We start from the raw sequence: 112270 nt of genomic DNA on the forward strand, positions 1-112270 counted from the left end.
AGTAGGCGCGGACAGTTCCGGATTGGGCCTGCGCGTCAGGGCCGGGCTGAAACGCAGCGGCCGCCAAGCTCACGCGGACACGGCGCGCGCATCCGCCATCCGCATATACGAGCGGTAAGGCTCCGCCTCAACCATGTCCCGCAGCAATTCACGCAGAATGTCCTGCACGATTTTCACCGCCTGCGTCAGCGGCCGGTTCGATGCGGTGGCCAGCATCAGGCGGGTGGACAGGGCGGGATTGACGATCCTGCGGGCGACGAGCTGGCCGCTGTTCAATTCGCCCACTACCGCGGGCAGGGCCAGCACCGTGTGGGCCAGTCCGTTCAACACGATTTCCTTCATCAGTTCCAGCGCGTCCATTTCGAAAACGACGTTCAAGGGCGCGTCGGCCTGCGCGGCCGCCTGCTCCAGCGTGCGGCGCAGGCCGTGGCTGCGCGTGGGCAGCGCCAGGGGCAGATCAACCAACTGGGCGAAGTCGATGGAGGACAAGGCCCGCGCGGCGGGCGACAGGTTCTGTACGGGCGATACCAGCGCCAGGTCCAGCTCGGCCAGGGGATCGACCACCACATGCTGGGAACGCCGCGCGTCATGCAGCACCGCGATGTCGACGCGGGCGTTGGCCAGCCATTCATGCACGTAGCCGCTATAGCCCGTGATGACGTTGAGCTGGATGCGCGGATGGCGCTTCCAGACTGCCGCCACCAGCGGCATGCCGACCATGTGGGATAGCGTGGGCGTCAGGCCCAGCGTGACCTGGCCGGAGGGCGACTTCTGCTCGTCGTGGAATTCGGTCACGACCCGCGCCATTTGCGCGAGCAAGGGGCGCAGGCTATCCAGCAGCTTCTCGCCTTCCGGGGTCAAGGACACGCCGCGGCCATTGCGGTAGAGCAGGGCGCAGCCGCATTCGTCTTCCAGCTTCCTGACTTGGCGGCCCAGCGCCGATTGCGCGATGCCCAGCACCGAAGCGGCCTTGGAGAAGCTGCCCGAGTCGGCCACGTGGATCAGGTTTTCGATCTTGCGCAGGTCCATCGCGATGTCTCGCCGCCGGCGCTTGCGGGCGGCTCCTCCTTGTGTGCGTTTTTTGTATATCTGATAGGCACAGTATGCCTACATGGCCCGCCGCCAGCCACCCTAGAATTCCTGCGTATCAGACCCGCGCCTGCGCGCTAGCCCCTAGGTTTACGGCCATCCATGACACCCGCTTCCGAACTGAACACGTCTTCCCACGCCTTGCTCGGGGTCTTCGCCCGCAACGGCATCGACCGCGTCTTCCTGGTTCCCGGCGAAAGCTATCTGGGCGTGCTCGACGCCTTGCATGATTTCCCGGGCATCGATGTGGTGACCTGCAGGCACGAAGGCGGCGCGAGCTTCATGGCGTGCGCCGACGGGCGGCTGACGGGCCGCCCTGGGGTGGTCATGGTGTCGAGGGGGCCGGGCGCGGCGAACGCGGCCATCGGCGTGCATGCCGCGCAGCAGGACGGCGTGCCGCTGATCCTGCTGATCGGCCAAGTCCCGCGCAAGGACCTGCGCAAGGAGGCCTTCCAGGAAATCGATTACCAGAAGATGTTCGGTTCCATCGCCAAATGGGTGCACGAGGTGGCGGCGCCGGAGGACATGGCCTGCGCCGCATTCAAGGCGCTGCGCGTCGCAACTTCGGGCACGCCGGGGCCGGTGGTGCTGGTGGTGCCGGAAGACGTGCAGCAGCCGCGCGTGCCGCAACCGGATTGGGTCGCGCAGCCGGCCAGTCCGGCGCAGCCCGCGCCCGCCACGTTGCAGCGGCTGCATGCGTCGTTGGACGCAGCCCACAAGCCGCTCATCATCGCCGGTGGCGCATTCAATGCGCCGGGCGGCCGCGACGCCTTGCGCCAATTGGCCGAACGGCACGGCATACCGGTGGCGGTATCGTTCCGCCAGCATGACATCTTTCCCAATACGCACCCGCTCTACGCGGGCGACCTGGACCTGGCGACGCAGCCCGCGCAGGTCGCGGCGTTCGATTCCAGCGATCTCATTCTGGCCCTGGGTACGCGCCTGGGCGATATCACCACGCAGGGCTACACGTTCCCCGGCTACCCGCGGCCTTCGCGGACGCTGGTGCATTGCCACGTCGACGCCCATATCGTGAACCAGCATTTCGCGGCCGACGTCGGCATCGTCGCCGATCCGGCGGCCACCGCGCAGGCGTTGGCGGCTCTGCCTGCGACGGGAAACGCGGCGCGCGGCGATTGGGCGGCGTCCTTGCGCGCCATCCGAGAACGCTCCGCCGCCTGGCCAGATCCAAAAGCCGATGATGGCGTGCCCTTCGTGTCGGTGGTGCGAGCGCTGGCCGAACAGGCGCCGCCGGACGTCATGGTGTGCCTGGACGCGGGCACCTTCGCCGCGCCGGTGTACCGCCATTTTCCCTTCGTCTACCCGCAACGGCTGATGGCCTCGCAGTCGGGCGCGATGGGGTACGGCACGCCGGCGGCGATTGCCTCGCAGTTGCGCCATCCGCAAAGCAAGGTCGTGTGCCTGGTGGGCGATGGCGGCTTCCTGATGACCGGCAATGAAATGATGGCCGCCGCCGAGCGCGGACTGCCGGTGCTCTTCATCGTGTCCAACAACAATTGCTATGGCTCCATCCGCCTGCATCAGGCGCGCACCTATCCCGGGCGGTATGCGGGCACCAATCTCGCCAGTCCCGATTTCACGATGATGGCGCGCGCCTGCGGCATGCAGGCCGAGTACGTCACCCATCCGGACCAGGTGGCCGCGGCCATCGCGCGCGGGCTGGGTTCGGCCGTTCCGTACTTCCTGGAGGTCAAGACCAGCCTCGCGGCGATCCTGCCGGAAGGCGCGGACAGCGCGGCCGGCATCGACCTCCTGGGGCGGGGCCAGGCAAGGACTCAGTCGCGATAGCCGGGATCCTTCCTGTCCATCAGGCGCAGCATGGCCGGCCATTCCAGTTCGCCGAAGGGGCGGCGCGTGGTGGGCTGGTACAGGTGCCAGGTCTTCTCGATCACTTCCGGCGGCGGGACGCAGAGTTCGCGGTTGGCGGCCAGGGCATCCACCTGCGCCTTGCAGGCCATCTCCAGCCAGTACAGCGTATTGAATGCCTGCGCGATGCTGGGGCCGGCGGCCAGCAGGCCGTGGTTGCGCAGGATCATCGCCTCGGATTGGCCCAGGTCCGCCACCAGGCGCGCGCGCTCATCCAGGTCCAAGGCCACGCTTTCGTAATCGTGGTAAGGAATCTTGGCGAAGCGCATGGCGGTCTGCGTCAGCGGCAGCAAGCCGCATTGCAGCGCCGACACCGCCATGCCGGCGCGCGTATGCGTATGGATGACGCATTGCACGTCGTGGCGGGCGCCGTGCACGGCGCTGTGGATGACGTAGCCGGCCGCATTGATGCCGTACTCGCCCGGATTGTCCAGCACCTTCCCGTCCAGATCTATCCTGACCAGGCTGGATGCGGTGATCTCGTCATACATCATGCCGTAGGGGTTGATGAGCAGATGTCCCTCCGGGCCAGGGATGCGCGCGGTGATGTGGTTGTAGATGAGATCGCTCATGCCGAAGTGGGACACCAGCCGGTAGCAGGCGGCCAGTTGAATGCGGGTGTCACGCTCAGCGGGGCTCATGGTGCTATGCATGGTTCGGGTCTCCGGTTCAGTCGCTGGCTTTGACGTTGAAATCGCGGACCACCTTGCCCCACGATTCGTATTCGGATTTCATCAACGCGCCGAACTCGGCGGGCGTGGCGGTGGTGCGGACCTGGGCGCCCAGGTCCGCCAGCTTGTCGCGCACGGCCGGATCCGCCAGCACGGCGTTGACCTCGGCGGCAAGCTTCTGCTGGATCCCGGGCGGGATGCCGGCGGGCGCGATCAGGCCCAGCCAGGCGCCCATGTCGAAGCCGGGGTATCCCTGTTCGGCGACGGTGGGCACGTCCGGCAGGCTCGCGACCCGTTGCGGCGTGCTGACGGCGATCGCTTTCAGGCGCCCGGCTTTCACCAGCGCCAGCGAGGACACCATGGTGTCGAAGGTGGCGTAGGTGCGCCCGCCCACGATGTCGGTCTGCGCCTGGCTGCTGCCCTTGTAAGGCACGTGGATCATGCTGGCGCCGGCCTTGGCCAGCAGCACCGAGGTCACCAGGTGGCTGGTGGTGCCCACGCCTGTGGTGGCGTAGGTGTACTGGTTCGGTTTGGCCTTTACGGCCGCGAGAAAGTCCTGCAGGTTGTTGGCGGGATTGTCCGGACTGACGACGAACAGGTAGGGCAGCCAGGTCAGCAGGCCGATGGGCGCGAAGTCCTTTCGCGCGTCGTAGTTCAGGTTGGGATAGACGTGCGGGTTGATGGCTTGCGGCGCGGATGCGCCGATCATGAGCGTATAGCCGTCGGGCTTGGCCCGCGCGCCCAGGCCGGCGGCGATGGAGCCGCCCGCGCCGGGCTTGTTCTCGACGATGAACTGCTGGCCCAGGCGCTGCGCCAGGCGGTCGCCGACCATGCGGGCGACGGTGTCGGTGGCCGTGCCGGGCGGAAATCCGACCAGGATGGTGACGGGTTTGGAGGGATAAGGGGCTTGCGCCCAGGCCGGCCCGGCCGCGGTCCAGGCCAAAACGCCCAGCATGGCTGCCAGCGCGGCTCGCCTTGTCGCATTGCGCATCGTAGTCTCCAGTCATTGTTCTGATGGCGGGAGAGCGCCTGCGCCTGCCCGCAACGGAACCGCGGTGGGCAGCCCGTCGCTGTTCAAGGTCGCACAAGGGGCCCCCGCCTTCAATGGCACTGGCGGCCAAGCAGATAACGCGAAATGGCAAGGATGGCGGACGCCGCGCAGGCGTCCGCCCCGGGGATCAAGCCGTCAGGCTGATCCAGGTGGTCTTCAGGTCGCTGTACTTGTCCAGCGCATGCAGCGACTTGTCGCGGCCGAAGCCCGATTGCTTGACGCCACCGAATGGCACGGTGATGTCGCCGTCGGCGTAGCAGTTGACCCAGACCAGGCCCGCGCGCAGGCGGCGCGAGAGGCGGTGGGCGCGCGACAGGTTGGCGGTCCAGAGTCCGGCGCCCAGGCCGTAGACCGAGTCGTTGGCCAGCCGCACCGCGTCGTCTTCCGTGGCGAAGCGCTGCGCGGCCAGCACCGGGCCGAAGATCTCCTCGCGCACCAGGCTGTTGTCCTGGCCGGCGCAATCGAAGATGGTCGGTTCGATGTAGTAGCCGCCCGTGTCGCCGCGGGCCTGGCGGCCGCCCATGCGCAGGCGCGCGCCCTCGGCGGAGCCCGCTTCGATGCGGGCCAGCACGCCGCGCATCTGGCGTTCGTCGACCATGGCGCCCATGGCGGTGGCGGGGTCCAGAGGATCGCCCGGCTGCAGTGCGGCGGCGTAGTCCGCGACCTTGGCCATGAAGGCGTCGTAGATGCCGTCCTGCACGTACAGGCGCGAACCCGCGATGCAGACTTCGCCCTGGTTGGAGAAGATGGCCAGCGCCGCGGCCTGGGCGGCGCGGTCCAGGTCGGGGCAATCCTCGAACACGATGTGGGGAGACTTGCCGCCGCACTCCAGCCACACGCGCTTCAGGTTCGATTGTCCCGAGTACTCCATGAAGCGCTTGCCGGTGGCGGTCGAACCGGTGAAGGCGATGCAGTCCACGTCGGGATGCAGGCCCAGCGCCTGGCCGGCCTGCGCGCCCAGACCGGGCACCACGCTGAAGACGCCGGCGGGAATGCCGGCTTCCTCGGCCAGGGCCGCCAGCCGGATGGCCGACAGCGAGGCCTGTTCAGCAGGCTTGAGGATGACGCTGTTGCCGGCCGCCAGGGCCGGCGCGACTTTCCAGGCGGCCATCATCAGCGGATAGTTCCACGGCACCACCGCCGCGACCACACCCAGCGCTTCGCGCGTGATGGTGGCCAGCGCGTCCGGGCCGGTGGGGGCGATCTCGTCGTAGATCTTGTCGATGGCTTCGGCGTACCAGGCGTAGCAGCGCGCCGTCTCCGGCACGTCGAAGGCCAGCGCATCGCGGATCGGCTTGCCCATGTCCAGCGTTTCCAGCAGCGCGAGTTCCTCGCGGTGCTCATCGATCAGCGCGGCCAGGCGCAGCAGATGCTGCTTGCGCTGGCGCGGCGCCAGGCCGCTCCAGACGCCGGCCTCGAAGGCGCGGCGGGCGGCCTGCACGGCGCGGTCCACGTCGGCCGCGCCGCAAGACGCCACGTCGGCCAGCTTGCGCCCGTCTATCGGGCTGGTGGCGGGGAAGGTGGCGCCATCGGCCGCGCCGCAATAGGCGCCGTCGATGTAGGCCTGGCCGTTGAAAGCGAGCGCGGCGGCGCGGGTGCGCCAGTAGGCGGCGTCCTGGCTCATGAGCGGACCTCCTGGGCGTTGGCGCGCGCCACCATGGCGTCGAGCAGCACATTGCAGCCGGCTTCCAGGTCGGCGGGCTTGGCGTCCTCGATCTCGTTGTGGCTGACGCCGTCCTTGCAGGGCACGAAGATCATGGCGGTGGGGGTGACGGCGGCCATGTAGACCGCGTCATGGCCGGCGCCGGTGACGATGTCCATGGCGGCCAGGCCGCGGCGCGCGGCGCCGTCGCGCACCTTGCCCACCAGGTCCGGGTCGAACGGGGTGGGCGGGAAATACTGCACGTGCTTCACGTCCACTTCCACGTTGTGGCGCTGGGCGATTTCGGCGCAGACTTCGTGCCAGCGCTGGTCCATGCGGGTGAGCGTGGCTTCGTCCTCGTGACGCAGGTCCGCCGTGAAGCGCACCTGGCCCGGGATGACGTTGCGCGAACCGGGGTGCGCGTAGATCTCGCCCACGGTGCCGCGGCCATGCGGCTGGTTGCCGTTGGCAATGTCCACCACCGCCTGCAGCAGGAAGCTGGCGGCATACAGCGCGTCGCGGCGGATCGGCATGGGGGTGGGGCCGGCATGCATTTCCATGCCGGTCACGGTCACGTCGTACCAGCGCAGGCCGAGCGATCCGGTCACCACGCCGACCACCTTTTCCTCGTGCTCCAGGATCGGGCCCTGTTCGATGTGGGCCTCGAAGTACGCGCCCACCGGGCGGCCGCCCACGGGGTCCGTGCCGGCATAGCCGATGGCGGCCAGCTCGTCGGCCACCGACTTGCCGTCGCGGTCGGTGGCGGACAGCGCCACTTCCAGCGGGAACTTGCCGGCGAATACGCCCGAACCCATCATCACGGGCACGAAGCGCGAGCCTTCCTCGTTGGTCCAGATGGCCACTTCCAGCGGCGCTTCCGTGACCACGCCATGGTCGTTCAGGCTGCGCATGACCTCCAGGCCCGCCAGCACGCCGTAGCAGCCGTCGAACTTGCCGCCGGTCGGCTGCGTGTCGATATGGCTGCCGGTCATGACCGGCGGCAGGTCATTGTTGCGGCCGGCGCGGCGGGCGAAAATGTTGCCCACCTGGTCCACGCGCAGCGTCATGCCGGCATCGCGCATCCAGCCGGTGACCAGGTCGCGGCCCTGGCCGTCCAGCGCGGTCAGCGCCAGGCGGCAGTTGCCGCCCTTGGCGGTGGCGCCGATCTGCGCCAGGTCCATCAGCGACTGCCACAGCCGCTGTCCGTTGATCGAGATAGTCGTCGTCATGGTGGAGTCCCTCTGTGTCAGTGGCTGGCGGCGGCATTGCGGGCCAGCGCGGCCTCGCGGATGCCCATCAAGGTTTCGCCCGGCGAAATGCCGTTGGCGTCGTAGCGGATTTCCAGCAGGGCCGGCATGTTCTCGCGTTCGGCAAAGGCCAGCGCGCGCTCGAAGGCGGGGCCGAAGCTCGCCGTGTCTTCCACGGCCTCGCCATAGCCGCCGTAGCCGCGGATGATCTGGGTGAAGTCCGGGTTCTCGAAGGACAGCGCAATCGGGCGCGCCGGAAACTCGCGTTCCTGGTGCGCGCGGATGGTGCCCCAGATGCCGTTGTTGAACACCAGCACCACCACGCCCAAACGGTATTGCAGCGCCACGCCCAGTTCCTGCATGTTCATCTGGAAGCAGCCGTCGCCGGCATAGCAGACCACCGTGCGCTTGCGGTCCTCCAGCTTGGCCGAGATCGCCGCCGGCAGGCCGTAGCCCATGGAGCCCACGGTAGGCGTGAGGCTGGTGCCGGGGCCGGCATAGCGGCGATAGCGGTGGGGATATAGCGCATAGTTGCCCGCGCCCACGGTGATGCAGGCGTCGGCCGGCACGTGCGCGTCGACGTAGGCGGCTGCCTGGTCCAGGCTCATGGGCCCGGGCGAGGGCAGCGGCTTCAGATTGTCGACCAGTTCCTGGTGCGCGGCGCGGACCGCCTCGCCGCGCGCCGTCTTGTGGCCGGGGACCAGGCCCGCCACGCTGGCGGCGAAGCTGGCTACGTCCGCCACGATGGCCTGGGTCGGCGAGAACACGCGGCCCAGTTCGGCGGCGTCCGGATACACATGGATCAGCTGCTGGCGCGGCAGCGGGCTTTCGATGACGGTATAGCCTTCGGTCGTGGCCTCGCCCATGCGCGTGCCCACTGCCAGCACCAGATCGGCGTCGCGCAGGCGCTGGCGCAGTTGCGGCGTCATGGCCCAGCCGACGTGGCCGGCCGCGTTGGGGTGGCGCTGGTCGAAGCATTCCAGGCGGCGCCAGGCCGTGCCTACCGGCAGCTCGAAGCGCTCGGCGAAGCCGGCGATCTGGTCGATGGCGGTTTGGTGCCAGCCGTTGCCGCCCAGCAGCAGGAAGGGACGTTCGGCGGCGTCCAGCAATTGGGTCATGCGGGTCAGGTCGGCAGCGCCGGGGTGGCTGTGCACGCGCGGGTAGCGCGGCAGGTCGGCCACGCGGGCGCGGCCCCACAGGGTGTCTTCGGGCAAGGCCAGCACCACGGGGCCGGGACGGCCGCTGGTGGCCACGGCGAAGGCGCGCGAGATGTACTCGGGGATGCGGTCGGTGCGGTCGATCTGCGCCACCCATTTGGCCATCTGGCCGAACATGCGGCGATAGTCGATTTCCTGGAAGGCTTCGCGCTCCATGAAGTCGTTGCCCACCTGGCCCACGAACAGGATCATCGGGGTGGAGTCCTGATAGGCGGTATGCACGCCGATGCTGGCGTTGGTGGCGCCGGGGCCGCGCGTGACGAAGCAGATGCCGGGCTCGCCGGTCAGCTTGCCGTAGGCCTCGGCCATGTAGGCCGCGCCGCTTTCCTGGCGGCAGACGATGGCTTCGATGGCATCGGTGTGGTCATTCAGCGCGTCGATGCAGGGCAGATAGCTTTCGCCAGGAATCATGAACACGCGGCGCGCGCCATGGATGCGCAGCTGCTGCATCAGGATCTGACCGCCATTGCGTTCGGGAATTGCTGCTGACGTCATGCGGAGTCTCCTTGTTGCGGGACGGCCTGCGCGCGGCGCTCGGCGGCCCATCGTTCGAATTGGTGATGGCGCGCCAACAGGCGGCGCGCGGTGTTGTAGACAGGCGGATCGATGCGTTCGGCGTCATGACGGCCGGCGCGCTGGGCTTCATAGCGGGCGACGCAATCGTGGGCCGCCATGACTTCGTCCGGGGCGGGCGTGAAGACGGCGTGGATCAGCTTGACCTGGTCGGCCACGGTGGCGCACTTGGACTTCAGGCCCATGCGGCGGGCCCAGCGCACGTCGGCTTCCAGCGCCGGCATGTCGCGGTAGTTGAACGGGCAGTCGATCGGCAGGCAGCCTGCCGCCGTGCAGTCCAGCAGGAAGCGGGCGCGCAGGTGATGCAGCTCGATGCCGTCCTTGCCGCGTTCAGCGCCCAGGCTGGCGGTCAGGTCCTCGGCGGCCAGCAGGCAGGCGGAGACGCGCGGGCTGGCGGTCAGGATGTCATAGGCGCGGTGCACGCCCAGCGCCGACTCCAGCGTGGGCACGATCTCGGTGCTGCCGGCGGGCAAGCCCAGTTCGGCCTCCAGCGCGGTGATCGCCTGGTCCAGCGCGGCGATCTGCGCCGCGCTTTCGGCGTGCGGCAGGAACACCGCGTCCGGCGCGCCAGGCATCACGCCGCGCAGGTCCGCCAGGCCGTCGTCCTCAAGCTTGTTGATGCGCACCGCGGCCACCACGCCCAGGGCGCGGCAGCGGCCGAACAGTTCGGCGATGATGGGGCGCGCGGCCGGCCGGTCCGCCGGGGCGGTGAACTCTTCCAGGTCCGCGACCAGCGCATCGGCGCCGCTGGCCAGGCCGTCGGCCTGGGCGTTGGCGTCGAGTCCGGGCACGAACATCCAGCTGCGGCGCAGGAAGGGGGGACGGCGGGAGGGGGTGATAGGGGTCATTGCACGTGCCTCGGCAGGAACAGCACCAGTTCAGGTACGAAAGTCAGCAGCAGCATGACCGCGGTCATGGCCAGCATCATCCAGGACAGCGGGCGCAGGGTCTGCATCATGTTGATGCCGCCGATCTTGCACGCGGCCATCAGGTCGACCCCGACCGGCGGTGTGTTGGCGCCAATGGCCATGTTGATCGACAGCAGGATGCCGAAGTGCACGGGATCGATGTTGTAGTGCGCCAGCACCGGCATCACGACCGGAGCCACGATGATGATGACCGGAATCGCTTCCATGAAGGTGCCCAGGAGCAGCAGCACCACGGTCAGCACCAGCAGCACGGCGGTCTTGCTGTCGGTCCATTCGACCAGCAGCGTGGACAGCGCCTGCGGCACCTGCTCGGCCACCAGCACCCAGGCGAACAGGCCCGACGCGCCAATGATCAGCAGGATGGACGCGCTGCTTTCACCGGTGGACTTCAGGTTGTCCCACAGCGACTTCAGGCTCAGCGTGCGGTACCAGAAAAAGCCGATCAGCAGGGCGTAGATAATGGCGCTGGACGCGGCCTCGGTGGCGGTGAAGATGCCGAAGCGGATGCCGCCGATGATCAGCACCGGCACCATCAGCGCGGGCAGCGCGTCGACGGCGGCGGCGCGCAGCTCGGTCCAGCTGAACGGCTGGCCCCCGGCCCAGTTGTGCTTGCGCGATTGCCAGATCGCCACGCCGATCAGCGACAGCCCCAGCAGGATGCCGGGGATGATGCCGGCCACGAACAGCTTGCCCACCGAGGTGTCGGTGATGGTGCCGTAGACGATCAGCACGATGCTGGGCGGAATGATGGTGGAGGTGGCGCCGGCGCTGCCGACCAGGGCGCAGGAAAAGCCCTTGTCGTAGCCGCTGCGGGCCATGGCGGGCAGCAGCAGGCTGCCGATGGCGACCACGTCGGCCACGCCCGAACCCGATAGCGCGCCGAACATCAGGCAGGCCAGCACGGCCACCACCGCCAGGCCGCCCTTGATGTCGCCGACGATGGCGGCGCACAGGCGCACGATGCGCTGCGTCAGGCCGGCGCCGTTCATCAGCTGCGCGGCCAGGATGAAGAGCGGAATCGCCAGCAGCGTGAAGCTGTCCAGCCCCACCACGTACTGCTGCGCCGCCACCATCATGGGCGCGGAGTCGAAGACCGCCAGATAGGCCAGGCAGGACAACACCAGGCCGAAAGCGATGGGCATGTCGATCAGCACCGTGATCGTGAACACGCCCATCAGGAAGAGAGCACCCGTAGACATCTGGTTATTCCTTTGCAGCGGCGGGAGCGGGCGAGAACAGTTGCGCCAGGTGCACCACGATGGTGATGGCGCAGGCGAAAGGCAGCGCCAGGTAGACGGCGCCGGCGGACACGTCCAGCGCGGGCAGGGTCTGGTCCATGGTCAGCTCGGCCAGCTGCCAGCCGGCGTAGCCCAGCGCCGCCAGGCCGACGATGATGAGGGTCTGGTTGATGCGTTCGAAGACGTTCAGGATGCGGGGATTGCGCACCACGAACGGCAGCAGCCCGGCCATCAGGTGCGAACGCTCGAAGCTGCAGACGACGCCGCCGATGAAGGCCGACCACACCAGCACCAGCCGCGGCAGTTCCTCGGCCCAGTGCGGCGTGGTATGGGTGACGAAGCGGGCGAACACCACGTAGGAGATCAGGATCGCCAGCAAGGCCACCGCCAGGGCGGCGAAGGCCTTGCTGATGCCCGACAGGATCGCGGACAGTCGGTTGAGCATTACTTGGCCTCGCGGTACTTCTGCACCAGCGCCATCAGCTCGGGGCCGTAGGTGACCGAGTAGGTCTTCCAGACCGGCTCCACCGTGGCGGCGAAGGCAGCCTTATCGACCTCGTTGACCTGCATGCCCTTTTCCTTCAGCTGGGCGATGTACTGCTGGTCGCCGTCGGTAATCATCTGGCGCTGGGCGTCGCGCCACTTGTCGGCGGCCGCCTGCACGATCTTCTTGTCCTCGGCCGAGAGACGGTTCCAGACCGGCTTGGAAATGATCAGGTTGGCCGGACCCCAGACGTGGCCGGTCAGCGACAGGTACTTCTGCACCTCGAAGAAGGACGAGGTGTAGATGATGGACAGCGGGTTCTCCTGGGCGTCGAACACCTTCTGCTGCAGGGCCGAATACAGTTCGCCGAAGGCCAGCGGCGCGGGGTTGGCGCCCAGCGCGGTAAAGGTGTCCAGACGCATTTTGTCGGGCGTGACGCGGGTCTTCAGGCCGGCCAGGTCGGCGGGCTTGGCCACCGCGCCGCGGTTGTTGGTGACGTGGCGAAAGCCGTTTTCCCACCACGAGATGATGGTCAGGTTCTTCTTGTCGGCCAGCTTGGCCAGGGCCTCGCCGAGTTCGCCGTCGAAGGCCTTGTAGGCCTGCTGCGAAGTCGACCAGGTATAGGGCAGCTCGACCACGCCGAACTTGGGTTCGATGGGCTGCAGCGAGCCCGAGCCGATGATGGCCGCGCCCTGGCTGCCGATCTGCAGGCCTTCCAGCATGGTCTTTTCATTGCCCAGCTGGCCGCTGGGGAACAACACGAAATTGACGCGGCCGGCGGTCTTTTCCTTGACCTCGGCGGCGAAGCCTTCGGCGGCTTTGTTCCAGCTATGGCTGGGCGCCAGCACGTGGCCGAGCTTGATGTCCAGGGCATGGGCAGACAGCGGCGCGAGGCCGGCGAGGGCGAGCAGGGCGGCGGCCAGCAGGGCCGGTTTCTTTTGAGGAGCGGTGGTCATGGCGGAACTCCGGGAGCAGGGGGGGATGGGTAGGGTCAGTAGGATTGGGCGCGCATCGAAGCGGGCCGTCCGGGCAGGGCGATGCGGGTGCCGGTGTCGCTCAGGCCGTGGTCGTCCACGGCGAGAACCTGCATTTCGGCATCCAGGAAATTGCCGACGTAGAGGTAGCGGCTGTCGGGGCTGAAGGCCACGCCCTCGGGCAGCGCGCCGACCTCGATGGCGCCGGCGCGGGTCACGGACTGGCCGTCGATGCGCAGCAAAATAATCTGTCCGCGCGGGTGGTGGAACCAGGCGCTGGACGGGTTGTTCGAACCTTGCACGATGGCGACTGCGGCATGGCGTCCGTCGGGACTGATGGCGATGCCTTCCGGGCCGTCCTCGACCATGAGGCGGTCGATCACGCGGGGCGGATCGGCGCGCAAGTCCACCACGCTGACCGAATCCGCATGGCCGTCCGACGCGGTCGGGCTGCCCATGTCCACCACCAGCGCCAGCGCGCCGTCGGGCGACACCACCAGGTTGAACGGCACCAGGCCGGTGGTCAGGTCTTCGGCGGGATCGTGGGTCACGCGGGGCGCCGCGCCGCTCTCGTCGATACGCAGCACCCCCAGGCGATGGGTGTCGGTCTTGACCACGAAGGCGCGGCGGCCGTCGGCGGAAAATGACACGGCCACGACAGGGGTGCCTACGTCCACTTCGCCGCAGACCTCGGCGCGCTTGTCCGCAATGCGCAGCACCGACACGGAACGGCCGGCCTTGTTGGCCACCAGCGCCAGCGTGCCGGCGCGGTTGATCGACAGGCCCGAAGGCTGCAGCCCTATCTCCAGCCGCTGCACGATGGCGGGCGGATTGGCTTGCAGGTCGATCACATACAGACCGCGGCCCGGTTCGGGCTGCCAGCCCGCGCCGTCGGCGCGCGCGCGCCAGTCCATGGAGTCCGCGATCAGGCCCAGGCGCTGGTCCGGCGTGACCGCCAGGTTGACCGGCGGGCCGAACAGCGAATTCGGCAGCGGCAAGGTGGCGACCAGTTCGGGCACGGCGGGATTCGCGCCGGCATCGTAGACGCACAGGCTGTCGTTGCCGGGGGCCAGGAAACGGATCTGGCCGTCGTCCCAGGTGACCTTTTGGTCGTTGCCGACCAGCAGCAGGTGGCGTTCGCCTTGCGGGTTCATGCCGCGAGCTCCTGCGCCTGCGGCACCGCCAGGGTGGCGCCGATGAGCTGCCGCGTGTACGGGTGGACCGGCTCGAAATATACCTGGCTGGCAGGGCCGCGTTCGACCACGCGGCCGCCTTGCAGCACCACGATTTCGTCGGCGATGTGTTGCACCACGGCCAGGTTGTGGCTGATGAACAGATAGCCCAGGCCGCGTTCGCGTTGCAGCTCCATCAAGAGGTTCAGGATTTGCGCCTGCACCGACACGTCCAGCGCCGAAGTGGGTTCGTCGCAGATCAGCAGCTGCGGCTCCAGCATCAGGGCGCGCGCGATGGCCACGCGCTGGCGCTGGCCGCCGGACAGCTCGCGCGGATAGCGCGCGGCGAAGGCCGGCACCAGGCCCACGGCATCCATCATGCGGCGCACCGCGGCGGCCTGCGAGGCTGCATTGCCGATGCCATGCGTGCGCAGCGGCGCGGTCAGGATTTCGTTGATGGTGCGGCGCGGGTTGAGCGAGGAATACGGATCCTGGAACACCATCTGGATGCGGCGGGCGCGGGCGCGGGCCGGCATCGCGGCCAGCGGCTTGCCGTCCAGCAGCGCCTGGCCTTGCGTGGGCGCCAACAGGCCCAGCATCAGCTTGGCGATGGTGGACTTGCCGCTGCCGGATTCGCCAACGAGGCCGATGGTCTGGCCGGCGGGCACGTGCAGGTCGATGTCATGCAGGATGCGCGGCGCGGGCCGGCGCGAGAACAGGCCGGCGCGGCCGTACTGGAAACACAGCGCGTTCAGGCTGATGCTGGCGGAAGAGACGGTCGGGCTGCTCATGCCGTGGCTCCTAGGCGCAGGGCGCCGGGTTTGATGCACAGGCAGCGGTGTCCGCCCTGCACGCGCGCGGGAAAGGGCTGGGCGCAGCGGGCTTCCGCCGCCGGGCAGCGTTCGCGGAAGGCGCAGCCGCGGATGGCGGTGTCCAGCGAGGGCACGGCGCCGGCGATGGTGGGCAGGTCGGCGCGCGGCGCGGTGCGTCCGGGCTGGGGGATGCAGTTCAGCAGCATCGCGGTATAGGGATGGCTGGGTTGTTCCAGCACCTCGCGCACGCTGCCGCCTTCGACGATGTCGCCCGCGTACATGACGATGACGTGGTCAGCGATGCGCGCCACCAGGCCCATGTCGTGGGAGATGAACACCAGCCCCAGGCCGAACTCGGCCTGGATGTCGCGCAACAGGTCCAGCAGCTCGGCCTGCACGGTGACGTCCAGCGCGGTGGTGGGCTCGTCGGCGATCAACAGCTCGGGGCCGCACATGAGCGCCATCGCGATCATCACGCGCTGGCGCAGTCCGCCCGAGAGTTCAAAGGGATACTGCTGCATGCGGTCGCGCGGATTGGCGATGCCGACGCGGCGCAGCAGGTATTCGGCGCGCTCCTCGGCCGCGCGGCGGCTGACGCGCTTGTGCCGGCGCAGCACGTCGACCAGCTGGGTACCGATGGGGAACACCGGGTTCAGCGAGGTCATCGGATCCTGGAAGATCATGGCGATGCGCGCGCCGCGCAGCTGCCCGAGTTCAGCGGGCGTGAGCGCGCTCAAGTCCTGGCCCGCGAATTCTAGCTTGGCGACGCGGCGGCGCGCGGCCGCCGGCAGCAGGTCCAGCAGGGCCAGCGCGGTCAGCGATTTGCCGCAGCCCGATTCGCCCACGATGCACAGCGTCTTGCCGCGCTCCAGGTTGAAGTCCACCGCGCGTACCACGTGCTTGACGTGGGTCGGCGTCTGGATGTCGATGTGCAGGTCCTGGACCCGCAGCAAGGGATGGCTGGTATCGGTCATGGCATCAGCCCTTCTTCATTTGCACGGCGCGCAGCGATTCGCCGGCGCGGTTCACGCACAGCACCAGCACGAACAGCACGACGCTGGGAATCACCACAAGAGAGGGCTGGAACAGCATGTTTTCCTTGCCTTCGGCGATCATCAGGCCCAATGACGGCATCGGCGCCGGCACGCCCAGGCCCAGGAACGATAGCGACGCTTCCAGCGTGATCGCCATGGCGGCGTCCACGGTGCCGATGATGAGCAGGTTGCCCACCAGATTGGGCAGGATGTCGCGCCAGATGATCTGCAGGTGGGTGCAGCCCTGCAGGCGCGAGGCCGTGACGAACTCGGCGTTGCGCAGGCCGGCCGCCATGGTGCGGGCCACCAGCGCATAGCGTTCCCACAGCAGCAGGCCCAGCACCAGCACCACCACGGTGAGCGAGGCGCCCACCACCGACACCACGGCCAGCGCCACCAGGATGATGGGCAGCGCCAGGCGCGCGGTGATCAGGAAGGAGACGATGCGGTCCACGGCGCCGCCGAAGTAGCCGGCGGCCACGCCCAGCGTGGTGCCGATCAGCCCGCCCATCAGCGCGACCGACAGGCCGATCAACGCCGACACGCGCACGCCGTACAGCGCGCGCGCCAGCACGTCGCGCCCTAGCTGGTCGGTGCCGAGGATGTGGTTCCAGCTGCCGTCTTCGCCCCAGACGGGCTCTTGCAGGCGCGCCAGCAGGTCTTGCGTGTACGGGTCGTGCGGCACCAGGTAGGGGCCGAGCAGGCCGGCCAGCACCAGCAGCGCCAGCACGGCCAGGCCAAGGTTGCGGCCCAGGCGGGCCGCGCGTGCGCCGCGCGAGCGGACGGGAAGGGGGGAGGCGATGACGCTGCTCATGATGAAACTCGCACGCGGGGGTCGAGCCAACCGTTGATCAGGTCGGCGACCAGGGTCAGGACGATGTAGATCAGGGCGAAGATCAGGATCAGCGCCTGCATCGTGGGAAAGTCGCCGCGCAGGATCGAGGTCCAGGCCAGGAGGCCCGCGCCGTTGATGGCGAACACGGTCTCGATGACGACGGAACCGGCCAGCAGCGTGCCCATCTGGGCCGCGGCCAGCGATACCAGCGGCCGCAAGGCGTTGCGCAGCGCGTACTTGAGCACCACGCTGGCGCCGCCCAGGCCCATGGCGCGCGCGGTGCGGATGTAGTCGGTGGCCAGCACGGTTTCCATCTCGGACTTCATCAGCCGCAGCATCGCCGGCATGGCGAACAGCCCCAGCGCGGTCACCGGCATCACGTAGTGCTTCCAGCTGTCGAAGCCCGAGGCCGGCAGCCATTGGTTGCGCACGCTGAAAAGGATGATGAGCAGGAAGGCCAGGCAGAATGGCGGCATGGCCTGGGCGCAAGCCGACAGCAGCATGGTGGCGCGGTCGATCAGCGAGCCCCGGCGCAAACCGGCCGCCACGCCCAGCGGTATCGCCAGCAGCAGCGCGAACAGCATGGCGGCCAGGCCCAGCTTGGCGGTGGCGGGGAAATGCTGGGTCAGCAGTTCGGCCACCGGGCGGCTGAAGTACAGGCTGTCGCCGAAGTCGCCGCGGGCGACGCCGGCCAGCCAGCGGCCGTACTGCACCAGGATGGGATCGTTGAAGCCATGCAGCTGGGCCAGGCGGGCGGCGTCGGCGGCGCTGCCTTCCCCGGCCAGGCGAGCGGCCGGATTGCCGGACGCGAACACCAGCGAGAAGCTGATCAGCGAGACGAACACCACCAGCAGCGCGGACACCACCAGGCGGCGAAACAGGAATGCAATCATGGGGCTTACCTATGACGGAGTGCGCCGCAGCGGCCGGCGTTCCCGCCCGCTCGGGCTGGGGAACGCAGCCGCGCCGGCGGGGCCGGTCAGTTCCAGCGGGCCTTGTAGAAACGCGGGAACTCGTCGCCGTCGACCGAGAAATTCAGGTCCTTGGACTGCACGGCGTTGAGCGAGTGGTTCCACAGCGGCACCCAGTAGGCCTGTTCGGCCACGATCTTCTGGGCGGCGGCGTAGTTCTTGGCGCGCAACTCGCGGTCCACGGAGGTGTCGGCGGTTTCCAGGTACTTGATGACTTCCGGATTGCGCGCCTGGTCGTCCGGGCCGCCGCGGAAGAAGTTGCTGGTCGACAGCGCCGCGTCGGCGATGCCGTAGGAACCCCAGTTGGACGACAGCATGGCGATCTTGCCTTCGCGCCAGTTGGTCATGGCGGTGCCGTATTGCTGCTCGACCAGGTTCAGCTTGATGCCGGCCTGCGCCATCTGCGCGGCGGCGGCGTCCAGGATGGCGCGCGGCGGGGCCGAGATCACCAGGTCCAGGGTCACGCCGTTGGGGTAGCCGGCCTGGGCCAGCAGCTGCTTGGCGCGGGCCGGGTCGAACTTGTAGGACTGCACGTCGGCGGCGCAACCGAACTGCGCCGGGTTGCAGGCCGCGTTGATCACCTTGGAGGCGCCGCCCACCAGGGCTTTGCGGATGGCTTCGCGGTCGATGGCGTAATTGATGGCCTGGCGCACTTCCTGCTTGGCCAGCGGCGACTTGCCGTCGTCCGCGCGCGGGTTCAGCGAGATATAGCTGATGCGCATGATGCTGCTGCTCTTGACCGTGACGGCCGGCTGCTTTTCCATGCGCTTGGCCACGTCCGGCGGCACGCGCCAGATCCAGTCCAGGCCGCCGGACAGCATCTCCGCGTATTGGGTATTGGCGTCCGGCAGCACGCGCACCACCAGCTTCTGCACGGCGGGCTTGGGGCCGAAGTAGTCCTCGAAGCGCTCGTACACGTAGCGGCTGCCTGGCTGGCTTTCCACCAGGCGGTAGGGACCGGTGCCGATGGGCTTGGCGCCCATGTCGGACTGGTTGGCCTCGTAGTACTTGCGCGGATAGATCGGCAGGTTCTCCGACAGCATCTCCAGCGCCAGCGGGTAGGGCGTCTTCATCTTGATGCGGACCGTGTCGTCGGAAGCCTTCTCGGCCTTGGCAATCCAGGCGACCTGATTCTGGAAGCGTGCCTTGTAGCCTTCGGAGGACACCAGGTTCAGCGTGTACAGCACGTCGTCGATGGTCAGCAACGAGCCGTCATGGAACTTCACGTCCTTGCGGATCGGCAGTTCGATGGTGGTGTCGTCCACGAACTTGTAGCCGGTGGCGATGGCCGGGCCGAATTCGCCCGTGTCCTGGTTCTTCTGCAGCAGACCCGAGAAGACCATGCGCGCCAGCGCCAGGCCGGGACGGTCCGATTCCTTGTAGGCGTCCAGCGTGGCGGGCGCCGCGTCGAAGGCGATGTTGAGGGAGTTGTCAGCCTTGTTGGCCTGGGCGGCATGGGCGCCAAGCGCCAATAGCGCCGCGCTCAAAAGCTTCACGGTACGGGTCAGCTGCATGTTTTCACCTTGATGTGTTTTAGGTATGGGACTTACGGGTACTGAGGGTGCTGCGGAACTGCTGTTTGCGTATCGGCGGGCAAGCCGCTCCCCTTGCCGCAGGCGGCGCGTTCTGCGCCGGCGGTGCTTGCACGGGTCGGTAGGGAAAGGGGCCTGGGCGTCAGGCCGGGATTCAGGCGTTCATCAAATCATCGGATCCCAGCGCTGCCGAAGTCTTCCCGCAGGCGGGCCAGGATGCCGACCAGATGGTCGTGCATGGCGTGGCGCGCGCGGATGGGATCGCGGTCGGAAATGGCCGCGAGGATGCGTTCGTGTTCCTGCTGGGCTTCGCTCCACACCTTGGTGGTCACGAAGTGCTCTTCAAGACGGTTGAATACCGGGCTGAGCGTGCTCAGGTGCCAGATATGGGAAATTGCCGCCGCCAGCGCCGCGTTGCCGCAGGCCGCGCCGATCGCGCTGTGGAAGGCGCGGTCGTGCACGCTGGGGGATTCGGTCAGGGACATGCCTTCGTGCGCCGCGCGGATCGCCGCGATCTGGGCCGGCGATGCCTTCTGTGCCGCCAGGGCCGCGCACTCGGGTTCCAGCAGCAGGCGGGTTTCCAGCAGGTCGAAGGGGCCGATGTCGGTCGCTTCGACGCCGTTGGCGGCTGCCGGCGCTTGTTGCGGCGACTGGTACTGGCCGTCTTCGCGCGCCTGGTTAACGAATACGCCCGTGCCTACCCGGACCTCCACATAACCTTCGATTTCCAGCGCGATCAGCGCTTCGCGCACCGAGGCGCGGCTGACCTGCAACTGCTCGGCCAGTTCACGCTCGGCCGGCAGCCGCCCGCCCGCGGGGAAGTCGCCCGCCTTGATGCGCGCGGCGATCTGGTCGGCAATCATGCGGTAGAGGCGGGTGGAGGCGACGGCCTGGAGAGAGGTCATTGTTGCGTTCGGGTGGATGGTCGGGATGTAGAGGGTAATGGGTCTGCCCGGGCTTGTCTTGCATGGCGCCCCCGGGGAATCTCCGGGAGTGTCTGGATATCTGGTGGCCCAGTGGTCAGGCCACTGGACGAAATGTACCGGAGGCGCTCCGGCTTGTGAACCGGGCTTTTCCATTTTTAGGGAAAACCACTAGCGCGGCATTCGCGCCGCGCCAGCGGGCTTGCGGCCGGCGTCCGCGGCGGGACGCCGGCGCGGTGCGCGATCAGGCGGCAGCCAGCCCGCCGAAGAAGCGCGCGGCGTTCGACTCCAGGCCTTCGATGTAGTAGCCGCCTTCCTGCACGATCAGGGTGGGCAGCGCAAGGCCGCCGACTTCCCGGCCCAGGCGTTCAAAGCCGTTTTCGCTGACCGCGACCATGGCCTGCGGGTCCTTCTCGAAGATGTCGAAGCCCAGCGACAGCACCAGGGCGTCGGGCTGGAACAGTTCGATGGCGCGGCGCGCCTGGGCCAGCTTGTCGAAGAACACCGATTCCGGAGACCCATGCGGCATGGGCAGGTTGATGTTGTAGCCGTAGCCCGCGCCGGCGCCACGCTCGTCTTCGTAGCCGGCGACGACAGGGTAGAAGTTCTCGGGATCGCCGTGGATGGACACATACAGCACGTCGCTGCGCTCGTAGAAGATCTCCTGGATGCCCTGGCCGTGGTGCATGTCGGTGTCCAGGATCGCCACGCGCGGAAAGCGCGAGGTCAGGCGCTGCGCGGCGATGGCGGCATTGTTCAGGTAGCAGAAGCCGCCGGCCGCGTCGCGCCGGGCATGGTGGCCGGGCGGGCGGCAGATGGCGTAGGCGTGGCGCTCGCCCGCCAACAGCGCATCGGCGCCGGCGATGGCGCATTGCGCCGACCAGTAGGCCGAGTGCCAGGTGTGCTGGCCGACCGGGCAGCTGCCGTCGGCCAGGTAGCGCGCGGCCTGGGCCAGTACGCCGCGCAGGGCGTTGGGTTCGCGCACGAAGACGTTGGAGACGACCTCGTCGCCCCAATCGTCGGGCAGTTGCTTCCAGGCGGCGTGCGCTCCTTGCAGAAAGCGCAGGTAGTCCAGCGTGTGCACCGCCGAAATCGCGCCCGCGCCCTGGTCGGGCGGCGCCTGCACCTCAAAGCCCAGCTTGCGCGCGGCCTCGGCCAACGCGTCCAGGCGCGAGGGCACTTCCTGGGGCGTGCGCATCTTGCCGCGCGAGAAATAGGTCTGCGGATGGTGCAGTTTCTGGTCGTCGTGGAAGTATGCCTTCATGCGGGATGACACCTGGTTGCGGGTTGACGCCACGCCGGCCGGGGCTGTCGTCTCCCGGGCAGGCGGCCAAGACGACGTTATACGTGGCTGCGGTCCGCAGGACAATCGGCAACACCCTGGATTCAGCGCAAGGCGGCGCGCGCGGCGGTCTCCAGGCTGAGCAGATGTTCCTCGAGTTTCTGGCGGTCCTGCGCCGACGCATATTGTCCCATCTGCATGCAGAGGTCGGCCACGGCGGTCTTGCCTATCATGGAAAAGGCGCCCCGGATCGAGTGGCATTGTTCGCGCACGCTTTTGAAGTCCGCGCGCGTCAGCGCTTCGCGGATCGCCGCCAGCGAGGCGCCCAGGCTGGAGTCCAGCGCGGCCAGCACGGCGGGTTCCGGCGGCAGCGTCGCCGGGTCGGTGAAGGCAAGGGATTCGTCGCCTAGCCGGGCCTGCGGAATGTGTTCGCGTATCGTGCGTTGCAGCGCCCGTAGCGACAAGGGCTTGAGCAATATCGCGTCAAAGTCCGCGGCGCTGCTGTGCAGTTCGTCGGGTTCCACGTGCGCCGTCACTGCCACGACAGGGAGTGCGGGGCCGCGCGCTCGCAGGAACTGCGCCAGGGCGTAGCCGTTGATCTCCGGCATGGAGATATCCGTCAGCACCATGTCGTAGCGGCGCATTCTGACCCAGCGCATCGCGGCCGCCGCGCCTTCGGCGGCATCGGCGGCGATGCCCAGAGCGGCGAGCTGGTCCAGGATCAGCTCGCGGTTGGCGGGGTGGTCGTCCACCACCAGCACGCGGATGTCGCGCGCCAGTCCGCAAGACGCGGCCGTGGCGGGCGGGCCGACCGGGCCGGCGGACAGTGGCGCCGCGTCAGCCGTTTGTGGGCAGGCTTGCAGCGGCAACGCCACGCTGAAGACGCTGCCTCTTCCGACTGAGCAGGCGACGGACAGCGTCCCGTCCATCATTTCGACCAGCTTCTTGCTGATCGGCAATCCCAATCCGGTGCCGCCGTAACGGCGGCTGATCGACCCGTCGGTCTGCGCATACAGGGTGAACACGCGGGCCGCCTGCTCGGTCGTCATGCCGATTCCGGTGTCGCGCACGCGCAGCTGCACGCCGGTTCCGCCGGCCAGGCCACGGCCAGGCGTCGCGGTGATTTCCACTTCGCCGGCCTCGGTGAATTTGACGGCATTGCCCACCAGGTTCACCAGGACCTGGCGTATGCGGGTCGGATCGCCGGCATAGGACTGCGCCAGCCCGCTGTGGGGCTTGAACGACAGCCGCAGCCCCTTGGCGCGGGCGGCGGGTTCGAACATGGCTACGACCTGGGCGGCGATCTGCGCCAGATCGAACGGTATGCGCTCGATCGTCATCTGCCCGGACTCCATCCGCGACACGTCCAGGATGTCATTGATCAGATCGACCAGCGCGCGCGAGGCCTCGCGCACGGTGCGCAGGCGCCCGCCCTGGCCCACGGCGTTCGGATCCCGGTCCAGCAGTTCCAGATGGCCCAGCACCAGGTTCAAGGGCGTGCGGATTTCGTGGCTCATGGTCGCCAGGAACACGGACTTGGCGCGCGCCGCATCGATGGCGGCGATCCTCGCGTCATCGCGCCGCCTCTCGATGTACTTGCGCGCCGTCGCGTCCGAGAAACTGCACAGCAGCACGTCGTCGCCGTGGTAGCGCGTCTTGACGATATTGACCAGCAGTTCGCACTCGCGGCCGTCGTCCAGCTTCAGGGTGACTTCTCGGTCGCGCTGGACCCAGGCGTCGCGGTCGCCGCGGGCATGACAATCACGCAGCAAGCCGTGCAGCGACACGCCGGCCGCGGCCCGGGCGGCGTAGCGCTCCATCATCGCGTTCTGCAGCAGCGCCTCGCCGCTCGCGCACGAGACCAGGCCCACGCCGAACTGCGCCGATGCGATGATGGAGCGATTCATGTGCTCGCTTTCGAACACGTGCCGCGAGCGGCGGTACACAGGGACCAGCGCCTTGCGGTGGAACCACAGCAACAGTGCCCAGAGCGTGCTGAGCAGCAGGATGGTCACGGTCAGGTACAACGCCAGGCTGGGCAGGAGCGCGGCGACGACGGTGCGCCAGGAGTAGGCGTACACCAGGGTCCAGCCGGTGTCCAGCAGCGGGCCGCTGACGTTGAAGACGCCATGCTGGTAGCGCGTCTGCGGCTCCGTCGCAGTGGGCTTCCAGGAGCCGGACGCCAGCGCCGTGCGCACCGGCCCATCGGAGTGAGCGATGGGCCGCGCGCGGTCGGTTTCAAGCAGGATGCGGCCGTCGCCATCCACCAGCGCCACGGCGGTGCCGTCCGGGATCGCGTCCAGGCGCGCGGCCAAGGCGCCGACCGGATAGTCGCTCACGAAGATCATGAACGGCTGCAGGCCGTCGAATGCGGGTTCGACCAGCTTGATCACGTTCTGCCCGGTCAACGGGTTGACCGCCGGCGCTTGCCACAGGATGCGGCGCGTAGAGGCCCATAGCGCGGCCGCGTCCGGATCCTTCAAGACGGCCAGGTCATAGGACAGGCGGCTGATGAGGCCAGCGGTGTCCGAGGCGCCGACGCGCTCCAGCAGTTGCGGAAAATCCAGGCGCGGCGCGGGCATCAAGGCCAGGAAGCGCAGGTCGGGGCTGTATCCATATGCCATCAGCGGCGACTTTCTTTCCTGTTGGCTGGCGGTCGCCGTATAGGCCTGCAGTTCCAGCATGCCGAGGTAGCGGGCGTGTTCGTCGGCGGCCGATGCCGCGGCGGTGTCGGCCACCGCCAGAATGGGCGTAAGCCCGGCGCTGGCCTGCAATCGGACCCGGCCATGGCCGGCGCGCAACGCGGCTTCATTTTCAGGCGTGGGGGCGGGCCGCGCTTGCCATAGCAGTTCGGCATTGATGACGCCGCGCCGCATGGCGGTCTGCTTGCCTTCGAGATCCAGGCTCACGAGAGACTGGTGCGCGGCGAGTTCCGTGTGCAGCCTGGCGATGGCGGCATGCGCCGCGTTGTACAGGACCAGACAGGCCGCAAGCACGATCAGAACGGACAGCACCATGCCGCCGCCGAACAGCATCACGGAGTGATAGCGGGCGAGGAGGCTGAGTTCCCGGTCGTGTTGCATCCCCGCGCTGAGCAGGTCTTGCGTATCGCCAAGGCTGGCCATGGCGGTGGAGTTAGGCATATCGGTCTTTCGGTATGGGTCGCGCGCGTGGACGTGTGGCGCGCTTGATGCAGACGCGAAGAATCCCATGAAAACCCGGCTTGCAATCCGTTTTCAGGGCTATATTTGCATTTGTTTTGCAGTATTCAGACTAGCCCTATATCCAAGCCCAATGAACTAGGACTGGGCTTATGAATTCGGCATGGGGCAGGACTGGGGGCAGGCTGCGGACCGCCACGCCCATCCAGCGCCGGCATGCGCGGCCTGGTCCGGGCTCGCGACGGCCGGCGGCCCTTGTCGGGACTGCAAGCAAGAATTTGCGGCGCCCCTGCCGCAATTGTTGAGGAGTTGACATGAGGCATCCTGCGAGGGTTTCTGTTCGTATGGTCATGGCAGGCGTGTTGGCGGCGGGTGTGATACCCATGGCGGCTCATGCCGCATCGGGAACCATCACGTTCACAGGGGGAGTGTCCGCAGCTTCGTTTACGCGCGATCTGCGGCAGGCGCCGGACGGAGCGGCTCTGCAGTTCCAGGGCGCCCGGGTCGAACGCAGCAGCGCGACCGTGAGCCTGCGGAACCTGGATTCGGCGTCGTACGGCTTGGCTTGCCCGGGCGTGCGCATGCAGCCGGACGCGGCCTGTCATCTGCCAGGGGGCGGCGGCGCACTGGCGCTGACAGCGAGCCGGTCGCATCCTGCCGCGGGGCCGGCCAGGGCCATCGTCACGCTGGCCTACGACTAGCCTCGGCCGCGAAGACTTATCTATCGGGCCGGCCAATGAGCGCCGGCCCGGGACCTTGCGCAAAGGCTCCTTTTCAGACGAACAGTCCCTAGAGACTCGGGCATGGACGAATTCAAGATCAAGGTGATGCTGGCGGACGACCATCCCGGCATGGTGGCGGGCGTGCAGCACGCGCTGGCCGAGGTGGCTACGATTTCGCTGGTGGGCGCGGCGGCCAATTCCACCGAACTGGTCGCGCTGCTGGATCGCGTTCCTTGCGATGTGGTGGTGTCCGACTACTCCATGCCCGCCGGCGATTTCGGCGATGGGGCGTCGCTGTTCGGCTTGTTGCAGCGGCGTTATCCGCAGCTGAAGCTGGTGGTGCTGACCATGCTGGACAATGCCGCGGTCATGCACACGCTGGTGACGCTGGGCATAGGCGGCATTGTCAGCAAGTCCGACGCGCTGGCGCATCTGATCCCGGCCATCCACGCCGCCCACACTGGCGGGAAGTACTACTCGCCCAGCGCCAACAAGGTGATCCAGGGCATAGACTGGAACCGGCGCGGGCGCAATGCCGAAAGCGTGCTGAGCCAGCGCGAATCAGAGGTCGTGCGGCTGTATGCCTCGGGCCTCACCATCAACGAAATCGCCGAGCGCCTGCACCGCAGCAAGAAGACCATCAGCACCCAGAAAGCCAAGGCCATGGAAAAGCTCGGCATCGAGCGCGAGGTCGACCTGTTCCGGTATGCAATGGAGAACGGCCTGACCGCCACGCTGGCCGAGGAATCCGCGCCGGCGGGGCAACAGCAGGATTCAGGCACGCCGGGCTGAGGCCCGGGCGCGCATGGGCTTACGCCGACGCGGCTTCCTGGGTTGCGCCGGCAGGGCCGGAGGACGGGCTGGCGCTGATCAGTCCCGATTCGATCCCGTAACGCAGCAGTTCGATGTCGCGCTCCAATCCCAGCTTGAGCATGGCTGTGCCTTTCTGCGTGCTGATGGTCTTCTTGCTGCGGTGCAGGCGCTCGGCGATTTCATTGATCGTCAGGCCGGACACGAACAGGCGCACCACTTCCAGCTCGCGCCGGGTCAGCATGTGGATGCCATAGTCGCCGCGGTCCAGGGCGTTTGCCAGCTCGGAGATCCGCGGCGAAAGATAGCGGCCGTTGGCGTGGGCGCCGTGTATCGCCGGCAATAGATGATTCAGCGAATCGGACTTGCTGAGGACGGCGGGGATGCCGAGGTTCAAGAGCGAATGCACGATGCCCGGGCTTTCCAGCATGGTCAGCACCACGATCTTCAGGGCGGGGTAGCGCTGGCGGATCAAGCCGAACAGCGTGATGCCGTCGCCGAACCGCCCGCCCGGCATGGAATAGTCGGAAATCAGGACTTCGCACGGATGCCGGCCCAGCATCTCCATCAGTTCTGAGGAGTCGCGGGCCGCGCCGATCACGGATACGGTGCTGCTGGTAGCCAGCGTGTGCTGCACGCCGGCGCGTACGGCGGGATGGTCGTCGGCGACCATGACGCGTAGATTGAGTGGCTTCATCATGGAACAGGGTAGGAGCAAAGCTGGCGTGGCCGCCAGGCGCGTCGAGGCGGCGCAGCACAGACTTTATGGGCGCGCGCGCTGGCGGATAAGCAGCCAGGTCCGATTGCGGGCCCCTTCGGGATAGGACTAAGCCTATTTTTCCGGGTCGCGGGGTTTGCGCCGCGTCAGCGCCGCCTCTGCCAGGGGTTCGAAGGCATCCAGGGCGTCGGCCAGGGCTTCGGTGCGCCGGCTGCGAGCCAGCTCTTCCATTTGCGCGCACAGGTCGGCGAGCGCCGTCTCGTGAATCATGGCGCAGGCTCCGCGCAAGGAGTGCAGATGCGCGCCCGCCTCGGTCTCCTGGGAATCATTGCCGGCGCGGATCGCGGCGAGTTCCTTGCGGATGGCCGCGAGCGATTGCCGCAATGACAGGACCAGGGCCTCATGCACGCGTGCGGGCAGCGGGCCTTGCGCGATTTCGTCCCGGGCGCGCGGGCCAGCGGCAGGCGCTGCGCCTGGACGCAGCAGGCGCCGGATCGCCGCGTCCAGCTTGCCCAGCAGCAGCGGCTTGACCAGCACCGCGTCAATGCCGGCATCGCGGCATTGCTGGTGTTCCTGCGCGCCGACGTGGGCGGTGTAGGCGATGATGGGCACCTGCGCGCCCTGCGCGCGCAGGCAGCGAGCCACGGCGTAGCCGTCCATGCCCGGCATGTTCACGTCCGTGATCACCAGGTCGTAGGCTTGCTCCATGTAGCGTCCGAGGGCGGCGCTGCCGTCCGCGGCGAGGTCTGTCTGGTAGCCCAGCGTTTCGAGCTGCATCTTCATCAGTTCCCGATTGGCGGGATTGTCGTCCGCCACCAGGATGCATGCGGTGATGGGCTGGTCCTGATGCCAGGCCGCGGCGTCATCGGCGGCAGGGGTTTCCTGGACTTCAGCGGGCGCGGCGCGCAGGGGCAGGGTCACGAGGAACGTGCTGCCTTGCTGTGGCGCGCTGGTGACGGCAATGCCGCCGCGCATCAGCGCCGCCAACCGGCCGCACAGCGCCAGGCCTAGCCCGGTGCCGCCATAGCGCCGGGCGATGGAGGAATCCGCCTGGGTGAACGGCCGGAACAGCGTGGCCTGCTGCGCCGGCGTCATGCCGATGCCGGTGTCGCTGACGCCGATCACGATCGGCGTGTCGGGGGCGTTGTCATCCTGGCGGTAGACCTCGAGGAGCACATCGCCGCGGGAGGTGAATTTGATGGCATTGCCGACCAGGTTGAACATGATTTGGCGGATGCGCGTCGGGTCGCCCAGATAGCGCGGCGCCAGGCCGTCGTCAATGCTGCAGTCCAGCTCCAGCCCCTTGGCCTGCGCGGCCGGCGTGAAGACGGCGATGACCTGGCGGGCCACCTCGGCCAAGTCGAACGGAATGGACTCCACGCTCATCTGGCCGGACTCGACCTTGGAGAAATCCAGGATGTCGTTGATGATGTCCAGCAAGGTCGCCGAGGACGAGGTGACGGCGCGCAGGCGCTCGCTCTGCGGCGCCGAGAGGCCGGAGCGTTCCAGCAGTTCGAGATTGCCCAGGATGGCGTTGAGCGGCGTGCGGATCTCATGGCTCATGGTGGCCAGGAAGGCGGACTTTGCCTGGTTCGCCGTGTCTGCCGCGACGCGGGCCTCTTCCAGTTTTTGCTCGAGCTGCTTGCGCGCGGTGATGTCGGTGAAGTTGCAGAGCAATACCTCCACGCCCTGATATTTGGTGCGCACCGCGCTTACCAGCAGATCGCTGCGGCTGCCGTCGGCGCGCGGGTAGGCGAGTTCCAGGCCGGCGTGCCAGCCGGCCGCTTCCGAAGCGTCGTGATACTGGGCGAGCAGGCGCGAATGCAGGGGCGGGCTGCCGGGCGCGCCGCTGGCGGCGTAGTCCTGCATGACCTCGTTCTGCAACAGCACTTCGCCGGTGTTCAGCGACAGCAGGGCGAGCCCCGAGGGCGCGGTGGCGACCATGGTGCGGTTCAGGTTTTCGCTTTCGAAGATGCGTTGGGAGCGGGCATAGCCGGGCTTGAAGACCTTGCGGTCGAGCAACAGCAGCACGCCCCAGACGAACGCCACCATCAGCAGCGTCGCGACCGCATAGCTCGCCAGCCGCGGCCACAGGTCGGCAACGATGGTGCGCCAGGAAAATGCATAGATCAGGTTCCAGCCGGATTCCGAGACCTGTTCGCCCAGGATGAAGAGGCCATCGCGATAGCGCAGATCCGCCGGCGCGGACGGAGCCGAGCGCGCCGCGTCCAGGATCCGGGCGGTGAGCTGCGGATCCTGCGCGTCCATGTCCGTCGGCAGGAGCTGGCGTCCATCCTTGTCGACGATCAGGGCCGCTTCTTCGTAGCGCGTTGTCGTCAGATAGGCGTTCAGGGCATCGGCAGGGTAGATCGCGACGAAAATGGCGAATATCCGGCCCTCGCTGCTGGCTGCCTGGTACAGCCGTAGGGACAGCTTGTGCGTCAGCGGGTCGATGGCCGGCGGCAGCCAGCGAGGTCCGCCCGCCGCCATCAGGCGTTGCCGGACCTCGGGCGAGTCCAGGTCGCCCAGATCCGGGGCGATCGTCCGGATCAGTTCCGGGACGTCTTTCGCGCCCACCAGCGTGAGCGGGTCCACGGTCTCGGACATGGGACCCACGCCGAGGAAGCTGCGATCGGGGCTGTAGAAGAAGCCGCTGACCGAGAGCGCCTTGGCATAGGCCGCGGCCGAATAGCTGATCTCGTCGGTCAGGTGCAGGTAGGGCAGATAGGCCGCCGCGGGCCGGCCGGGTTCGATGTCGGCCAAGGCCACCACTGGCGGGAAGTTGGGATTGCGCTGGAACTCCATGCGTCCTTGCTGCCGCGCGAAGGCTTGCACCAGCTCGGGCGCGGCCTCCGACGCGCGCCCGGGCCAGGCGTATTCCTCGTGGGACAGACCGATGCGGAAGGCTCCCTCGCGCACGCCCAGCGCCGTCTGCAGCAGCGCCTTGCGCACCACAAAGCCGGCGTAGCGTTCCGCGACGTAATCCCTGGCCTGCGAGAACACCATGACGCCGGCGACGGCCAGCAGCACCAGGGTGGTCACAGCGCCGCCCACGTACAGCAGGGCGCGCTGGTAGCGGTTCAGGATGCTGATGGCGCTGCGTGATGGCCGGCCGGCGGTGTCGGACTCTTGGACGTCGTGGGGGTGCGCGGCCATGCTGGGTTCGGCTCCGCCGGGATGGGTGACGCCATGATAGAGCCAATCAGGCCAAAAACGGAAAATAGGACTCGGCTGATTTCCGTTCCCGGCCGCGGGTGGAACAATGAATTCGTCGGCAGTTCGCTGCCTGGCCTCCCGCCTGCAGGCGCCTTGCCGCAGCGCCATGGGCCCGCCGTTCATGAGGAACATCATGCTCAAATCCGCCCTGGTTGTCGATCAAGACGAACTCCAACGCTCCGCGCTGACGCGGATGCTGGGCAAGATCGGCGTGCCCGAGGTGGCGGTGGCGCACGACGGCGCGTCGGCCGTGGCGGCGATCCAGCAGCGGCAGTGGGATCTGGTCATCGTCGACCTCGACATGACGGACCGCACCGGGCTGCAGATGATCGACGCGCTGGCCGAGGCCGGCGGCTGCGGCGGCATCGCGATCGCCAGCAGCCATCCGTCCCGGATCCTGCAGGCCGCGGCGGCCTACGCCAGGAATCGCGGCCTGCCCATCATTGCCGCGCTTGGCAAGCCGCTGGAAGCGGCCTGCTTGATTGCAATGATCGAATCCCTGGCCCGGACGGCGCTGGCCGATGGCGCGGCGACGCTGCGCGCCGCGGCGCAGAGCAGCAGCGTGGCGCTGGCCGGCCTGGACGCCGAACGCCTGCGCCGCGCCCTGGCGCAGCGCGAGATCACCGCATACTTCCAGCCGCAGCATTGCGCCTCGACGGGCGAGCTGCGCGGCGCCGAAATGCTGGCCCGCTGGGTCGCCGACGACGGCACGATGATTCCTCCGGCCGCGTTCCTGCCGGCTTTCGAGTCAGCCGGCTTGCTCGGATCGCTGACCGACTACATGCTGGCGCGCGCCTTCGAGGCGCTGCGCGAACTCGGCAACCGGCCCGATTGCGTCATCAGCATCAACGTGCCGGCGACCGTTGCAAGTTCCATCTGCTGGGCGCAGGACGTGGCCGACCGCGCCGAGTTCGCAGGCGTGGATCCGAGCCGCATCGTCATCGAGATCACCGAGGACGGAGGCGCCCGTTCCAATGGGGCGTTGGCGGGGGCCGTCACGCAACTGCGCCTGCGCGGCTTCAGCTGCGCGATCGACGACTTCGGCACCGGCGATTCCTCGCTCGACCGGCTGCTGTGCGCGCCTTTCGACGAACTGAAGATAGATCGCGACCTGATCTCCCGTGCGGGCCGCCATCGGCACGCCCAGGACGTCCTGGCCTGCACCGTGGAGATGGCGCGGTCGCTGGACATGACGGTGGTGGCCGAAGGCATCGAAACCCAGGAGGAATACGACATGGTGTGCGCATTGGGGGCGCAGGTCACGCAAGGGTACTTCCATGGCAGGCCGATGCCGCTGGGCGCATTCAGCCAGTACGCGCTCAGCCAGGGCGTGATCGGACATGGAATCCTGCGGATGTACGCACGCGCCTGAAGCCGGCGCGCACCGTACATCGCGGGCGAGTCGCGGATCGCGATCAGGCTCCGGTCAGCACCACCAGTACCGCCAGGCACAGCAGCAGTCCGAACGCCGCCAGCGCATAGGGCAACAGCTGCACATACACGCCGCGCTCTTCGCCGCGCCCGTGCGCCAGGCCGGCCGCGATCGACATTCGCACGGGTGAAAAAATTCCCATCGACGTGCCCGACACATGCAGCAGCGCTGCCGCGGCCGGCACGCTCAGGCCCGCATTCAAGGCCAGCGACAGCTGCGCGGGCATGAACAGGCTGTTGGGCGCATTGCCGCTGTTGGCCAGGATGCCGAACACGCCGGCCAGCAGCGGCGTGATCAATAGGGTCCAGTCCTGCAGGCCGGCGAACAGGCCGTCGGCATACGCTTGCGAGATGCCGGCGCCGGCCAGGACTTCGGCCATCATGGCGAACAGGAACACGGAGTAAACCGCGTGCCGTCCCGTGGTCCAGGCCGCGCGCGCCTGTGCCACGAGCAGGCCGCGCTGGCGGCAGAAGGCGGCCATGAGCACGGCGCCCGCGATCAGCCAGCTGCCGGCATGCAGCAGCGGCATCCAGCTGGGCAGGTCCGGAAATGGCTTGAACGCAGCCAGTCCGGCCAGGCCCCCGTTCAAGCCTGGCAGCAAGCGCGTGGCCACCAGCCACGCAATCATCAGGATATAGGGCAGCGCCTTGCGCGCCGCCGCCATCATCCGGGGCCGGTCCGGCCGGCGGTCCAGCAGGAAGCGCAGCACGATGAGCGGGCCGTAGGCCGACAGCAGCGCGGTTTCCGGTCCCAGCAGCGCCGTCGCGGCGCTCAGGGCGCCCAGGCTCGCGATCATCCAGACGGCTTCGCGCGCATGCTCCGCGGGTTCGGCCCGCAAGCCCGCGCGCCTGGCGGTGCGCCAATACAGCAGCATCCACAATACCGTCAGCAAGGCGACCGGCACCATGCCGTACAGCGCCAGTTGCGACGCCGGGACGCGCGCGTAGGCCGAAGCCAGCAGCGTGCCGCTGCCCATGGCGCCCCAGGGGATCAGGGTCTGGCTCAGCAGCGCGAACACCATGGTTTCGCGTGGCTTCAAATCCAAAGGCCGGATCAGCAGCACCGTACCCAGCATGCCCACGCCGAAACCGGTGGCCGATTCGGCGAAAGGGCCGACCAGGAAACAGGCAAAGAACAGCAGCCGGCGGCGCGCCAGGGGATGGGCCAATGCGGCTTTGGCGCCGTCCGCCGCCGCGTGCGGCGCGCGTCCTTGCGCCGCCATGTTCCAGAACAGCAGCCCGCCCAGAATGTACGGCGTGATGATCCAGCCTATCCAGAGGCCGCGTTCCAGCGCCAGCCCGAGCTGCCCGGCGCCGAAGGATGCTGGCGCCGCATACAGGGCGATGGGCACGGCAGCCAGCAGGCCCAGCACGGCGGCGGCGGTGGTGGTCAGGCGTCCGCTGGCGATGGCGCCGATGACGGCCAGGGCGGGTAACGACCACAGTAGGTACATCATGGATTGAGCGTCGGCATGGCGGGGTCCGGGACTGGCATGGCGCGTAGCAGTGTATGCCGAGAGGCCGGCGGCGGCGGGTCATGCCTGCCCGATCGCAGGGTCTTTTGGAAGTGGCGGCGACCGTACGCTGCGTTCTGCGTTCGGAACTCAGGACGATGACAAAATGCCGCAACCTGCGGGGGCAGGTTCAGCAGTCCAGTCTGGCGTGGGGCCAGCGCTGCTGCGCCACCAGTTCGCGCGCCAACGAGGGCAACGCCGCCTTTGTGACCGGCGATGTCGCGCCGGAGGGCGTGCCGGGCGCGAATTCGAAGGGCTTCCAGGTCGGGATCAGCCATTCGTTCTGAGCGAATTGCGACGCGGCCCCGCGCTCAGGGCGGGGCCGTTTTCTTTATCGGACCGCCTTGGCCGGCGGCGCCGGCAACACCCCGGCGTCATGCACCGGCTTGCCGCCCAGCAGCGTGAGCACCGAATTGATGGCGTGGATCTGGTCCGCCGGCATCGTCAGGTAGGGCTGGTCCAGCACTGCCAGGTCGGCCAGCTTGCCAGCGTTCAGTTGACCGCGGTCGTCTTCGTCGAACGCCAGCCAGGCGGCCTGGCGGGTGTAGAGCGCCAGCGCTTCCTCCCGCGTGAGCAAGGCGCCGGGCTCGCGCAGCACCGTGGCGCCGATGGCGCGCCCCTGCACGTGGTACTCCACCGCCTGCCAGACCCCGGCCACGCCGATGCGGGTGGAATCGGTGCCGCCCGCGACCGGCAGGCCCAGGTCCAGCGCCGTGCGCACTGGCGGCGAATGCTGCTCCGTTCTCTTGGGATTGGCCGCGCGTATCGCCTCGCCCTCGAAGTACGGACCCATCTGCACCGTGTAGGCCAGCCCCAGGCGCGACATGCGTTCCAGCGTGCGGCGCGAGCCGGTGTTCAGGTGCGCGATCGACCAGCGCAGCGGACGCAGGTCGTGGTCGCGGCCGACTTCCTCGAACACATCGAGAATCGCGCTGGCGGCATCGTCGGTGTAGGCGTGGATCTCCAGCGGGATGCGGCGTTCGGCCGCGTAGCGGGCGATGCGGGCGAGTTCCTGGCGCGCTTCGGCCGGCGGCTTGAATCCCGGTCCCATGCGCACGCCGTCGTTCATGGCGGACACCAGGTTTTCGCCCAATCCCAGGAACGCGAGTTTGCCGTCGTCATGGCGCGGCGGGCGGAAGGCCATGATGTCGCGGAACCATTGTGCCTCGCCGCCTGCGCGCAGGGCCGAGATCCGGTAGCCCGCACGCACGGTGAGTTCGCCGCGGTCACGCAGCGCGTAGAGCGGCTCGTAGGCTTCAGCGGCGCCGGCCGATGGATCGATGAAGCCGGTCAACCCGCGCGCGTTCATGGCGCGCAGAAAGGTTTGCAGTCCGGCGGGACGGTCGGCGGTATGGCTGAGGCGGGCGAACAGCGCGTTGAACGGGCCGATGCCGCCCAGTAGCCTGCCGGTGGCGCGGCCTTGCGCGTCGCGCTCGACCGTGATGCCGTGCAGTTCCGGCGGCTGCGGGGCGTCCAGGCCCAGGGCTTCGATGCCGCGGCTGTTGAGCAGGGCGTAGTCGTACAGGTATTGGACATAGGCGGGATGCCCGGGAACCGCCTGGTCCAGGTCGGCGCGCGTGGGCGCGCGGCGCTCGAGGAATTGCCGCGGATGCCAGGATCCGACCACCGCGACCCAATGGTCGCGCGGACGTTGCGCGGCGTCGCGCGCCAGCCGGCCCAGCGCGTCCGCCAGGCTGGGCGCGTCATACCAGTAGGTTTCGAACGCATAGGTCTGGCCGCCGCGGATGGCGTGGATATGAGTGTCGATGAGGCCGGGTATCACCGTGCGGCCTTGCAGATCCAATTGGCGCGTGGCCGGTCCGACGTGTTGTTCGACATCGCCGTCCCCGCCCACCGCGACGATGCGTTCGCCCTGGATCGCGAGTGCCGTGGCGCGCGGCGCGGCGGGGTCCATGGTGATGATCTGCCCGTTGCGCAGCACCAGGTCGGCGTCGCGGCTGTGGGCGGCGCAGGGCAGCGCGGCTGCCAATGCGAGGACGAGCGCCGTGGTTCTTTTCATGTGTAGTCTCCGGTCGTCAAGGATGTTCAGTAGCGCCATAGCGCTTCCAGGCCAAAAAAATGGACGGTTTCGGCGCGGCCGGTATCGCGGATGAAGCTTCCAGGCCGGAACACCGAGTAGGCCGCTTCGAAACTCAGGTGGCGCGACACTTCCCAGCCCAGCACCACGTCGGCTTGCGTGCCGATGTAGCGCGCGCGGCTGGCGCCGGCCGGGCGCAGCAGATTGCCGGACACGCCGTACACGCCGTCCTGCAGGCTCTGACGCCAATAGAAGACCGCCGCGGTGCCCAGCGTCCAGCCGGAGCCCAGGTCCAGCGTGAGCGAAGGATGCAGATTGATGAGGTTGGAAGGGCCGATCAGGCCCGCTTCGCCGAAGTACTTGCCCTTGGGGAAGAAGACGGCAAAGGTCTGGAGCTTGGAATCGTCGGGATTGCGGTCGCCGCTGATGATGTTGGCCTTCAGCCCCAGGCGCGGCTGCAGCGGCGCGCCGCGGAAGGTGTAGCTCACATCGCTGGCGAGCGACCAGGCCCGCGCCGGCGCGCCGGCGAAGCTGCCGTATTGGTAGACCGCTTCCAGGTCCCAGCGCCAGGAGGCGCGCTTGCCGAAGTAGCGTGCGCCCAACGCATTGCGGGTTTCGGGGCCGCTGCCCTGGTTGTAGCTGGCCGAGTCGCTGGACAAGGACAGCAGGTAGGCATCCAGGCCGGTGTCGGCCAGGCCGCCGGGCGCGGACCAGGTGCCGTAAAGGCCGCCGAGCCTGCGCTGCGGGTCGGCGCGGTCACTGAAATCGTCGGGATCGTTGCGCACCGGGCGCACCAGGAAGCCGTCCAGGCGCAGCCCCTGGCCTGCCCAGCTGAGCGCGCCGCCGTCGAACGAGCGCAACACGTTGGGGCCGTAGCGCGCCGAGATCAGCCGTTCGCTGCCGTAGGCCATGACCTGGCGGCCCGCGCGCGCAGTCCAGGTTCCGGCATCGCCGGCAAGGGATATGTCGACGAAAGCCTGCAGCACGTCGCTGCCGGTGTCGTCGGGCGGTCCGATGGAGCCGGCGTCGCGCTCGGCATGGGTCAGATTCAACTGGCCGAAGGCGCGCACCTGCCGGCCCAGCCGCAGGTCGGCATAGGGCAGGAAACGGTAGAGCTGGTAGCCCTCGTCGGGCACGGTCGCGTCGCCGAATTCGTTGTTGCGGTAGCGCTCATAGCGGGCGCGCAGCTCGGCGCCCAGGGTCAGCGCGGAGGAGTCGCCCAGCCGGATCCACTTGCCGGCTTCGCCCCAGGCGCCGGTGCGTTTGGCGGGGTCGTCCAGGTAGCTGTAGTCCTCGGTATAACGCCAGGGATCGATGGGCGGCAGCGCGGGTTCGGCGGCCTGCGCGGCGCCGAATGCCAGCGCGGCCAGCGGAAGGATTGCGAATCTGTGGAAGTTCAAGTTGCCTGGGCTGCAGCCGGCGCATGCGGGCGTCGACAGCGGTAAAAGAAACCAGGCGGCAAGATAAAGTAAGGACTATGGCGTCGGTAGTCGCCATTTTTCGTCCTGGCTGTCCTGAAAACGGAACGCTGGGGCTTAGTCCTCCTGCAACTTCCCGAAGCGCTCCGCCAGATAATCCACCAAGGCCCTGACCGACGACAGCAGGCCGCGCCGGGATGGGAACACCGCGTGTATCAGTTCGCGGCGCGGCGCCCAGTCGGGCAGCAGCCGGACCAGCTGTCCCGCCTGCAACTGGTCCCGCACCATCATGGTCGGCAGCTGCACCACGCCCACGCCGGCCACCGCCGCGTTGCGCAGCGCAATCATGTCGGTGGTGATCATCCTGGGGGCCAGCGAAACCGTGGCTTGCTGCCCGTCCTGCTTGTATAGCTCCAGACGATAGGTTTGGTTGGGCGAGCCTAGCGCCAGGCTGGGCCATGCGCCCAAGTCGTCCGGGGTCGTGGGTTGGCCGCATTCGGCCGTCAGGGCAGGGCTGGCCACCAGGCTCTGGCCGCGATCCGACAGCACGCGCATGACCAGTTCGCTGTCCTCCAGCGGAGGCGGCCGCACGCGGATCGCCACGTCCACGGCTTCGCCCAGCACGTCAACGCGGCGGTTGGTGGCTTCCAGCTGTATCACCACGCGCGGGTACTTGATCATGAAGTCGGCAAGCATGCCGCCCACATGGGTATGCAGCAGGGCGATCGGGCAGGTCAGCTTGACCACGCCGCGCGGTTCGACCTGGGCCGCGTCTATCACTTCCTGCGCAGCTTCCGCTTCGGCCAGCATGGCCTTGCAGCGCTCGTAGTAGGTCTGGCCAATGTCCGTGACCATGAAGTGCCGGGTGGACCGCTGGATCAGCCGCACGCCCAGGCGCTCTTCCAGCAGGGCCAGCCTGCGGCTGAGGCGGGACTTGGGCATGCCGAGCGCGCGTCCCGCGGGTGCAAAGCCCTGGTGCTCGACGGTCTGCACGAAATAGAAGAGGTCGTTGAGATCCTGCATGGCATCCCTTTTGGTTCAAAAAATAGAACGCTGAAAGCAAAAAATGGGTCTTCCGCTAATTTTGTTCCATTTTTAATATTTGTGCAGCCATAAGGCTTCTGATTCGGCCACAAGCCGTCGACCTTCCAAATTAGGAGTACACCATGTCCGCACCCGCCAACTTCAACGGCCAACGTCCTGTCATCGACGCCGACGACGCCGTCATGCTGCTGATCGACCACCAGAGCGGCCTGTTCCAGACCGTGGGCGACATGCCCATGCCGGAACTGCGCGCCCGCGCAGGCGCCTTGGCGTCGATGGCCACGCTGGCCAAGATGCCCGTCATCACCACGGCTTCCGTGCCGCAAGGCCCGAACGGTCCGCTGATTCCGGAGATCCACGCCAACGCTCCGCATGCGCAATACATTGCGCGCAAGGGCGAGATCAACGCCTGGGATAATCCCGAGTTCGTTGCCGCCGTGAAGGCCACCGGCCGCAAGACGCTCATCATTGCCGGCACCATCACCAGCGTGTGCATGGCGTTCCCCGCCATCAGCGCGGTCGCCGACGGCTACAAGGTGTTCGCGGTGATCGACGCCTCCGGCACGTACACCAAGATGGCCCAGGAAATCACGCTGGCGCGCGTAGTGCAGGCCGGCGTGGTGCCGATGGACACCGCCGCCGTGGCCTCGGAGCTGCAGAAGACCTGGAACCGCGAAGACGCCATGCAGTGGGCCGAGGTCTATACCAAGGTGTTCCCGGCCTACCAGCTGCTGATCGAAAGCTACTCCAAGGCGCAGGAAGTGGTGAAGAACAACGAAGTGCTGGATTCGCAGCGCTGATCCGTTTGCGCCTCGGCGGCCTGATCCGGCCGCAAGCCGCCCGGATCAGGCCGCCACGCCATGCCGCTCGGCGATGCGTAGCAGCAAGGCTTCCAGGTCCTGAAGGATGGGCCGGTGGTCGTCCACCCGCCTGACCAGGGCCGAGGGCATGGCGGGCAGGTCTATCTCCACGAAGGCGATCTCGGGCGTCGCGTAGTAGCTGGCGGCGCGCTTGGTCAGCATCAGCAACCCTTCGCGCGTGTTCACCGCCGCAATGCCTTCGCGGATCGTGCGCACCACCGGGCCGTCGCCGATGGGCTTGCCCTTGGGCGTATGGCGCGGAAAGTGATAGTCCTGCCATTCCTGGTTGACCGATCCCGGCACCATGCGCACCAGCCGTTCCTCGGCCAGCAGCTCGGGGTCCAGCAGGGTCGCCGCGGCAAACGGATGATCCAGCGGGACGCACAGCATGCGCTGGTCCCGCAGCACGATGGGTCCATGGCACAGGCCGTCCGCGCCCAGCGGCAAACGGCAGAACGCGATGTCGACCGAGCCGTCCGCGACCGCCGCGTAGTGGGTGACATAGGTCAGTTCCACGAACTCCAGTTCCACGTTGGGATGCGCCGCCTTGAACTCCGAGACCAGCGGACGGTATAGCTCGTAGAAGCCGCCGCCCAGGAAACCGATGCGTAGATGGCGCGGCTTGCCCGCGGCCTGGCGCTTGCAGTCGTCCAGCGCGGCTTTCAGCATGACCACGGCGGGTCCCGCGCCCAGTTGCAGGGTTACGCCCAGCGGCGTTAGCGCCACCCGGCGGCTGCTGCGCTCGAACAAGGGGGCGCCCAGCGTCTTTTCCAGCGCCTTGACCGCTTCCGATACGGAGGACTGGCTCATGTGCAGCGCTTCCGCCGCGCGGCCGAAATGCAGCTTGTCGGCGACGGCCAGAAAACAATCGAATTGGCGTAGATCCATGGCTTCGGGGCGCATTGCGCGCGCGTAGTGGTCATTCTTATATCAATCGGAATTAACGATTGATGGCGTGAATAATAGCGCTTGTTCGCTCCAGGCCCGATGGGCAGAATTCGACCTGTTCACACAAGCTTAGCCCATTGATGGGCGATAAGGAGACAGGCATGAGTTCCTCTGTGCCAGAACGAACAGGCCTAAAAGGATCGGCAGAGCCGATTGAATTCCTGGTCGAAGGAGATCTGGTCCGCGGCACCTTCTACCGGCCCGAGCAGGCCAGCGGCCCGGTGGGCGCGGTCGCGCTCGCGCACGGCTGGTCCATGGTCGCGGGAGGCGACCTGGAAGAGTACGCGGCCGCGGTGGTGGCCCGCGGCCTGGCCGCGCTGACCTTCGACTTCCGCAATCTCGGCCGCAGCGAGGGCATGCCGCGCCAGGAGATCGATCCGCAGCGGCAGATCCAGGACTTCCGCTCGGCGATTTCCTATCTGCGCCGGCGTCCGGAAGTGGACCGCGAGCGTATCGGCATCTGGGGCAGCAGCTACAGCGGCGGCCATGCCCTGACGGTTGCCGCCATCGACCGGCGCGTCAAGTGCGTGGTCAGCCAGGTTCCCACCACCAGCGGGTTCTCGGCGGCGCAACGGCGCGTGCGCTACGACAAGGCGCAGGCGCTGCAGGCCGCGTTCGAAGCCGACCGCGAGGCCCGCGACGCGGGCCAGCCGCCGGCGACGCTGCGCATGGTCGATGCCGATCCCGACGCGCCGGTCGCGTATCCGGGCCCGGACTCCTACAACTACATGACGGGCGAAGCGCGCCGCTGCCCGAGCTGGGTCAATGAAGTCACGCTGCGGTCACTGGAACTGGCCCGCGCCTATGAGCCCGGCATGTATGTGCGGCGCATCGCGCCCACGCCGCTCCTGATGATCGTCGCCACCGGCGACGGCCTGACGCCTGCCGATCTGCAGCAGGACGCTTTCAACGCGGCCCATCAGCCCAAGGAATTGCTGCTGCTGCCCGGCGGCCATTACTCGGTCTACACGGAACATTTCGAACGCACCAGCAGCGCCGCGGCCAACTGGTTCGCGCGGCACCTCGGCCAAGACCAGCACGGATAAGAACATGACGACGACAATAATGATGGAGACACAGGACCGCCAACGCCGCCAGGCTTCGCTGCGCGCGGCGGCGGTGGGCAATGCCCTGGAATGGTTCGACTGGACCCTGTACGGCACGTTCTCGGCCTATCTGGCCATGAACCTGTTCGACCCGTCCGACCGCGGCTCGGCGCTGCTGGCCACGTTGGCCGTGTTCGCGGGGGGATTCCTGGCGCGGCCGATCGGCGGCTGGCTGTTCGGCCGCATCGGCGACCGCTACGGCCGCAAGTTCACGCTGGTCCTGACCATGTGCCTGCTGGCCTTGACCAGCCTGGCGATCGCGCTGCTGCCCACCTATGAGCAGGCCGGGGTGCTGGCTTCGGTATTGCTCTTCATTTGCCGCCTGATGCAGGGATTGGCGCATGGCGGCGAGTCCGGCGTGGCCTATACCTACGTTGCCGAAATCGCGCCGCCGGCGCGGCGCGGACTGTGGTCGAGTTCGGTGTTCGTCAGCGTGACCATCGGCGTCATGGCCGCGACCGCGCTGGCCGCCTTGCTGACGTCCTGGCTGGGCAAGCCCGCGATGGAAGCCTGGGGCTGGCGCGTGGGCTTTGGCGTGGGGGCGCTGTTGGGCGTCTACGCGCTGTTCCTGCGCCGCAGCGCGAGCGAAAGCGAGGTCTTCGAACACAGCGCGGCGCAGGGCGGCGCGCAGAAGGTGTCGGCGCGCCAGGCCTTGAAGATTGCGCGCAACATCGTGATGATCGCCGCGGCGTCCAACGCCACTTACTACACCTGGGTCACCTTCGCGCCGGCCACGGCCATCGCGACCAAGGGCATGGATCCGGCGGGCGCCTACACGGCCAGCCTGATCGCGCAGCTGGTGTGCCTGTTGTGGCTGCCCGTCTGCGGCTGGATGGCGGACCGCTACGGTCGCAAGCCCATCGTGATGGCCTTTGGCCTGGGCGTGGCGCTGGCAGTGTTCCCGGTGTCGCACATCGTGACCGACCAGCCCTGGACGCTGTTCGTGGGCCAACTGATAGGGCTGCTGGTCTGGGCGCTGCTGGCGGCGATCTTCCCGGCCGTGGTGGCCGAGCAGGTGCCTACCGGCGCGCGCGCCATGGGGGTGGGCTTCATCTCTTCGCTGTCGGTCGCGATCTTCGGCGGCACCGCGCCCTATATCAATGCCTGGCTGGGCGCCCAGGGGCTGGAATGGGTCTACACGGCCTATGTGGGGGCGTTGGGGCTGATGGCCTTTGCCGGCGCCTTCCTCATCAAGGAAACCGCGGGCATGGACCTCAACGACATCCGGTTGCCGGGCGATGAATCCGGCAATGCCGCCAACAAGGCCGCCAAGCGCGCGGCGTTCAACTGAACTTCAATCTTTCCATCATCACATGAGCAAAATGAACTATCCGGATCTGGCAGGGAAAATCGCGGTCGTCACGGGCGCCGGGGGCGGTATCGGTCGCGCCATGGCGGCGGCGTTCCGCCAGCAGGGCGCGACCGTGGTCGCCACCGACCTGGACCTTGAGGCGCTGTCGGGCGTGGACGCGGATTGCCGCCAGCTGGACGTCACGCAAGCGCAGGCGGTGCGCGAGCTGGCCGACGCGGTGGCCGCGCGGTACGGCGCGCTGGACGTGTGGGTCAACAATGCCGGCTTCATGGCGCGCATGCCCGCCCTGGACCTGGACGAAGCCGCCTGGCAACGCACCATGGACATCAACCTGAAAGGCACGTTCTTCGGCGCCCAGGCGGCCGCGCGGCACATGATTGCGCAAGGCAGCGGCGCCATCATCAACCTGTCCAGCTATGCCGGCGTCAAGCCGCGCCCGAATTGCGCCGACTACGCGGCGGCCAAGGCCGGCGTGGCCCATCTGACCCAATGCCTGGCGCTGGAGTGGAGCCCCAAGGGGCTGCGCGTCAACGCCATCGCGCCCGGTTTCATTGAAACGCCGATGAGCAGCTGGATGCACGCCGACGCCGCCACCTATGCCGAATACGTCGAGCGGCTGCCGGCGCGGCGCGTGGGCCAGCCGTCCGAGATCGCCGACGCGGCGCTGTACCTGGCCTCGCAGGCATCTGCCTATGTCACCGGCCACGTGCTGATGGTCGACGGCGGAGTCTCCAAGACATGAGCGACGGCAAAGATCTGGCGTCGTGGTGGAACGGCAAGGCGGCCGTGGTGACGGGCGCGGCCAGAGGGCAGGGCGCGGCCGAGGCGTTGCGTTTGCTGCAGGCCGGCGCGACCGTCTACGCGCTGGACGTCTTGCCCGAAGGCGACGCGACCTGGACGGAATTGCGCGCGGCGGCGGGCGCGGATGCCGAGCGGCTGCGCATCCGGGTGGCGGACGTGGCCCGCGAGTCCGATTGGCTGGCGTTGGCCGACGAGATTTCGCAGGCGGGCGTGCCGCTCTACGGTCTGGTCAACAACGCCGGCGTGACCCTGCGCAAGACCGTGACCGAGACCACGCACGCGGAATGGCGGCGGCTGCTGGACATCAATCTGGACGGGCCGTTCCTTGCCATCCGCAACCTGGCCACGCTGATGCCGCAGGGCGCGGCCATCGTCAATACATCTTCGACGGCCGGACTCACCGGCTACTTCAGCGCGGCCTACACCGCCAGCAAGTGGGCCTTGCGCGGCCTGACGCGGGCGGCGTCGCTGGAGCTGGCCGGGCGCGGCATACGCGTCAACACGGTATGTCCGGGTTTGGTGGAAACGCCCATGATCATGCAGCCCAATGCCGTGCATGACGCAGGCCGGGCGCGCCTGTTCTATGAAGGCAACCGCGACGCCACGCCGCTGTCGCGCGGCGCGGATGCCGACGAGATCGCGGCGGCGGTGATGTTCCTGTTGGGACCGGAGGCTTCGTTCATCACCGGCGCGGACCTGCCGGTCGACGGCGGCATGACGGGAGGGGGCGTGTACTGGCGGATCGGCAAGTCCACCGGCAATCTGTAGCGACAGTCCCGGGCCGCGGCCCGGGACTGGCCATTGCGCAAGGGCGCAGGCTTAGTGCTTGTCGCCATAGATGTTGCCGGCAATGCCGCCGGCGGCGGCGCCGATGGCGGCCCCGGTCCAGCCGCTGCCGCCCGCGATGGCGGCAATGCCCGCGCCGGCGGCCGCGCCGATGGCCGCGCCCGACAGCGTGCCTTGCTGCTTGGAACTCATGTTGGTGCAGGCAACCAGCGACCCCATCATGAGGCCTATGGCAATCGATCGGATGACTTTCATGGCTGACTCCTAGCGGGCGCGCTTGGCGGGAGCGGCGGGGGTGGCCGGCGCCGCGGGCGCGACGATTTCGAACCAGAGCGTTTCGACCACGGGGCGGTCCATCCGGGTCGGATTGGCGGCGTACCAGCTATCCAGCCGTTCGCGCACCGAATCGAGCGTATGGCTCTGTAAACCCTTGGCAAAGCGCGGGATCAGCGTCTGGTTGTCGGCCGGCGCGCGGCGCTGCTGATAGGCTTGCTCCACTTGGATGAGGTTCGCCATGCCCAGCAGGTAGGCCTTCTTCAGATTTGTGTCGGACTCCGTCCATTGCTTCCCGGTGACGATGGGCGCTGGATCGGAAGGCGCCGCCGTCACCGGCGCGGCGACCAGCAACGACAGCGCGAGCGCTACAGGACCTAACAGGTGTTTCACTTTCATCGCATCGCTCCTTGGAGGAACAAAAGACAGAAAAACAACCCAGTGACGCCATACGCGCCGCGCGCTTGCAAGGGCCGGGCGGCGGGCGACAACAATCAATGTAGGCTCGAAAGCAGGCCGGCGCAAGAGGCGCGGCGGACCGGTTCAGATTCCAAGATAGGCTTGCCGAACCTTGGGATCGGACAGCAGCGATTGCGCCGGACCGGAAAGCGCGATGCGGCCGGTTTCCATGACATAGCCGCGGTCGGCGCCCGTCAGCGCAAGGTGGATGTCCTGCTCCACCAGCAGCACCGTGACGCCTTCCTGGCGGATGCCGGCCAACACCTCCATCAATTGCTCGACCACCACCGGCGCCAGGCCCAGGCTCATTTCGTCGATCATCATCAGCGCGGGCGCGGCCATCAGCGCGCGCGCCATGGCGCACATCTGCTGTTCACCGCCGGACATGCTGCCGGCGAGCTGGCGGCGGCGCTCGGACAGCCGCGGAAAGTAGCCGTAGACGCGGTCCAGGTCGCGCGCGACGGCCGCCTTGCCGCGGCGGCGGTAGGCGCCCATGAGCAGGTTGTCCTGCACGGTCATGCGGTCGAACAGCTGGCGTCCCTCGGGCACCTGCACCATGCCGCTGGCGAAAGCCTCGTCCGGCGTGGCGCGCGACAGCTGGCGGCCGTCCATCACGATGCTGCCGGTGCAGGGCAGCACCCGCGACAGCGCCCGCAGCAGGGTGGTCTTGCCCGCGCCATTGCTGCCCACCAGCGCCACGATCTCGGCGCGGCGGACCTCGAGCGCAATATCCTGCAGCACCGGCAACTCGCCATAGTCGGCGCTCAGCCCTTCCACCTTCAGCAGCGGGGCGGCGGCGTCGTTCATGCGCGCCTCTTGCCCAGATAGGCCTGCACCACCTCGGGGTCGGCCAGCACCTCGTCGGGCGCGCCGTCCGCGATCTTTTCGCCGTGATGCAGCACCAGCAGCCGGTCCGACAGGCTCTTGATCGCCTTGATGACGTGTTCGATCACCAGCACGCTGATGCCGCTGGCGCGGACCTTGCGGATGACCTCGATGACTTCGTCGATCTCCACCAGGTTGAGCCCGGCCATGACTTCGTCGCACAGCAGCACCTTGGGCTGCATGGCCAGCGCCTTGGCCAGTTCCAGCCGCTTGCGGCCCGGCCCGCCCAGCTCGTCGGCGCGCTGTCCGGCCGCGCGGCCCAGGCCAACGAAATCCAGGCAGGCACGCGCCTGCTCGCGCGCCAGCGCCAGCTTGGGCTGGCCGCCGCCATGCCCGAACAAGGCGCCCACCGCCACATTGTCCAGCACCGACAGGCCGGGGAAGGGCCGCATGATCTGGAAGGTGCGGCCTATGCCCAGGCGGGCGCGCCTGTACGCCGGCAATGCGTCGATCGGCTTGTCCTGGAACAGGATCTCGCCCGCGGTCGGCGCCAGCGTGCCGCTGATCAGGCTGACCAGCGTGGTCTTGCCGGCGCCGTTGGGACCGATCAGGCCGAGGATCTCGCCCTCGGCCAGCGTGAAGCTGACCTGGTTCACGGCCACCAGCCCGGCGAAGCTCCGGGTCACGTTGCGCACGTCCAGGATCGGGTTCATAGCCGGTGCGCCCGTATGTTGTCGGTGAAATAGCGCCAGCCCGACTTGCGCGCGCGCCGCAGCAGGTCGGCCAGTCCGCGCGGCATCAGCACTACCGCCGCGACGATTACCGCGCCGTAGAACAGCCCCGCCACGCTGGTGATCTCGCTGGACAGCAGTTCCGATATGGCCGACAGCGAGAAAGCGCCCACCACCGGGCCGAGCACGGTGCCCGCGCCGCCGAACACGGCCATGATGATCATCTTCACGTTCAGGCTGATGTCGAAGGCGCTTTCAGGATCGAGGAAGGTGATCCAGTAGGCATGGATGCCGCCGGCCAGGGCGCTGAACACCCCCGAGATGGCAAACGCCGTCACCTTGTACAGCGTCGTGTTCACGCCCATGACGGCCGCGCCTTCCTCGTTTTCGCGGATCGCGATCAGGCCGAAGCCGAAGCGGCTGCGCGTGAGCCAGGCGACGGTAAGCGTGGCCAGCGTCAGCAGGCCCAGGGCCAGTTCGTAGAACAGCGGGTCGTTGTTCAGCGGCGGCAGCACCAGTCCGATGTTCTGCCCGGCCAGCCCGATGTTGGAGACGATGGCCGTCATGACCTGCGCCAGCGCCAAGGTGGCGATGGCGAAGTAATGGCCGCGCAGCCTCAGCACCGGCATGCCCAGCAGCACCGCGAAGACCAGGGCCAGCACGACGCCCAGCGCCAGCCCCGCGGCGAATGGCAGTTCCCACTGCGCCATGGCGATGGCCACGCCGTAGCTGCCCAATCCATAGAAGACGGAATTGCCGAAGGACGCATAGCCGGCGTATCCGCCGATGATGTTCCAGCCCTGGGCCAGCACCGCCAGCAACAGCGTGTTGATGCCGAACTGCACCAGCACGTCGGAGCCATACCAGGGCACGCCTGCCAGCACGGCCAGCGCCAGCAATGCCAGCAGCACGCGCGGCGTCTTCATGCCGCTCTGCCCAACAGGCCGCTGGGCTTGACCAGCAGCACCAGCACCAGGATGCCGAAGCTGGCCACATCGGCGTAGGTCGGTCCCAAGTACAGCGTGGTCAGCGATTCGACGATGCCCAGGAACAGGCCGCCCACCATCACGCCCAGCGGATTGTCCAGTCCGCCAATGATGGAAATGGCGAAGCACTTCGCCGTCAGCGTGGCGCCGATGTAGGGATTGATCTGCGAGACCGTGCCGTACAGGCCGCCGGCCGCGCCTGCCAACGCCAGGCCCAGGCCGAACGTCACCGCGTACAGGTGGCGCGGCTCCACGCCATAGAGCCTGGCGGCGACCAGATTCTGCGCGGTGGCGCGGATCGCGCGGCCCAGGCGGCTGTGCAGCAGGAACAGCCACATGCCCAGCGTGATGGCCAGCGCCACGCCAAAGGCGGCCAGCCGCGCCATGGGCAGCGTGACGGGACCCAGCGCATAGCTGTCGCCGGCATAAGGCGGGTTGATGGTGCGGAAGTCGGCCGAGAACGCCAGCTGCGCCAGATAGGTCAGCACGACCTCCAGGCCGAAGGTGATGAGCAGGGTGTTGAACATGGGCGCGCGCACCACCAGATTGAGCAACCCGCGCTGCAAGGCGTAGCCCAGCAGGAACATCGCGGCCGCCGTCAAGGGCAGGCCCAGGAAGGGATCGACGCCCGCGTCGTTGTACAGATACCAGGACGCGTACGCGCCCAGCATGATGAACGCGCCGTGCGCCAGGTTGACGATGTTCAGCACCCCCCAGACCAGCGCCAGGCCTTGCGCCATCACGGCATACAGCCCGCCGAGCAGTATGCCGTTGACGAGGATTTGCGCGAGCAGATCCATCGTGTCCTCCCGCCGGTCCTAGCGCGCGTTCCAGGCTGGCATCGGATACTTGGGCTGCGTGATGAAGCCCTTGGCGCCGTAGATCTCGGCCAAGCGGCCATCCTGCACCTGGATCACCACCTGAGGCAGGTCGATTTGCCCCTGGGCGTTGAAGGCGACCGGGCCGTACAGGCTGTCGAACCTGATCTTGGCCAAGGCGTCGCGCACCTTCTGCGGATTGGCGCTGCCGGCGCTTTCCATGGCGTAGACCAGCGCTTCGACGTCGGCCACGCCGGACGCCGCGTGATAGTCCGGGTCATAGCCGAACTTGGCCTTGTAGGCGCGGGCGAACTGCTCCGCGTCGCCGAACCAGCGGTCCTTCAAGGCCGCCGAAGGCAGCCATGCCGTCATGCCAAAGGCGTAATCCGCGTCGCGGCCCAGCGCCTTGCGGAAATCCTCCGACGGCACGCCCACGGTGAAGGAATACATCTTGGGCGCGACGGCCAGGCTCTTGGCCTGGCGCACGAAATTCAGGATCTCGGTTTCGTGTCCGGCCACCAGCACCGCATCCACGTTCTTGCTCTTGATCTGCGACAGCAGCGAGTTGAAGTCGGTGGCGTTGGTGCTGTAGCGCTCGTCCATGGCGATGGGCAGGCCCGCGGATTTCAGCAACGGGCGGGTGCCCTCGGCCACCGAGACGTCGAAGGCGTCATCCGCATACAGCAAGGCCACGCTGGCCGGCGCGGGCTTGAGCATCTTCAGCATTTCCACGGTGCTGCCGAAGTAGTTGCTGGCCGGCGCCAGCGTGCCGAAGATGTACTTGAATTTGCGCGAGAAAATCTGATCCGAGGCGCCGCCGCCCTGGACCATGGGCACCTTGTACTTTTCCGACACCGCCGAGTCGGCCAGCGCGAAATTACTGGCGAAGGGACCCAGCAACAGATTTGCCTTGTCCTGCGTGACGAGTTGCGTGTACTGCCGCACGCTCAGATTGACGTCCGACTGGTTGTCGTAGATCTTGAGCGCCAGCTTGCGCGTTTCGCCGCCGATCTTCACGCCGCCCGCGGCGTTGATCTGGTCCACCGCCATCTGGTAGGCATCGCGGTAGTAGCGGCCGGTGTTGGCGACGGGGCCGGTCAGTTGCACGGACGCGCCCAGCAGGACATCGGGCGCCGGCGCCGCTGCCGCGGCGGCGCTGTACAAGGCCAGCGCCAGGACGGGCAGGGCGAGCAATAGTCTCCGAGACATGATGATGTCTCCTGCAAGTTCCTATGCGGTCCATTTTCTGCCCATGCGTTTACGTCTACCTGAACCTCGGCAGGGGTCGGCGCTGGTTACATATTCTGACTAAGCTGATCAAATGAAACAGCGTTCCACCGCAAGCCGATTTGGTTGTACATATGGCAAGGGCCTGGAGCGGCCCTGACTGTCGCATTGGGCGGCATGACCCTCGATGCCCGACAGGCAGATAGAAGACAAATAAACCCGAGGAGGAGTCAATGCGTATGTTCAATCGCAGGGCCGCGGCATTCCTGGCGAGCGGGCTCATGGCAGTGCTGGCAGGCTGCGCGTCGCCCGGAGGCAAAAAAGAAACCGTCGATATGAAGGGGCTGTCCCAGCCCGTGGAGATCGTGCGCGACCGCCACGGGGTGTCCCACATCTACGCGCAGAACCAGGACGACCTGTTCTTCGCCCAAGGCTTCAACGCGGCGCGCGACCGCCTCTGGCAGCTCGACCTCTGGCGCCGCCAGGGCGAGGGCAAGATGGCCGAACAGTTCGGCCCGCGCTTTGTCGAGCAGGACCGCGCCGCGCGCCTGTTCCTGTACCGCGGCGATATGCAGGCCGAATTCGCCAGCTACCATCCGCAGGGCAAGGCGATCCTCACGTCCTTCGCGGCGGGCATCAACGCCTACATTGATTGGGTCAAGGCCAATCCCGAACAGATGCCGCCGGAATTCAAGCTGACCGGCACCGAACCCGGCTATTGGAGCCCCGAGACCTCGCTCATCCGCATCTACGGCCTGACCCGCAACCTCAGCGAAGAGGTGCGGATGGCGCAACGCGTCGCGGCGCTGGGCCTGAACGCCGTGCAGGGACTCAGCACCTTCGAGCCGCCCCTGGCGTTGCAGGTGCCCGCCGGACTGGACGTGCGCGACGTCGACAGCAAGGTCCTGGGGGACTACAACCTGGCGCGCAACGGCCAGAAATTCGTCGCCGCCGACTTCCCGCGCAGCCCGCTCGCGGCCGCGGAGCGCGAAAAGCTCGCGCAGGAATTGTCCGCCAACCTGCTGGCGTCGCTGGATCCTGCGTTCGACCCCATGGCGACCCGCTACGAGAGCAACAACTGGACCATGGCCGGGCAGCATACGGCCAGCGGCAAGCCCATCCTCGCGGGCGATCCGCACCGGTCCATCACCATGCCATCGCTGCGCTACATGGTGCACCTGAACGCGCCGGGCTGGAACGTGATCGGCGCCGGTGAACCGGCGCTGCCGGGCGTGTCCATGGGCCACAACGACCGCATCGCTTTCGGACTGACGATCTTCGCCTTCGGCGACGAGGAAGACCTGTACGTCTACGATACCAATCCCGCCAAACCGGACGAGTATCGCTACAACGGCCGCTGGGAAAAGATGCGGCAGGTGGACGAGTCGATCCCCGTGCGCGGGCAGTCCGCCGCGGTGCGCCAGCTGAAGTTCACCCGCCACGGCCCGGTGATTTACGTGGATCCGGTGAAGCGCAAGGCCTATGCCTTGCGCGCGGCCTACCTGGAATTCCCCGGAACCGCGGCCTATCTTGCCAGCCTGCGGCTGAACCAGGCGCAGAACTGGAACGAGTTCGTCGCCGGCATGGAGAAGCACTACACCCCCAGCGAGAACATGGTGTACGCCGACGTCGACGGCAACATCGGCTGGTTTGGCGGCAGCATCGCGCCGATACGCCCGCGCGCGGATTGGTCCGGGATGCTGCCGGTGCCGGGCAATGGCGAGTTCGAATGGCGCGGCGTGCTGCCCGGCAGCGCGCTGCCCCGCGCCTACAACCCGCCCGAAGGCTATATCGCCACCGCCAACGAATACAACCTGCCGGCCGATTACCGCTATAAGGACATGTCGGCCCGCACCTGGGCCGAACCCTACCGCGTGCAGCGCATACGCGAGGTGCTGGCCGACAGCAAGGGGCAGACGGTGCATAGTTCGCAGGCGCTGCAGTACGACAACCTGTCCATTCCGGCGCGCACGCTGACGGGCTACGCGAAGTCGTTGAATTCGGCCGATCCCGCGACGTCGCAGGCCTTGAGCATGCTGAAGGACTGGGATGCCCGCGTGGGAACGGAATCGCGCGCGGCGACCGTCTACGAGTTCTGGCTGCCCGAGGTCGTCAAGCGCGTGACTGAACTCTACGTGCCCGCCAACGGCCGCGCCGCCTTCGGCAATCTGTCCACCGCGAAAACGCTGGAGAAGCTGGCCACGCCGGACAGCGCCTTCGGCGCGCAGCCGCAGCAGGGCCGCGACGCGCTGCTGCTGCAGGCGCTGAACGACGGCCTGCAGAAACTGCGCGCCAAGCTGGGACCGGATTCCTCGCAATGGCAGTGGGGCAAGCTGCACCACATCCAGTTCGAGCACAGCCTGGCCGGCCTGTTGCCCGAGGCCACGGCCAATGCCTACGGCACGCCGCGCTATCCGGTCAGCGGCGACAACGACACCGTGCACCGCGCCACGTTCCGCGCCAGCGACTTCCGCCAGACCAGCGGCGCGTCGTACCGCCAGGTGATCGACGTGGCCGACTGGGACAACTCGCGCATGCAGAACGTGCCGGGACAATCCGCTGACCCGCGCAGCCCGTACTACCAGAACCTGCTCAAGGACTGGGCTACCGGCGAGTACTTCCCCATGGCGTTCAGCCGCGCCAAGGTGGATAGCGAGAAGGCCGGCACCCTGAATCTGCGGCCGGCTCAGCGCTGATTCAGGCCAGGCGTCCCGTGGAGCGCCGTTCGATCAGCGTGGCCTGGGTGATCGAACGGCGCGCAAACGCAGGCAGGCGAGAGTTATGCAACCTGAACTTTCCGCCTGCGGTCGCGCATGGGCGCGGCGGGCATGCCTTGCGCGGCTGAATTGACAAGGGTGCTTACCGACGGTTGCGGGCGCGGCGGGCCTGGCGCAGTTAAGGTTTCGGGGTCGTACGGAATTCCCGATCCAGGAGACTGAGGCCTCATGCATTCCACGCAATCCTACAAGACCGTTGTTCCGCGCCAGCCTGCGAGCCGCTCGCCGATGGGCTGGTTGCAGGAGCGCACGCAGTTCGTCCGGGCGCTGCTGTCCAATCCCGCGGCCATAGGCGCGGTGGCGCCATCCGGCCCGGCGTTGGCCGCGGCCATTACCGCTTGCATTCCGCCCGGCGCGGGCAAAGTCCTGGAACTGGGCTGCGGCACGGGCGTCTTCACCCGCGAAATGCTGCGCCGGGGCGTGGACCCGGCCAATCTGGTGCTGGTCGAACAGGACATGGCCATGAGCAGCAGCTTGCAGGCGCAGTTTCCGGAGGCGGCGGTGCTACGGGTGCCGGCGCAGGATCTCTGCCGCAAGCGCCATCCCGAAATGGATGGGATCGGCGCCGCCATCTGCGGCCTGCCGTTGCGCAATATGAGCCAGGCGCATCACCAGCAACTGCTGGCCGCCGTATTCGACGCGCTGCCGGCAGAGGGCTCGATGGCCCTTTTCACCTATGGGGTGCGCTGTCCGATATCCGCCAGCGTGCTGGAGGCCTGCGGCTTGATGGCCAGCAAGGTCAGGTTTGTGCCGCTGAACCTGCCGCCGGCTTCGGTCTACCGCCTGGTCCGGCAGGCGTAGGCGGCTGGCCTATCCAAACGGGCTAGGGCAGGGTATTGCAAATAACTAATTGACACGAAAAGATCGCTCAACCAACATCGCAGTCATAACTATTGGCGGCCTGGGACACGTGCGTGCGGGGTAAACAGCCACGTCGTAGCAGACCGGCAGGGTTCTGGAACACCAACGATTCCGGACCCCAACGAGGAGACTGCAATGCGTTCATCCCTGATCGAGAGCGCGGCGCGACGGCGCCTGTTGGCTGGCGGCGCCAGCGCCCTGGCCGCAGCAGGCCTGGGACGCGCGGCATTGGCCGCCGAGCAGAAAGCCGCGCCAGCCGCGGCTGCCGCACCGGCGCCGGCATCTGCCGCCAAGCCGCTGCCGGCTTATGCGGCCTGGAAGCAACCCGATGCGATGATCGTGCACAGCGCCAACACCATAGAGACGCGGCGCGAGGCATTCGGCAACGGGGTGGTCACGCCGCTGCGCCAACTCTACGTGCGCAACAATCTGCCGCCGCCTGACGAGTCCATCGTCGCCGACCGGGACGCATGGGTCGTCGAAATCGCCGGAGTGGCCAAACCGATGTCGTTGAGCGTGGGGCAATTGAAGACCATGGGCTTGCAGACTTTAGCCATGGTCTTGCAGTGTTCCGGCAACGGCCGCGGCTATTTCCCGAACAAGCCCAGCGGCACGCCCTGGCAGGTCGGCGCGGCCGGTTGCGTGATCTGGAGCGGCTTGCCGGTCAGCGTGCTGGTCGAGCACTGCGGCGGCATGGAGGCGGCGGCCGTGTTCATGACCGGAACCGGCGGCGAGAAGCTGCCTGACGGCCTGGATCCGAACATGGTCATGGTCGAACGTTCCGTGCCCAAGGAAGCGATGCGGGATGCGCTCTTGGCGTGGGAACTGAACGGCGAGCCGATCCCGCTGGCCCATGGCGGTCCCTTGCGCCTGATCGTGCCGGGCTACACGGGCGTGAACAGCGTCAAATACATCAAACGACTGGCCTTCACCGAAAAGGAAAGCGCGGCCGCGATCCAGCAGACCGGCTATCGCCTGGCGCCGCCGGGCCAAAAGGGAGACCCCAGCCAACCCTCGGTCTGGGCCATGGGCGTGAAGTCGTGGATCAATACGCCCAATCCGGCCGCCTCCACCTTGAAGGCCGGGCGCGTCGTGGTGCAAGGCGTGGCTTTTGGCGGCACCAACGGCATCAAGCTGGTCGAGGTTTCGATCGACGGCGGCAAAAACTGGCAGAAAGCGGAACTGGTCGGCCCGGATCTGGGGCGTTATGCGTGGCGCCAGTTCGCATTGCCGGTGGAACTCACGGCCGGCGAACATGTGCTCGTCAGCCGCGCGACCGATACCGAAGGCCGGGTGCAGGAAGAAGAACGTCCGCAGAATTCCGGCGGATACATCAATAGCAGTTGGCGCGATCATGCCGTGGCCGTGGTGGCCAAGGCATGAGGGAAACCGCGCTGGCGTTACCCAGGAAGCGAGCATTTGGCGCCGGATTATTGATCGCCTGCCTGCATGCCGGCGTGTTGGCAGCGGACCCCGACATGGAGGCGGGCCGCGCCTTGTTCGTCGGCGCGACGCCAGCCTGTGCGATATGCCATACCCTGAACGACGCCCAGTCCAGCGGCGCCATCGGCCCCAAGCTCGATGAGCTCAAGCCCGATGCGGCGCGCGTGGAGACGGCCATCCGCAACGGCATCGGCCAGATGCCGGCTTATACGAGCTTGTCGGATAAGGAAATCGAGGTGTTGGCGGCGTATGTGGCCAAGGCTACCGGCGCGCAGCAGTGAACCCGCCGGAATTGCGGCGGGAAAGCGCGAGACTCGAGCCTTAGGCGGCCGGGTTGGCCGCCCCTTCCAGAAAGAGCTTCTGCACCATCGACGCCATCCCTAGCGGCGCGATTTCCCCGCGCTGCGCGGCATCCATCGCCGCATACAGCAGATAGTCGTACGCCCTGACCAGCCACAGTGAAGGCACGTCTATGCGGAAGACGCCCGCCTTCTGGCCGTTCAGGAAGAAGGTCTCCAGCGCTTCCCCGTAGAACGACGGTATCGGTACGTTGGCGTCCTCGGTTCGCGCATCGATCACGCGGATCCACTCGGCGTGGTTCCAGAACAGGTAGTACTCCCGGCCCTGGACCACCGCTTCGGTCAGGCGCTGCAGCGCCGCCGCATGGGGTGGCGTCTCCAGGTCCGCCCGGGCCAGCGCATCCTGCAGGTGTTGGGTGGCCCGTTCCATGAGCAGGTCGATGACCCCCTCGCGGGTGGGCGATATCCGGTACAGCGTGGCCTTGCTGATCCCGGCGCTGCGCGCCAGCTGCTGCAGGTTCGCCCTGGGCTGTTGCGAGACGGACAGGGCCAATGCGCGAGCGAGTTTGTCGTCGAGGCCTTCAGACATGGGAGTTCTCCTGGCGACCGATGTTGATGAGTCTTTTTGAATTCAGTTGTGGGGAAAAACACACGCATAAAGTCTACTACGGATCTAAAGAGTCTAATCAAGTTCTAATGAATCTATATTGACTCATTTAAATCCAATAAGTACTATCGGGTCCTAGATCGCCTCAGCCTGAGGCGGCAATGGATGTCAGAGGACTACATGACCCGATTCAGAGCCAGCGCCGTGGCGCTATGCCTACTCGCCGTTCTCGCCGGGTGCGGCAAGCCGGAACCGCAAGCGGCGCAGGTGCCGCCCATCGAAGTGGCGCCGCTGGTCATTGCTCCCCGGCCTCAGGCGATCATGGTCGACCTGCCCGGGCGGATTTCGCCCGTGCGCGTGGCCGAAGTGCGCGCCCGGGTGGCGGGCATCGTCCAGAAGCGGCACTTCGAGGAAGGGGCCACAGTCAAGGAGGGCGATCTGCTGTTCACGATCGAGCCGGCGCCGTTGGATGCCGCGCTGGGGCGCGCACGAGCAGCGCTGGCGCGCACCCAGGCCCAGGTCAAGCAGGCCCAGGCCCTGGTCAGCCGTTACCAGCCGCTGGTGAAGATCGAGGCCGTCAGCCGCCAGGAATATGACGACGCCGTGGCCGCGCTTCAGACTGCGCAGGCCAATCAGCAGTCGGCCCAGGCGGACGTCAAGACCGCGCAGCTGGATCTGGGCTACGCCAGCGTGCGCGCACCCATCTCGGGCCGCATCGGCCGCGGCCTGGTGACCGAAGGCAGCCTGGTCGGGCAGGGCGAATCGACGCCCATGGCGCTGATCCAGCAGATCGATCCCATCTATGCGGACTTCCGGCAGCCCGTGAATGCGGTGCTCAAGCTGCGCGAGGCCGCCGCGGGCGGCCAGATGCAGGCGGGCGGGCAGGGCGAATCGGCGGTGAGCGTGCGCGTCGACGGCACGAACTACACGGCCCAGGGCAAGCTCCTGTTCTCCGACGTCTCCGTGGATCCGGGCACGGGCCAGGTGTTGCTGCGCGGCGAGTTCAGCAATCCCGACGGATTGCTGCTGCCGGGCATGTACGTGCGCGTCAGCGCGGAGCAGGGCAGGGACCAGAACGCGATCTTTGTGCCCCAGCGCGCCGTGATGCGCGGCGCCGACGGCCAGGCCAAGTTGTTGCTGGTGTCGGCCGAGGGCCAGGCAGAGGAGCGCGCGGTGCAGACCGGCGCGATGCAGGGTATGGAGTGGCAGATTACGCAGGGGTTGGCGGCGGGCGACAAGGTCATCGTGGACGGCGCCGCCAAGATCCCCGCCGGCACGCCCGTGACCGTCAAACAACCTTGAGCCCGGACGGATCACATCATGCCGAACTTCTTCATCCAGCGGCCCAACTTCGCGTTGGTCATCGCGATCTTCATTTCCCTGGCGGGCCTGCTTGCCATCTTTGCGCTGCCGGTGGCCCAATACCCCAGCGTTGCGCCGCCACAGGTGATCATCAAGGCGACCTATCCGGGCGCATCCGCCGAAGTCATCAATAACACCGTCATCAGCCTGATCGAGGAAGAGCTCAACGGCGCCAAGGGCCTGCTGTACTACGAGTCGCAGAGCAACAGCTCGGGCGTGGCGGAAACCACGGTGACTTTCGAGCCGGGCACCAACCCCGACCTGGCGCAGGTGGACGTGCAGAACCGCATCAAGCGGGTGGAGTCGCGCCTGCCCCAGGCGGTCATCCAGCAGGGCCTGCAGCTCGAGCAGGCCAGTTCCAGCTTCTTGCTGATCTACGCGCTGACGTACAAGGACGCCGGCAAGGACCAGGTGGGCCTCGCGGACTACGCCGCCCGCAACATCAACAACGAAATCCGGCGCGTGCCCGGCGTGGGCCGGGTACAGATGTTCGCGGCCGAACGGGCGCTGCGCATCTGGATCGATCCGGCCAAGCTGGTCGGCTACGGCTTGTCGGTAGATGAGGTCAACAAGGCCATCGCCGCGCAGAACGTCCAGGTCTCGGGCGGCTCCACGGGTGAACAGCCCAGTCCGGCGACGCAGGAAATCACCGCGAGCATCATGGTCCAGGGCCAGCTCACGAGCATCCCGGAGTTCGAAGGCATCGTGCTGCGCGCCAATCCGGACGGTTCCACGGTGCGGCTGGGCGACGTCGCCCGCATCGAGCTGGGACGCCAGGACTACCGCCTGTCCAGCCGTCTGAACGGCCAACCGGCGGCGGCCATGGGCGTGCAGCTCGCGCCCGGCGCCAATGCGCTGGAAACCGCCAAGGGCATCAAGTCGCGCCTGGCCGAGCTGTCCAAGAATTTCCCCAGCGACATTGAGTACAGCGTGCCGTTCGACACCTCGATCTTCGTCGAGGTGGCCATCTCCAAGGTGTTGATGACCCTGGCCGAGGCCGTGGTCCTGGTGTTCCTGGTAATGCTGTTGTTCCTGCAGAACTTCCGCTACACCCTGATCCCGACCATCGTCGTGCCCATCTGCCTGCTGGGAACCCTGGCGGTGATGCTGCCGCTGGGCTTCTCCGTCAACATGATGACCATGTTCGGCATGGTGCTGGCGATCGGCATCCTGGTGGACGATGCCATCGTGGTGGTCGAGAACGTTGAACGGCTGATGGCCGACGAGGGCTTGTCGCCGAAGGAGGCGACCATCAAGGCCATGGGGCAGATCAGCGGCGCGATCGTGGGCATTACGCTGGTGCTGGCGGCGGTGTTCCTGCCGCTGGCCTTCATGACGGGCTCCGTTGGCGTGATCTACCGCCAATTCTCGGTGTCGCTGGCGGTGTCCATCCTGTTCTCGGGCTTCCTGGCACTGACCCTGACGCCGGCGCTCAGCATCCTGTTGCTCAAGCCGATCGAGAAAGGGCACCACGAGAAGAAGGGCTTCTTCGGCTGGTTCAACCGCGTGTTCGCGCGCATGACCGAGCGCTATTCGGCCACCAATGCCCGCCTGCTGGCCCGCACCGGCCGCATGATGGTGCTGTATGTCGTCCTGGTGGGTGCGCTGGGCTACGTCTATACGAGCCTGCCGTCGGCCTTCCTGCCGACCGAAGACCAGGGCTATATGAACACGGACGTGCAGTTGCCGCCGGGCGCCACGCTGTCGCGCACGCTGGAAACGACCCAGCAGCTGGAAGGCTACCTGGACACACGCCCGGCGGTATCGGACGTGCTGACACTGCAAGGCTTCAGCTTTTCCGGCCAGGGCCAGAACGCGGGCCTGGGCTTCGTGATGTTCAAGGATTGGGCCCAGCGCGGCAAGAGCGAGTCGGCCATGGCCGAGGCGGACCAGGCCAACCAGGCCCTCGCGGGCGTTCCCGACGGCGTGCTGTTTTCGGTGGTGCCGCCGTCGGTGGAAGGCATGGGCAATTCCTCGGGCTTTGCGCTGCGCTTGCAAGACCGTGCGGGCCTGGGCCGGGAAGCCTTGCTGTCGGCGACTGAGACCCTGATGAAAAAGGTGTACGAGAATCCCAAGGTCTTCTCCTACATCCTGATCGAGGGCCTATCCGACGCGCCCGAGCTGGACCTGCGCATCGACCGCAGCAAGGCCGAGGCCCTGGGCGTGTCGTTCGACGCCATCAACTCGGCGCTATCCACCGCGTTCGGCTCGGCGCTGGTCAACGAGTTTCCCAACCAGGGCCGCATGCAGCGCGTCATCGTGCAGGCCCAGCCCGAAAGCCGCGATACGCCGGAATCGGTGGCCAAGCTCAACGTCCTCAACCGTGCAGGCGAACTGGTGCCGCTGGAGTCCTTCAGCGAGATCGGCTGGAAGCACGGCCCGGTCCAGTTGATCCGCTACAACGGCTACCCCAGCATCAAGCTGATCGGCGATGCCGCGCCGGGCGGCAGCACGGGCGAGGCGATGAAGGAAGTCGAACGCCTGATCTCGGAATTGCCTGCCGGCATCGGCTTCGAGTGGACCGGCCTGTCGTTCCAGGAAAAAGCCACGGGTTCGCAAGCCCCCATGCTGCTGGCGCTGGCGCTGCTGGTGGTGTTCCTGGTGCTGGTCGCGCTGTACGAAAGCTGGAAGATCCCCGCGTCGGTGCTGCTGATCGTGCCGGTAGGCGCGCTGGGCGCGGTGGCGGCGGTGATCGTGGCCGGCTTGCCCAACGACGTGTATTTCAAGGTGGGGCTGGTGACCATCATCGGGCTGGCGGCCAAGAACGCGATCCTGATCATCGAGTTCGCCAAGGACCTGCATGAGCAAGGCCGCTCGCTCAAGGAGGCCGCGATCGAGGCCGCGCGGCTGCGGTTCCGTCCCATCGTGATGACCTCGGTCGCCTTCATCCTGGGCGTGGTGCCGCTGGTCATCGCAACGGGAGCGGGCGCCACCAGCCAGCGCGCCATCGGCACGGGTGTGCTGGGCGGCATGCTCAGCGCCACCATCCTGGGCGTGCTGTTCGTACCCGTGTTCTTCGTCTGGACGCTATCCGTGTTCAAGCGCCGCAAGGCGCAGCCCGCGCCTGGCCAATTGGCGACCAACCAAGCAGGTGAAAAGTGAAAGCGATGAGCCTTACCCTCATGCGGTTCAAGCCGCTGGCCGCGGCCGCCGCCGTCGTGGCAATACTGTCGGGCTGCGCGCTGGCGCCGACTTATGAGCGCCCCGCGTCCCCCGTCGCCCAACAGTGGGGCGCCGAAGGCCAGGCGGACTTCGCGTCCGAAACGGGCTCGGCCGCCGCCACCCTGGACTGGCGCGGCTTCGTGACCGACCCTACGCTGCGTGGACTGATCGAAACTGCGCTGGCCAATAACCGGGACTTGCGGCGCGCCTTGCTCAACGTCGAGGCGGCGCGCGCGATGTACCGCGTGCAGCGGTCCGAGCAGCCGCCGTCCATCGGCGCCCAGGCCAGCGGCTCGCGTCAGCATAATCCAGCGGATCTGAATACCAATGGCACGTCCGGCGTGCAGAGCGAATGGCGCGCCGGCGTGGGCGTCACGGCTTTCGAGCTGGACCTGTTCGGCCGCGTGCGCAGCCTGTCGGAGACGGCGCTGCAAGAGTATCTGGCCACCGAGAACGGCGCCCACAGCGCCCGCATCAGCCTGATCGCGGAAGTGATAGAGGCCTACCTGACACGCGAAGGCGCGCGCCAGCGCGGCCTGCATACCGAGCGGACGCTGGCATCGCGTGAGCAGTCCTTGCAACTGATCGCCCGGCGCCGCGCCGAAGGCGTTGGTAGCGCCCTGGATTATGAGCAGGCGAAGGGCCTGGCGGACCAGGCGCGCGCCGATCTGGCGCGCATGGAGCGGCAGTACCGGCAGTCGACCAATGCGCTGACGCTGTTGGCAGGAATCAGCGACATGAGTCCGTACCTGGCTCCCAACGACGGCGCCGCGCCCATGCTGGTGCAGCAACTGCGTGCGGGTGTGCCGTCCGAGCTGCTGACCAACCGGCCGGACATCCTCGCCGCCGAGCATCGCTTGCAGGCACGTAACGCCGACATAGGTGCCGCGCGCGCGGCATTTTTCCCCCGGATTTCCTTGACCGGCATGTTCGGTAGCGCCAGTTCTGATCTGTCGGATCTGTTTTCGGGTGGCCAGCGGGCCTGGTCCTTCGCGCCACAAATCACGCTGCCCATCTTCGACGGCGGCCGCAACCAGGCCAACCTGGATTTGGCCCGGGTCCGCAAGGAAGCGGCGGTGGCCGAATACGAACAGTCCATCCAGACCGCGTTCCGCGAGGTCATGGACGGGCTGGCCGCGACCGACACCTTGCGCAGGCAGGAGGACGCGCTGCGCGCGCAGACCGACAGCAGCCAGGCCGCGCTGCGCCTGTCCGAGGCGCGCTATCGCGGCGGCGTGGACAACTATCTGCGCTACCTGGATGCGCAGCGCAGCGACTTCGCCAACCAGATCGCGCTGATCGAAGTGCGTACCGAGCGCCAGATCGCCCTGGCCTCGTTGTTTCGCGCGCTGGGCGGCGGCTGGCGCGGTGATGAGGTGGCCGGAAAGTAGGGCGGCCATCTTGCGGCGGCCGGTCCTGGCGGCGGGCCGCAATCATGAAAGGTGGTTCCTGGATTCTCTGTGACGACGATGCTGTTTCTATCCGCCAGCTACTTGCTGATCTACGCCAACATCGCTGCCGCGCTGCGTTACGCAGCCGGACCGTTGGACGGCCGTTCGGCGCTACGGGGCGCCGGGCACGCGACGGCGGGCTGCGCGGCACTGGCGGGGCTGCTATTGGGAACTGAGGTCATGGGTCCTGCGACCTGGAATGGGCCGTATGTGGAGACGCGGAACTGGTCTCCCGCCGCCTATTTCGCCTCCGGATTGCTGAGCATGGCGCTCCTGGTCGCTGCGAAGCCGTTGCAGGCGCGCGCGGAACGCGTGCGTGGCGTGGCGGCTCTCAGGACAGGAGTCTTGTGGTTGACGGCGGTGGCGGGTCTGTACGTTTGCCTGGCCGTCCTGGACCATGCGTACTTCTTTCGTGATCCCGCGATGACCCGCCGCGTCAGGCCCGAAGCGGCCGAGGCAGGGTTGGAGTGCGTGGGCGATAGCTTGCTGGTTCGGTTGGAAGGCGACGCGGCGGATTACAGGTGTCCGACCTCGGTGTTGTTCGGCCGGCATTATCGCGAGGTCTTCGCGCCATGGCCGGGCTATGAAGCGGGAGCTAGCGTCCGGCTCAAGCAGCGCGTCGACGCAGGGAGGTGAGGGAAGGGCATCACGCGCTCTGGTCCGAAGCCTCGGCCGAGCGCTTGGGCGGACGCGCCCTGGACAGCTGCACGTTCATGCGCGGCATGGACGGTTCCAGTCCGGCCTGATCCAGCCGGCGCCGCAGGCGCAGGTTGAAGGCGCGCTGGACTTCCCATTGCCGCAGCGGCGCCGTCTTGAAGCGGAAGCGCAGGATGGCCTGGCCGTTGTCGAAGCTTTCGACTCCTTGCTGTTCTATCGGAGACCACAGGAAGGGATAGATCGCCGGATCGGTGCGCAGCTCCATGGCCACCTCGCGGATCAGCGCCTCGGCGTCGTCGATCGGCATGGTGGCCGGCACCGGCCAGCGGAACATGGCGTAGCCGAACTCGCGCGAGTAGTTCTTGATGGTCTTGATCTCGCTGAACGGAATTGTGTGCACCACGCCATCCAGGTCTCTCAAGCGCACGGTGCGAATGGTCAGCCCCTCGACAAACCCAAGGTGATTGCCCACGTCCACGTAGTCATCGATGGAAAGGGAGTTCTCGATGATGATGAACAAGCCCGTGATAAGGTCGGCCACCAGCGATTGCGCGCCGAAGCCGATGGCCAGGCCGATGACACCGGCGCCAGCCAGCAGCGGCGTGACGTTCATGCCCATGTTGGCCAGCGCGACGATCACTGCAATCACGAAAATCGTGGCGAACAGGATATTGCGAATCAGCGGCAGCATGGTCAGCGCGCGGACATTGGCCCGGTTCTTCCCGCTTGCGCCCAGGGCGTGCTGCAGCGCGGTGTCCGTGAGTATCCAGATCAGCCAGGCCACCAGAAGGGTGCCGACGAAGCTCGCGACCCTGGGGCCGATCGCCGATCCGCTGGTTTCCATGAGCCCGATCAGCGACAGGCCCAGCACGCGCAGGCCGATTTCCAGGAACACCAGCAGGTTGGCGACCCAGAGCACGGTGTAGCCGAAGTATCTGAACTGTCCCAGGTAGGCAGTGCGCCGGTTGGCGGCGCGGCTGGAATTCAGGTAGGCGCGGCGGATGATGGCGCTTGCGGCCATGCCCGCGATGGCCACCAGCGCGCAGAGCAGGGCGCGGCGTATCACCTGATCGCTGTCGTCGGCGGTGGCGAGGGTGGTGACCAGCGAGATGCCGACCAGGATGAGGAATGGGATGAACCACAGCGGACCGACCAGCCGCAACAGTTTGTGCAGCCCCTGGCGCTTGACGCGACGATCTCTGGGCTGATTGCGGATCAGGTGCGTGACGGGCCGGCGGAACCGCAGGATGAACAGCGCGCTCAGCGTCGCGGCGGCCACGTTGGCCAACAGGCCGGCGAATTGCGCGATGCCCGGTCCGAACACGCCGGTTATCTCAGGATCGTGCAAGGCGTCGCCCAGGGCGGCCAAGCTGCCTATCAGCCAGAGTGGCAAGGCCGCGCGCCGCTGCAGGATGTCGAGCGCCTGGCCGCGGTGCGGGCCGTCCAGCAGGGTCAGGGCGATCAGGCAGAGGGATGAAAACAAGGCGCCGACGAGCAACACGTAGGCGAGCACCAAGGCCCCGAGCCGGCCCACGGAGTCCGGCGTCAGGACGGAAAGAGAGAGCATGATCACGAAGGCGATGGCCCAGGGCGCCAACTGCCGCGCCGCCTGCCAGAGCAGCTGGCGGGTCTTCGGACGGCCGCGCGCCGCGTCCGCCGGCGCCCGACGGCGCTCGAGGCGCCGGCCTATCCAGCGCAGCGCCAGGGCCAGACCGGCCCAGATCGCCAGGACCATCAGGAAATCGGCTATCAGCGTGGGCCACTCGCGCCATGCGGGCAAACCGGTTGCGAGTTCGGCTCGTGCCTGCCGGTACAGCATGCCCCAGCGGGTCAAGGCGCCTTCGGGGCCGTCCAGGCGTCTTTCCAGGCTTTCGGCGGTGTCGCGGATGAGGGCGAGAATGCCGTCTTTTTCGTTCGTCGCACCTGGCTTGGTGGCGTCGCGCAGTTGCTTCAACTGGCCCAGGAGGTCTGCGCGTTGCTTGTCGTTTTCCAGCGTCTGGATGACCTGGTCCAGCGATTGGTTCAGCTCCGTGCGGTCGACGGGCTTGCTGGCAGTCGATCCGGTCAGGCTGGGTAGCGCTGCAGACGAGGCCGGAGGGAAACCCAGGATCAACGCGAGGAGTATCAGCGGCAGGTACAGGCGGAAATGGCGCAGGGTTGAAACTTGCAAGATCGCCTCGCTGGTGATGATACGGATACGTTTTAGAGGAGTCCCGGATGTGGCGCAAGGTTTAGTCTTGCAAGCCGCCGGCAGAGCGATTCCTGGACCGTCAGCTCGGGATTGTGGCGAAGGATGCCAAGCTGTCCGCCAGCGGCTATGGGCAACTCTGCCTGATCTATCCGTAATACGCATAATGTATATTATGTAAAGTAAGTGATATGAGCTTCGCGCTCTATCCGCGGCAGTTCTCCATTGGCCAATAATTCAACAATCGTTGTATGATTGAATCATGAACGAAGATCAAGCCATCTCAGCGCTCGGCGCTCTCGCCCATCCCCAACGACTGCGGACTTTCCGCGCGCTCGTGGTGGCCGGGTTGCCAGGACTCATGCCTAGCGTCCTGGCGGACCAGCTCGGAGTCGCGCGCAACACGCTTTCCTTTCACCTGAAGGAGCTGGCGCATGCGGGCCTGGTCAGCGTCGAGCAACAGGGGCGCAATCTGATCTACCGCGCCGATTTCTCGAAGATGAATGGCTTGCTCGGCTATCTCACCGAGCATTGTTGCCAGGGAGCGCCCTGCGAGGCTTCCGGTCCCGCGGCCTGCACGACCTGCTAATCAGGAGTTCTCCATGAAGCGCTTCCACGTCCATCTACATGTCGATGACCTGGCCAGGAACATTGGTTTCTATTCCCGGCTTTTCGCCCTTGAGCCAGCCCGCGTCGAATCCGACTACGCAAAGTGGATGCTGGATGATCCTCCTGTGAACTTCGCCGTATCGACCCGTGGCGCCGGCCTGGGCGTTGATCACTTCGGGATTCAGGCCGACAGCGCCGAGGAACTGGATGCATTGAAATCCCGGGCGCAGGCTGCGAGCCTGGTTCTGGATGATCAGGGAGAAACGTCCTGCTGCTATGCCCGCAGCGAGAAATACTGGGTCACCGATCCACAAGGATTGGCCTGGGAGCACTTCCACACGCTGGGCTCCATCCCCGTCTATGGCGAGGCGCACAGCGCTCATGTCGATCAGGTGGCGGCGCCCGACTGCGATTCGCCGTCGATCAAAGCTGCGGCGCCCACCGGTTGCTGTACACCACAAGCAAACTCCACTACCCGTTGCTGCTAGGAAATCTCATGTCGCACTCCCCTTTCAATGTGCTCTTTCTATGCACAGGCAATTCCGCGCGTTCAATCCTGGCCGAAGGGCTGCTTAAGGGTTTGGGCGCTGGCCGGTTTCAGGCGTACTCGGCTGGTAGCACTCCCAAGGGCGAGGTCCACCCTCTAGCTCTCGCCACCCTCAAATCCTATTCGTTGCCCGCGGATGGGTACCGGAGCAAGAGTTGGGACGAGTTCGCCACCCCGGATGCCCCCAGGATGGACTTCATCATCACGGTGTGCGACAACGCGGCGGGTGAAGTCTGCCCGGTATGGCCGGGGCATCCGATGACTGCGCATTGGGGCGTGGCGGATCCGGCGGCGCATGAGGGCAGCGAGGAAGAACGCCTCAAGGCCTTCCACGAAGCTGCGCGAATGCTCAAGCGCCGTATCGAACTGTTCTTGTCCTTGCCGCTTGACCGCCTCGATGCCATGTCGCTGCAGACCGAGCTGCGCGGCATTGGCCAGTCCCGGGAGTAAACCGATGTCGTCCAGTACGCAGGCGGCGCCGGCCCCGCGCGAGCGCCCCGGGATGAGTGTTTTCGAGCGCTACCTCACGTTGTGGGTCTTCCTCTGCATCGTCCTGGGGGTGACGCTTGGGCAGTTTATGCCGGCGTTGTTCCAGGCGATTGGCCGCCTGGAGGTCGCCCAGGTCAACCTGCCGGTTGGGGTCCTGATCTGGGTGATGATCATTCCGATGCTGCTCAAGGTGGACTTCGGCGCACTGGGCCAGGTCAAGCAGCATTGGCGCGGCATCGGCGTGACGCTGTTCATCAATTGGGCCGTCAAGCCCTTTTCGATGGCCTTTCTGGGGTGGCTTTTCATCCGCCAGATCTTTTCCCCGTGGTTGCCCGCCGACCAATTGGATAGCTACATCGCCGGCCTGATCCTCCTGGCCGCGGCGCCGTGTACCGCCATGGTTTTCGTCTGGAGCCGGTTGACCGGCGGCGATCCGGTTTTCACGCTGTCCCAGGTGGCGCTGAACGACACCATCATGGTGTTCGCGTTCGCGCCCGTGGTTGGACTGCTGTTGGGTCTATCGGCCATCACCGTGCCTTGGGACACGCTCTTGGTGTCCGTCGGGCTGTACATCGTGATTCCGGTCATTCTTGCCCAGCTCTGGCGCCGGGCGCTGCTTCGCCGCGGCCAGGCGGCGTTTGAAGCGGCGCTGGAGCGAATCGGGCCATTCTCGATGGCCGCCCTGCTGCTGACGCTGGTACTGCTCTTCGCGTTCCAGGGCGAGGCCATCATCGGGCAGCCGCTGGTTATCGCCATGCTGGCCGTACCCATTCTTATCCAGGTGTTCTTCAACTCCGGCCTGGCGTACTGGCTCAATCGCCGGGTCGGCGAGAAGCACAGCATTGCGTGCCCGTCGGCGCTAATCGGCGCATCCAATTTCTTTGAACTGGCCGTTGCCGCCGCGATCAGCCTGTTTGGTTTCCAGTCCGGTGCCGCGTTGGCGACTGTCGTTGGCGTGCTCATCGAGGTGCCCGTGATGTTGCTCGTCGTGCGGATCGTCAATCGGAGCAAAGGCTGGTACGACGCTGGCGCCATGCGGAATTGATGTATGGCCAGCGCCCCTGTCCGCGTTGTCGGCGCCCTGGGAACGGCCCAAACCCTGGCCTGGGCGTCTTCCTACTACTTGCCGGCAATGCTGGCCGATCCAATGGCTCGCGATCTGGAGCTCTCCGCGCCAACGGTATACGCGGCCTTTTCGATAGCCATGGTTGCATCGGCACTGGTCGGCCCGTGGGCAGGACAAGCAATCGATCGTCGCGGTGGTCGCATCGTGCTGGTCGGCACGAGTTTGCTGTTCGCCTTGGGGCTGGGGATGCTAGGCAGCGCTCAGGGGCTCTGGACGATGGTGGCCGCCTGGCTCGTCATGGGAGTGGCGATGGGATCCGGACTATACGAGGCGGCGTTTTCCAGCCTGGTGCGCCTCTATGGTCATCGTGCCCGTGGCGCCATTACGGGGATCACGCTGATCGCAGGGTTCGCCAGTACCGTGGGATGGCCGCTTTCCGCCTGGATGGAAGCGCAGTTCGGCTGGCGCGGCGCATGCCTGGGCTGGGCAGGCTTGCATCTATTGGTCGGCCTGCCGCTGAACGCCTGGCTCCCCAAGGCGGCGGCTGTTCCGAAGGCGGAAGCCCCGAATGTCACCGGCAGCGTGGATGCCGGGCCGCGCGCCGTGCCCGAGTCGAAACCGCAGAGGTATGCCACTGCCCTCCTCGCTTTCGTGTTTGCTGCGACCTGGTTCATCAGTACCGCGATGGCCACGCACTTGCCGCGCATGCTGGAAGCTGCTGGCGCGACCCTCGCCGCTGCTGTGGCCGTGGGCGCGCTGATCGGTCCCGCGCAGGTGGCTGGACGCCTACTCGAGTTTGGGCTGCTACGCCAGGTTCATCCCTTGTTGTCGGCGCGCCTGGCGGCTCTTGCGCATCCGGCCGGCGTTGCGGTGCTGTTGACCGGCGGACCGGTAATGGCGCCGGTGTTCGCCATTCTGCACGGAGCGGGCAACGGCATTCTGACCATCGCCAAGGGCACGTTGCCGTTGGCGCTGTTTGGCCCGCAGGGCTATGGCGCCCGCCAGGGATGGTTGATGATGCCGGCGCGTGTCGCGCAAGCGGCCGCCCCGTTTCTCTTCGGCCTGGCGCTGGACGCATGGGGCGCCAACGCTCTGTGGCTATCCGGGGCCATAGGCCTGGCGGCCTGCGCGGCCTTGCTGGTACTGCGAGCGCGGCCTGCGCTCGATTGAAGTTTGAATTCCGTATCAATAGAGGTGTTTCATGAGTTCCATCACGATTTATCACAACCCGGCCTGCCGCACGTCGCGCGATGCGGAGGGCAACCGTGTCTGAGTTCCTCGCCGATTTGCCGAATATCGATCCCTCGCTGTTTGAAAAACCAAGCCTGGCCGAGCTGTTCTCGCCCGAACGTGCCACGCACGCGCCGCGCTTCCTGCTGTTGTATGGGTCGTTGCGGGAGCGTTCTTACAGCCGTTTGGTTGCCGAGGAAGCGGCGCGCCTGCTCGAGGCGCTGGGTGGCGAAACCCGGTTGTTCAACCCTTCCGGCCTGCCGCTGGTCGATGACGCCACGGAGGACCATCCCAAGGTTCGTGAGCTTCACGAATTGGTCCAATGGGCCGACGGCATGGTCTGGAGTTCGCCCGAGCGTCACGGCGCGATGACGGGATTGATGAAGACGCAGATTGACTGGATCCCGCTGTCGGTGGGCGCCGTGCGACCGACTCAGGGCAAGACGCTGGCGGTGATGCAGGTGTCGGGCGGCTCGCAGTCGTTCAACGCCGTGAACCAGATGCGGGTGTTGGGGCGCTGGATGCGCATGTTGACTATCCCGAATCAATCGTCGGTAGCCAAGGCTTACCAAGAGTTCGACGATACGGGACGTATGAAGCCCTCCCCTTACTACGATCGAATCGTGGACGTTGTCGAGGAGTTGATGAAGTTCACGTTGCTCACTCGGGATTCGACACCCTACTTGGTGGATCGCTACAGCGAACGCAAGGAAACCGCCGCTGCGCTGTCGAGCCGAATGAAGCAAAGCTCAATCTAGCTGTGGCGGAGGGCGACTTGCGGCTGAGCTGCGTGTTCCAGACGCTGAAATCACTGGGGTCAACAAGAATCCGGGTGGTCAGAACGGCACCATTACCTTCAACGTGCCGCGATGGCTTTGTATGTGGGACGAAAAGTCGCCGTCGTACTGCAGCCGGAAGTCCAGGCCGCCGGCGTTCGACACCTGCAGGCCTGCGCCGATGCGGCCGATGACGTCGTCCATGGGCACCGAGGTGTCGAAGGCGCCGGAGCCTGCCGGCGCGCCCTGCAAGCGCGACTTGACCGTGTACTCGTTCTTGGACAGGAACGACACGCCGCCATACATGTAGGGGCGCATGGACGCGCCGTTCTTCAGCGCCACCTTGCCGCCCAGCTCCAGCGTCGGCGACAGCGCCATGACGAACTGGTTGCTGCTTTCCACGTCCAGATGCAGGGCGTCGCGGGATTCGCTGTAGCCGGGCATATGGGTGTAGGACGCGTCCAGATCCACATAGGGTTTCAGGTAGACGTGTTCCGCGGCGTAGGTGCGGGCGATGCGCAGGCGCAAGGCCGCGCCATAGACGTCCAGGTCCGAGTCGGCCGTGCTCTGCATGCCGGGGATGCGAATGCTGCGGTTGATATCGTATTGGCCATAGCCGCCGCCCAGGGCCGCGGACAGGGTCCAGGGCCCGGTTTCGCGCTTGACCACCACGCCGGCATAGCCGCTGTCGCCCTTGCCGCTGACCCGTCCATCGTCGCCGCTCAGATGGCTGTTCTGGTAGGCGACGGAGCCGCCCAGGAACCAGCCCGGGCTGACCTGGCGCTGGCCGCCGAACTGGTAGGTGACGCCATCGAACGAGAAACCGGAGACGCCGCCGTCGCCGTCCTGGTTGGTATTGATGCCGGACACCTGGCCCCAGAGGCAATCCTGCTCGCCGGTCAGCGCGTCGCCGCCCTGGAATGCCGGGCACGACATCATGGCGCCGGTAAAGCGCGCCATGCTGGCCTGCATCTGCGCGGCGGGCGCCACGGTGACGCCGGCCGACAGGTCGGACAGCCGGTTCGAATAGGTGTCGGCGCTTTCGCGGGAGGCCATGTCCAGCGCCGCGAACAAGGACGCCATGGCGGCATTGCCGCCCAGGTTCCAGGCGCCTTGCAGATGACTCGCGACCGAGCGCTGGTTGGCGGCCAATTGCATGGACGGCGCGGCGAAGTCGGCCTGCGCGGCGCGCACGCGCACGTTCTTGCCGTCCAGCCTGGCGTCGTAGTCGATCACCGGGCTGTCCTTGGCAACGGGACTGCCTTGCACATCGCCTTGCAGCGTCGCCACGGTGACTTCGTGATCGGGCAGCAAGGTGATGGGCTGGACATTGACCTGGCCGTCCAGGCGGGTGTCGCCCTGCACCACCATGCTCGGCGATTTGAGGTTGGCGAAGTCCACGTCAGCCTGCAGCAGGCCGCCGGCCCGCAGGTTGAAATTCCCCGCGACCGTGAGCGTGTCGAAGGCGCCGGTCCTGCCTATGGCCACGACACCCGCGTTGTCGATGTTGGCCTGATAGAGCGTGGCGTCGCTCAGGGTGCCGCTGGCGGCGTTCCAGACATTGCAGGCGATGCCGCCCGCGCCGCCGCCGCATTCGATGTTGCCGAGGACGGTCCCCGCATTGTTGATGGACAGGCTGGCGCTGGGGGCGCTGGCCAGGAAACTCACGGTCTTGGCCTGCTGCAGGGTGGCGCCGTCGTAGCGCACCGCGCTGCCGCCGGCGCCGGCCGCGATCATGCCCGCCGCGCCTACGGTCAGCGTGTTCTGCTGGTCGCCCACGATCCAGACGCCATAGGCGCCCGCGCCGGTGCCGCCGCTGACCGAACCGTCGACGGTGACGGCCACCTGGCCAGACCCCTGGGGTCCGGCGCTTTGCGCAAAGATGCCGGTGGCGCCGGCGCCGGTCGCGGCGATGCTGCCGCTTTGCGTCAGCGTGACGTTCCCGCCTGATCCCGTGCTGCCGGCGCCTGCCGTGCTGCCGGCGAAGCCGCCAGCGGCATTGCCGCCCAGCCCGCCCCCGCCGCCGATGGATTGGGCGATTACGCCGAAGGCGTAGGCGCCGTGGGTTTCGATATTGCTGGCGACATTGAGAGCGACCGTTCCGCCGCTGCCGCTGCCGCCCGTCTGCCCGCCGCTTGGGGTCCAACCGCCCGAACCCAATTGCAGCCCCTTGCTGGTGTCGCCCGCGATGCCTCCGCCGCCGCCGATGGACTGGGCGATCAGGCCATGCGAGCCCGCGCCGCTGGTGCTGATGTGGCCGTCGGCATTCAAGGTCAAGGTCACGGTTCCGCCATCGCCGGCCGCGCCGCCGCGCCCGCCCAGCGACACGCTGGCCAGATTGCTGGCGTCGCCCGCGCCGCCCAGGCCGCCGCCGCCGCCGATCGATTGCGCCAGCACGCCGTAGGCGCGCGCCCCTTGCGTGGTGGCGGCGATGCCGGTAGCGACATCGATGTTGCCGCCCGAGCCGGACAAGCCGCCGTTGCCGCCCACCGCGACGCTCATGGAATGGCTGTCCTGCTGCAGCTTGGAGCTGCTGTTGCCCGCGCCGGCCGTGCCGCCGCCGCCACCGATCGACTGCATCGCCAGCGCCGGAGAGTCGTCGCCCGTGGTCTGGACGTTCAGCCAACTGCCGCCGCCAGAGGTCAGGATGCCGCCGCCGTCGCCGGCCACGCCGCCGGTTCCGCCGAAGGAGGCGCCGACGGTGATGGTGCCCTGGGCCTGATCGGAACCGTCGCCGCCCTGCCCGCCGCCCCCGCCGATCGATTGCAGCAGCACGCCGTAGGCGTTGTAGCCGGTTGTGGCGATGCTGTTGCCATGGTCGTCGTCGAAGTAGAAGCTCAGGGCGCCGCCGTTGCCGCCCGCGCCGCCGCTGCCGCCCACGCCGATGATCGCGTTGGCCTTGATCTTGCTGCCCGAGGCGCTGGACGATCCGCCCACGCCGCCACCCCCGCCTATGGATTGGGCGACCAGGCCGTCGGCCCAGTCGCCGGCGGTGGCGATCTTGCCCGCGTAGTTCACGGTGACGTTGCCGCCATGACCGCCCGTGCCCCCGGTGCCGCCCACGTCGACGCCGAATTGATAAGTGCTGTTTTCGTCGTCGAGCCGTTCCTTGTTGTCGCTGTGGTTGCCGATGCGGTCCAGGATGGGATAGGACGAGGCGTCGGCGCCCAGCGATCCGCCCAGACCGCCGCCGCCGCCGATCGATTGCAGCAGGACGCCGTCGGCATCGCCGCCTTCGGTGCGGATGGCGCCGAGCAAGACCGCGGCGATGCTGCCGCCGGTGGCGCCGGAACCGCCCGTGGCGCCCAGGCCCACCTGCAGGCGGGCGGACGGCCGTTCCTCGGCGCTGCCGGCCACGTTCAGCGTGCCGCCCTGCGAGGCACCGCCGCCGCCGCCGATGGACTGCGCCACGATGCCGCGCGAGCCCGAGCCCAGCGTGCGGATGGCGAAGTTGGGGTTCTGCGTCACGTCCACATTGCCGCCGGTGCCGCCCGAGCCGCCGGTGCCGCCCAGGGCCAGGGTCAGCTTGACGTTGGTGGGCCCGCCGTGGGTGTAGGCATTGCTGCTGCCGACCCCGCCGTTGCCGCCGCCTCCGCCTATGGATTGCGCCAACACGCCGTTGGCGTAGTCGCCATAGGTCACGATGGTGGACGCCGGCGGCACGCGCACGCCGGGCGGGGTCAGCAACGACGGCGGCATGGCGACATAGGCGCCGTTGGCATCGCCCAGGCTCACGCCCACCGCGCCGCCGTCGCCGCCTGCCGAGCCGGAACCGCCCAGTGTCATGCCCGCGGACAGCGAGATCGTGGTCGCATCGCCCAGCACGGTGGACAGCACGGACGAATCGCCGCCATTGCCGCCGCCTCCGCCTATGGATTGCGCCATCACGGCGTGGGAGCCGTCGCCCAGGGTGGCGACCGTGGAGCCGTTGCTGAGGTTGATCTGGGTGACGCACGCCGCGTCTCCCGGCGGGCAGGCGCTGCCGCCCGCCCCGCCGCTGCCGCCCACCGCGGCTTCGAAGTTGAACGCCAGGGATGCGCCCTCGCCGGTGGGCACCGCCACCACCAGGTCGCTGGCGCTGGAACTGCCGCCATTGCCGCCGCCTCCGCCTATGGTCTGCGCCAGGATGCCGAACGAATCGTTGGGCGCATAAGTGGCGGGATCGATGTTCGGGCTGGCGTAGTCCATGCCCGTGGCGACGTGCGAACCGCTCAGGTTCACGATGGAGGACTGGCCGGCGCCGCCCGAGCCGCCGCTGCCGCCCAGCACCACCGCCGCGTTGAAACCGATCGTCACGTCGTAATAGCTGGCGTCGCCGCCGTTGCCGCCGCCTCCGCCGATGGACTGGGCCAGGATGCCGGCCGAGTGCGAGCCGCCGGTGCTGATGTTGAGGTTGCTGTAACCCACCTTGACCTCGGCGGCATTGCCGCCGGCGCCGCCGCTGCCGCCCAGTTGCAAGGCCGCGAAGGACGCCACGCTGGCGTTCTTGACGCTGCCGCCCGTGCCGCCGCCCCCGCCGACGCTTTGCGCGATGATGCCGGGCGCGTAGTTGCCATGGGTGGCGATGTTCGAGGTGGAGTACGTCAGCGTGCCGTCGCAGCCGCCCTGGTTGCTCATGCAGACCGTGCCGCCGTTGCCGCCGCCGCTGGCGCTGCCGCCGATCGCCACCGATACGCCCACCGATGCGGTGAAGGTATCGCCGCCGTTGCCGCCCCCGCCGCCCACGGATTGGGCCAGCACGCCCGCGCCGAACTGGCCGGCGGTCTGGATCGAGCCCAGGTCCTGGATGATGACGTTGCCGCCCGCGCCGCCCCCGGCGCCGCCACCGCCCACGCCCAGCACGCCGATACTGTCGCCGCCGCTGCCCCCGCCGCCGCCGATGGACTGGGCCACCATGCCGATGGCGGCGTTGCCGGCCGTCGAGATGGAGCCGGTATTGCCCATGACCACCGTGCTGCCGGAGGATCCGGTGGCCCCGGCCGAACTGCCGCCCACGCTCAGCAGGCCGGTCGCGCTGCCGGAAGCGCCGCCGCCGCCGCCGATGGACTGGCCGATCATGCCGTGCGAGCTGTAGCCCGAGGTGGCGATGGACCCGCTGTTGCTCATGGTGACCTGGCTGGCCGCGCCGCCGCCTGCGCCGTCCCCGCCCAGGGAAACGAGTTCGGCCGTGTCCGCACCGCCTGCCCCGCCGCTGCCGGCGATGGACTGGGCCAGCACGCCGTAGGCGTGGTCGCCGCCGGTGGTGACCGTGCCGGCGGTCGCGACATTGACCGCGCCGGCGTTGCCGCCATTGCCGCCGTTGCCTCCCTGGCCGCCCAGCACCGACACGAAGTCGCTGCCCGTGCCGCCGCCGCCGCCAACCGATTGCGCCACGATGCCGGTGGAAAACTTGCCCGTGGTGCTGATGGCGCTGCCGCTGGCGGTGGAAATGTTGACGGCGCTGGCGTTGCCGCCAAACCCGCCGCCCCCGCCCTGCCCGGCCAGCTTGGTGCTGTCGGTGCCGTCGCCGCCCTGCCCGCCCAGGCTTTGCGCCGCCAGGCCGGGCAGGTTGTCGCCGCGGGTCGCGACGCTGCCGCCCTGATAGAGATTGATCGCCACGGCGCCCCCCGCGCCGCCATTGCCGCCGGAATGGTCCTTGTCCGGGCCTTTGCCGCCCTTGCCGCCGATGGCGCGGGCGGCAACGCCGGCGCCCTGCACGGTCGCGCCGGCCGCCGAACCGGCCACGTCCAGCAGCACCGAGCCGTTCACGTCCACGGTCACCTTCTGGGTCCAGCTATCCGAGGTGCCGCCGCCGTTGCCGCCGTTGTCGCTGTTGTCGGTCGACGCGGTTCCGTCGCCGCCGATGCTTTGCGCATAGATGCCAAAGACCGTGCCGCTGTCGAAAACCTGCCAGTAGCTGTTGGCCTGGCCCTGGTGCGTTACCTGCACCGTGCCGCCCGTGCCGGCATTGCCGTTGTTGTAGCCGCCCATGCCGCCCACGGAGTTCGCGTAGATGGCCGCGCCGGTTGCGTAGGTGCGCAGCCTTGTGGCGCTGCTGCCCAGGTTGATGGCGCCGGTGTTGCTGACCGTGACCGTGCTGGCGTTGCCGCCATTGCCGCCGATTTGGTCGCCGTATTCCAGCGTCGGATCGTTCTGGTCGCCGCCCGCCCCGCCCACGGCCCGCGCGTTGATGCCGTACAAGCCTTGGCGCGGGGTGGGCAATGAACCCGCCAGCGTCAGGTTGCCGGAATTGGTCACGGTCACGTTCTGGCCCAGTCCGCCATGTCCGCCGTTCGAATCGTTGTTGTCGTTGGCGGGGTCGCCGATGCCGCCGGACGAGACCGCCATGATCAGGCTGTTGAAGTTGCTGAGCGCCGTGCCGTTGAGCGCGATGTCGCCGCTGCTGGACACGGTGATGTGGCCGCCATCGCCTGCCGTGCCTTCATCCACGCCGTCGCCGCCGCGCGATATGGCCGTGACCACGCCCACTGGGTTCAGCCGGGTCTGGTTCTCGTTGGCGTTGTAGTTGCCCGAGGACGTGACCGACACGTCCGGTCCGTTCTGGCCGTTCTTTTCGTTGTCATGGTCTACGCCGCTGTCGCCCTCGCAGATGGCCTGGGCGCTTGGGTAGTTGCCGGACGGCACGTTCAAGGTGGGGCCGCCTGCGCATGCGTAGCCGGCCTGCGCGCTGCCCGCCGCGCCCCAGGCGCAGGCGCCCAGCGCGGACGCGATGGCCAGCCGCAAGGTGTTCTGCCGCAGCAGAGGGAAAGGCAGGCCGTGGCCGCGCGTGGGGCGAGAGAGGGGCTTCATGGATGAGCGGATTCTTGTTGCCTGAGCGCGGAACCCGTCCGGCAGCTGGACGCGTCGCTCAGTAGTAACTGGCAAAGTTTCGCCACTAGAATCCGCAGGCCGTGTGGTCGGTGCAACGCTTTTTCGACGAATCAGCGCTTTTTTTCGACGAAATCGGCAAAAAAAGCTACATCGTTACATCGAGCCGGGAGCGGATGTAAGCAAAGGTTGGCGCGAGGCAGCCGGCCCTTCGTATCAAGGGCGTGCACGGGCGCCGGCCGACGCCAGGAGGGTCCGGCCTTTTGGCGTCAGGATGACGACCGGTTCGGCGCGCGCATCGTCCCGGTCCCGGGACATGTCCACGAGTCCGTTGGCGGTCGCGTCTTCCCAGGCGGACAGGCGCGGACAGGAACTGCGCCAGGCGTCCATGGTCTGCGCATAGGTGCGCGGCCGTTCGGCGATCCAGGCCAGGAATTGCAGCAGGTTGCCGAGCTGGGAGGCGCCTGCCTCCAGCTCCGGGTTTGCGTCGTTTCTCTTCATCGCCATGCGCTCCCGACCAGGATGTAAAAGGCGTTCTGGTCCTTGCCGCGGGCGATGTCCATCCCCACGGCCTATCCCGGCTTGGCTGCGAGCCGATACCGGAAGCCTGTGTCGATGATGACACGGCGGCGGATCTTGCGCACGGCTTCCTCCCCCGTAGCCTAGACCGCGAGCCTGCGCATCGTCAGCGCGACGACCGCCGTGGCGACAAGCTGCATGCCGGCCACGACGTACAGGCCGGCGGCCACGCCGCCTGTCCATTCCTTGAGCCAGCCCATCATGAAGGGCGTGGCGAAGCCGGCCAGGTTGCCGACCGAATTGATGAAGGCAATGCCGCCCGCGGCCGCGGTGCCGGTCAGGAATGCTGCCGGAATGGCCCAGAAGACGGGGAACGCGCCAAGCACGCCGATGGCGGCGATGCTCAAGGCGCCCATCGCCAGCACGGGGCTGCCGATGTAGGCGCCGGTCAAGGACAGGCCCAGCGCGCCGACAAGTGTGGCGCCCGCGCAATGCAGCCGGCGTTCACGGGTGGAGTCGGAATGCGCGCCGTTGATCACCATCGCGGCCGTGCCCAGGATGAAAGGGATGGCCGACAACAGGCCTATGTTCAGGGCGCCTTGCACACCGAGCTCGCGCACGATGGAAGGCATCCAGAACGCCAGCGTCGCATTGCCGCCGACGATGCAGAAGTACGCCGCGGTGCACAGCCACAAGGCCGGCAGGCGCAGGGCCTGGGCGAAGCTGGCATGTTTGCCGGGATCCAGGCGTTCGCTGTCCAGCTCAGCCGTCAGCGCGGCCTTCTCCGCCGCGCTGAGCCAGCGCGCCTGTTGGGGGCGGTCCGGCAGGTAGGCCAGCACCACCAGTCCGGCGATCACCGATGGAATGCCTTCCAGCACGAACAGCCATTGCCAGTTGCGCAGCGGCGCCACGCCGTCCATGCCGCTCATGATGAGCCCGGCTATCGGCCCGCCGACGATGCCGGCGATCCCGAATGACGTCATGAACCAGCCATTGATGCGCCCTCGCCTGCCTGCCGGTATCCAGTACGTCAGATAGAGCATGACGCCGGGGAAGAAGCCCGCTTCGAAGGCGCCGAGCAGAAAGCGCAGGACATAGAAGGAAGTCGGCGTGGTCACGAATGCCATCGCCATCGAGGTCAGCCCCCACAGGATGGTGATGCGGGCCAGGGTCTTGCGCGCGCCGATGCGCTGCAGCAGCAGGTTGCTGGGCACTTCGAAGATGAAGTAGCCGATGAAGAAGATGCCCGCCCCCAGACCGTACACGGCTTCGCTGAAGCGCAGGTCCTGCAGCATCTGCAGTTTGGCGAAACCGACGTTGACGCGGTCGATCCACGCCAGCAGGAACAGGAAAATCAGGAAAGGAATGAGGCGCCAGGCGACCTTGCGGTGCATCTGGCCTGAATCGGCGGTGGGCGCTGGGCCGTGCGCCGGCGCGGTGAGGGGTTGCGGTGAAACAGCATCCATAGCGGGTTCCTCGGTGGAGCGGATCAGGGGAGCGCCCTAGCCCGCCGACACCGGGGCAAGGTCACGCGAGCAGATGTTTTTGTCTGCTATAAATATATTTTGCCATTTTGAAAAAATACAATAATCAGGATTAACCCGCGGTGAGCACCGCCGGCGACGCCCCCGCCGGCGCGTCTTCATGCCAGCAGGTTCTTGGGTAGCGCGGCGATAAAGGACGCGAAGCTGGTGGCCCCCTGCCCGGGGCTCATGTGCTGGGTCATGACCGCGGCCGCGCGCGCCGGGTCCTGCGCCTGGATCGCCTCGAGCAGCTGGCCATGCTGTTCCCACGACGAGGCCAGGCGGCCGAAAGCCGAAAAGGCGTGCAGCCGGTAGGCGCCGGTGCGCGACCGCATGCGCAGGATCTCCTGGCGCAGATAGGGATTGCGGGCCCCTTGGTACAGGGCATCGTGGAAGCGCCGGTTGTGCTCCTGCCAGGCGTCGGTGTCCTCGCGCCTTACCACGGCCGCGGCGCGTTCATGGATGGCCGCCAGCTCGTCGCGTTCGGCCGGCGTCATGCGTTCGCAAGCCAGGCGCGCGCCTATGCCTTCCAGCTCCGCCAGCAGCTCCCACATCGCCAGCAACTGGGCCACGTCCATCTTCGCCACCACCATGCCGCCGCGCGGCAGGCTGGCCACCAGGCCTTGCGCTTGCAGTTGCAGCAGCGCCTCGCGCACCGGCGTGCGGGAGACCTCGTAGGTCTGCATCAGCATTTGTTCATCGACCGGATCTCCCGGCAGCAGGCTGCCATCGCGGATGGACTCTTCGACGGACAGGCGGATGCGCTCAGCGGCTTTCATGGCGGACTCCGGTCAAGGGGGGAAGAAAATTCACGCTAGGCATAGTATTTTCTTGACTTCTATAAATATATTTATGAGACTAGACTTTTATTTTAACGAGCAAAACGCGGCAGGAGGTAATGAGCATGGAAGACTCGCCCAAGCAGGAATGGCAGGCCTGGGTCGCCCTGGCCTGCAAGACGCATGGCCTGGAGGTACCCGTGGAGACGCAAGCGGCGGTCGCACGCACGCTTTTGCGTCTTGCCGCCGTGGAGGCCGAGATCGCGGGCTGCGGGGATGGCGATGCCTGATCCTCTGCTGCATCTCTCCGTGGCCGACATGCGCCAAAACTACGCCCAGGCCGCGCCCGGCGCACGCGCCGCCTTGGTCGCGGCCCAGGCTGCGGCGTTCCAGCGCCGCGCGGCCGACTTGCACTGCGCCACGCGCACCTATCAGCCCTCCCCGCCAACCGTGCGTTCCCGCGGCCTGCTTGACGGGGTGGCGCTGGCGCACAAGGATGCGTTCCAGACCGGCATGCACGCGCCGGGGCGCGGACGGCCATTGCGCGACGAAGCCGCGGGTCCGATGGCCACGGCGCTGCGCCGCTTGCAGGACCACGGCGCGCTGAACCTGGGCGCGCTGGCGATGGCCGAGCACGCCTGCGGCGCGACAGCCGAAAACCCCCACGGCGCGCCGCTGGCCAATCCGCTGGACGCCGCCGCCGCGGTGGGCGGATCGTCCAGCGGCTGCGCCGTTGCAGTGGCGGCGGGCCTGGTACCCGCAACGCTGGGCACCGATACGGCCGGCTCGGTGCGCATGCCGGCCGCGACCTGCGGCCTGGTCGGACTCAAGCCGACGCCAGGGGCGATCCCGGCGGACGGCGTGGCGGCCTTGGCGCCTACCTTGGACACGGTGGGCGTGATGGGCCGCAGCGCGCTGGATGCGGCCTGCGTCTACGCCGCGTTGCTGCCAGCGCCGGCAACGGCGTCCGCCTTGCCCGCGGACGCCACGCAGATCGAACAGGAACTATCCAGGCCGCGGCGTTGGCGGCTGGCCTCGACGCTGGCGACCGCCGGGGCGCGCGCCGACGTGGCGGCGGCGATGGCGCGATTCGAACACGGCCTGCCCGATCCACATCGCATCGGCTTGCGCCCCGCGCCCGACCTGGACCGCTTGAACCGCCTGGCCCAGATCGTGCTGCATGCCGAAGCCGCGGTCACGCTTGCGGACAGCGCGCGCCATGAATTGGCCTCGCTGGCGCCCGCCACCCGGGCCATCGCGCTGCCGGGCTGGGCCATGCCGGCGGTCTGGTATCGCCATGCCTTGTCGCAGATCGCGCCATTGCGCGCCGCCTTCCTCGCCACCTGTCTGGCCGACGCGGACCTGCTGCTCATGCCCTGCCTGCCGCAAGGCGTGCCGGACCGCGCCGCAGTCACCACCAGCAGCCCCGACTTCGATCCGCGCGCCCTGGCCGCGCTGCACCGCCACCACGCCTACCTCAACTATCTGGGCCTGCCGGCGCTGGTCTTGCCCGTCGGCATCGATGCGCAAGGCCGCCCCGTCTGCTTGCAAGCGGTCGGCGCGCCCGGCAGCGAAGCGCTGCTGCTGGCCTTCGCGCATCAGTTCGCCCTGCCCTTTTCCGCCATCCTGCAACGCTAATCCACGGACTCATCATGGCCAGAATCAATGCCTCCCCCACTCTTGCGCGCTTTCGCGTGCTGGACCTCTCGCGCGTGCGCGCCGGCCCGACCTGCGTGCGCATCCTGGCCGATTTCGGCGCGGACGTGATCCGCATCGAACCGCCAGCCGGGATCGATCCCAATGAAGCCATGTTCGCCGCCGACCGTACCGGCGGCGACTTCCAGAACCTGAACCGCAACAAGCGGTCGATGACGCTGAACCTGAAGAAGCCCGAAGGCCTGGCCGTGTTCAAGCAGCTGGTGGCCACGGCCGACGTGGTGGTCGAGAACTGGCGCCCCGACGTCAAGACGCGCCTGGGTGTGGACTACGACGCCCTGCGCGCCATCAATCCCCGCATCATCCTGGCCAGCATTTCCGGCTTTGGGCAGGACGGTCCCTATGCGGACCGGCCGGGCTTTGACCAGATCATCCAGGGCATGGGCGGGCTCATGTCGGTCACGGGCTTTGCCGGCGGCGGTCCGCTGCGCGCCGGACTCGCGGTCGCCGACTGCGGCACGGGCATCTATGCCGCGGTCGGCATCCTGCTGGCCCTGCTGGAGCGTGAACACTCCGGCGCGGGCCAATGGGTCCACAGTTCCCTGCTGCATACGCAGATCGCGCTGATGGACTTCCAGGCGGCGCGCTATCTGAACGACGGCGACACGCCGGTGCAGGCGGGCAACGACCATCCGACCAGCAGTCCGATGGGGTTGTTCGAGGCCAGCGACGGCGCATTCAACCTGGGCGCGTCCGGCGAAGGCAACTGGCGCCGCCTGTGCGAGTGCCTGGACGCGCCGCAATGGCTGGAGGACCCGCGCTATGCGACCGAGAAGCTGCGCGTGGCCAACCGGGCCGCGCTCAACGCATCCCTGGCGCAGCGCTTCCGCCAGCAGGGCGTCGCGCACTGGGTCGGGCTGCTGAACCGCGCCGGCGTGCCGGCAGGCCCGGTCTACAGCATTCCGCAGGTATTCGAGGACGAACAGGTGCGCCATCTGGGCGTGGCGCAGAGGGTTGCGGACGAGACCGGGCACGAATACCGCTTGATCTCGCAGCCCGTGGCCTTGACGCGCACGCCCGCCCATATCGCGAGGCCCGCCCCGGGCTGGGGCGAACACACCCGCGAGATGCTGGCGGAGTTGGGCTATGCCACGGGCGACGTCGAGCGCCTGTATGAAGAGGGCGTGGTATGAGCGGCGGCCAGATCCAGCTGGATTTCCAGGACGGCATCGCAACCCTGACGGTCTGCCATCCGGAACGGCGCAATGCGATGACGCTGGCCATGTGGCAGCAACTGGCCGCGGCGCTGCGTGAGCTCGAAGGCGCCGAGGTCCGGGTGCTGGCGCTGACCGGCGCCGGTAGCCGGGCCTTCGTGTCCGGGGCCGACATCAGCGAGTTTGACCAGGCTCGCGACGGCGCGGCCGCGGTCGCCCGGTACAACCAGGCGGTGGCCGATGCGCAGCAGCTGCTGGCGGACTTCCCCGCGCCTACGGTCGCGCTGATACAAGGCGCCTGCATGGGCGGCGGCATCGGCCTGGCGCTGGCTTGCGACCTGCGCTATGCCAGCGCCAGCGCCCGCTTCCGCATGCCGGCGGCAAGACTGGGGCTGGGCTACTCCTATGCCGACATGCGCAGGCTGGCAGGCGTGGTCGGCGCGGCATCCGCCTTCGATCTGTTCTATACCGCCCGCATCCTTGACGCCGAGCAGGCCGAACGCCGCGGCCTGGTCCACGAACGGTACGCCGACGACGATTTCGTTCGCCAGACGCAGGCCCGGGTGCGCGCCATCGCCGCCAATGCGCCCCTCTCCCTGCGCGCGGCAAAGGCGGCCATACTGGCGACCATGAATCCGCCCGCGCCCGCGCAGCTCGATGCGATCGACGCGCTGGTGGCCCAGTGCTTCGCCAGCGAGGACTACGCCGAAGGCCGGCGGGCGTTCGCCGAGAAACGCGATCCGGTCTTCCTTGGCCGCTGAGCCGTCTTTGAACCATGAGCAAGATGCCATGAACAATCCACGCATTCCTTTCATGCTTTCCAGCCAGCGCCCGCCCCTGGCGGCGCTGGACGGCCGGGCCATCCTGGTGCACCTGGTCGTCAATGTGGAGCATTGGCCGTTCGACCAGCCCATGCCCCGCACCCTGCTGACCGCGCCGCATGGGCGCGAGACGGTGCCGGACGTGCCCAACTACAGCTGGGCCGAGTACGGCCTGCGCTGCGGGCTGCCGCGGCTCATCGACGCCATCCGCGGCCGCGGCCTGCCTGCCTCGGCCAGCCTGAACGCCTCGGTCATCGATGCCTACCCCGAGGCGGCCCAGGCGCTGCTGGAGGCCGGCTGGGAATTCATCGGCCACGGCATCCATCAGCGGGCCTTGTCGCAAGAGGACGGCGACGGCCAGGCGCGCACCATCGCGGCGGCGCTGGACCGGATCGAGCGCTTCAGCGGCCGCCGGCCGCGCGGCTGGCTCTCGCCGGGCCTGCGCGAGACGCAGGATACGCCGGATCTACTGGCCCAGGCCGGCATCGACTACCTGTTCGACTGGTGCCTGGACGATCTGCCCAACTGGATGCAGACCGCCGGCAAGCCCCTGCTGGCGCTGCCCTATGCGCTGGAGCTGAACGATTCGGTCATCCACGCCGTGGAAAAGCATGCCACCGGAGAGTTCGGCCGGCGCCTCGAGCGGACGCTGGACCTGTACGCCGACGAGGCCAGGACCGCCGGCCGTCCGCGCGTCCTCACGCTGGGACTGCATCCCCACCTGATGGGCGTGCCGCACCGCTACGCCGACCTGCTGGCCATGCTGGACCTGCTGCAAAAGCACCCCATGACCACCTTCGTCACCGGCGCCGCGATGCATGATTGGTACGCCCGCCAGGTTCCCGCCCAGCACGATGGAGCCGCCGCATGAATGCCATCGATACCCTGGTCGCGCATTTGCTGCGCACCCAATACGAGCACCTGCCGGCAACGGCGGTGGACGCGGCCAAGACTTTCATTCTGGATGCGGTCGGCGTCGGTCTGTCCGGCTCGCGCCATCCCCGCATGCCCTCGCTGCGCCAGGCGGCCCAGGCCCTGGGCCAGGGCGCGGAAGCAACCGTCTGGGGCAGCGGCGAGCAGCTGCCCCTTGCCAGCGCAGTCATGCTGAACGCATACCAGGTCTTCAATCAGGAGTTCGACGCGATCCACGACCAGGCCGTGGTGCACGCGTTTGCCTGCATCGTGCCGGCGGCGCTGGGCTACGCCGAACGCGAAGGCGGCGTCGACGGTCCCCGGTTGATCACCGCCGTCGCCGCCGGATTGGACTTCGCCATCTATGTCGCGCTGGCCCAGCGCGCACCCATGCGTTTTTTCCGGCCGGCCATGTGCGGCGGCCTGGGCGCCACGGCTACGCTGTGCAAGCTTGGCCGGCTGGATGAGAGCGCCACGCGCGATGCGCTGGGGCTGGCGTACAGCCATCTCTCCGGCACCATGCAGGCGCATATCGAAGGTTCTCCCGCGGTCGGCCTGCAAGTCGGCCTGAACGCCAGGGCGGCGGTTACGGCCTTCGAACTGGCGCGCGCGGGCTTCCCCGGTCCGCGCGACATCCTGGAAGGCCCATACGGCTACTTTGCGCTGTACGACGCCGGCCAGGCCGACTGGGACGCGGTCCGCGCGGACGTGGGCCGGGTGTTCCAGATCAGCCGCATGAGCCACAAGCCCTACCCGACCGGCCGGGCCACCCATAGCGGCATCGGCGCCGTGCTGGACCTCATGCGCGTTCATGCGCTGCAGCCGGGGGACGTGGACCGGATCACGGTCCGCGCGTCGTCGCTGATCGTGCGCCTGGTGGGACGGCCGGCCCACCCGGGCATGGATTCCGCCACCGCCCGGCTCTGCATGGGCTATGCCATCGCCACGGCCCTGCTGCGCGGCCGGGTCGGCATACCCGACTTCGATCCCGACGCGCTGGCCGAGACCAGGACTTTCGAACTGGCCGCGCGCGTTCAGGTGCTGGATGACGGCAATCCGGATCCCAACGCCATGAGCCCCCAGCGCGTCGAATTGCGGCTGAAGGACGGCCGCGAATTCACGGTCGACATGCCGGCCTTTCCTGGCAGCCCGGAACGCCCCCTGGGCGTGGCGGAACAGGACTCCAAGTTCGAAGCCTGCTGCGCGTCCGCGCAGCCGCCCTTGCCCGCCGCCCAGGTGCGGGAGCTGGCGCGACGGCTGCGTGGGCTGGAGGCCGAACAGGACCTGCGCGCCATCGTCCGCCTGCTGACGACTGGGCGCCCGTCCTAACCGCGTATGCCGGACTGGGCGCGTCAGTACTTGAAGCTCACGCGCGCCCAGACGGTGCGGCCCGGTTCATTGACTGCGGTGTTGGCGGCATAGCCGAAACCCGCATTTCCGGCCAGGTTCAAGTGTTCGCTGTAGGTCTTGTTGAACAGATTGTCCACACCCAGCGACAGGCGGACCTGCTTGTTGACCGCGTAGCCGCCGTTGACGGAGAAAACGCCGAAGCCCGCGCTTGGGCCGAAGTCCTTGCCCACGACGTTGCCCTCGTTCAAGGCGTAGCGCCTTTGCGCGGCCACGATGCGCCACAGCGCCCCGGCCGACCAGGTGCCGTCATCGTAGGCGGCGCTTAGCCTGGCCTCCAGCGGCGGCATCTGCGGCAGCGCCCTGCCGTCGCTGCGGTTCTCGCCCCAGGCATACGCGAGCGTGGCTCCCAGCTTCCACGCGGGCGCGGGCTTGTATGAGACGCCGAGTTCGCCGCCAGCAATGCGCGCATCGACATTGCTGGCCTGCGACGCCGGACCCATCATGCCGCCCGAGGTGTAGCTGAACAGGATGAAGTCATTGACGTAACCCGCGTAGCCTGAGAACCAGGCGTCCAGTGCTTCGGTCTTATACTGCGCGCCGAAATCCAGCTGGGTGGTTTTCTCGGGCTTCACCCCCTGGAAGGCGTTGACGGACCCGGCAGGCCCCTGGTCCGGAGAGAACAGTTCCCAGTAATCGGGGAAGCGCTCGACGTGGCCCAGGCCCACATAGACCGTGGCCGGCAGTGTGGCCAGATCCTGCTCATATCGCAGGAAGCCGCTGGGCAGCGTGTCCTTGCGGCGTTCATCCGCAGTGGGATTGGGCATGGGCATCATCATCGAGCCTGTGCCCTGGCGGAAGTCCTTGGCCGAGGCCCAGTCGATCCGCGCCCCGCCGATGACGCGGCTGTCCTGCGCGGCGCGCCAGGTCAGTTCGCCGAACAACCCGGTGTTGGAAAAGTCGGCATCCTTGACCCAGCTCTGGCTGCTGTACGGCACCGTGTCGGTGCCGCTGCGCGAGCGATGGCGGCTCTGCTGGAAATCCAGGCCGGTGACCAGGCTGACATCCGGTGTCAGTTCCCAGGTGCCGGCGTAGCGGCCGCCCCAGGTCGCGCGGTCCACGTCGGCCGCCATGGCCATGGGCATGGCGCTCATGGGGTCCGGCGCGCGCAGCGTGTAGTTGTCCATCACATGGTCGGCGTAGTTGTAGTACAGCTGCGCTTCGACCTTGCCCAGCACGGGTCCCAGGTTGCGCTTCTCGAAACGCAGGCCGAAACTCTCGCGCTTGAACTGGGAGCCGTCCATGCCGCGGCCGGCATAGCGCGCTTCGCCATCGCCCGTGCCCGCGGTCAGTTCGTACAGCGTGTCGGCGTCAGGCGTGTAGCCCAGGGTCAGGTCGGCGTTCCACTTGTCCCAGCGCGAAGGCACGGTGTTGCCGTCGCCGTCCTTGTAGTCCTGGGAGTGGGAATGGTTGGCGGTGATGCGCGTGTAGACCTTGTCGTTGCCCAAGGTCAGATCGGCGGCCTGGTCGTTGCGGCCGAACGAGCCGCCCGTCAGGCTGCCGTCGAATCGCACGCCGGCCGCCGTGAAGCGAGGCGTGTCGCGGTCGAACTTGACCGTGCCGGCGGACGCGCCGGGTCCCCACAGCACCGTCTGCGGCCCCTTGATGACCGTGAGCTGGTCGAAGTTCTCGGGCGAGATATAGGAACTGGGCGCGTCCATGCGCGCCGGGCAGGCGCCTGGCATGGACGTGCCGTTGGTCAGCAGATTCAGGCGCGAGCCGAACATGCCCCGCAGCACGGGATCGCCGTTGGTGCCGCCATTGCGGATGGCCGAGAAGCCGGGAATCGTCTTCAGATAGTCGGTCCCGTCGCTGGCCGGCAGCGGCTGGCGCGGGATCTTGGGATCCGTGGTGAAGGTCAACGGCGCGCTGGGTTCTACGCCCGTGATGACCACGGGATCGGTGGTGTAGACGTTGGGCGTGCCGGCGGCTTGGGGCCAGGCGGGAAATGAGGCGGCCACTGCGGCGGCCAGGCAACTCAGGCGCAGGAATTCTTGGTTAATGGTCATGTCTGGTGTCTGTCGATCGGGAACGTGCGATGGCAGGCGCAGACGGGCGGCGCGGCCGTCTCCCCTTAAGGAAGGCGTGACAGGAGCGCGCAGTCTGCGCATGGGCGTGACGAAAGGGGGACCCTCCCCGCGCGGCGCAAAAGGACCATGGCCCGCTGCGCGCCGATGACGCTGGCGCAAGCGCTCAGGCCCGCGGAAACACGGGCTGCGCGGATGGCATGTCGTTGAAGTCTGGGGAGAGGGTCAGGCGGATGGCGGCGGCGCGCGCGACCGTTGCGGCAGCCGGGTCAAGGCGCTTGCAATATGGGGTTCGGCGGCCGGGGGATGGACTGCGGGGGCTGCGGCTGGCAGGAGCCAGGCCAGCAGGATGATTGCGGGCGGCAGCGCGTCGCTCAGCATGGCGCAGCCCACGCTGCAGCAGTGCGGCAAAGCGCCACTGTGCTGCTGCTGCGCACCCTGCTTTTGCCCATCGGCATCCAGCGTCACCACGCGCGGGCCGCTGGCCGTGCAGACGATGGTGGTCACGCCTGCCTGGCCCGTTCCGATGCCCGAGGCCGCCAGCGCCGAAGACGCGATTAGCGCCTGGAAGACGAACAGGGCCATCGCGACCAGCGCGACCCAACGTCTACGGGCATGGGCAGATGCGTGCATTCGGCGGTTCCTTATCGGCGCAGATGCTATCACGCAAGACGGAGCAGATGCCGTGGACGAATGGCAACGCGCAGCCAATTCGGATTGCCGCCTGATGTAGATCAGACAATGCCGCCGCTTCTTGCGCGTCGCCGCCAAACTTGGCGCAGGCAAGTGATCGGGCTACCCTGTAGCCGGCAGCCCGTTGCGGCGACTTGGCTTTTCAACCATAGAAAGTAGAGGATGCGGATGTCCCGTTGGACTTTTTACTCAGCCCCTGGCACCTGTGCGCTGGCGACGCATATCGCCCTGCATGAAGCGGGCGCCGATTTCGACCTGGTCAAGCTCGACATGGGCGCCGGGCAGCAGCAGAGCCCCGAGTACCTGCGCGTCAATCCCAAGGGCCGCGTGCCGGCGCTGGCGACCGAGCACGGCGTGCTGACCGAGACCCCTGCCCTGCTCGCCTTCGTGGCGCAGAGCTTTCCGGCCGCGCAACTGGCGCCGGTCGACGATCCCTTCGCCTTCGCGCGCATGCAGGAGCTGGCGAGCTATCTGGCGTCCACCGCCCACGTGGCCCACGCGCACAAGCGCCGCGGCGCGCGCTGGGCCGACGATCCGGCCGCGCACGCCGCCATGCAGGCCAAGGTGCCGCAGACCATGACCGCCTGCGCCGCCTATCTGGAATCGCAGATCGTCGGTCCCTGGGCTGCGGGCGAGCGCTACAGCGTGGTCGACGGCTATCTCTTTACGATAGGCAGCTGGTTGGAGGGCGACGGCGTCGACCTTGCGCAGTTCCCCAAGCTCGCGGCCTATCTGGCCCGGGTCGCGGCAAGACCCGCCGTGCAGCGCGCACGGGCCGAAGCCCAGGCTTCCTGACGGCGGCGGGCTGGCCGGCGCGCGAGGCCCGGCCAGCACTGCCACTTATCGTATCGGTTTGATTGGCATCAAAACTGGAACGCTGCAGTCAGTTTCGGCGTACTAGCGCGGTATTGCATCCTTTCCTATCCTTCTTCCGTGCCGTTGCTGTCAGCGCGTTTTAAGCTGGCGGGCTGACGGAATGCGCGTCCTGGCTCCTCCAGACGCCAAACATACCGAGAATCGAATGAAGCACACCTACGCAGCATTTCTGGCCGCCTCGCTGCTGGCCTTGGGCAGCCTGCCGGCGCACGCCGCGCCCGTGGACTACCAGATCGACCCGGAACACACGGAAGTCGTGGTGACTTGGGACCACCTGGGTTTCTCCAAGCCCACCGCGCATGCCGGCGCCGTGACGGGCGTCATCCGCTACGACGCAGCTCAACCCGCGAAGTCGGCCGTCGACCTGCGCGTGCCGGTGGCGCGCCTGACGTCGCACGTGCCCAAGCTGGACGAAATGCTGCAAGGCGCCGAGTTCTTCCAGGCGGCCAAGTATCCGGAGATCCAGTTCAAGAGCACCTCGGTGGCCGACCACGGCAATGGCAATCTCAGCATCAGCGGCGTCCTGCGCATCAAGGACATCGAAAAGCCGGTGGTGTTGCAGGCGCGCCAGAACAAGCAAGGCATCCATCCGATGGCGCAGCGTCCGGCCATCGGCTTTGACGCCATGACAGTCGTCAAGCGCAGCGATTTCGGCGTGGATGCGTTCGCGCCAGGCGTGAGCGACGAGGTGCAACTGCGCATCACGGTCGAGGCCGTGGCCGACGCCGCGCGCTGAATTCCCGGGCGCTGCGATCGCCGCACGCGCAAGGTCCTGGCTGCTAAGACAGGAACCCGATCCAGCGCCCCGCCACCAGGCAAGCCAGCCATAGAAATAGCGAGGCGCCTGCGCGCACGCGCATGGCGCCCGTCGCCCTGCCTTCGCCCTGCACCGTCTGCCAGGCTTTGCTGCGGCGCGCGAGCACGGCATTGGCCGCGGCCGCGGCCAACAGGCCCATCTTGATTCCGAACGCGGGATTCGCCAGGTATTCCAGCGGCTGGACGCTGAAAAGCATGGCGCCCGTCAATACCGCCAGCGCCAAGCCCACCGCCGCGGTCCTGGCGAACACGGGCGCCAGCACAGCCAGCGGTCCGGGCTTGAGCAGCCCCAGCAGGCGCAGGTCCAGCGGAACGATGGAGCCTATGAGCAGGCCGATGGCGCCGATGTGGGCGGCATTCACCAGCAGGTACAGCGTGCTCCACCGCCGCAGCCAGATCGACGGCGGCAGGGTCTCAAGCTGTTCGAGCGCAAGGCGCAGCAGCTCAGGCATGGCCCGGCCGGTCAGGGCTTCTTGATGCGGCTGGGATAAATGTCGTAGGTCTTGCCGCCCACCTTGATCTGGACGGCCTTCATGCGCTTGGCGTCCGACTCGCGGTCGCGGTTGCCGATGGCGGTGATGGCGTCGCCCGGCTTGGCGGAGCCTTCGACGAATCCGGCGTCCTTGGTCTGGGTGGGATTGCCCAGCTCCACGCGCCAGACGCCGTCGTCGGCGCGCACGTCCAGCCAGGGATGCGGGGGCGCAATCTGCACTTGCTGGACCGTGCCTTGCAGCGTCATCTGTTCGGATTCGGCCCAAGACCAGCCGTGATGCGCCATCGCGGCGGGCGCCAGGCCCATCAGTCCGGAAAGCGCCAGCGCTGCCGTGGCCACGCGTATGGATAGCTTCATGTCGCTGCTCCTGAATTACGGTTTGGCTCCCTTCCCTGCGCGGCGGCCGCTCGTGTGGCGCGCGTCCGGCGCAACCAGCATAACGCGGCAGGTCAGCCATATCGAGCGTGATTCAATGCTAAGAAATCACTTTAAATAAAACACTTCAAGAACATAAATAATCATCTAAAAATCAATGGCATAGAGAGTTATTTTTATAGTTTGGATGATGCTGAATCTACGCTGAATTCAAGAAATCAGCGATTGTTTCGGGAAAACCCGAAGAAACTTTCCCGCTTGCACACTGGTCGCAAATTGTTCAGGTGATTGTCAGGCACCGTCCCCAAATGGCGCCGTCTCCGCGCGCCCGCCGCGCCCAACCGAGAGCATCCGATGACACAGCCCACCCTGCGTTCGTCCGCGAATCCGGCCCTGTTGCTCCAGCCGCGCGCGTCGGCCGGTTTATCGGTGATGGATGCCACCATGGTGCTGGTAGGCGTGGTGATCGGGATCGGCATATTCGGCTTTCCGCCGCTGGTGGCGCAGCACGCGGGTTCCGAGGCGATGTACATCGCCTTATGGTGCGCGGGCGGCCTGGTGATGCTGGTTGGCGCGCTTTGCTACGGCGAGCTGGGTTCGGCCTATCCCGGCGCGGGCGGCGAATACCTGTATCTGACGCGGGCCTGGGGGCGGCAGGTGGGACTGATGTTCGCCTGGGCGCGTTGCTCTGTCATCCAGACCGGCGCCATCGCCGTGGTCGCCTATATCTATGGCGATTACGCGCAACGGCTCGCGCCCCTCGGTCCGTACGGCCCTGCCCTGCACGCGGCGATATCGGTGGTGGCGCTGACCGCCTTGAACGTGGCGGGAACGCGCTATTCCAAGCGGCTGCAATGGGTATTCACCGCGCTGACGGTGGCGGCCCTGGCGGCGGTGCTGATCGCCAGCCTGGCCGCCGCGGGAGACAGCCCGCTGCGCAGCGATGCCGAACCGATGCCTTTGACCGGCAATACCGCGGGCCTGCTGGGCATGGGCATGGTGTTCGTGTTGCTGACCTACGGCGGCTGGAACGAAGCCGCTTATCTCAGCGGCGAGCTGCGCGACCCGGGCCGCAACATGAGCCGGGTGCTGCTGATCGGCACGCTGCTGGTGACGGGCGCGTATGTGTTGACCAACCTGGCGTTGCTGGAGATCTTCGGCCTGCAGGGACTGCGCGATACACCAGCGCTGGGGGCGGACGTGATGCAGCTGGCGGCCGGCCCCTACGCAGCCGCCCTGCTCAGCCTGACGATCTGCGCCACGGCGCTCAGCACCATCAACGGCACCATCATCACCGGGGCGCGGGTGTATTGCGCCCTGGGCCGCGACGTGCCGCGGCTGCGCGCGCTGGCGGCGTGGAACGCGCAAGGCGAGACGCCCGCTTCCGCGCTGCTGGTCCAGGGCGCGATCACGCTTGCGCTGATCGCGCTAGGCGCCTTCAGCCAGAACAGCGTGCAGACCCTGGTCGCCTACACCGCGCCGGTGTTCTGGATCTTCATGCTGCTGGTTGCGGCCTCGGTGTGGCGGCTGCGGCGCATCGATCCAGACCGGCCGCGCCCGTTCCGCGTGCCGCTCTATCCCTTGCCCCCGCTGCTGCTGGCGCTGACCTGCGCGGGCCTGGTGGTGTCCAGCGCCATGTACGCCGGCGCCGGCGCGCTGATCGGGCTGGCGGTGCTGGCGGCGGGCCTGCCGCTGCTGCGCCTGCTGGGTCCCGCGCAGCCGCGGGCCTGATCACCGTTTCCCCGGGGCGGCGGTTCCGTCCGCATGCCTTACCTGCAAGGAGTCCACATCATGCACATCGCGATTCAATCCTTCGGATCCGCCGCCCGTACCGCCATGCCGCCGTTGCGCGGCGCCTTGATCGCGTCGGCAGCCGCGCTGGCGCTGGCATGCGCTCCGCTGCCGTCGCTGGCCGCCACCGCGCAGCCCTCGGAACAGAAAGAGTACGTGCCCGACGTCGGTCAGGACGGCAAGGACGTCATCTGGGTGCCTACGCCCCAGGCCTTGGTCGATACCATGCTGGACATGGCCAAGGTCACGCCCAAGGACAGATTGATGGACCTGGGCTCGGGCGATGGACGCACCGTCATTACCGCGGCCCAGCGCGGCCTGACGGCCCAGGGCATCGAGTACAACCCGGATCTGGTCGAACTGTCGCGCCGCAACGCGCAGCGCGCCGGCGTTGCCGACCGCGCCACCTTCGTGACGGCGGACCTGTTCGCCACCGATTTGTCGCAGGCGGACGTGATCACCATGTTCCTGCTGTCGACCATCAACGAAAAGCTGCGGCCCAAGCTGCTGGAACTGGCGCCGGGCACCCGCATCGTGTCGAACTCCTTCCGCATGGGCGATTGGGAGCCGGACGCCGAGGAAACCATCCGGCAGGACTGCAACACCTACTGCACGGCGCTCCTGTGGATCGTGCCCGCCAAGGTGGCGGGCAACTGGGAGGTGGACGGCCAGCCCCTGCAGCTGGAGCAGCGCTACCAGCGCCTGTCGGGCAAGCTGGGCGGCGCGCCGATTTCGGAGGCGCGGCTGAACGGCGCCGAGATCTCCTTTGTCGCCAACGGCGTGCGCTATACCGGGACGGTGAACGGCAAGCAGATGAACGGCAGCGCCGCCGGCGGGGGGAGCTGGTCGGCCAAGCGGGTGTAAGGCCGGCGCGGGCGTGTCATGCGGCGTGGCGCCAGGCCATCAAGGACGCTTCCACATACCCGATTTCCTGAGCCGTCATGCCTGCCATGCCGTAATAGCGCTGGCGCTGCGCCACCACCTCGCGCACGTGCTCCAGGATGCCGCGCGCGACGGCTTCCGAGCGCAGGCCGAAGCGCCGGTACTCGCTCAGGCAGTTCTGGAATGAGCTTTCGCGGCCGGCCGCGCCGATGTGCAGGTAGTGCCTGGCGGAGCCTTCCTGCGTGACCACGTCGAACAGGGGCGACAGCCGGTAGGTCTGCGCGCCCTCGTCCTTCACGAAGCCGACGTTCTTCAGGTGGTCGTCGGTATTGTGGACGGCCACGTTCAGGACCATGCGCGCGTACAGCTCTTTCAGGTCCTGCACCGGGTTGGACGAAATCCGGCGCGTGACGTCCGCCAGCCGCGCGTAGGAATACGTGGCCTTGCCGCGCGCCTCGTCGAGCTCGCGCTTGCCGATCTGCGCCGAGGGGCTGATCAGCGCTGCGCCGCTGAGGAAATGGCGGCGCGCGACGATCGGGGTTGCGCCCTGCCCGGCCGGCAGCAGTTCGCGGTCGAAGCGGTGCGTCAGCAGGACCGCGCCCAGATGCGTTTCAGCCAGGCGGATCTCGGGCACCGTCATGCCGATGGCGCGCGCCATCTGCAGGTTGGCGTACTCGACGCGCTGGCGGTCGTAGGAATCCCCCTTGCGCGGAAACTTGGCGATCCACATTTCGCCGCGCTCGTCGCGCACGATGGTCTTGGGGCGCGCGCCGCCGATGTCCCAGGAACTGCCCAGGATGTCGCGGTACAGGCCCTTGGGCTTGACGCCCTGGTCGATGTCGGCGAGCAGGTCGGCAAGCGATTCCACCTGGCTGAGTTCCGGCAGGCGGTAGGTCTTGCGCATGTTCGGCGTGAGCCGGCGGGCGCTGAAGAACAAGGCCCCCACGCCCATGCCGCGGCCCTTGAGCAGCACTTCGTCCTCGGTCACGCGGGCGCCGGCGTTGTCCACGCGCATGACGTTGCGGCCCCAGGCGTCGGGCGCGGCGTCAAAGATCGCGCCCAGCGTTTCGTAGCGGCTTTCGGTGCGGAAGGTGGTGCGCGCATCCACCAGCGGCAGGTTCAGCGGATCCAGCGCAAAGGCGCGCGGGTCGTTCACGTAGGACTGCACATAGGTGAATTCGGCGTAGAAGCGGCTTTCGTCCGAATCGTCCAGCGTCAGCAGGCCGGCGAGCACGGCCTCGCCGCGGATGTCGACGTAGACATACAGCTCGCTCTCCACCGATTTGTGTTTTCTTGCTTTCACGATTTGCGTGGCGCTATAGCTGGGTAGGATCGGCGCGGTGCGTGTTGGGCGTTTTGCCGCTGCCCCGGCTGGGCCGGCGCACCGCGTCCAGGCGTTTGCCTACGCCGTCCAGGTCGGGGTCGCCCAGGGCGTAGACCTGCTCCGCGTAGCCGTACTGCAGCAAGGCTTCAATGGCCAGCGCCAGGGACACGCCGCCGTCGCCGCGTTCCAGGCGCGTGACCGTGGCGCGCGACACGCCCATGCGGGCAGCCAGCATGGACTCGGTTTCGGCGCGGCGCAACCGGGCGGTGCGGATGTTGGCGCCAAGGCGCGCAAGCGCCATGGCGGCATCGAAGCTGGGTTCGATCTTCTTTTTCATGAATCAATAATAGTGCGTTGCTTGGTAATTTGCACTATTAATGAGTCATTTTTGTATTTAAGAATGCTATTTTAATAAGGCGTAGCCAAGTTTTATGCCTCATTAATGGATCATTCCGGGTCACACCACCACTGCTTGCTCCAGCCGCAATCCGCCACGCCCCGTGTCCAGCGTGACCTGTGCGCCCAGCGGCAAGGTCAGGTTCGGATCGCCATGGCCGCTGGGCCATCCCGCCAGCACCGGAATGCCGCGCGAGCGGAACTGGTCGAGTAGCAGCGGGTACAGCAGCCCCTGCGCCTGGGCATCGTCGCCCGGCACGCCCAGGATGCGCGTGAAGTTGCCGACCAGCACTCCCTTGAGGTCATCGAACTTGCCCGCCGCAGCCAACTGGCTCAACAGCCGGTCGATGCGAGGCAAGGCTTCGTTGACGTCCTCGATGAAAAGAATGGCGCCGCTGGTGTCGATTTCGCTATCGGACCCGATCAGTGCGCCGATCAGCGCCAGATTGCCGCCGATCAGCCGTCCGGTCGCCGTGCCCGGTATCAGTTCCGCCGTGGCGGTGGCGTAAGGCGGCGGCGTGATCCACGCCCCCTGCCCCACCTGGCCGCTGATCATGGACAGCAGGTTCGATTCGGTGGGTTCGCGCTTGCCGGCCAGCAGGTCCTGCGCCAGCATCGGCCCGTGGAACGTGACGAAACCGGCGCGGCGCTGCATGGCCAGGTGCAGGGCCGTGATGTCGCTATAGCCGATGAACGGCTTGGGGTGGCGGCGCAGCAGATCGAAGTCCAGCTGATCCAGCAGGCGCCAGGAACCAAAGCCGCCCTGCAGGCACCAGACGGCGCCGATATCGGGCGCGGCGAACGCCGCATGCAGGTCGGCCAACCGGTCGGCGTCCGATCCCGCCAGATAGTCATAGGGGGCGTCCAGCCGTGAACGCGCGGCCGGCATGACCTGCGGCACGTAGCCCCGCGCGGACAGCCATTCGGCCGCTTCGTCCGCGGCATCCAGCGCGGCGGACGCGGGCGCCACGATGGCGATGCGCGCGCCGGGTTTGAGCGCGGGCACGGGGGCTGCGGCGCTGCTGACAACCGGGGGCGCGACGGAGCCGGGCTTGGCCGACTGCGGCGCGCGGCGCGGCGCAGGCTTGGGCGCCGCGCAGCCGGCCAAGGCGGCGGACAGGCACAGGGCGCCGGCATTGATCAAGAAACCCCGGCGTCCGGGATCGCGCTGTGGTCGCTGGCCTTGCGGCGCTTGTTCCATGGTCATCCCTGCTGCCGTCAGAAGCGTTCGTAGTCCAGGCGGTAACGCCATTGCCCCAGGCCCAGGCCGGCCATCGGCAGGCGGCCGATGCGAATGCGGCGCAGGGCCTGCAGGCGCAATCCCGCCGCATCGCACACGTACTCGATGAAGCCGGGCGCGGGCGTCTTCAGGGCGAAGCGCAGATGGGTTTCGTTCTGCCAGCTGACCTTCATGGGCGTGGCGGCGCGGCCATCGTAAGCCATGCCGCGCTGCAGGCGCGCCAGGTCGGCGGCGCTGAGCTGGCCGGACACCTGGGCCACGTACTCCTGCTCCACGTAGCGCCCCTCTTCCACCAGCTTGCGGGCGATCGGGTACTCCTGCGTGTAGACGACCAGGCCGCTGGCTGCGCGCTCCAGCGGCGTGACCAGCTTCAGGCCATTGAACATGCGCTTCAGGTAGCGCTGCCCGGAACGGTCGCCGGGCATCAGGTTCTCAGGCAGGATCAGGTCGCGCGCGGAGCCGGGCTCGTCATTGGCGTAAAGGCCGGCGGGCTTGTGCAGCAGTACGGTCACGGGACGCGCGTCTTCCAGGCGCGCGCCCGGCAACAGGCCCACGGACTGGCCGGGCGCCACCCGGTAGCCGGGCTCCTCGACCTGCTTGCCGTCCACGGCGGCCCAACCGCCCTCTATGTAGCGTTCCGCGTCGCCGCGCGAGCAGGACAGTTCGGAGGCCAGACGCTTGGCCAGGCGTACGCTTTCGCTCATCGCGCCACCGCCTTGTGCGGGAAAGCCGCGGGGCCGGGTGTGGAACCAGGCCGTGTATCGAGCCGTGCTTCGAGCCGTGCTTCGGGCAGGGCTTCGGACCAGGAAGAGTAGCCGCCTTGCAGCGGCGCCAGAGGGTGCATCGTCATGAGGTATTGCCGGGGTGTTGCCAGAAAAGCGGGCAATGCGCCCGCGACGTGAGGCAGATGTTACGCCCTTCCCCGGCAGGCTGCCCGGCGCGGCCTGGCTGGCAGCCGATGCCGGCGGCGTTCAGACCGGCGGAAATCCGGCGCGTTCCGCGGGCGTTGCGGCGGGCTCCGTTTCCGCGTCCAACGCGGCGGGCGGCGGCACTTCTTCGATCCAGGCGTTGAGCAGCGTATGGGTCACCGCCAGGATCACCGGGCCGATGAACAGCCCCACGATGCCGAAGGCAAACAGTCCGCCCAGCACGCCCACCAGGATCAGCAGCAAGGACAGATTGACGCCGCGCTTGATGAGCAACGGCCGCAGCAGGTTGTCCAGCATCGCCACCAGCACCGCCCAGACCAGCAGCACCGCGGCCGCCAGCTTCATGTCGTTCTGGAACAGCCAGACCACGCCAGCCAGCATCGGCAGGAATGGCCCCAGCTGCGCCAGGCACAGCATCACCATCAGCGCGGTGAGGATACCGGCAGCCGGCACGCCCGCGATCCACAGGCCGATCCCGCCCAGCCCGGACTGCACCACGGCGGTCACGACGATGCCCAGCGCCACGGCGCGTATCGCCTGCCCGGCAAGCTTTACGGCCGCCAGGCCGCGCTGGCCCGCCAGCCGGTTGAAGAAGCGCCGCACGAAATCGACCGCCACCTCGCCCTTGGTATAGAGGATGCCGGCCACGACCACGGTGATCAGCATGTGCATCATGAAGGCGCCGACGATGGCGGCATGCCCGAGCAGCCAGGCCGCGGCGCTTGTCAGATACGGTTCGAGCTTGGCCAGCAGGCCGCCGGCGCCGGCGTCCGACAGGGTCTGCCATTCCTGCGCGATCTTGGGGCCGACCAGTGGAATGCCGTGGACCCACGCGGGCGGCGCCAGCAGCGCGTAGTCGGGCAGGCTCTTGACCGCCGCCATGATCGAGCTGCTGTGCAAGGCCAGCGTCGAGATCACCTCGTAGAGCGGCAGCACGATGACGAACAGCAGGATGACCAGCATGGTCAGGGTACCCATCCAGCGCCGTCCGCCGCAATAGCGCTGGATCGCCAGCATGACCGGCCAGGTCGCGACGACGATCGTGGTGGCCCAGACCAGGCCGGGCAGGAACGGGCGCAGGATGTAGACGCTGCCTGCCATCAGGCCGGCCAGGATCACGATGACGAGGATGATGCGGGCGAGATCGACCGTCTGGCGTGGAAGAGGATTCAACCGCGGCTCCTGACAGGGCCGGCAGCCCTGATCTGTGGCGCATCGATGCCGGCGGGGCGTCTGCCGGATGGGTGCATGCGGATGCGCCTGTGGCGAATTTATCCGAAAAACCCGCGGACATACACCGTGGCGGCCCGCAAGCGGCGCCGCCTCCGGCTAGCGCGGCGTCCCCGCGCCGTCGCCCGCGCCCTGCGCGCGCACCAGCGTATAGGCGATGTAGTACTTGAAGATATTGCTCACGTATTGCACGGTTTCGCGCCCGATGCGCTCGGCCGCCACCCGCTCCACATTGTCGAACCAGACGTTCGGGTCCAGTCCGCTGGCGGCGGCTTCCTTGCGCAGCTGGTTGATCCGGCCGGGGCCGGCGTTATAGGAAGCGAAAGCGAACAGCCCCTTGTTCAAGTCCGTCATGGGCTCTTTCGCGTAGTACTGGTCGATCATGAAACGGATGTACTTGACGCCGGCGTGTATGTTGAACTCCTCGCGCCGGATATCGCCTACCTTCAGTTCCTTGCCGGTGGCCGGCATGATCTGCATGACGCCTATCGCCCCGACCGAGCTCTTGGCATCCTGGTCCAGTCGCGACTCCTGGTAGCCCTGGGCCATCATGAGCAGCCAGTCTATGTTGTATTCATCCCCGTACTTGCGGAAGAACTCCGCCAGGCGGTGGAATTTCTCGATTTCCTCGGGGTCGGTGGCGCCCTTCACCCATTTCACGGATTTCAGGTACTTGGTGAGCTGCTGGTTGCCGAAAGAGGTGCCGACGCGGTTCTTCTCCATGAAGGGGTTGAGCACCGCCGCGAGCTTGGGCGAGTTCTTGCGGAAGGCGAAGGCGATGTCGTTGCCCTTGTCGATCTCCAGGTTCGCGTAGACCTTGATCTGCGGGAAGATCTGCTTCCAGAAATTGGCCAGGTAGCGGTCGGCGACGGTGTACTTGACCAGATCCGCGCTGGCCATCTCCAGGATGTCATCGGTCTCGAAGTTGCCGGGCGCATCGCGGATGACGGCGGGCTTCAGGCCTCTGGCCTCCAGATCCGCGTTCAATGTCTTGACGCTGCCGTAGTAGCTGCTGACGGGGTTGATGAAGATTTCCTGCCCGGAAAGATCGTCCAGCGACTTGAGCTCGGGCGCGCCTGGCGAGGCCACGACCAGCTCCGGCACGCCCGACGCCAGCGGCGTGGAAAAATCGACCAGCTTCCGGCGTTCCTCGGTGACCGTCAGGTTGGCCGCGACGATGTCGCCCTTGCCCGCCAGCAGATCGGGAATCAGGCGTTCGCGCGAGGTCGGCAGAAGCACCACGTACACGCGGATGTTCTTGTTCTTGAGCTGCCGGTTCAGGTCGTTCTCGAACTCGGTCATCATCTCGGCGATGATGCCGCGCTGCGTGCCGCCCTTGTCCAGGAAATACAGGGTTTTGTTGTAAGGCACCAGCACGCGGACCTGCCGGCGCTTGACCATGCCGTCGAAATCCCCGGTCCAGGGCTTCATGTTGTAGGCCAGCGCCAGCGGGTCGCCTTTGCCCTTTGTCGCCTGGGTATACCCAGGCGATGGAGGCAGCCACAGCAACAGCGCGCAGAGCATCGAGGCAATCACGCGAAATGACATAGTTCCTCCGGCTGGCCGGGTTACTGCGTCGCTATATATATGTGCCGCGTGGCGGGGCGCGTTGCGCGCTTCGCCACGCCTATAACAATAATCCGAATCGGGTCGCCGGGGGCATGCAGCGCATCCTTTTGCCGCGAACCTCGAACCGTGATGCGCCAGGCGGCGCGCGCGGCGCTAGGACCCGGGATGCTCCGGCCGCGCCTGCCCCGGATCCTGCCGCTGGACTTGCGCCAGCAGATGCCGGGTCAGTTCGCCCAGTTGCTCATCCTTCCCTTTCAACTGCGCGAGGTAGTCGGACGCGCGTTGCTCGGCCGCCGCCAGCCGGAATTCCAGCGCCATTTCGCGTTCACGCGCTGCCGCCCGCGCCGCGCTGGCCGCGGCCTGATCGGCTTGCTGGCGCGCTTGCAGGGCCTGGGTCTCGCCGCCCGCAGCCTGCGCCTTATGTTCGGCCTGGCGGCGCAGCTCCTGTTCCTGCTCCAGCGCCTTGCGCGCCTGCGCCGCCTGCTGCTGGCTGGCGGCCTGCGCCTCGTCCAGCCGGGTCTGCAAGCGTTTGACGGCGCCGCGCTCGCTGTCCAGTTCGTTCAGCCAGCGGCGCTCGTGGGCAGTGTGCCGGGTTTCCAGCGCGTCGAGCGCCTGGGCATGCTGGGTGCGGATCTTTTCGCTTTCCGCCTGCGCCGCCTGCGTGGCGCCGCGTGCGTCTTCCAGCTGCAGCTGGTTGCGCCTGAGCAGTTCATCGCGTTGGCGCAACTGCTGTTCGGCCGCCAGCAGCCGGTCTTCGGCGGCGGCCAATTGGGAAGTGGCCACCCTCAGGGCTTCCTGCAGATCCTGTTCGCGATGCGCAAGCTGGGCTTCGCGCTGCTGCAGCTGTTCGGCGTCGGAGGCGAGCTGCTCCCCTTCCCGCGCCAGTTCTTCCCAGCGACCGCGATAGGCCTGTTCCTGCTGCGCGCGGGCCTCGGCCAAGGCGGCTTCCCAGAAGTGCGAGGCCGCCTGCGCTACCGGGTCGGGTACGGCCGCGGGCGCCGCGAACGCGCCCGGGTCCTTGATGCGCGCGCCCAGCGAACGGAACCAGGTTTCGAGATAGGGGCTGACGGTGTTGGGCGAACCCCGGCCGATCTTCTGCCGCACCCGTTCGATGGTGGGCCGCGCGCCCTCCAGCAGCAAGGCGTCGGCGGCGGTCCAGACGTCAGTTTCGGTAATTCCGGTGGCCATGCGCGTGCTCCGTGCCGGATTCGGCAACTGTAGGATAATTACTCGCGATAATGGAACCTTATCGTGAGTAAATTGATATTAATGTTAGATATCATACAGCATACATAATAATATGTATGAAATATGATTTTCCCCACCCTTTTCAACATGACACAGCTGAAAACGCAGGCGCCGCTTCCCGCTCTGGACCCGCTGACCCTGGACGCCCAGGCCGACGCTGCCGCCCGCGCCTTGATGCGCGAAGGCAGTTCGGCCAACACGGTCGCCAGCTACCGCGCCGCCATCCGCTACTGGAGCGCCTGGTTCGAACTGCGCTACGCCCGTCCTTTTGCCCTGCCCTTGCCGGAAGCCGCCGTGGTCCAGTTCGTGGTCGACCATGCCCAGCGGTCCACCGAGCAAGGCCTGAAATGGGAATTGCCGCTGGCGTTGGACCAGGAGCTGGTCCGGCTCAAAGCCAAAGGCAGGCTGGGAGCGCCCAGCCTCAACACGCTGCTGCAGCGCATCTCCGTGCTGTCCAAGGCGCACGAACTTCAAGGCCACCCCAACCCCTGCCGCGCGGCCGCGGTGCGCGAACTGCTTGCCAGGACGCGGCGCGCCTACGCCCGGCGCGGCGTCGCGCCCGCCAAGAAGGTGGCGCTGACGCGCGAACCGCTGGAGGCCATGCTGGCCACCTGCGACGGCTCGCTGCGCGGGCTGCGCGATCGCGCCCTGCTGCTGTTCGCCTGGGCCAGCGGCGGGCGCAGGCGCTCCGAAGTCGTGCACGCCACGATGGAAAACACGCGGCGCACGGCCGAGGGCTTTCTGTACGCGCTGGCGTATTCCAAGACCAACCAGGCGGGCGCCCACCGCGCCAACGACCAGAAGCCCATCGTGGGCGTGGCTGCGCAGGCGCTCGATGCCTGGCTGCGCGCCAGCGGCATCACGCAAGGTCCGCTGTTCCGGCGCGTGCGGCGCGGCGACGTGCTGGGTGAGCCGCTGGCCGCGGCCGCGGTGCGGGACATCGTGCTGGAACGCTGCAAGCTGGCCGGCCTGGAAGGCGAGTTTTCGGCGCACAGCCTGCGATCCGGATTCGTGACCGAGGCCGGACGGCGGAACGTGCCGCTGGGCGACACCATGGCCATGACCGGACACGCCAGCGTGGCCACCGTCATGGGGTACTTCCGCGCCGGGGCGGCGGCCGAATCGCCAGCGGCCCGGCTGTTGGACGAGCCGGACGCCCCGCGCGGGTAAAATCCCGCGCACTCGCCGCAACCCGAATCCTGCCCGACACGATCTTCATGCGAATCAACCTACGCGGGCTGGTGCTTGCGCTTACCGTATGCAGCGCCCTCGCCGCCACCGCCAACGCCCTGTATGCCAGTTATCGGGTGCAGCGCGAACAGCTCATCGCCAATACGCTGGAATCCAACCGGGTGTATGCCGCCAAGCTGGCCGAGAGCGCGGGCACTTTCCTGGAATCGGCCCTGCAGCAACTGGAGTACAGCGCCCGCCATGTCGCCTGGCGCTTCGATGCGCCGGAGGTCCTGAACGCGGAAGTCGCGCGCCTGCGGGAGCAGACGGACAGCTTCAACTCGGTCGCCATCATCCGCGCCGACGGCGTCATGGTGGCGGCCAGCCAGGCCATCCGCAGCTTCCAGGGAACGCGGGTCGACAACGCCGCCAGCCGCATGGCGCTGCAAACGCGCAAGCCCCTGATCAGCAAGCCCTATGTATCGGTCGCCGGCAACCTGTTGATCAACGTCTCGTATCCCATTCATTCGGAGAGCGGCGTCTACCTGGGCTATGTCTCTGGCACGATCTACCTGCGCAACGAAGGCGCCCTGCACAACCTGCTGGGCAAGCATCCGTATCAGGACGGCTCCTATCTGTACGTGGTGGATCACGAGGGGCGGCTGATCTATCACGCCGAGAGCGGGCGCGTTGGCGAGGACGTCACCGGCAATCCCGTGGTGGCCGCGGTGATGCGCGGCGAAGACGGCGCGCAGCGCCTGATCAACACGCGCGGGGTGGACATGCTGGCCGGCTACGCCCATGTTTCGCGCAGCGGCTGGGGCGTGATCGCGCAGCGCCCCGCGCTGGCCACGCTGGAGCCCTTGCACGATCTCATCTGGGCGCTGATCCGCTATGCGGCGCCCTTCGCGCTGCTGTTCCTGCTGGCCATCTGGTGGTGCGCGCGCAAGATTTCGCAGCCGCTATCGCAACTGGCGACCAACGTCGAGCACCATGACATGGCGGTGGCCATGCAGCGGGTGCGCTCGGTGAAAGCGTGGTATTTCGAGGCGCAGCGCCTCAAGCGCGCAGTGATCCGCAGCTACACCAACCTGCAGGACAAGATCGGCCAGCTCAATCAGGCCAGCATCACCGATCCGCTGACCGGGCTGCGCAACCGCCGCGGCATGCGGCAGGCGGTGGACGCGCTGCAGGCGGCCGACACGCCCTTTGCCGTGATCGCCTTGGACATCGACCATTTCAAGCGGGTCAATGACACCTACGGCCATACGGCGGGCGATGAAGTGATACAGGGAATGGCGCAGTTGATGCGCGACTGTTCGCGCCCGACCGACATACTCTGCCGCAACGGCGGCGAGGAGTTCCTGATCCTGCTGCCCACGGCGGGTCCCAGGGAGGCCTCGGGCATGGCCGAGCGCCTGCGCAAGGCGACGGAGATGCGCCGCTTGAGCGGCGCCCCGGAAATCACGGTGTCAGCCGGCGTGGCGCACTGGCCGGCGGGCGGCGCGGATGTGGAGCCGGTTTTTCAGGCGGCCGATGCCGCGCTGTACGCGGCCAAGCAGCAGGGGCGCAATCGCGTGGTGACGCACGCGGGCTGACGCCCCTGCCCGCCCGGCGGCTATTTCAGGGTTGTGGCAACGCCCGGTCAGGCGTCCTGGTCTTCGGCGGCATCGGCGTCCGCGGCAACGGTCTTGATGTCCGCGTCCTTATTGGTCTCGGGCGCCTTCCAGTCCAGGGGAGGAATCTCGAATTGCCACTTCTTGCCAACGAGTTGATGAGACATGAACGTTCTCCTGTTCAGGACGCATGGCTTTCCCCCGCGCAAAGCGCAATGCATGAGATTCGTGCGTGCCATGGATGCTGTTTCCAATGGATGCCATCGGGGCGCGGGGGGCATGCGCGCAGGCAACGCAAACGAAAATGGCGGCCGCGGCCGCCAGCGACTTTTTCGGCGCTTGGTTTATTGTAATTTTGCCGAAAGTTGATGTATTTTAGCATCATATTGCCTGCAAAAGCAATAGCATCGCCGGCGGCCGCGATACCAGTCCCGCCGCCCTGCCCTGGTGACGTTGACGCAAATCCCCCCGCAGCGTGACGCGATCGCCACTGCCCGGCGGCCAGCGGCCTCAATACACTGGATGCGCACCTTCCCAGGAGACGCATCGTGACTCAGGCTCCCATCGAAGGCGGCTGCGATTGCGGCGCGGTCCGCTACCGCCTCGCCAGCCCGCCCATGTTTGTCCATTGCTGCCATTGCACCGTGTGCCAACGGCACTCCGGCACCGCCTTTGCGATGAACGCGGTGATCGAATCCGACCGCGTGCAGCGCCTGCGCGGCGAGGTGCGCCGCCATCCCGCGGACAAGAACGCCAATGATGGCGAGACCGTCGTGGTCGTGCGTTGCGCGGCCTGCCTCGGCCTGCTGTGGAGCCATCACCCGGGTTACGGCGAAACGGTGGCGCTGATCTACGCGGGCACGCTGGACCGCGCCGCCGACTTCCCGCCTGGCGCGCATTGCTTCGTGCGTTCCAGGCACCCATGGGTGGGCATACCGGACGACGTGCCGGCGGCCGAAGCGTTCTACGACATGGACGCCTGTTGGCCCCTGGCCGCCAGGCAGCGCCTGGACGTCGCGTTGGCCGGCAGCCCGCGCAAGCCCTGGACGCCCAAGGGCTGAGAACCCGCCGCCGCGGCGCGCGGCGCATAGCCGCAACAAACGCTTGCGCGCAGCGCATCGGCCCTGCCCGCCATTCTCGCGGGCTTAGGGATTTCCCCCGTTTTTGCCGAAAAAACGCCTGTTTGGCGCATTGCCCGTGCGCCTGAAAGGTGAACGGAAGTTTGAATTCCTAGACTTCCGCGTTCATTCAAAAGTCAGCTTTTGTTCAGAACGTAGTCAGGCAAAAGCACAACAACGGGAGGACTACAGATGCAATCCAAACGCAGCGCCGCGCGGCGCGAGGTCTGGGCAGCCGGCACGATGATCGTGCTGGGCCTGGGCGCCATCGCGCAGGCATCCACCTACAACATCGGCAGCCTGGCGCGCATGGGACCGGGGATGTTCCCCGCGATCCTGGGCGTGCTGCTGGTGCTGTTGGGCCTGATGATCGCGCGCATGGCGGCGGCGCCCGCGGCACCCGATGAGGACGCCGAAGACGAGCCCCCGCCCGATTGGCGCGGCTGGGGCTGCATCATCGGCGGACTGATGACCTTCATCCTGCTGGGCAAGTATGGCGGCCTGGTGCCCGCGACCTTTGCGCTGGTCTTCATTTCCGCGATGGGCGACCGCCAGCACACGCCGCGCAGCGCGGCGCTGCTGGCCGCCGGCGTAACCGTGCTGGGCGTCGCCGTTTTCTCCTGGGCGCTGCAACTGCAGTTTCCGCTGTTCCGCTGGGGCTGATCGATGGAAATCTTCAACAACCTGATGCACGGGTTCTCCGTCGCCTTCGCGCTGGACAACCTCATGTGGGCCGTATTCGGCGTGTTCATGGGCAACCTTATCGGCGTGCTGCCGGGCATGGGCGTGCTGGCCGCGATCTCCATCCTGCTGCCGCTGACCTACACCATGACGCCCACGGCGGCGCTGGTGATGCTGTCGGGCATCTACTACGGGTCGCAGTACGGCGGCGGGATTACCTCCATCATGCTGAACCTGCCCGGCACCGCGTCGCACGCGGTGGCCTGCCTGGACGGCAATCCGCTGGCGCGCAACGGCAAGGCTGGCTCGGCGCTGTTCATGCTGATGTTCTCGTCGTTCTGCGGCGCGTCGGTCGGCATTCTGGCGATGATCCTGTTCTCCCCTATGCTGGTGGACGTGGCCTTCAAGTTCGGCCCCGCCGAGTACTTCTCCATGATGATGCTGGGCCTGCTGGCCGGCGCCACCTTGGCCAAGGGATCGGCGATCAAGGGCGTGGCGATGGTGGTGGTGGGTCTGCTGCTGGGCGTGGTGGGCACCGACGTCAACACCGGCACGATGCGCTTTCACTTCGGCATCCTGGAGCTGTCCGACGGCCTGCAGATCGTGGCGCTGGCCATGGGTCTGTTCGGCGTGGCGGACTTCCTGAAGAACATCAACCGCATCGGCGGCGACGCCAAGGTGACCACCGCCAAGATCAGCATGAAGTCGATGCGGCCCGAGGCCGGCGACATCAAGCAGTCGCGCGGCGCGCTGGTGCGCGGCACGGCCATCGGCGCGGCTTTTGGCATCCTGCCCGGCACCGGTCCCACCATCGCCTCGTTCATTTCGTATGCGACGGAAAAGAAGGTGGCGCGCGAGCCGCGCCGCTTCGGCCGCGGCGCCATCGAAGGCATCGCCGGACCGGAAGCGGCCACCAGCGCGTCGACCCAGACCAGCTTCATTCCCACCATGAGCCTGGGCATCCCCGGCGATCCGGTGATGGCGCTGATGCTGGGCGCGCTGATCATCCACGGCATCCAGCCGGGACCCCAGATGATGGTGGAGCACGCCGACATGTTCTGGGGGCTGATCGCCAGCTTCTGGGTGGGCAACGTGCTGTTGCTGCTCTTGAACCTGCCGCTCATCGGCATGTGGGTGCGGCTCCTGACGGTGCCTTTCCGCTACCTGTTCCCGGCGGCGCTGTTCTTTGTCTGCGTGGGCGTCTACAGCACCAACAACAATCTGTTCGACGTGGCCATGGTGACCTTGTTCGGCGCTGCGGGCTATGCGCTGATCCGCATGCGCTTCGAACCCGCGCCGCTGTTGCTGGGCTTTGTGCTCGGCCCCATGGTGGAAGAGAACTTCCGCCGCGCCCTGCTGCTGTCGCGCGGCGACCTGACGATCTTCGTCTCGCGGCCCATCAGCCTGGGCTTCGTGGTGGCGTGCGTGGGCTTGATTACGCTGCTGGTGGTGTCGGCCATGCGCCAACGCAAGCAGCGCGCGGGCCTGGCGCAAGCGGAGTCTTCCGCCTGAAGCCTGCCGCTGCGTGGCAACGGGCCGGCTCTTGCGGGGCCGGTCCGCATGCGCTTCAGGCGTCGGGCGCGGCCAGCGGGCCGGCGGAGTGGCCGTCGATATGGCCCAGCGTGCGGCCGGGATCGAGGCGGTCGCGCACGCGCTGCTTCAGTTCCTTGGCCGAGGGGAAGCCGCCATCGCTCTTGCGGTCCCAGATCAGGTCGCCGTTGTAGGTGACCTGGAAGATCCCGCCGGTGCCAGGCTGCAGCACGACCTCGCCCAGATCGGTCGAAAACGTGGACAGGAGTTCCTGGGCCATCCAGCCGGCGCGCAGCAGCCACTGGCACTGCGTGCAGTAATGGATGACGATGCGGGGACGCAGGGCGGGTGTGTTCATAGCTGGGAGATTCTACGCCGGTTCATGGATAATATCGGGTTTTCCCGGGTCCGCAATGGACCCCGAGCCTGCCATGAAGTCTGCATTATCCCCTCGCGGCCAACGCTGGCTGATCGGTCTCCTGATGGGACTGGTCACGCTTACGCCCATGGGCATCGATATCTACCTGCCCTCCTTGCCCGTCATGGCGCAGGATTACGGCCAGCCAGTCTCCGCGCTGCAAGCCAGCATCACCCTCTTCATCTTCGCCGTGGGCGTGGGCCAGGTGCTGATCGGTCCGCTGGCCGACCGCTATGGCCGGCGGCCCGTGGCGCTGGGCGGCGCGCTGGCCTATCTGCTGGGCTCGGCGCTGGGCGCCGCGGCCACGTCGCTGGACGTGTTCTATGTTGCCCGCGTGATCCAGGGGCTGGGCGCGTGCTCGGCCTCGCTGGTCGCCTTTGCCGCGGTCCGTGATTGCTTCAGCCCCGCGGTCGGCGCGCGCGTCTACAGCTATTTGAACGGCGCCTTGTGCACCGTGCCTGCGCTGGCGCCCATGGTGGGCGGCGCGCTGGCCGTGCACGCGGGCTGGCGCAGCACCTTCGTCTTCATGGTGCTGTTCGCCTTGACCCTTGCGGGATTCCTGGCGATCCGCTTCGAGGAAACCCGCGCAGCGCCGCCCAAGCCCCACGGCGCGCTCTACAGCCTGCGCCGCTATGCGCCGATCGCGGCCAGCGGACGCTTTCTGTATTTCGCGGCGTTCGGCATGGCCGGCATGGCGATGATCCTGGTGTTCGTGTCCGCCGCGCCGGTAGTGCTGGTGCAGCAACTGGGCTATTCCGAACTGGGCTTCTCCGCCTGGTTCGGCGGCAACGCGGCGATCAATATCGGCGCCTTCTTCCTGGCCCCTGCCTTCATCGCGCGCTTTGGCCGCCACACCATGGTGCGCGTGGGCATGGCCGCCCTGCTTGCGGCCGCCGCCATGCACCTGGCCGCGTGGCTGTGGCTGCCCCTGTCGGCCTGGGTCTTCATGTTGCCGGTGGCGGTGTTGACCGTGGGCTTTTCGCTGGCGCTGGGGTCCGGGCTGAGCCTGGCGCTGGAGCCCTTCGCCGAGCGCGCCGGCACCGCGGCCGCGGTCTATGGCCTGTTCCAGATGAGCGGATCGGCCGTCATCGCCACCCTCCTGCTGGACAGCGGCATGGCGCCGCAAGCGGCGATGGCGCTGATCGGCGCGGTCATCGTCGGGCCGCTGCTGTGCCTGTCGCCGGGCATGGCGCGGCGTCTGGCGGCGGGCTGACGCCGATCGGCGTATGCCTCTACTATCCAGGGATGGCCCACCCTGGAGACGACATGAACAACGAAGCAGCGACGCAAGAGCCGATCCTGGCGCGCCACGCCGAAGACGGCGTGGTGACGCTGCGCCTGAACCGCCCCGGGCAGTTCAACGCGCTGTCCGAAGGCCTGCTGGCCGCGCTGCAAGCGGAGATCGACGCGCTGTCGCGCGATGCCGGCGTGCGCTGCGTGGTGCTCGAATCCAGCGGCCGGGCGTTCTGCGCCGGCCACGACCTGCGCGAAATGCGCAGCCAGCCATCGCTGGATTACTACCGCGACCTCTTCAGGAAATGCAGCGCCGTGATGCAGGGTTTGCAGGCCTTGCCGGTGCCGGTGATCGCCAAGGTGCACGGCATCGCCACCGCGGCAGGCTGCCAGCTGGTGGCCAGCTGCGACCTGGCCGTGGCGGCCGACACGGCGAAGTTCGCGGTATCCGGCATCAACGTCGGCCTGTTCTGCTCCACGCCCGCCGTCGCGCTCAGCCGCAACGTATCGGCCAAGCGCGCCTTTGAAATGCTGGTGACGGCGCGCTTCATCGATGCCGGCCAGGCCAGGGATTGGGGCCTGATCAACGACGCGGTGCCCGAGGCGCAGCTGGACCAGCGCGTGCGCGCGCTGGTCGACGACATCCTGGCCAAGAGTCCCACGGCCATCCGTTACGGCAAGCGCATGTTCTACAAGCAGCGGCAGATGGCGCTGGCGGATGCCTATGACTACGCGGGCGACGTGATGGCGCGCAACATGATGGAAGCCGACGCCTGCGAAGGCATAGACGCCTTCCTGCAAAAACGCCCGCCGCGCTGGCAGTCCTGATTCAACGCCGCGGGGTTGTCTTGGGGCGGCTGCGCTAGGCCAACGCCCAGCCGCCGGCCGCGGCCAGCAGCACCACCCAGACGGGCGACCAGCGCGCATAGACCAGCAGGCCGAACAGCAGCAAGGCCAGCCCGAAGTCCGCGCGGTCGCGGATGGCGCTGATCCAGACCGGGTCGTACAGCGCCGACAGCAGGATGCCCACGACGCTCGCGTTCACGCCCGCGATCAGGTTGCGCACGCCCGCGCGCCGCCGCAGGCTTTCCCAGAACGGCAGCGCAGCCGCCACCAGCAAGGCGCCTGGCAGGAAGATGGCCGCCAGCAACACCAGTCCGCCAGCCCAGCCCGACAAGGGACCGGACGACATCGCGCCCAGGAAGGCGGCAAAAGCGAATAGCGGCCCCGGCATGGCTTGCGCCGCGCCGTAGCCTGCCAGGAAATCGGCGTTGGAAACCATGCCGCCCGCCACCGAGGCGGATTCCAGCAAGGGCAGCACCACGTGGCCGCCGCCAAACACCAGCGCGCCCGCGCGGAAGAAGCCCGAGAGCTGCTGCGCCAGCGGCATGCCGCTGATCGCCGCCCAAGCCGGCAAGGCCGCCAACAGCAGCACGAATAGCGCCAATGCCGTGTATCCGGCGCGGCGCGAGATCTTCAGCGGCTGCACCGCCAGGGCCGGACGCGGCGGTACCTGCAGCGCGGCCATGCCGGCGATGGCGCCCAGCAGGATCGCGCTCAATTGCCCCAGGGTCGTCGGCATCAGGATGGTGATGAGCGCCGCAGCCACCGCCAGCCCCGCCCGCTCGCGGTCGGGACAGAGCGAGCGGCCCATGCCCCAGACCGCCTGCGCGATGATGGCCACCGCCGCGATCTTCAGCCCATGGATGGCGCCCGACGCGGACAGCCAGCCGAACTGCGCCAGGCCCAGCGCGAAGAGAATCAGCGCGATCGCCGTGGGCAGCGTGAACGCCACCCAGGCCGCCAGCATGCCGGCCCATCCGGCGCGCTTCAGGCCTATCGCCATGCCGACCTGGCTGCTGGCCGGCCCCGGCAGGAACTGGCACAGCGCCACCAGGTCGGAATACGCGTAGTCGTCCAGCCAGCGCCGGCGCTCCACGAATTCCGTGCGGAAGTACGCCAGATGCGCCACCGGCCCGCCGAACGACGTCAGCCCCAGGCGCAGGAAAACCAGGAAGACTTCCAGACAGGAGCCCTGGCCGGGCTGCTCGCGCGTGGCGGTGGCGGGCTTGCTGGCGACATGTTCGTCTTGGTGGGGGGGCAGCGGCGGCATGGGATTCGGCTTCATCGGCAGGCGGGGCATGAGGGTCCTGCCCCCGCCCCATGCTTATAGCCGGGCGCCGCGGCAGATTCAACCGCCTGAACGGGCCGGGCCATATGGCGGGTTTACCTCGCCCGCGCAGCCGCTACAAACAACTTTACAAATACCGTACAAATATCGGCGGACTGCCCGGCGGTATGCCTCTAGCATCGCGAGTCCTCATCCGGCCGTATCCCACATGTTCAAGTTCGCGATCCGCATCTTTGTCGTCGCCGCCATCGGTTATGTCGCGGGGTCGCAATTGGTGGAACGCAGCCTGATGTATCTGCTGGATTCGGTCAGCGCGGATCTGTCGTACCAGGCCGTCCGGGGACAGATGCATGTGCTGCGCAAGGAACTCGATGGCATTGCCCCGGTTGCGCGCGCCGAACACCTGCGCGACGACATCCAGCCGCTCTATGGACTGGGCCTGAGCCTGCTCTCCGACGAGAAGGTCACGCCCAGCGAAGCGGAGCAGCGGCAACTGGCCGCGCTCGGCATGATCATGCGCGACGAGTACAACGTTTACCTCGTCCCATTGTCCGGCGAGCCCAGACAGTGGCTGGAAGTCCGCCTGCCGCGCGCGCCGGTGCTGGAACGGTGGGTCACCGTCGGCGTATGGGCCGCGCTAAGCCTGATCGTCGGGATCATCCTGCTGCTGCTCTGGGCGCTGCCCCTGTGGCGTGATCTGGACCGGCTGCGCAACGCCACGCTGCGCATGGGCCAGGGCGAACTCGGCGTGCGGGTGCGGCTGTCGCGGCTGGCCGGCATGCGGCACGTGGGCGAGAGCTTCAATCAGATGGCCGAGCGCATTTCGGCGCTGGTCGAAAACCAGCGCAGCCTGACCAACGCGGTCTCGCACGAATTGCGCACGCCGCTGGCGCGCCTGTCCTTCGAGGTCGCCCTGCTGGGCCAGGACCAGCACCAGCCCAAGCGGAATCAGATACTGCGCGACATGCAGGCCGACATCTGCGAACTGGAAACGCTGGTGGCCGAACTGCTGGTCTATGCGCGGCTGGAGCGTCCCAGCGACGACTCCGTCAGGCTGGAAACCGTGGACACCTGCGACTGGCTGGGCGAAGCGCTGGCCCAGGTGGCGCACCAGGCCGAGGCGCGTGCGATCCAGTGCCATGTGCATCGCGACTACCCGCCGCGCGTGCGGCTGCATCCGCGCTACATGAGCCGGGCCTTGCTGAACCTGGTGCAAAACGCGGTGCGCTATGCCAGCCGTCACGTGGAGGTCAAGCTCACCCAGTGTCCGGCGGGCGGCTTCGAGCTGATCGTGGACGACGATGGCGGCGGCATCGCGCCGGCCGACCGCGCGCGGGTGTTCGAACCCTTCATCCGCCTGGACGAAAGCCGGGACCGCGGCACCGGCGGCGCCGGCCTGGGCCTGGCCATCGTCTGGCGGGTAGCCGCCAGCCACGGCGGCGGCATCGAAATCCACGACAGCCCCCTGGGCGGCGCCCGCTTCGTGCTGCGCTGGCCGGCCTGAGCATGGCCCAGGCGAAAACTGCATTTATGGCACTACCTTCCTGGGCCAAGCCGCGGCATCCTGTCAGCACGAGATTCTGCTCGGCAACACGCATCGAAAAGGTAGGAACATGAGCCAGCGTTTGAATTATTTCCAGGTGTCCGAGGAACAGTCCAGGAAGTACCTGGAATTCAGCATGTCGCTGAAGAAGACCCCCATCGTGCAAGAGGTCGGCGAACTGGTGGATATCCGCGCCTCGCAGATCAACGGCTGCGGCTTCTGCCTGGACATGCACGTCAAGCAGGCCCGCATCGCCGGCGAGCGCGAGCTGCGCCTGCATCACATCGCCATCTGGCGCGAGTCCACGCTGTTCTCGCCGCGCGAGCGCGCGGCGCTGGCCTGGACCGAGGCGGTCACCACCCTGTCGGCGCAGGGCGTATCGGATGCGGTCTATGACGAGGCGCGCGCGCAGCTTTCTGAGAAGGAGATCTCGGACCTCACCCTGCTGGTGGTCGGGATCAACGGCTGGAACCGGCTGAACGTGGCGTTCCGCACCGTGCCGGGTTCGGCCGATGCGGCCTACGGCCTGGACAAGGCCGGGCTGAACTAAGGCTGCATCAGCTGCAATATGCGCAGGCCCAGTTCGCGGGCCTGCGCCTGCGTGGCAATATTGGTGAAGCTGAGCAGCAGCGCGGATTGCGGCTGCGGCGCGGCGCACCAGCGCGACAGCGCGCCCGCATACATGCCCTGCTCTTCCATCCGCCCGGCCAACGCCACGTCGCTCTGGCCGGGTTCCAGACGCGCCACCAGATGCATGCCGCCGGGCTGCGGTTCGATCCGCAGGCGCTGCCCCAGCGCATCATGCAGGCCCGCCACCGCCGCCGCGCGCCGTTCCGCGTACAGCTTGCGCATGCGCTGGATGTGGCGGGCGAAATGGCCTTCGGCCATGAAGGCGCTCAATATCGCCTGGGTCAGGCCCGGCGCGGCGCCCGCCTGCAGGCGCGCCGATAGCGCGAAGCGCGCGGCCTGCGCCTCGGGCACCACCAGATAGGCCAACCGCAGGCCGGGAAAC

At 67.4% G+C, this 112270-nt stretch carries 98 protein-coding genes and 2 pseudogenes (2 of these 100 running past the window's edge); 45 read left to right on the forward strand and 55 right to left on the reverse strand.

Features of this window, described 5'->3' with window-relative positions:
• Positions 1–5 carry the end of a Fic family protein gene (locus ACM1PE_RS11355; protein ID WP_419343299.1) on the forward strand. The gene continues 1153 nt to the left of window position 1, outside the view, so the window shows 5 of its 1158 coding nt (coding positions 1154–1158); its start codon lies beyond the left edge, outside the window; its stop codon occupies positions 3–5.
• A gap of 64 nt (positions 6–69) precedes the next feature.
• Here the strand turns inward: ACM1PE_RS11355 and ACM1PE_RS11360 are convergent, their stop codons facing one another.
• The gene (locus ACM1PE_RS11360; protein WP_118931994.1) at positions 70–1029 is read right to left on the reverse strand and encodes a LysR family transcriptional regulator; all 960 of its coding nucleotides are present in this window, start codon (positions 1027–1029) and stop codon (positions 70–72) included.
• A gap of 162 nt (positions 1030–1191) precedes the next feature.
• On the opposite strand from ACM1PE_RS11360, the gene ACM1PE_RS11365 reads away from it, so the two are divergent.
• A complete protein-coding gene (locus tag ACM1PE_RS11365) occupies positions 1192–2898 on the forward strand; it encodes a thiamine pyrophosphate-binding protein (RefSeq protein WP_419343302.1) in 1707 nt (568 codons plus the stop codon).
• On the opposite strand, the gene ACM1PE_RS11370 is transcribed toward ACM1PE_RS11365, so the two are convergent.
• The 18 genes from ACM1PE_RS11370 to ACM1PE_RS11455 form a co-directional block, all read right to left on the reverse strand.
• Positions 2886–3629, reverse strand: a complete 744-nt coding sequence (locus ACM1PE_RS11370; protein ID WP_419343304.1) for a class II aldolase/adducin family protein — start codon at positions 3627–3629, stop codon at positions 2886–2888. The genes ACM1PE_RS11365 and ACM1PE_RS11370 overlap by 13 nt on opposite strands.
• A gap of 16 nt (positions 3630–3645) precedes the next feature.
• The gene (locus tag ACM1PE_RS11375) at positions 3646–4638 is read right to left on the reverse strand and encodes a Bug family tripartite tricarboxylate transporter substrate binding protein (RefSeq protein WP_306632703.1); all 993 of its coding nucleotides are present in this window, start codon (positions 4636–4638) and stop codon (positions 3646–3648) included.
• 187 nt (positions 4639–4825) lie between these two features.
• Positions 4826–6322, reverse strand: a complete 1497-nt coding sequence (locus ACM1PE_RS11380) for an aldehyde dehydrogenase (protein ID WP_419343306.1) — start codon at positions 6320–6322, stop codon at positions 4826–4828.
• Complete coding sequence (locus ACM1PE_RS11385; protein WP_059379741.1) at positions 6319–7569, reverse strand: Zn-dependent hydrolase; 1251 nt, start codon at positions 7567–7569, stop codon at positions 6319–6321. The genes ACM1PE_RS11380 and ACM1PE_RS11385 overlap by 4 nt, the downstream gene beginning before the upstream one ends.
• Positions 7570–7586: 17 nt before the next feature.
• Positions 7587–9299, reverse strand: coding sequence for a thiamine pyrophosphate-binding protein (locus ACM1PE_RS11390; RefSeq protein ID WP_419343308.1), 1713 nt, complete (start codon positions 9297–9299; stop codon positions 7587–7589).
• Positions 9296–10225: an HpcH/HpaI aldolase/citrate lyase family protein gene (locus ACM1PE_RS11395; protein WP_118932000.1), complete on the reverse strand. Its 930-nt coding sequence runs from the start codon at positions 10223–10225 to the stop codon at positions 9296–9298. Before ACM1PE_RS11395 ends, ACM1PE_RS11390 begins: the two co-directional genes overlap by 4 nt.
• Entirely contained in the window at positions 10222–11505 is a 1284-nt protein-coding gene (locus ACM1PE_RS11400) for a TRAP transporter large permease (RefSeq protein WP_059379744.1), read from the reverse strand. The genes ACM1PE_RS11395 and ACM1PE_RS11400 overlap by 4 nt, the downstream gene beginning before the upstream one ends.
• A gap of 4 nt (positions 11506–11509) precedes the next feature.
• Positions 11510–11989 (reverse strand): TRAP transporter small permease, encoded by a 480-nt coding sequence (locus tag ACM1PE_RS11405; RefSeq protein ID WP_059379745.1) that lies wholly within the window; start codon positions 11987–11989, stop codon positions 11510–11512.
• Positions 11989–12984, reverse strand: a complete 996-nt coding sequence (locus ACM1PE_RS11410) for a DctP family TRAP transporter solute-binding subunit (RefSeq protein WP_059379746.1) — start codon at positions 12982–12984, stop codon at positions 11989–11991. The genes ACM1PE_RS11405 and ACM1PE_RS11410 overlap by 1 nt, the downstream gene beginning before the upstream one ends.
• A 35-nt stretch (positions 12985–13019) precedes the next feature.
• Positions 13020–14156 (reverse strand): YncE family protein, encoded by a 1137-nt coding sequence (locus tag ACM1PE_RS11415; protein ID WP_419343309.1) that lies wholly within the window; start codon positions 14154–14156, stop codon positions 13020–13022.
• The gene (locus ACM1PE_RS11420) at positions 14153–14965 is read right to left on the reverse strand and encodes an ATP-binding cassette domain-containing protein (RefSeq protein ID WP_118932002.1); all 813 of its coding nucleotides are present in this window, start codon (positions 14963–14965) and stop codon (positions 14153–14155) included. Before ACM1PE_RS11420 ends, ACM1PE_RS11415 begins: the two co-directional genes overlap by 4 nt.
• Entirely contained in the window at positions 14962–15960 is a 999-nt protein-coding gene (locus ACM1PE_RS11425; RefSeq protein ID WP_419343310.1) for an ABC transporter ATP-binding protein, read from the reverse strand. Before ACM1PE_RS11425 ends, ACM1PE_RS11420 begins: the two co-directional genes overlap by 4 nt.
• Positions 15961–15964: 4 nt before the next feature.
• The gene (locus ACM1PE_RS11430; protein ID WP_059379750.1) at positions 15965–16834 is read right to left on the reverse strand and encodes an ABC transporter permease; all 870 of its coding nucleotides are present in this window, start codon (positions 16832–16834) and stop codon (positions 15965–15967) included.
• Positions 16831–17748: an ABC transporter permease gene (locus ACM1PE_RS11435; protein WP_059379751.1), complete on the reverse strand. Its 918-nt coding sequence runs from the start codon at positions 17746–17748 to the stop codon at positions 16831–16833. The genes ACM1PE_RS11430 and ACM1PE_RS11435 overlap by 4 nt, the downstream gene beginning before the upstream one ends.
• Positions 17749–17834: 86 nt before the next feature.
• On the reverse strand, positions 17835–19340 hold the full coding sequence (locus ACM1PE_RS11440; RefSeq protein ID WP_054454475.1) for an ABC transporter substrate-binding protein: 1506 nt from the start codon (positions 19338–19340) through the stop codon (positions 17835–17837).
• A gap of 188 nt (positions 19341–19528) precedes the next feature.
• Positions 19529–20263, reverse strand: coding sequence for a FadR/GntR family transcriptional regulator (locus ACM1PE_RS11445; protein ID WP_059379752.1), 735 nt, complete (start codon positions 20261–20263; stop codon positions 19529–19531).
• 262 nt (positions 20264–20525) lie between these two features.
• Positions 20526–21545 carry a histone deacetylase family protein gene (locus ACM1PE_RS11450; protein ID WP_059379753.1) on the reverse strand — a complete coding sequence of 340 codons (1020 nt, stop codon included), beginning with the start codon at positions 21543–21545 and terminating at the stop codon, positions 20526–20528.
• 122 nt (positions 21546–21667) lie between these two features.
• Positions 21668–24706 carry an ATP-binding protein gene (locus tag ACM1PE_RS11455; RefSeq protein WP_419343312.1) on the reverse strand — a complete coding sequence of 1013 codons (3039 nt, stop codon included), beginning with the start codon at positions 24704–24706 and terminating at the stop codon, positions 21668–21670.
• A gap of 446 nt (positions 24707–25152) precedes the next feature.
• On the opposite strand from ACM1PE_RS11455, the gene ACM1PE_RS11460 reads away from it, so the two are divergent.
• The gene (locus tag ACM1PE_RS11460; RefSeq protein ID WP_419343313.1) at positions 25153–25425 is read left to right on the forward strand and encodes a hypothetical protein; all 273 of its coding nucleotides are present in this window, start codon (positions 25153–25155) and stop codon (positions 25423–25425) included.
• Positions 25426–25527: 102 nt separating this feature from the next.
• Positions 25528–26238 carry a response regulator transcription factor gene (locus ACM1PE_RS11465; RefSeq protein WP_059379756.1) on the forward strand — a complete coding sequence of 237 codons (711 nt, stop codon included), beginning with the start codon at positions 25528–25530 and terminating at the stop codon, positions 26236–26238.
• Between the two features lie 19 nt (positions 26239–26257).
• On the opposite strand, the gene ACM1PE_RS11470 is transcribed toward ACM1PE_RS11465, so the two are convergent.
• Positions 26258–26956: a response regulator gene (locus tag ACM1PE_RS11470; RefSeq protein ID WP_059379757.1), complete on the reverse strand. Its 699-nt coding sequence runs from the start codon at positions 26954–26956 to the stop codon at positions 26258–26260.
• 132 nt (positions 26957–27088) lie between these two features.
• Complete coding sequence (locus tag ACM1PE_RS11475; RefSeq protein WP_419343315.1) at positions 27089–30130, reverse strand: response regulator; 3042 nt, start codon at positions 30128–30130, stop codon at positions 27089–27091.
• 193 nt (positions 30131–30323) lie between these two features.
• On the opposite strand from ACM1PE_RS11475, the gene ACM1PE_RS11480 reads away from it, so the two are divergent.
• Complete coding sequence (locus ACM1PE_RS11480; RefSeq protein ID WP_419343316.1) at positions 30324–31562, forward strand: EAL domain-containing protein; 1239 nt, start codon at positions 30324–30326, stop codon at positions 31560–31562.
• 43 nt (positions 31563–31605) lie between these two features.
• Here ACM1PE_RS11480 and ACM1PE_RS11485 read toward each other — a convergent pair whose 3' ends face one another.
• Positions 31606–33078 carry a hypothetical protein gene (locus ACM1PE_RS11485; protein WP_419343317.1) on the reverse strand — a complete coding sequence of 491 codons (1473 nt, stop codon included), beginning with the start codon at positions 33076–33078 and terminating at the stop codon, positions 31606–31608.
• An 80-nt stretch (positions 33079–33158) separates the two neighbouring features.
• Between ACM1PE_RS11485 and ACM1PE_RS11490 the strand changes: the two genes are divergently transcribed.
• Entirely contained in the window at positions 33159–33422 is a 264-nt protein-coding gene (locus ACM1PE_RS11490) for a hypothetical protein (RefSeq protein WP_306632692.1), read from the forward strand.
• Positions 33423–33466: 44 nt separating this feature from the next.
• Here ACM1PE_RS11490 and ACM1PE_RS11495 read toward each other — a convergent pair whose 3' ends face one another.
• From ACM1PE_RS11495 to ACM1PE_RS11505, 3 genes are all read right to left on the reverse strand, one after another.
• A complete protein-coding gene (locus tag ACM1PE_RS11495) occupies positions 33467–35155 on the reverse strand; it encodes an amidohydrolase (RefSeq protein WP_419343318.1) in 1689 nt (562 codons plus the stop codon).
• A gap of 26 nt (positions 35156–35181) precedes the next feature.
• Positions 35182–36573 (reverse strand): alginate export family protein, encoded by a 1392-nt coding sequence (locus ACM1PE_RS11500; RefSeq protein WP_419343319.1) that lies wholly within the window; start codon positions 36571–36573, stop codon positions 35182–35184.
• Between the two features lie 135 nt (positions 36574–36708).
• Positions 36709–37614: a LysR family transcriptional regulator gene (locus tag ACM1PE_RS11505; protein WP_419343320.1), complete on the reverse strand. Its 906-nt coding sequence runs from the start codon at positions 37612–37614 to the stop codon at positions 36709–36711.
• Between the two features lie 143 nt (positions 37615–37757).
• Between ACM1PE_RS11505 and ACM1PE_RS11510 the strand changes: the two genes are divergently transcribed.
• A complete protein-coding gene (locus ACM1PE_RS11510) occupies positions 37758–38435 on the forward strand; it encodes a hydrolase (protein WP_054454449.1) in 678 nt (225 codons plus the stop codon).
• 45 nt (positions 38436–38480) lie between these two features.
• Here ACM1PE_RS11510 and ACM1PE_RS11515 read toward each other — a convergent pair whose 3' ends face one another.
• Positions 38481–39383: a LysR family transcriptional regulator gene (locus ACM1PE_RS11515; RefSeq protein ID WP_419343321.1), complete on the reverse strand. Its 903-nt coding sequence runs from the start codon at positions 39381–39383 to the stop codon at positions 38481–38483.
• A gap of 161 nt (positions 39384–39544) precedes the next feature.
• Here ACM1PE_RS11515 and ACM1PE_RS11520 point away from each other — a divergent pair, with 161 nt between their 5' ends.
• Genes ACM1PE_RS11520 through ACM1PE_RS11535 form a run of 4 tightly spaced genes read left to right on the forward strand, consistent with a single transcriptional unit; the run spans position 39545 to position 43430 of the window.
• Positions 39545–40489: an alpha/beta hydrolase gene (locus ACM1PE_RS11520; protein ID WP_306632689.1), complete on the forward strand. Its 945-nt coding sequence runs from the start codon at positions 39545–39547 to the stop codon at positions 40487–40489.
• A 22-nt stretch (positions 40490–40511) separates the two neighbouring features.
• A complete protein-coding gene (locus ACM1PE_RS11525) occupies positions 40512–41840 on the forward strand; it encodes an MFS transporter (protein WP_419343829.1) in 1329 nt (442 codons plus the stop codon).
• A gap of 22 nt (positions 41841–41862) precedes the next feature.
• Entirely contained in the window at positions 41863–42603 is a 741-nt protein-coding gene (locus ACM1PE_RS11530) for an SDR family NAD(P)-dependent oxidoreductase (protein ID WP_223283325.1), read from the forward strand.
• A complete protein-coding gene (locus ACM1PE_RS11535) occupies positions 42600–43430 on the forward strand; it encodes an SDR family NAD(P)-dependent oxidoreductase (RefSeq protein ID WP_419343324.1) in 831 nt (276 codons plus the stop codon). Before ACM1PE_RS11530 ends, ACM1PE_RS11535 begins: the two co-directional genes overlap by 4 nt.
• Before the next feature lie 51 nt (positions 43431–43481).
• On the opposite strand, the gene ACM1PE_RS11540 is transcribed toward ACM1PE_RS11535, so the two are convergent.
• The 7 genes from ACM1PE_RS11540 to ACM1PE_RS11570 all read right to left on the reverse strand — a co-directional run bounded on the left by ACM1PE_RS11540 (position 43482) and on the right by ACM1PE_RS11570 (position 48749).
• Positions 43482–43703, reverse strand: a complete 222-nt coding sequence (locus ACM1PE_RS11540; protein ID WP_013393765.1) for a YMGG-like glycine zipper-containing protein — start codon at positions 43701–43703, stop codon at positions 43482–43484.
• 9 nt (positions 43704–43712) lie between these two features.
• Positions 43713–44120, reverse strand: coding sequence for a hypothetical protein (locus tag ACM1PE_RS11545; RefSeq protein WP_118933094.1), 408 nt, complete (start codon positions 44118–44120; stop codon positions 43713–43715).
• Positions 44121–44264: 144 nt separating this feature from the next.
• Entirely contained in the window at positions 44265–44987 is a 723-nt protein-coding gene (locus ACM1PE_RS11550) for an ABC transporter ATP-binding protein (RefSeq protein WP_419343325.1), read from the reverse strand.
• Positions 44984–45718, reverse strand: a complete 735-nt coding sequence (locus ACM1PE_RS11555) for an ABC transporter ATP-binding protein (RefSeq protein WP_118933093.1) — start codon at positions 45716–45718, stop codon at positions 44984–44986. The genes ACM1PE_RS11550 and ACM1PE_RS11555 overlap by 4 nt, the downstream gene beginning before the upstream one ends.
• Positions 45715–46662, reverse strand: coding sequence for a branched-chain amino acid ABC transporter permease (locus ACM1PE_RS11560; RefSeq protein WP_419343326.1), 948 nt, complete (start codon positions 46660–46662; stop codon positions 45715–45717). The genes ACM1PE_RS11555 and ACM1PE_RS11560 overlap by 4 nt, the downstream gene beginning before the upstream one ends.
• On the reverse strand, positions 46659–47522 hold the full coding sequence (locus tag ACM1PE_RS11565; protein WP_419343328.1) for a branched-chain amino acid ABC transporter permease: 864 nt from the start codon (positions 47520–47522) through the stop codon (positions 46659–46661). Before ACM1PE_RS11565 ends, ACM1PE_RS11560 begins: the two co-directional genes overlap by 4 nt.
• An 18-nt stretch (positions 47523–47540) precedes the next feature.
• On the reverse strand, positions 47541–48749 hold the full coding sequence (locus tag ACM1PE_RS11570; RefSeq protein WP_251880174.1) for an amino acid ABC transporter substrate-binding protein: 1209 nt from the start codon (positions 48747–48749) through the stop codon (positions 47541–47543).
• 299 nt (positions 48750–49048) lie between these two features.
• On the opposite strand from ACM1PE_RS11570, the gene ACM1PE_RS11575 reads away from it, so the two are divergent.
• From ACM1PE_RS11575 to ACM1PE_RS11590, 4 genes are all read left to right on the forward strand, one after another.
• On the forward strand, positions 49049–51463 hold the full coding sequence (locus tag ACM1PE_RS11575; protein ID WP_419343831.1) for a penicillin acylase family protein: 2415 nt from the start codon (positions 49049–49051) through the stop codon (positions 51461–51463).
• A 249-nt stretch (positions 51464–51712) separates the two neighbouring features.
• Positions 51713–52345: a class I SAM-dependent methyltransferase gene (locus ACM1PE_RS11580; RefSeq protein ID WP_059379772.1), complete on the forward strand. Its 633-nt coding sequence runs from the start codon at positions 51713–51715 to the stop codon at positions 52343–52345.
• 195 nt (positions 52346–52540) lie between these two features.
• Positions 52541–53788: a sulfite oxidase gene (locus tag ACM1PE_RS11585; RefSeq protein ID WP_059379773.1), complete on the forward strand. Its 1248-nt coding sequence runs from the start codon at positions 52541–52543 to the stop codon at positions 53786–53788.
• A complete protein-coding gene (locus ACM1PE_RS11590) occupies positions 53785–54129 on the forward strand; it encodes a c-type cytochrome (RefSeq protein WP_059379774.1) in 345 nt (114 codons plus the stop codon). The genes ACM1PE_RS11585 and ACM1PE_RS11590 overlap by 4 nt, the downstream gene beginning before the upstream one ends.
• 40 nt (positions 54130–54169) lie before the next feature.
• Here the strand turns inward: ACM1PE_RS11590 and ACM1PE_RS11595 are convergent, their stop codons facing one another.
• Entirely contained in the window at positions 54170–54736 is a 567-nt protein-coding gene (locus ACM1PE_RS11595; protein WP_059379775.1) for a TetR/AcrR family transcriptional regulator, read from the reverse strand.
• A 198-nt stretch (positions 54737–54934) separates the two neighbouring features.
• On the opposite strand from ACM1PE_RS11595, the gene ACM1PE_RS11600 reads away from it, so the two are divergent.
• The 4 genes from ACM1PE_RS11600 (at position 54935) to ACM1PE_RS11615 (ending at position 61365) form a co-directional block, all read left to right on the forward strand.
• Positions 54935–56056, forward strand: coding sequence for an efflux RND transporter periplasmic adaptor subunit (locus tag ACM1PE_RS11600; protein WP_419343329.1), 1122 nt, complete (start codon positions 54935–54937; stop codon positions 56054–56056).
• An 18-nt stretch (positions 56057–56074) separates the two neighbouring features.
• The gene (locus ACM1PE_RS11605) at positions 56075–59218 is read left to right on the forward strand and encodes an efflux RND transporter permease subunit (protein ID WP_306632686.1); all 3144 of its coding nucleotides are present in this window, start codon (positions 56075–56077) and stop codon (positions 59216–59218) included.
• A 5-nt stretch (positions 59219–59223) separates the two neighbouring features.
• On the forward strand, positions 59224–60669 hold the full coding sequence (locus tag ACM1PE_RS11610; protein WP_419343330.1) for an efflux transporter outer membrane subunit: 1446 nt from the start codon (positions 59224–59226) through the stop codon (positions 60667–60669).
• Positions 60670–60738: 69 nt separating this feature from the next.
• Complete coding sequence (locus ACM1PE_RS11615; RefSeq protein WP_419343332.1) at positions 60739–61365, forward strand: hypothetical protein; 627 nt, start codon at positions 60739–60741, stop codon at positions 61363–61365.
• A gap of 10 nt (positions 61366–61375) precedes the next feature.
• Here the strand turns inward: ACM1PE_RS11615 and ACM1PE_RS11620 are convergent, their stop codons facing one another.
• Positions 61376–63556: a mechanosensitive ion channel family protein gene (locus tag ACM1PE_RS11620; RefSeq protein ID WP_419343333.1), complete on the reverse strand. Its 2181-nt coding sequence runs from the start codon at positions 63554–63556 to the stop codon at positions 61376–61378.
• 280 nt (positions 63557–63836) lie between these two features.
• On the opposite strand from ACM1PE_RS11620, the gene ACM1PE_RS11625 reads away from it, so the two are divergent.
• From ACM1PE_RS11625 to arsH, 6 genes are all read left to right on the forward strand, one after another.
• Positions 63837–64163 (forward strand): ArsR/SmtB family transcription factor, encoded by a 327-nt coding sequence (locus ACM1PE_RS11625; protein WP_059379779.1) that lies wholly within the window; start codon positions 63837–63839, stop codon positions 64161–64163.
• 13 nt (positions 64164–64176) lie between these two features.
• A complete protein-coding gene (locus tag ACM1PE_RS11630; RefSeq protein ID WP_419343334.1) occupies positions 64177–64671 on the forward strand; it encodes an ArsI/CadI family heavy metal resistance metalloenzyme in 495 nt (164 codons plus the stop codon).
• An 8-nt stretch (positions 64672–64679) separates the two neighbouring features.
• On the forward strand, positions 64680–65180 hold the full coding sequence (locus ACM1PE_RS11635; protein WP_059379781.1) for an arsenate reductase ArsC: 501 nt from the start codon (positions 64680–64682) through the stop codon (positions 65178–65180).
• A gap of 4 nt (positions 65181–65184) precedes the next feature.
• The gene (arsB, locus tag ACM1PE_RS11640) at positions 65185–66264 is read left to right on the forward strand and encodes an ACR3 family arsenite efflux transporter (RefSeq protein ID WP_419343336.1); all 1080 of its coding nucleotides are present in this window, start codon (positions 65185–65187) and stop codon (positions 66262–66264) included.
• Positions 66265–66267: 3 nt separating this feature from the next.
• The gene (locus ACM1PE_RS11645; RefSeq protein ID WP_419343337.1) at positions 66268–67455 is read left to right on the forward strand and encodes an MFS transporter; all 1188 of its coding nucleotides are present in this window, start codon (positions 66268–66270) and stop codon (positions 67453–67455) included.
• Between the two features lie 95 nt (positions 67456–67550).
• On the forward strand, positions 67551–68273 hold the full coding sequence (arsH, locus tag ACM1PE_RS11650) for an arsenical resistance protein ArsH (protein ID WP_419343338.1): 723 nt from the start codon (positions 67551–67553) through the stop codon (positions 68271–68273).
• Between the two features lie 78 nt (positions 68274–68351).
• Here arsH and ACM1PE_RS11655 read toward each other — a convergent pair whose 3' ends face one another.
• The 4 genes from ACM1PE_RS11655 to ACM1PE_RS11670 form a co-directional block, all read right to left on the reverse strand.
• Positions 68352–75080 carry an autotransporter outer membrane beta-barrel domain-containing protein gene (locus ACM1PE_RS11655; RefSeq protein ID WP_419343339.1) on the reverse strand — a complete coding sequence of 2243 codons (6729 nt, stop codon included), beginning with the start codon at positions 75078–75080 and terminating at the stop codon, positions 68352–68354.
• A 234-nt stretch (positions 75081–75314) separates the two neighbouring features.
• Positions 75315–75599, reverse strand: a complete 285-nt coding sequence (locus ACM1PE_RS11660) for a hypothetical protein (protein WP_419343341.1) — start codon at positions 75597–75599, stop codon at positions 75315–75317.
• Between the two features lie 161 nt (positions 75600–75760).
• A complete protein-coding gene (locus tag ACM1PE_RS11665; protein ID WP_059376154.1) occupies positions 75761–77083 on the reverse strand; it encodes an MFS transporter in 1323 nt (440 codons plus the stop codon).
• Between the two features lie 176 nt (positions 77084–77259).
• Positions 77260–77919, reverse strand: a complete 660-nt coding sequence (locus ACM1PE_RS11670; protein WP_059376151.1) for a GntR family transcriptional regulator — start codon at positions 77917–77919, stop codon at positions 77260–77262.
• A gap of 119 nt (positions 77920–78038) precedes the next feature.
• Here ACM1PE_RS11670 and ACM1PE_RS11675 point away from each other — a divergent pair, with 119 nt between their 5' ends.
• The 6 genes from ACM1PE_RS11675 to ACM1PE_RS11700 are packed head-to-tail and all read left to right on the forward strand — an operon-like array spanning position 78039 to position 83851.
• On the forward strand, positions 78039–78209 hold the full coding sequence (locus tag ACM1PE_RS11675) for a hypothetical protein (protein WP_165867867.1): 171 nt from the start codon (positions 78039–78041) through the stop codon (positions 78207–78209).
• Positions 78202–79557, forward strand: coding sequence for an amidase (locus ACM1PE_RS11680; protein ID WP_419343342.1), 1356 nt, complete (start codon positions 78202–78204; stop codon positions 79555–79557). Before ACM1PE_RS11675 ends, ACM1PE_RS11680 begins: the two co-directional genes overlap by 8 nt.
• A gap of 14 nt (positions 79558–79571) precedes the next feature.
• Positions 79572–80768 carry a CoA transferase gene (locus ACM1PE_RS11685; RefSeq protein WP_059376149.1) on the forward strand — a complete coding sequence of 399 codons (1197 nt, stop codon included), beginning with the start codon at positions 79572–79574 and terminating at the stop codon, positions 80766–80768.
• A complete protein-coding gene (locus ACM1PE_RS11690; protein WP_419343344.1) occupies positions 80765–81550 on the forward strand; it encodes an enoyl-CoA hydratase in 786 nt (261 codons plus the stop codon). The genes ACM1PE_RS11685 and ACM1PE_RS11690 overlap by 4 nt, the downstream gene beginning before the upstream one ends.
• A 28-nt stretch (positions 81551–81578) precedes the next feature.
• Positions 81579–82481 carry a polysaccharide deacetylase family protein gene (locus tag ACM1PE_RS11695; protein ID WP_419343345.1) on the forward strand — a complete coding sequence of 301 codons (903 nt, stop codon included), beginning with the start codon at positions 81579–81581 and terminating at the stop codon, positions 82479–82481.
• Positions 82478–83851, forward strand: coding sequence for an MmgE/PrpD family protein (locus ACM1PE_RS11700; protein WP_419343346.1), 1374 nt, complete (start codon positions 82478–82480; stop codon positions 83849–83851). The genes ACM1PE_RS11695 and ACM1PE_RS11700 overlap by 4 nt, the downstream gene beginning before the upstream one ends.
• Positions 83852–83874: 23 nt before the next feature.
• Here the strand turns inward: ACM1PE_RS11700 and ACM1PE_RS11705 are convergent, their stop codons facing one another.
• Positions 83875–85938, reverse strand: a complete 2064-nt coding sequence (locus ACM1PE_RS11705) for a TonB-dependent copper receptor (RefSeq protein WP_419343347.1) — start codon at positions 85936–85938, stop codon at positions 83875–83877.
• A 243-nt stretch (positions 85939–86181) separates the two neighbouring features.
• Positions 86182–86589, reverse strand: coding sequence for a DUF2946 family protein (locus tag ACM1PE_RS11710; RefSeq protein WP_419343348.1), 408 nt, complete (start codon positions 86587–86589; stop codon positions 86182–86184).
• A 228-nt stretch (positions 86590–86817) separates the two neighbouring features.
• Here ACM1PE_RS11710 and ACM1PE_RS11715 point away from each other — a divergent pair, with 228 nt between their 5' ends.
• Positions 86818–87444: a glutathione S-transferase family protein gene (locus tag ACM1PE_RS11715; protein WP_059376222.1), complete on the forward strand. Its 627-nt coding sequence runs from the start codon at positions 86818–86820 to the stop codon at positions 87442–87444.
• 226 nt (positions 87445–87670) lie between these two features.
• Positions 87671–88261, forward strand: coding sequence for a YceI family protein (locus tag ACM1PE_RS11720; protein ID WP_118933066.1), 591 nt, complete (start codon positions 87671–87673; stop codon positions 88259–88261).
• A 43-nt stretch (positions 88262–88304) separates the two neighbouring features.
• On the opposite strand, the gene ACM1PE_RS11725 is transcribed toward ACM1PE_RS11720, so the two are convergent.
• Both ACM1PE_RS11725 and ACM1PE_RS11730 read right to left on the reverse strand, forming a co-directional pair.
• The gene (locus ACM1PE_RS11725) at positions 88305–88793 is read right to left on the reverse strand and encodes a DUF6644 family protein (RefSeq protein ID WP_419343349.1); all 489 of its coding nucleotides are present in this window, start codon (positions 88791–88793) and stop codon (positions 88305–88307) included.
• An 11-nt stretch (positions 88794–88804) separates the two neighbouring features.
• On the reverse strand, positions 88805–89191 hold the full coding sequence (locus ACM1PE_RS11730) for a DUF6152 family protein (RefSeq protein WP_118933064.1): 387 nt from the start codon (positions 89189–89191) through the stop codon (positions 88805–88807).
• Between the two features lie 450 nt (positions 89192–89641).
• On the opposite strand from ACM1PE_RS11730, the gene ACM1PE_RS11735 reads away from it, so the two are divergent.
• On the forward strand, positions 89642–90940 hold the full coding sequence (locus ACM1PE_RS11735) for an APC family permease (protein WP_059376220.1): 1299 nt from the start codon (positions 89642–89644) through the stop codon (positions 90938–90940).
• Between the two features lie 60 nt (positions 90941–91000).
• Positions 91001–91864, forward strand: a complete 864-nt coding sequence (locus ACM1PE_RS11740; RefSeq protein ID WP_251880139.1) for an SAM-dependent methyltransferase — start codon at positions 91001–91003, stop codon at positions 91862–91864.
• Positions 91865–91880: 16 nt separating this feature from the next.
• Here ACM1PE_RS11740 and ACM1PE_RS11745 read toward each other — a convergent pair whose 3' ends face one another.
• The 8 genes from ACM1PE_RS11745 to ACM1PE_RS11780 all read right to left on the reverse strand — a co-directional run bounded on the left by ACM1PE_RS11745 (position 91881) and on the right by ACM1PE_RS11780 (position 99758).
• The gene (locus ACM1PE_RS11745; RefSeq protein WP_419343350.1) at positions 91881–93185 is read right to left on the reverse strand and encodes a type II toxin-antitoxin system HipA family toxin; all 1305 of its coding nucleotides are present in this window, start codon (positions 93183–93185) and stop codon (positions 91881–91883) included.
• 13 nt (positions 93186–93198) lie between these two features.
• Positions 93199–93543, reverse strand: coding sequence for a helix-turn-helix transcriptional regulator (locus ACM1PE_RS11750; RefSeq protein ID WP_419343352.1), 345 nt, complete (start codon positions 93541–93543; stop codon positions 93199–93201).
• A gap of 120 nt (positions 93544–93663) precedes the next feature.
• Entirely contained in the window at positions 93664–94608 is a 945-nt protein-coding gene (locus ACM1PE_RS11755) for a S66 peptidase family protein (protein WP_419343832.1), read from the reverse strand.
• A gap of 212 nt (positions 94609–94820) precedes the next feature.
• Positions 94821–95546 (reverse strand): RNA pseudouridine synthase, encoded by a 726-nt coding sequence (locus ACM1PE_RS11760; RefSeq protein WP_280015537.1) that lies wholly within the window; start codon positions 95544–95546, stop codon positions 94821–94823.
• Positions 95543–95692 carry a hypothetical protein gene (locus ACM1PE_RS11765; RefSeq protein WP_306632670.1) on the reverse strand — a complete coding sequence of 50 codons (150 nt, stop codon included), beginning with the start codon at positions 95690–95692 and terminating at the stop codon, positions 95543–95545. The genes ACM1PE_RS11760 and ACM1PE_RS11765 overlap by 4 nt, the downstream gene beginning before the upstream one ends.
• Before the next feature lie 121 nt (positions 95693–95813).
• A complete protein-coding gene (gene ydiK, locus ACM1PE_RS11770) occupies positions 95814–96944 on the reverse strand; it encodes an AI-2E family transporter YdiK (protein WP_059376105.1) in 1131 nt (376 codons plus the stop codon).
• A gap of 156 nt (positions 96945–97100) precedes the next feature.
• Entirely contained in the window at positions 97101–98549 is a 1449-nt protein-coding gene (locus ACM1PE_RS11775) for a transglycosylase SLT domain-containing protein (RefSeq protein ID WP_306632669.1), read from the reverse strand.
• Between the two features lie 174 nt (positions 98550–98723).
• On the reverse strand, positions 98724–99758 hold the full coding sequence (locus tag ACM1PE_RS11780) for a DNA-binding protein (RefSeq protein WP_419343354.1): 1035 nt from the start codon (positions 99756–99758) through the stop codon (positions 98724–98726).
• Between the two features lie 147 nt (positions 99759–99905).
• Between ACM1PE_RS11780 and ACM1PE_RS11785 the strand changes: the two genes are divergently transcribed.
• Both ACM1PE_RS11785 and ACM1PE_RS11790 read left to right on the forward strand, forming a co-directional pair.
• Positions 99906–100988, forward strand: a complete 1083-nt coding sequence (locus tag ACM1PE_RS11785) for a site-specific integrase (protein ID WP_419343355.1) — start codon at positions 99906–99908, stop codon at positions 100986–100988.
• Between the two features lie 47 nt (positions 100989–101035).
• Positions 101036–102586, forward strand: a complete 1551-nt coding sequence (locus tag ACM1PE_RS11790; protein ID WP_419343356.1) for a sensor domain-containing diguanylate cyclase — start codon at positions 101036–101038, stop codon at positions 102584–102586.
• A 47-nt stretch (positions 102587–102633) separates the two neighbouring features.
• Here ACM1PE_RS11790 and ACM1PE_RS11795 read toward each other — a convergent pair whose 3' ends face one another.
• Positions 102634–102771 carry a hypothetical protein gene (locus tag ACM1PE_RS11795; protein ID WP_165867865.1) on the reverse strand — a complete coding sequence of 46 codons (138 nt, stop codon included), beginning with the start codon at positions 102769–102771 and terminating at the stop codon, positions 102634–102636.
• A 381-nt stretch (positions 102772–103152) separates the two neighbouring features.
• Between ACM1PE_RS11795 and ACM1PE_RS11800 the strand changes: the two genes are divergently transcribed.
• The 3 genes from ACM1PE_RS11800 (at position 103153) to ACM1PE_RS11810 (ending at position 105915) form a co-directional block, all read left to right on the forward strand.
• The gene (locus ACM1PE_RS11800) at positions 103153–103665 is read left to right on the forward strand and encodes a GFA family protein (RefSeq protein WP_059376095.1); all 513 of its coding nucleotides are present in this window, start codon (positions 103153–103155) and stop codon (positions 103663–103665) included.
• A gap of 249 nt (positions 103666–103914) precedes the next feature.
• Positions 103915–104385: a tripartite tricarboxylate transporter TctB family protein gene (locus ACM1PE_RS11805; RefSeq protein ID WP_059376093.1), complete on the forward strand. Its 471-nt coding sequence runs from the start codon at positions 103915–103917 to the stop codon at positions 104383–104385.
• A gap of 3 nt (positions 104386–104388) precedes the next feature.
• A complete protein-coding gene (locus ACM1PE_RS11810) occupies positions 104389–105915 on the forward strand; it encodes a tripartite tricarboxylate transporter permease (protein ID WP_419343358.1) in 1527 nt (508 codons plus the stop codon).
• 55 nt (positions 105916–105970) lie between these two features.
• On the opposite strand, the gene ACM1PE_RS11815 is transcribed toward ACM1PE_RS11810, so the two are convergent.
• A complete protein-coding gene (locus ACM1PE_RS11815; RefSeq protein WP_059376089.1) occupies positions 105971–106291 on the reverse strand; it encodes a SelT/SelW/SelH family protein in 321 nt (106 codons plus the stop codon).
• 73 nt (positions 106292–106364) lie between these two features.
• Between ACM1PE_RS11815 and ACM1PE_RS11820 the strand changes: the two genes are divergently transcribed.
• Positions 106365–107564, forward strand: a complete 1200-nt coding sequence (locus tag ACM1PE_RS11820; RefSeq protein ID WP_419343359.1) for a multidrug effflux MFS transporter — start codon at positions 106365–106367, stop codon at positions 107562–107564.
• A gap of 53 nt (positions 107565–107617) precedes the next feature.
• Positions 107618–108412: an enoyl-CoA hydratase gene (locus tag ACM1PE_RS11825; RefSeq protein ID WP_419343360.1), complete on the forward strand. Its 795-nt coding sequence runs from the start codon at positions 107618–107620 to the stop codon at positions 108410–108412.
• Positions 108413–108446: 34 nt separating this feature from the next.
• Here ACM1PE_RS11825 and chrA read toward each other — a convergent pair whose 3' ends face one another.
• Positions 108447–109697, reverse strand: a complete 1251-nt coding sequence (gene chrA / locus ACM1PE_RS11830; RefSeq protein ID WP_419343361.1) for a chromate efflux transporter — start codon at positions 109695–109697, stop codon at positions 108447–108449.
• 532 nt (positions 109698–110229) lie between these two features.
• On the opposite strand from chrA, the pseudogene ACM1PE_RS11835 reads away from it, so the two are divergent.
• The 3 genes and pseudogenes from ACM1PE_RS11835 to ACM1PE_RS11845 form a co-directional block, all read left to right on the forward strand.
• A pseudogene (locus tag ACM1PE_RS11835) lies at positions 110230–110688 on the forward strand (histidine kinase dimerization/phospho-acceptor domain-containing protein); the annotation flags it as partial.
• Between the two features lie 225 nt (positions 110689–110913).
• Positions 110914–111219: pseudogene (locus tag ACM1PE_RS11840) on the forward strand (ATP-binding protein); the annotation flags it as partial.
• Positions 111220–111328: 109 nt separating this feature from the next.
• Entirely contained in the window at positions 111329–111808 is a 480-nt protein-coding gene (locus tag ACM1PE_RS11845) for a carboxymuconolactone decarboxylase family protein (protein ID WP_059376081.1), read from the forward strand.
• Here the strand turns inward: ACM1PE_RS11845 and ACM1PE_RS11850 are convergent.
• Positions 111805–112270: the 3' end of a PLP-dependent aminotransferase family protein gene (locus ACM1PE_RS11850; protein ID WP_419343363.1), read on the reverse strand. The gene runs 965 nt beyond the window's last position; 466 of the gene's 1431 nt are visible here — the last part of the coding sequence; its start codon lies off the right edge, out of view; the stop codon is at positions 111805–111807. The genes ACM1PE_RS11845 and ACM1PE_RS11850 overlap by 4 nt on opposite strands.

Source organism: Achromobacter sp. PD1 (assembly GCF_048541815.1).
In the GTDB taxonomy this organism is placed as follows: domain Bacteria; phylum Pseudomonadota; class Gammaproteobacteria; order Burkholderiales; family Burkholderiaceae_B; genus Achromobacter; species Achromobacter bronchisepticus_A.

What these genes read in the sequence shown, in the direction of transcription:
- ACM1PE_RS11400 (WP_059379744.1), bottom strand. Translation starts at nt 11,505, where the DNA reads ATGTCTACGGGTGCTCTCTTCCTGATGGGCGTGTTCACGATCACGGTG.
- ACM1PE_RS11425 (WP_419343310.1), bottom strand. Translation starts at nt 15,960, where the DNA reads ATGACCGATACCAGCCATCCCTTGCTGCGGGTCCAGGACCTGCACATC.
- ACM1PE_RS11725 (WP_419343349.1), bottom strand. Translation starts at nt 88,793, where the DNA reads ATGCCTGAGCTGCTGCGCCTTGCGCTCGAACAGCTTGAGACCCTGCCG.
- ACM1PE_RS11485 (WP_419343317.1), bottom strand. Translation starts at nt 33,078, where the DNA reads ATGATGTACCTACTGTGGTCGTTACCCGCCCTGGCCGTCATCGGCGCC.
- ACM1PE_RS11705 (WP_419343347.1), bottom strand. Translation starts at nt 85,938, where the DNA reads ATGACCATTAACCAAGAATTCCTGCGCCTGAGTTGCCTGGCCGCCGCA.
- ACM1PE_RS11475 (WP_419343315.1), bottom strand. Translation starts at nt 30,130, where the DNA reads ATGGCCGCGCACCCCCACGACGTCCAAGAGTCCGACACCGCCGGCCGG.
- ACM1PE_RS11700 (WP_419343346.1), top strand. Translation starts at nt 82,478, where the DNA reads ATGAATGCCATCGATACCCTGGTCGCGCATTTGCTGCGCACCCAATAC.
- ACM1PE_RS11690 (WP_419343344.1), top strand. Translation starts at nt 80,765, where the DNA reads ATGAGCGGCGGCCAGATCCAGCTGGATTTCCAGGACGGCATCGCAACC.
- ACM1PE_RS11405 (WP_059379745.1), bottom strand. Translation starts at nt 11,989, where the DNA reads ATGCTCAACCGACTGTCCGCGATCCTGTCGGGCATCAGCAAGGCCTTC.
- ACM1PE_RS11385 (WP_059379741.1), bottom strand. Translation starts at nt 7,569, where the DNA reads ATGACGACGACTATCTCGATCAACGGACAGCGGCTGTGGCAGTCGCTG.
- ACM1PE_RS11505 (WP_419343320.1), bottom strand. Translation starts at nt 37,614, where the DNA reads ATGCAGGATCTCAACGACCTCTTCTATTTCGTGCAGACCGTCGAGCAC.
- ACM1PE_RS11575 (WP_419343831.1), top strand. Translation starts at nt 49,049, where the DNA reads ATGGCAGTGCTGGCAGGCTGCGCGTCGCCCGGAGGCAAAAAAGAAACC.
- ACM1PE_RS11635 (WP_059379781.1), top strand. Translation starts at nt 64,680, where the DNA reads ATGTCGCACTCCCCTTTCAATGTGCTCTTTCTATGCACAGGCAATTCC.
- ACM1PE_RS11720 (WP_118933066.1), top strand. Translation starts at nt 87,671, where the DNA reads ATGAAGCACACCTACGCAGCATTTCTGGCCGCCTCGCTGCTGGCCTTG.
- ACM1PE_RS11600 (WP_419343329.1), top strand. Translation starts at nt 54,935, where the DNA reads ATGACCCGATTCAGAGCCAGCGCCGTGGCGCTATGCCTACTCGCCGTT.
- ACM1PE_RS11585 (WP_059379773.1), top strand. Translation starts at nt 52,541, where the DNA reads ATGCGTTCATCCCTGATCGAGAGCGCGGCGCGACGGCGCCTGTTGGCT.
- ACM1PE_RS11685 (WP_059376149.1), top strand. Translation starts at nt 79,572, where the DNA reads ATGGCCAGAATCAATGCCTCCCCCACTCTTGCGCGCTTTCGCGTGCTG.
- ACM1PE_RS11365 (WP_419343302.1), top strand. Translation starts at nt 1,192, where the DNA reads ATGACACCCGCTTCCGAACTGAACACGTCTTCCCACGCCTTGCTCGGG.
- ACM1PE_RS11655 (WP_419343339.1), bottom strand. Translation starts at nt 75,080, where the DNA reads ATGAAGCCCCTCTCTCGCCCCACGCGCGGCCACGGCCTGCCTTTCCCT.
- ACM1PE_RS11805 (WP_059376093.1), top strand. Translation starts at nt 103,915, where the DNA reads ATGCAATCCAAACGCAGCGCCGCGCGGCGCGAGGTCTGGGCAGCCGGC.
- ACM1PE_RS11715 (WP_059376222.1), top strand. Translation starts at nt 86,818, where the DNA reads ATGTCCCGTTGGACTTTTTACTCAGCCCCTGGCACCTGTGCGCTGGCG.
- ACM1PE_RS11480 (WP_419343316.1), top strand. Translation starts at nt 30,324, where the DNA reads ATGCTCAAATCCGCCCTGGTTGTCGATCAAGACGAACTCCAACGCTCC.
- ACM1PE_RS11390 (WP_419343308.1), bottom strand. Translation starts at nt 9,299, where the DNA reads ATGACGTCAGCAGCAATTCCCGAACGCAATGGCGGTCAGATCCTGATG.
- ACM1PE_RS11515 (WP_419343321.1), bottom strand. Translation starts at nt 39,383, where the DNA reads ATGGATCTACGCCAATTCGATTGTTTTCTGGCCGTCGCCGACAAGCTG.
- ACM1PE_RS11825 (WP_419343360.1), top strand. Translation starts at nt 107,618, where the DNA reads ATGAACAACGAAGCAGCGACGCAAGAGCCGATCCTGGCGCGCCACGCC.
- ACM1PE_RS11730 (WP_118933064.1), bottom strand. Translation starts at nt 89,191, where the DNA reads ATGAAGCTATCCATACGCGTGGCCACGGCAGCGCTGGCGCTTTCCGGA.
- ACM1PE_RS11670 (WP_059376151.1), bottom strand. Translation starts at nt 77,919, where the DNA reads ATGAAAGCCGCTGAGCGCATCCGCCTGTCCGTCGAAGAGTCCATCCGC.
- ACM1PE_RS11510 (WP_054454449.1), top strand. Translation starts at nt 37,758, where the DNA reads ATGTCCGCACCCGCCAACTTCAACGGCCAACGTCCTGTCATCGACGCC.
- ACM1PE_RS11815 (WP_059376089.1), bottom strand. Translation starts at nt 106,291, where the DNA reads ATGAACACACCCGCCCTGCGTCCCCGCATCGTCATCCATTACTGCACG.
- ACM1PE_RS11470 (WP_059379757.1), bottom strand. Translation starts at nt 26,956, where the DNA reads ATGATGAAGCCACTCAATCTACGCGTCATGGTCGCCGACGACCATCCC.
- ACM1PE_RS11545 (WP_118933094.1), bottom strand. Translation starts at nt 44,120, where the DNA reads ATGAAAGTGAAACACCTGTTAGGTCCTGTAGCGCTCGCGCTGTCGTTG.
- ACM1PE_RS11810 (WP_419343358.1), top strand. Translation starts at nt 104,389, where the DNA reads ATGGAAATCTTCAACAACCTGATGCACGGGTTCTCCGTCGCCTTCGCG.
- ACM1PE_RS11845 (WP_059376081.1), top strand. Translation starts at nt 111,329, where the DNA reads ATGAGCCAGCGTTTGAATTATTTCCAGGTGTCCGAGGAACAGTCCAGG.
- ACM1PE_RS11455 (WP_419343312.1), bottom strand. Translation starts at nt 24,706, where the DNA reads ATGCCTAACTCCACCGCCATGGCCAGCCTTGGCGATACGCAAGACCTG.
- ACM1PE_RS11570 (WP_251880174.1), bottom strand. Translation starts at nt 48,749, where the DNA reads ATGTCTCGGAGACTATTGCTCGCCCTGCCCGTCCTGGCGCTGGCCTTG.
- ACM1PE_RS11560 (WP_419343326.1), bottom strand. Translation starts at nt 46,662, where the DNA reads ATGAAGACGCCGCGCGTGCTGCTGGCATTGCTGGCGCTGGCCGTGCTG.
- ACM1PE_RS11735 (WP_059376220.1), top strand. Translation starts at nt 89,642, where the DNA reads ATGGATGCCACCATGGTGCTGGTAGGCGTGGTGATCGGGATCGGCATA.
- ACM1PE_RS11775 (WP_306632669.1), bottom strand. Translation starts at nt 98,549, where the DNA reads ATGTCATTTCGCGTGATTGCCTCGATGCTCTGCGCGCTGTTGCTGTGG.
- ACM1PE_RS11465 (WP_059379756.1), top strand. Translation starts at nt 25,528, where the DNA reads ATGGACGAATTCAAGATCAAGGTGATGCTGGCGGACGACCATCCCGGC.
- ACM1PE_RS11520 (WP_306632689.1), top strand. Translation starts at nt 39,545, where the DNA reads ATGAGTTCCTCTGTGCCAGAACGAACAGGCCTAAAAGGATCGGCAGAG.
- ACM1PE_RS11445 (WP_059379752.1), bottom strand. Translation starts at nt 20,263, where the DNA reads ATGACCTCTCTCCAGGCCGTCGCCTCCACCCGCCTCTACCGCATGATT.
- ACM1PE_RS11820 (WP_419343359.1), top strand. Translation starts at nt 106,365, where the DNA reads ATGAAGTCTGCATTATCCCCTCGCGGCCAACGCTGGCTGATCGGTCTC.
- ACM1PE_RS11630 (WP_419343334.1), top strand. Translation starts at nt 64,177, where the DNA reads ATGAAGCGCTTCCACGTCCATCTACATGTCGATGACCTGGCCAGGAAC.
- ACM1PE_RS11395 (WP_118932000.1), bottom strand. Translation starts at nt 10,225, where the DNA reads ATGACCCCTATCACCCCCTCCCGCCGTCCCCCCTTCCTGCGCCGCAGC.
- ACM1PE_RS11555 (WP_118933093.1), bottom strand. Translation starts at nt 45,718, where the DNA reads ATGAACCCGATCCTGGACGTGCGCAACGTGACCCGGAGCTTCGCCGGG.
- ACM1PE_RS11680 (WP_419343342.1), top strand. Translation starts at nt 78,202, where the DNA reads ATGCCTGATCCTCTGCTGCATCTCTCCGTGGCCGACATGCGCCAAAAC.
- ACM1PE_RS11415 (WP_419343309.1), bottom strand. Translation starts at nt 14,156, where the DNA reads ATGAACCCGCAAGGCGAACGCCACCTGCTGCTGGTCGGCAACGACCAA.
- ACM1PE_RS11625 (WP_059379779.1), top strand. Translation starts at nt 63,837, where the DNA reads ATGAACGAAGATCAAGCCATCTCAGCGCTCGGCGCTCTCGCCCATCCC.
- ACM1PE_RS11595 (WP_059379775.1), bottom strand. Translation starts at nt 54,736, where the DNA reads ATGTCTGAAGGCCTCGACGACAAACTCGCTCGCGCATTGGCCCTGTCC.
- ACM1PE_RS11530 (WP_223283325.1), top strand. Translation starts at nt 41,863, where the DNA reads ATGAGCAAAATGAACTATCCGGATCTGGCAGGGAAAATCGCGGTCGTC.
- ACM1PE_RS11525 (WP_419343829.1), top strand. Translation starts at nt 40,512, where the DNA reads ATGGAGACACAGGACCGCCAACGCCGCCAGGCTTCGCTGCGCGCGGCG.
- chrA (WP_419343361.1), bottom strand. Translation starts at nt 109,697, where the DNA reads ATGCCGCCGCTGCCCCCCCACCAAGACGAACATGTCGCCAGCAAGCCC.
- ACM1PE_RS11785 (WP_419343355.1), top strand. Translation starts at nt 99,906, where the DNA reads ATGACACAGCTGAAAACGCAGGCGCCGCTTCCCGCTCTGGACCCGCTG.
- ACM1PE_RS11675 (WP_165867867.1), top strand. Translation starts at nt 78,039, where the DNA reads ATGAGCATGGAAGACTCGCCCAAGCAGGAATGGCAGGCCTGGGTCGCC.
- ACM1PE_RS11565 (WP_419343328.1), bottom strand. Translation starts at nt 47,522, where the DNA reads ATGGATCTGCTCGCGCAAATCCTCGTCAACGGCATACTGCTCGGCGGG.
- ACM1PE_RS11780 (WP_419343354.1), bottom strand. Translation starts at nt 99,758, where the DNA reads ATGGCCACCGGAATTACCGAAACTGACGTCTGGACCGCCGCCGACGCC.
- ACM1PE_RS11370 (WP_419343304.1), bottom strand. Translation starts at nt 3,629, where the DNA reads ATGCATAGCACCATGAGCCCCGCTGAGCGTGACACCCGCATTCAACTG.
- ACM1PE_RS11375 (WP_306632703.1), bottom strand. Translation starts at nt 4,638, where the DNA reads ATGCGCAATGCGACAAGGCGAGCCGCGCTGGCAGCCATGCTGGGCGTT.
- ACM1PE_RS11360 (WP_118931994.1), bottom strand. Translation starts at nt 1,029, where the DNA reads ATGGACCTGCGCAAGATCGAAAACCTGATCCACGTGGCCGACTCGGGC.
- ACM1PE_RS11535 (WP_419343324.1), top strand. Translation starts at nt 42,600, where the DNA reads ATGAGCGACGGCAAAGATCTGGCGTCGTGGTGGAACGGCAAGGCGGCC.
- arsB (WP_419343336.1), top strand. Translation starts at nt 65,185, where the DNA reads ATGTCGTCCAGTACGCAGGCGGCGCCGGCCCCGCGCGAGCGCCCCGGG.
- ACM1PE_RS11590 (WP_059379774.1), top strand. Translation starts at nt 53,785, where the DNA reads ATGAGGGAAACCGCGCTGGCGTTACCCAGGAAGCGAGCATTTGGCGCC.
- ACM1PE_RS11440 (WP_054454475.1), bottom strand. Translation starts at nt 19,340, where the DNA reads ATGCAGCTGACCCGTACCGTGAAGCTTTTGAGCGCGGCGCTATTGGCG.
- ACM1PE_RS11540 (WP_013393765.1), bottom strand. Translation starts at nt 43,703, where the DNA reads ATGAAAGTCATCCGATCGATTGCCATAGGCCTCATGATGGGGTCGCTG.
- ACM1PE_RS11665 (WP_059376154.1), bottom strand. Translation starts at nt 77,083, where the DNA reads ATGGATGCTGTTTCACCGCAACCCCTCACCGCGCCGGCGCACGGCCCA.
- ACM1PE_RS11660 (WP_419343341.1), bottom strand. Translation starts at nt 75,599, where the DNA reads ATGAAGAGAAACGACGCAAACCCGGAGCTGGAGGCAGGCGCCTCCCAG.
- ACM1PE_RS11760 (WP_280015537.1), bottom strand. Translation starts at nt 95,546, where the DNA reads ATGAGCGAAAGCGTACGCCTGGCCAAGCGTCTGGCCTCCGAACTGTCC.
- ACM1PE_RS11750 (WP_419343352.1), bottom strand. Translation starts at nt 93,543, where the DNA reads ATGAAAAAGAAGATCGAACCCAGCTTCGATGCCGCCATGGCGCTTGCG.
- ACM1PE_RS11420 (WP_118932002.1), bottom strand. Translation starts at nt 14,965, where the DNA reads ATGAGCAGCCCGACCGTCTCTTCCGCCAGCATCAGCCTGAACGCGCTG.
- ACM1PE_RS11740 (WP_251880139.1), top strand. Translation starts at nt 91,001, where the DNA reads ATGCACATCGCGATTCAATCCTTCGGATCCGCCGCCCGTACCGCCATG.
- ACM1PE_RS11435 (WP_059379751.1), bottom strand. Translation starts at nt 17,748, where the DNA reads ATGATTGCATTCCTGTTTCGCCGCCTGGTGGTGTCCGCGCTGCTGGTG.
- ACM1PE_RS11605 (WP_306632686.1), top strand. Translation starts at nt 56,075, where the DNA reads ATGCCGAACTTCTTCATCCAGCGGCCCAACTTCGCGTTGGTCATCGCG.
- ACM1PE_RS11450 (WP_059379753.1), bottom strand. Translation starts at nt 21,545, where the DNA reads ATGAAGGCATACTTCCACGACGACCAGAAACTGCACCATCCGCAGACC.
- ACM1PE_RS11765 (WP_306632670.1), bottom strand. Translation starts at nt 95,692, where the DNA reads ATGACGATGCACCCTCTGGCGCCGCTGCAAGGCGGCTACTCTTCCTGG.
- ACM1PE_RS11490 (WP_306632692.1), top strand. Translation starts at nt 33,159, where the DNA reads ATGCCTGCCCGATCGCAGGGTCTTTTGGAAGTGGCGGCGACCGTACGC.
- ACM1PE_RS11795 (WP_165867865.1), bottom strand. Translation starts at nt 102,771, where the DNA reads ATGTCTCATCAACTCGTTGGCAAGAAGTGGCAATTCGAGATTCCTCCC.
- ACM1PE_RS11495 (WP_419343318.1), bottom strand. Translation starts at nt 35,155, where the DNA reads ATGAAAAGAACCACGGCGCTCGTCCTCGCATTGGCAGCCGCGCTGCCC.
- ACM1PE_RS11645 (WP_419343337.1), top strand. Translation starts at nt 66,268, where the DNA reads ATGGCCAGCGCCCCTGTCCGCGTTGTCGGCGCCCTGGGAACGGCCCAA.
- ACM1PE_RS11410 (WP_059379746.1), bottom strand. Translation starts at nt 12,984, where the DNA reads ATGACCACCGCTCCTCAAAAGAAACCGGCCCTGCTGGCCGCCGCCCTG.
- ACM1PE_RS11610 (WP_419343330.1), top strand. Translation starts at nt 59,224, where the DNA reads ATGAGCCTTACCCTCATGCGGTTCAAGCCGCTGGCCGCGGCCGCCGCC.
- ACM1PE_RS11695 (WP_419343345.1), top strand. Translation starts at nt 81,579, where the DNA reads ATGAACAATCCACGCATTCCTTTCATGCTTTCCAGCCAGCGCCCGCCC.
- ACM1PE_RS11430 (WP_059379750.1), bottom strand. Translation starts at nt 16,834, where the DNA reads ATGAGCAGCGTCATCGCCTCCCCCCTTCCCGTCCGCTCGCGCGGCGCA.
- ACM1PE_RS11580 (WP_059379772.1), top strand. Translation starts at nt 51,713, where the DNA reads ATGCATTCCACGCAATCCTACAAGACCGTTGTTCCGCGCCAGCCTGCG.
- ACM1PE_RS11710 (WP_419343348.1), bottom strand. Translation starts at nt 86,589, where the DNA reads ATGCACGCATCTGCCCATGCCCGTAGACGTTGGGTCGCGCTGGTCGCG.
- ACM1PE_RS11790 (WP_419343356.1), top strand. Translation starts at nt 101,036, where the DNA reads ATGCGAATCAACCTACGCGGGCTGGTGCTTGCGCTTACCGTATGCAGC.
- ACM1PE_RS11550 (WP_419343325.1), bottom strand. Translation starts at nt 44,987, where the DNA reads ATGAACGACGCCGCCGCCCCGCTGCTGAAGGTGGAAGGGCTGAGCGCC.
- ACM1PE_RS11380 (WP_419343306.1), bottom strand. Translation starts at nt 6,322, where the DNA reads ATGAGCCAGGACGCCGCCTACTGGCGCACCCGCGCCGCCGCGCTCGCT.